The sequence below is a fragment of the Citrobacter sp. C6_1 genome (assembly GCF_014596835.2).
Classification (GTDB): Bacteria; Pseudomonadota; Gammaproteobacteria; order Enterobacterales; family Enterobacteriaceae; genus Citrobacter; species Citrobacter pasteurii.
Genome location: NZ_CP115031.1, coordinates 3,797,310 through 3,912,652, shown reverse-complemented (window position 1 = coordinate 3,912,652; position 115,343 = coordinate 3,797,310). Strand labels below are relative to the sequence as shown.

The window sequence follows — 115,343 nt, the reverse complement described above, 5'->3', positions numbered from 1 at the left end:
GCGTTGACCCGCTGTTAGGGCCAGAAATGCGCTCTACCGGGGAAGTGATGGGCGTGGGCCGTACCTTCGCGGAAGCGTTCGCCAAGGCACAGCTGGGTAGCAGCTCCACCATGAAAAAACAGGGTCGTGCATTGCTCTCCGTTCGTGAAGGCGATAAAGAGCGCGTGGTTGACTTGGCGGCGAAGCTGCTGAAGTTTGGTTTCGAGCTGGATGCAACGCACGGCACGGCGATTGTGCTGGGCGAAGCGGGTATCAATCCACGTCTGGTGAACAAGGTGCATGAAGGGCGTCCGCATATTCAGGACCGTATCAAGAATGGCGAGTACACTTACATCATCAACACCACCGAAGGTCGTCAGGCGATTGAAGACTCTAAGCTGATTCGCCGCAGCGCACTGCAGTATAAAGTGCATTATGACACTACCCTGAACGGCGGTTTCGCGACGGCGATGGCGCTGAATGCCGATGCCACTGAGAAGGTGACCTCGGTGCAGGAAATGCACGCGCAGATCAAAAAGTCATAAACAAAGAGTCCGGTGATAATTGCGTTAACCGGACCTGCAATATAATCTTGAAAGGGTTTCTGTAAAGAAACCCTTTTTTTATCTCTGGTAAGGTCATTCCTGGCCAAATGCAGTTTCATAACCACATTTTCAATGTAATAAGCACGATATTGCTCACACTAATCAACATTCAAGTCGCATACTATCTTTTATATCCACAATTTTAATATGGCTTAGTTTTTATTAATTTGGACAGGCCGTAGCCAGATTTTTAATTTGTGAAATGGTGTGCTTATGTGTGAAAAATATGTTGAAAGACCGCTCTATTTGTTAATTGCTGACTGGATGATGGCTGAAGATCGTTGGATCACCGCAAAGGAGATTTCCCGCCATTTTGATATTGAACACTGCAAAGCAATTAATACGCTCTCTTATATTCTGTCGGAAGTGGGAGAAATTGTTTGTGAAGTTAAGATGATCCCTAACCAGATAGCAGGCCGGGGCTGCCAGTGCCAGCGTCTGGTAAAAGTCATCAGTATTGATTCTCACCTCTACAACCGATTGAGCCACAATTTGCAGGAAAAAAAGGTGAGTGTGGCGAAAACACCGCGACTGTCTGCCGTTCCCCCAACAGAGCTCAACCGTGAGCAGAAATGGCAGATGATGCTCTCCAAGAGTATGCGTCGCTAATTGTCAGTTGCCTGATGGCGGCATAAACGGTGGTTGACGCGTAGGCCGGATAAGCGTGAGCGCATCCGGCATAGATTACTGGGCCGATTTCGGTTTCACATCTGTCGTGCCTTGCAGGCGCGGCCGGTTTTCTTCGACCTGCGTTAATGGCTGTGTTTCGCGTAAATCTGCCCGGCAGCGGATCGCAAGATCCTGATACTCTTTGGTGTTCAGCCGTTTCCAGTGCAACTCCTGGTCCGTGACTTCGCGCAGTACGCGAGCAGGTGAACCGACCAGCAGTTGCCTTGCCTCCCCCTGAAACCCGGCTTTGACAAAGCTCATGGCGGCGACAATGCTCTCTTCGCCAATTACCGCGCCGTCCATAATCACGCTGTTCATGCCGACTAGGGCGTCCCTGCCCACCACGCAACCGTGCAGGATTGCGCCATGACCGATGTGCCCATTCTCATGCACGATAGTGTCGGTGTCGCAATAACCGTGCATGATGCAGCCATCCTGCACGTTAGAACCCGCCTCCAGAATCAGGCGACCATAGTCACCGCGCAGTGAGGCATGTGGGCCGACGTAGACGCCAGCCCCCACGATCACATCACCAATCAACACGGCGCTGGGATGAACATACGCCTCTGGATGCACTACCGGGATCAGGCCTTCAAAGGCGTAATAGCTCATGGTTGTTCCTCGATTTTTTTTGCCGGATGGCGGCGTAAACACCTTATCCGGCCTACGGTTGTGCATGTGTTGTAGGCCGGATAAGTGAAGCGCCATCCGGCATAGTCACATTAACGACCTTTCCACACCGGATCGCGTTTTTCGGCAAATGCCAGCGGTCCTTCGAGCGCATCTTCCGAGTGCAGCACTGACGGATAGTGCTTCAGCACACCGCTGCGGATGTAACGGTAGCCTTCTTCCACCGGCATTTCGCTGGTTGCACGATAAATCTCTTTCAGCGCGGCGATTGCCAGCGGGGCGCTATTCACCAGCTGCTGCGCCAGTTCGCGCGCGCTGTCCATCAGTTCGTTCTGGCTGACGACGCGGTTCACAATCCCCCAGCGCAGCGCTTCTTCGGCGCTCATTCGTCTGCCTGTCATCACCATTTCGTTGACGATAGCCGGTGGCAGCAGTTTAGGCAGACGCAGTACGCCGCCGCTGTCAGGCACGATCCCCAGTTTGGCTTCTGGTAACGCGAAGCTGGCATTTTCCGCACAGACGATAAAATCCGCTGCCAGCGCCAGCTCAAAACCACCGCCAAACGCATAGCCGTTGACCGCGGCGATAACCGGCTTATCGAGGTCGAAAATTTCGGTTAAACCGGCGAAACCGCCTGGGCCAAAGTCGGCATCCGGCGCTTCACCTTCGGCCGCCGCTTTTAAGTCCCAGCCCGCAGAAAAGAATTTCTCACCGCCGCCGGTGATAATCGCGACGCGTAATTCCGGGTCATCACGAAAATGAAGAAATGCTTCCCCCATGGCAAAACTGGTTTTTGCGTCAATGGCATTGGCTTTAGGTCGGTCGAGGGTAATTTCCAGGATCGGGCCATTACGGGTCAGATGTAATGATTCACTCATAGTTCATCTCCAGATAAATAGATTTCCCGACAGGAGGAATTCCAGCCGGAAGGGTTATTTCAGATTTTTTTTGATTATTTTTCCTGAACAATTGCGCGGCAGATCGGTTCTTATCTCCATAAACGAGGGAACCTTGAATTTCGCCATATTGTTTTCGCAGAAACTGAAGAACTCAGCTTCGCTTAATGTTTCACCTTCATTAAGGACGATAAAAGCTTTAATGGCTTCATCACGGATCGAATCTTTAATACCGACAACCACAATGTCCTGAATTTTCGGATGCGCAGAAATAATATTTTCCAGCTCGACGCAGGAGACATTTTCCCCGCCGCGTTTAATCATGTTGCAGCGCCTGTCGACGAAATAAAAAAAACCGTCCGCATCCTGGTAACCCGAATCTCCGGTATGTAACCAACCCTCAGGTTCCAGTGCTTTGGCGGTAGCCTCCGGCTGGGCATAGTACTCTTTGAAGATGGTTTTGCCCGGCACGCCTTTAATGCAGATTTCGCCAATTTCTCCGGCGGGCAGGGGACGGTTGTGATCGTCACGGATTTCGGCTTCATAGCTAAAACCCACGCGACCAATAGAGGGCCAGCGCCGTTTGTCTCCAGGGCGATCGCCAATAATGCCGACGATGGTTTCGGTCATACCGTAGGAGGTCAGCAGCCTGACGCCAAAACGTTCGGTAAAGGCGTCTTTTTCCTGCTCGGATAAATTGAGATAGAACATCACTTCGCGCAGGTGATGCTGTCTGTCCGTTGGTGCTGGGGGTTGAACCATCAGCGTTCGGATCATCATCGGAATGCATTCGGTGACCGTCGCCTGGTATCTACGTACCTGATCCCAAAACGCCCTGGCGCTGTATTTTTCCAACAGCACAAAGGTGCTGCCTGCGGAGAATGCCGCCATGGCTGCCGTACACTGACAGTCGATATGAAAAGCGGGCATCACCGTCATGTAGACGTCGTCATCGCGCAGGGCGATTTGCCAGGAAGTGTAGTAGCCGGCAAATCGCAGGTTGTAGTGGGTAATCACCACCCCTTTAGGCCGTGAGGTGGTGCCAGAGGTAAACAGAATTTCCGCCGTATCGTCCGTGGATAATGCGGGCGTGTAGCACAGCGTGGCGGACTGGCGGGATTGCAGTTGGGTAAAGTGGCTCACGCCGTCGTCAACCGGAAGCTGTTCGCCAATCAGACAGATATGATTAAGCGGTGTGGTATTTTCCAGCCGTATCTGGCGGTACATAGGATAAAACTGGGCGCTGGTGACCAGCAGGCTTACCTGGCTGTTTTGCAGGATCCAGGCGCTTTCTTCACCCAGCAAACGGGCATTAATTGGTACCATGATGGCGCCAATTTTTGCCAGCCCAAACCAGCAAAAGATGAATTCCGGACAGTTATCCAGATGCAACGCGACCTTGTCGCCTTTGCGGATCCCTAAGCAATGGAAAAGGTTCGCCGTGCGGTTAATCTCTTCATTGAGCGAGGCATAGCTAAACTGCCGAACGTTTCCTTCGCAGGATTCGAAAATTAACGCCGTTTTATCTCCGTACACCCCGGCCAGGTCGTCCCACATCAGACGTAAGTTTTGTCCGCCAACGATATCCATATTGCTTTATCCACTGAAATCAGGCGTGAGCGCTAACCCATTCGCGGGTCAGCGCGTCGCGTTTATTCCTCAACTCTGGCCAGGCCTTTGCCGACCAGCTCATTTATGTCTGCTTCGCTATATCCAATGTTTTTCAGAATGGCGGCGGTATCCATGCCGTGTGACGGCATGCCACGCCAGATTTTCCCCGGGTTGTTTTTAAATTTCGGCATGATATTCGGTCCTTTGCAGGTGCGACCGTCCATCGTTTGCCACTGAGTAATAGACTCACGGGCAACGTACTGCGGGTTGCCTTCCAGTTCCGGAATGGTCAGCACCTTCGCGCAGGCGATATTTAGCTCAGCAAAGCGCGCCTGGACTTCGGCGATGGTGTGCGTTGCAAGCCACGCGTCCAGTTTCTCTTCCACGAGCGGGCCGTAAGGGCATTCCACGCGATGGATAAGCTGGGTGCCTTCCGGGACTTCCGGTGTGCCAAGAATGTGGGCGAGGCCAATATCGTTGAAGCACTCGTTGATTTGCGTGATGCCGACCAGCTCCATGACGATATAGCCATCGGCGCATTTATACAGGCCGCAGCCAGCGTAATACGGGTCTTTGCCTTTGGTCATGCGTGGGCAAATTTCGCCGCCGTTAAAGTAATCCATCATGAAGTACTGACCCATGCGCAGCATGACTTCGTACATGGCGATATCAATGCTTTCACCTTTGCCCGTTTCGCGTACTTTGTGCAGGGCAGCCAGCGCCGCTGTCGTTGCGGTCATCCCTGAGAAGTAGTCGGCGGTGTACGGGAAGGCAGGCATTGGCTGATCAACGTCGCCGTTTTGGATCAGATAGCCGCTGAACGCTTGTGCGATAGTGTTATACGCCGGAAGATTGGTGTACTCCTCGGTACCAAACTGGCCGAAGCCGGAAAGGTGGGCGATAACCAGTTTTGGGTTATGTTGCCACAGCACTTCATCGGTAATACCGCGACGGGCAAAGGCCGGGCCTTTACTGGCTTCAATGAAGATATCGGTGGTTTCCATGAGCTTCAGAAACGCTTCCCGACCTTCATCTTTGAAAATATTGAGTGACAGGGCGTGCAGGTTACGACGTGAGAGCTGCGGATAGTTAGGCTGTACGCGGATGGTATCGGCCCACGCCACGTTTTCAATCCATATAACCTCAGCACCCCATTCAGCGAACATCTGCCCGGCGAACGGACCGGCAATCTCGATCCCTGAAAAGACAACGCGTACCCCGGCAAGTGGGCCAAAGGTTGGCATTGGTAAGTGATCCATAATTTTGCTCCTGGCATTTTTTTGCGGTATGTAGGCCGGATAAGCACAGCGCCATCCGGCATAATTGCCTGATGGCGACGCGAGCGTCTTATCAGGCCTACAAGGGGTCGATTAACGGTATTGCTTGAGCACCGCACGACCCAACGTCAGGATCTGCATTTCGTCAGAACCACCGGAAACGCGGTCAACGCGCAGGTCACGCCAGAAGCGCGTGATGCGATGGTTACCCGCGATTCCCACGCCACCCAGCACCTGCATGGCGGTATCTACCACTTCAAATGCCGCGTTGGCGCAGAAGTATTTGCACATGGCCGCATCGCCCGAGGTAATGGTGCCGTTATCCGCTTTCCATGCAGCTTCCAGTAGCATGTTTTTCATGGAGTTCAGTTTGATCGCCATATGCGCAAACTTCTCCTGAATCAGCTGGAAACGGCCGATAGCTTCGCCAAACTGCACGCGCTGATTGGCGTAGCGCGCGGCGTCTTCAAACGCGCACATTGCCGTACCGTAGTTGGTCAGTGCAACGAGGAAGCGTTCATGGTCAAACTCTTCTTTCACGCGGTTGAAACCATTACCTTCCCGACCGAACATGTCTTTCTCGTCCAGCTCAACGTCGTCAAAGGTGATTTCACAGCAGCTATCCATACGCAGACCGAGTTTCTCCAGTTTGTTGACCTTGATACCCGCTTTGCTCATGTCAACGAACCACTCGGTATAAACAGGTTTATCCGGCGATGCGCCATCTCTCGCCATCACCACGATGTACGGGGTATAGGCGCTACTGGTGATAAAGCACTTACTGCCATTAAGATAAACCTTACCATTTTTACGTGTATAAGTGGTTTTCAGGCTGCCAACATCCGATCCCGCTCCCGGCTCGGTGATTGCAGAGTTCCACATCTGCTTACCGGTTCCCTGGAACGCCATGATTTTATCGATTTGTTCCTGAGTCCCTTCACGCAGGAAGGTGTTAAAACCCCCCGGTAACTGGTACAGCACATAGGTTGGCGCGCCGAGGCGGCCGAGTTCCATCCAGACGGCGGCCACGGTGACAAATCCCGCTTCCAGTCCACCGTGTTCTTCCGGAATCAACAGGCTATCGATGCCCATATCCGCCAGCGCTTTCACAAAACGCTCAGGGTAGACGCTGTCGCGATCGCACTCGGCAAAATAAGCTTCCCAGTTCTCACTGGCCATCAGTTCACGAATACCGGCGACAAACAGCTCCTGCTCGTCATTTAAGTTGAAATCCATCTTTCAGCCTCTTGATCAATTGAGTTAATGAGAATTACTTGTCTTTCCAGTGCACTTTGGCGTCTTTAATAAAGGACAGCGTCACCATGATGTTGACGAAGAACAACGGGCATCCTCCGGCGATAATCGCCGTCTGGATGGGCTTCAGCCCGCCCAGCGCCAGCAGAACGATGCCGATGACGCCGACCAGAACGGACCAACCGATACGCACCAACAACGGAGGTTCTTCACCATCACGGACTTCGCGACAGGTGGACATCGCCAGGGTGTAAGAGCAGGCGTTAATCAGCGTGACGGTGGCAATAAAGCAAAGGATGAAGAAGCCCCACATGGTGGCGGTGCTAAATGGCAAGGCGGCCCAGGTTTCGATAATGGCGCGCGCCACACCGTGCTGTTCAATCAGCTGTGGGATGTTGAGAATGTTTTTATCCATCAGCAGCAGGGTATTGCTGCCAAGGACTGTCCACAGGATCCAGGTGGAGGCGGTCAGGCCCAGCACCATCCCGAAGCACAGTTCACGTACGGTACGACCACGAGAAATACGCGCCAGGAAGATGCTCATCTGGATGGCGTAAATGACCCACCATGCCCAGTAGAAAACAGTCCAGCCCTGCGGGAAGCCGCCTTTGCCGATGGCATCGGTATAGAACAGCATACGCGGCAGATACATCAGCAGCATGCCGACCGAGTCGGTGAAGTAGTTCATGATGAAGCTGGCGCCGCTGACGATAAACACCCAGCCCAGCATCAGGAAGCTCAGGTAGCTACGCACGTCGCTGGCGATCCTGACCCCTTTTTGCAGGCCACAAGCCACGCAAATGGCGTTCAGAATGATCCAGCAGGTAATGATGATGGCATCTAATTGCAGCGTATGCGGAATACCGAACAGCCATTGCATACACTCGGTTACCAGCGGCGTCGCCAGACCGAGGCTGGTACCCATTGCAAAAATCAGCGCCACCAGGTAGAAGTTATCAACGATGGTGCCGAACAGCCCTTTCGCATGCTTTTCGCCCACTAACGGTACCAGCGTGGAACTGGGACGGATGACGTCCATCTTGCGCACAAAGAAGAAGTAGGCGAAGGCAACGGAGAGGAAGCTATAGGTTGCCCACGGCAACGGCCCCCAGTGGAACAGGCTGTACGCCAGGCCTATTTCTTTCGCACCTGTAGAGTTAGGGGCGAGAGCAAAGGGGGGAGTAGAGATATAGTAGTAGATCTCGATGGAACCCCAGAACAGCACTGCGGCGGATGTACAGGAAGCGAACATCATAAAGATCCAGCTGGCGGTACTAAACTCCGGTTTTTCGTCGCCTAATTTCTTTTTGGCATATGGGCCAAAAACCAGCCAGAACCAGCCAAAAAGCATGACGACCATATACCATTCGAATGCCCAACCCCAGACATTGGTGACATAACTGAATACCGCATTAATAACGACGTTAGCGGCATCAAGATCTCTTACTGTTAGCCAGCAAAGTATTCCAACTATTATTAATGGCGGAAAAAAAACCTTCGGTTCAATTCCCGACTTTCTCTTTTCATTTTTCATGAGTGAATTCCAGTGTGAAAACGAAATTTATTTAGCGAGCCCGTGCATGATCTTTTGTTTATTTGTTATTAATGATTTGTTGATAACTTTTAACCTCTGGGAACGCCTCAGTGAGTAACTCATAATGAGTATTCATTTCGGGCGATTCTGTTACCTGTGTCACACTTTTCTACGCTGGTTAATTCGCTTGGATATTCTGTATTTTTTGTTACTTATCAATATGTTGTTTGTGGTTTTTTAACTTTTTTAAATGACTGACGTTCAATATTGTTGAACCCGCAGACAATATTGAAAATTTTCATATTTGACGTAATTCTTTCAATATTGGTGAGGTACGTAACACTATTGAAAGTTACGAATTTCAATGTGTGACATTTTCAATATTGGTGATTAAGGTTTTATTTCCGAATTAAAGAGCGTGATATCTGTATTTAACACCGCCGATATAAATACGTTTCCTTCATGATTTCTGGAGATGCAATGAAGATAATTACTTGCTACAAATGCGTACCTGATGAACAGGATATTGCGATTAATAATGCTGATGGTTCGCTCGATTTCAGCAAAGCGGATGGCAAAATCAGCCAGTACGACCTGAATGCGATCGAAGCGGCTTGTCAGTTAAAACAACAGGCAGGCGAGGCCCAGGTTGTGGCCATGAGCGTCGGCGGCAAAGCGCTGACCAATGCAAAAGGGCGCAAAGATGTGCTTTCCCGTGGCCCTGATGAACTGATTGTTGTCATTGACGATCAATTTGAACAGGCGCTGCCGCAACAAACTGCCACTGCGCTGGCTGCCGCCGCGCAAAAAGCCGGTTTCGATCTGATTATCTGTGGTGACGGTTCTTCCGATCTCTATGCGCAGCAGGTTGGTCTGCTGGTGGGCGAAGCGCTGAACGTTCCCACGATTAATGGCGTGAGTAAAATCCTCTCTCTTACCGATAGCACGCTGACGGTAGAGCGTGAACTGGAAGATGAAGTCGAAACACTGAGCATCCCGCTGCCAGCGGTGATCGCGGTCTCAACGGATATCAACACCCCACAAATCCCTTCCATGAAAGCCATTCTTGGCGCGGCGAAAAAACCGGTTCAGGTTTGGTCGCCTGCAGACATTGGGCTGAACAGCGTGCAGGCGTATTCCGCACAGCAGGTTGCTGCGCCGAAACAGCGCGAGCGTCAGCGCGTTGTGATTGAAGGTGACGGTGAAGAACAGATTGCCGCGTTTGTCGAGAATCTTCGCAAAATCATTTAATTATCAGGGGATGTTATGAACAAGTTTTCCAGTGTCTGGGTATTCAGCGATACCCCTTCTCGTCTGCCGGAACTGATGAGTGGTGCGCAGGCTTTAGGTGAAAAAGTTAACACATTCGTACTGAGTGACGCTGATAGCGCGATGGCATTCCAGCTAGGTGCGGATCATGCCTGGTTGCTCAGCGGTAAGCCAGAAGATCGCATGATGGAGGATTACGCTGGGGTAATGGCTGAGACGATTCTTCAGCACAGTGAGGGCGGCGCAGTGCTGCTGCCGAACACGCGTCGGGGCAAGCTGTTGGCGGCAAAACTGGGTTTTCGTTTGTCAGCGGCAGTCTCAAATGACGCCAGCGCAGTCGCCGTGCAGGATGGAAAAGCGGCGGTCAAACATATGGTTTACGGCGGCCTGGCGATAGGGGCAGAAACCATCGCTTCGCCGTTTGCCGTGGTAACGCTCAGCAGCGGAACGTTTGACGCGCAGCAACCGGATAGCACCCGCAGCGGCGAAATGCATACCGTGCAATGGCAGGCTCCGGCCATTGCCGTAACGCGTACGGCAACTCAGGCGCGTCAGAGCAACAGCGTTGATCTCGATAAAGCCCGTCTGGTGGTCAGCGTGGGACGCGGTATCGGCAGCAAAGAAAATATCTCGCTGGCCGAAGCGCTGTGCCAGACGATTGGCGCTGAGCTGGCCTGTTCCCGTCCGGTGGCGGAAAACGAGAAGTGGATGGAGCACGAACGCTACGTCGGTATCTCCAACCTGATGCTCAAGCCTGAACTGTATCTGGCGGTGGGGATCTCCGGGCAGATCCAACATATGGTCGGCGCCAACGGCGCACAGACGATTTTCGCCATTAACAAAGATAAAAATGCGCCGATTTTCCAGTATGCGGATTACGGCATCGTTGGTGATGCGCTGAAGATCCTGCCTGCGCTGACGGCGGCCTTAGCGCGTTAAACCATTCGGGCAGGATGCGAAGGTGTCCTGCCGCTGACAGGAGTACATATGTCCGAAGATATCTTTGATGCCATCATCGTGGGTGCAGGTCTGGCTGGTTCGGTTGCGGCGCTGGTGCTGGCTCGGGAAGGCGCACAGGTGCTGGTTATCGAGCGCGGCAATTCTGCTGGCGCGAAGAATGTCACCGGTGGGCGCATGTATGCGCATAGCCTGGAGCGCATTATCCCAGGTTTTGCAGAGCAAGCCCCGATTGAACGCGTGATTACCCACGAAAAACTCGCCTTTATGACCGACAAAGGGGCGATGACCATCGACTATTGCAATGGTGAAGAGGCCGCATTGTCGCAGGTTTCTTATTCCGTCTTACGCAGCAAATTTGACGCCTGGCTGATGGAACAGGCCGAAGAGGCGGGAGCTCAGCTCATCACCGGTATTCGCGTGGATAACGTTGTGCAGCGCGAGGGTAAAGTCGTGGGCGTGGAAGCCGATGGCGATATTCTGGAAGCCAAAGTCGTGATCCTTGCTGATGGCGTAAATTCTCTGTTGGCGGAAAAGCTGGGCATGGCAAAGCGCGTCGAGGCATCACATGTTGCCGTCGGTGTAAAAGAGCTGATCGAATTGCCAAAATCAGTGATTGAAGATCGTTTCCAGTTACAGGGGAACGAAGGCGCAGCCTGTTTGTTTGCCGGATCGCCAACCGATGGATTGATGGGCGGTGGCTTTCTCTATACGAATGAAACAACCCTTTCTCTGGGGCTGGTCTGCGGCCTTCATCATCTGAAAGACGCGAAAAAATCGGTCCCGCAAATGCTGGAAGATTTCAAACAGCATCCGGCGGTTGCCCCGCTGATCGCCGGTGGCAAGCTGGTGGAATATGCCGCGCACGTCGTACCGGAAGCCGGTATCAACATGCAGCCAGAACTGGTGGGTGATGGCGTACTGATTGCTGGTGACGCAGCCGGAATGTGTATGAACCTCGGCTTTACCATTCGCGGTATGGATCTCGCCATTTCCGCAGGCGAAGCGGCGGCGAAAACGGTGCTTTCAGCCATGAAGCGCGACGACTTTAGCAAGCAGTCACTGGGTGAATACCGTCAGCATCTGGACGATGGCCCGATGCGCGATATGCGTATGTACCAGAAGCTGCCTGCTTTTCTTGATAACCCGCGCATGTTTACCGCCTATCCCGAAATGGCGGTCAGTATCGCGCGCGACCTGTTCACCGTGGATGGTTCCGCCCCAGTGCCAATGCGTAAAAAAATCCTGCGCCATGTGAAGAAAGTGGGCTTCATCAACCTGATGAAAGATGGCCTGAAAGGAGTGACCGTATTATGACATCTCCCGTCAATGTGGACGTCAAACTGGGCGTCAATAAGTTCAATGTCGATGAAGACAGCCCACATATCATTCTCAAAACCGATCCTGATAAACAGGCGCTGGAGGTGCTGATTAAGGCCTGCCCGGCTGGACTGTATAAAAAGCAGGACGACGGCAGCGTACGTTTTGATTACGCCGGGTGCCTGGAGTGTGGGACGTGTCGAATTCTTGGACTCGATACGGCGCTGGAGAAATGGGAATACCCGCGTGGGACGTTTGGCGTAGAGTTCCGCTACGGCTAATAAGTACCAGGTTGTGCACCCGTAGGCCGGATAAGATGCGGTAGCGTCGCCATCCGGCAATCATGTGGCGCCAATGCCGGATGGCGGCGTAAATGCCTTATCCGGCCTACAGATGACGCTTTGCCCGTGTTGAAACAGGAAGTCGCTATGCAGCAGCCCAGGAACTTTGATGACATCAAATTTACCTCTATTCACCGCCGGATAATGCTGTGGGGCAGCGGTGGGCCATTCCTGGATGGGTATGTGCTGGTGATGATTGGCGTGGCGCTGGAACAGCTCACGCCAGCGTTGAAACTGGATGCCGAGTGGATTGGTCTGCTGGGGGCCGGTACGCTCGCCGGTCTGTTTGTCGGGACGTCGCTGTTTGGCTACATTTCTGATAAGGTCGGACGCCGCAAAATGTTTATCATCGATATTATCGCCATTGGCGTGATATCGGCGGCAACCATGTTTGTCTCCTCGCCCGTTGAGTTGTTAGTGATGCGGGTGCTAATCGGGGTGGTGATCGGCGCTGATTACCCGATCGCGACCTCGATGATTACCGAGTTCTCCAATACCCGTCAGCGCGCTTTCTCCATCGGTTTTATCGCCGCGATGTGGTATGTCGGTGCCACCTGTGCCGATTTGGTCGGCTACTGGTTGTATGATGTTGAGGGCGGGTGGCGTTGGATGCTCGGCAGCGCGGTGATCCCCTGCATTTTGATCCTGATTGGGCGTTTCGATCTTCCTGAATCGCCACGCTGGCTGTTGCGAAAAGGTCGGGTGAAAGAGTGCGAGGAGATGATGATCAAACTGTTTGGCGAACCGGTGGTGTTCGACGAAGAAGCGCCGCAGGAAACGCGCTTTCTCCAGTTGTTTAATCGCCGACACTTCCCGTTTGTCCTGTTTGTTGCCGCCATCTGGACCTGCCAGGTGATTCCGATGTTTGCCATTTACACCTTTGGTCCGCAGATTGTTGGCTTGCTGGGCCTTGGTGTTGGAAAAAGCGCCGCATTGGGCAATGTGGTAATCAGCCTGTGCTTTATGCTGGGATGTATTCCTCCCATGTTCTGGCTCAATAGCGCGGGCCGTCGACCGCTGTTGATTGGCAGCTTTATTATGATGACGCTGGCGCTGGCCGTGCTGGGGCTAATCCCTGATATGGGTGCATGGCTGGTGGTGTTGGCGTTTGCCGTGTACGCGTTTTTCTCAGGGGGCCCCGGAAATCTGCAGTGGCTATACCCTAACGAACTGTTCCCCACCGATATTCGTGCCTCTGCCGTCGGGGTGATTATGTCGTTAAGCCGTATCGGCACCATTGTTTCAACCTGGGCGCTGCCGGTATTCATCACCAAATACGGTATCAGCAATGTCATGCTGATGGGCGCGGGAATTTCGCTGGTTGGCCTGCTCGTTTCCATCGCTTTCGCCCCGGAAACGCGAGGTCTGACGTTGGCGCAAACCAGCCAAATGACGATTCGTAGTAAGCCGGTGGTCAGGGCAGGCTATTAGGAGTGTTCTGTATTTTCCCTGCAACTCAGTCAGTTAGACTACAGTTAACCGGGTATATCACTGAAAATGACTGAAAAGCAGGGAGAACACCATGCAAAAACATATCCTGATCACCTCTATTTTTACCGCCGCAGCACTGTTTACGGTAGCCGGTTGCTCCTCAAACCAGGCGGTCAAAACCACCGATGGTAAAACCATCGTCACCGACGGCAAACCGCAGGTTGATGACGATACCGGCCTGGTGTCATACAAAAATGCCGAAACCGGTAAGACGGAACAGATTAACCGCGATCAGGTTAAGGATATGAGCGAGCTGGACAACTAACTCAGATTTTTCCATTTATCTACTCAATAATATTGGCTGTTAGCCTGTGGATTAAGTGACTAAACTCACTGTTATTACAATAATGCAGTGACACAGGCTAATCATGATTCTCATCATTTATGCGCATCCCTATCCGCAGCATTCGCATGCGAATAAGCGGATGCTTGAACAGGCAAGGACGCTGGAGGGGGTGGAGGTTCGTTCGCTCTATGAACTCTATCCCGATTTCAATATCGATATCGCCGCAGAACAGGACGCGCTGTCACGTGCTAGTCTGATTATCTGGCAACATCCCATGCAATGGTACAGCACTCCTCCGTTACTCAAATTGTGGATGGATAAGGTCCTCTCCCACGGCTGGGCGTATGGTCACGGCGGTACCGCGCTGCATGGCAAACACCTGATGTGGGCAGTAACCACCGGCGGCGGCGAAAACCACTTTGATATCGGCTCCCATCCTGGTTTTGACGTGCTTTCCCAACCTTTGCAGGCCACGGCATTATATTGCGGTCTCAAATGGCTGCCGCCGTTTGCGATGCACTGTACGTTTATCTGTGATGACGAAACGCTGCAGGCGCAGGCGCGCCACTATAAACAACGTCTGATGGAATGGCAGGAGGAACACCATGGATAGCCATACGCTGATACAGGCGCTGATTTATCTCGGATCGGCGGCGCTGATTGTCCCCATCGCCGTGCGGCTGGGGCTAGGGTCGGTACTGGGGTATCTCATCGCCGGGTGCATCATTGGTCCGTGGGGCTTAAGACTGGTGACGGATGCCGAATCAATTCTGCATTTTGCGGAGATCGGCGTGGTGCTGATGCTGTTTGTCATCGGCCTGGAGCTGGATCCGCAACGTTTGTGGAAACTGCGGGCTTCGGTGTTCGGCGGCGGCGCGCTACAGATGGTAGTTTGCGGCGGTTTGATTGGTTTGTTCTGTATGTTCCTCGGCCTGCGCTGGCAGGTGGCGGAGCTGATTGGCATGACGCTGGCGCTTTCCTCGACGGCCATCGCGATGCAGGCGATGAATGAACGCAACCTGATGGTGTCGCAACTGGGGCGTAGCGCATTTGCCGTACTGCTGTTCCAGGATATCGCAGCCATTCCTCTGGTGGCAATGATCCCCTTACTTGCAGCGAGCGGTGCATCGACCACGCTGGGGGCATTTGCATTGTCTGCTCTTAAGGTAGCGGGCGCGCTGGTGCTGGTGGTGCTGTTAGGGCGTTATGTCACCCGTCCTGCCTTGCGTTTTGTTGCGCGCTCTGGCCTGCGGGAAGTGTTCAGCGCCGTCGCGCTGTTCCTCGTTTTCGGTTTTGGTCTGCTCCTGGAAGAGGTTGGCCTGTCGATGGCGATGGGGGCGTTTCTGGCTGGCGTGCTGCTGGCGAGCTCAGAGTATCGCCACGCGCTGGAAAGCGATATTGAGCCGTTTAAAGGGCTGCTGCTGGGGCTGTTTTTCATCGGCGTGGGGATGTCTATCGACTTCGGTACGCTGATTGATAATCCTTTGCGCATTATCATTCTGCTGGTTGGTTTCCTGGTGATTAAAACCGTCATGCTGTGGCTGATAGCGAAACCGTTGCAGGTGCCGAACAAGCAGCGCCGCTGGTTTGCCGTATTGTTAGGGCAGGGCAGTGAGTTTGCCTTTGTGGTGTTTGGCGCGGCGCAAATGGCAAATGTGCTCGATCCTGACTGGGCGAAAGCGCTGACGCTGGCGGTCGCGCTGTCGATGGCGGCGACACCGATTTTACTGGTTGTCCTGACGCGTCTGGAAAAATCGGCTACCGGTGAAGAACGTGAAGCGGATGAAATTGATGAAGAACAACCGCGGGTAATCATCGCTGGATTTGGGCGATTTGGCCAGATAACCGGTCGTCTGTTGTTGTCGAGTGGGGTCAAAATGGTGGTTCTTGATCATGACCCGGACCATATCGAAACGCTGCGTAAATTCGGGATGAAGGTTTTCTATGGCGATGCGACCCGGATGGATCTGCTGGAATCTGCGGGAGCAGCCAAAGCGGAAGTGATCATTAATGCCATCGACGATCCGCAAACCAGCCTGCAACTGACCGAGATGGTGAAAGATCACTTCCCGCATTTGCAAATTATTGCCCGTGCGCGCGATGTGGATCACTACATCCGTCTGCGCCAGGCCGGGGTGGACATGCCGGAACGTGAAACCTTTGAAGGCGCATTAAAAACCGGGCGACTGGCGTTGGAAAGTCTAGGGCTTGGGCGCTATGAGGCACGTGAGCGGGCGGACGTATTCCGCCGATTCAATACCATGATGGTAGAGGAGATGGTGAAAGGGGAAAATGACGCGATTTCCCGTGCAGCGGTTTATAAGCGCACCAGTGCAATGCTGAGTGAAATTATTGCCGAAGATCGTCAGCACTTATCATTGATTCAACGCCATGGCTGGCAAGGCACGGATGAAGGTAAACATACGGGCGACGTCGCCGATGAGCCGGAAGTGAAACCGTCAGCATAGGGTAAAAAATGTGATGTTCTGCAAACTTTACTGCTAATTGGCTGTTTTTGAACTACTGTAATGCTGGGAGTCCACTCAGAAGTCGCGGACTCACCAGCAGAACAGAAAATTTTCCTGCACATCTTCCTTTGGCTAGTCGACGAAAGATTGCGCTTTCCGTATAGTGGCGACAATTTTTTTGTATCCGGGAAATATTCAATGATCAGTCTGATTGCGGCGTTAGCGGTAGATCGCGTCATCGGTATGGAAAACGCCATGCCGTGGAACCTCCCTGCCGATCTCGCCTGGTTTAAACGTAATACCTTAAACAAGCCGGTTGTCATGGGACGCCACACCTGGGAATCCATCGGGCGACCGTTACCTGGGCGTAAAAATATCGTCATCAGCAGCAAGCCTGGCACTGACGATCGTGTGCAGTGGGTGAAGTCTGTTGATGAAGCCATTGCGGCCTGCGGCGATGAACCAGAGATTATGGTGATTGGCGGTGGGCGCGTGTATGAGCAGTTCCTGCCAAAAGCGCAGAAGCTGTATCTGACGCATATCGATGCTGAAGTCGAAGGGGATACCCATTTCCCGGACTACGAACCGGATGACTGGGAGTCAGTGTTCAGTGAATTCCACGATGCCGACGCGCAAAACTCCCACAGCTATTGCTTCGAGATTCTGGAACGTCGTTAATACTGTAAGTGCCGGATGGCGGCAAAACGCCTTATCCGGCCTACTCTTGTACCCGATGTAGGCCTGATAAGCGTAGCGCCATCAGGCATAAATCTATCAGGCGTTGACCGCTTCGCCGGGATCCATATTCAAATGGCGATTTGATGGCTGCACAAAGTAGCGTTTGTCTTCCCAGCGCAGACAGGTGAGATCGCCTCCCCAGCAACACCCCGTATCCAGCGCGTAAATACCTTCTGGCGTGCCTTTGCCCTCCAGCGATGCCCAGTGCCCGAATGCAATGCTATAGGCGTCACTGACGGGGCCAGGAATGGCAAACCACGGCTTCAGCGGGGCTGGCGCGTCTTCTGGCGACTCTTTGCTGTACATATCCAGTTGACCGTTGGGGAAGCAGTAACGCATGCGTGTAAAGGCGTTGGTAATAAAACGCAGGCGCGCTAGCCCGGTCAGCTCCGGGGTCCAGTTGTTTGGCATGTCACCGTACATTGCATCGAGGAAAAACGGATACGAGTCGCTCGACAACACGGCTTCAACATCGCGTGCACAGTCTTTCGCGGTCTGCAAATCCCATTGAGGGGTAATGCCAGCGTGCGCCATGACCAGTTTTTTCTCTTCGTCTACCTGCAGCAACGGCTGACGACGAAGCCAGTTGATTAATTCGTCAGCATCCGGCGCTTCGAGCAGCGATGTGACTCTGTCTTTTGGTTTATTACGACTGATGCCGGCAAACACGGCCAGCAGGTGTAAATCGTGATTACCCAATACCAGGCGCACGCTGTCGCCCAGCGATTTAACGTAGCGTAAAACGTCTAACGAACCCGGCCCACGCGCGACCAGATCGCCGGTGAGCCATAAGGTGTCTTGTGCGGGATTAAAGTCTACCTGGTGCAGCAAGGCTACCAGTTCATCGTAACAACCGTGAACGTCGCCAATGAGGTATGTTGCCATAGCTATTGTTTTAATGAATGAGTGTTGGAACGGCGAGTCGGAACACGGGAATGTCGATGGTAAAGGCGATCCCTTGTTCATCGATCATTTCGTAATGACCCTGCATGGTGCCCAGCGGCGTTTCAATAACGGCGCCGCTGGTGTACTGGTACTCTTCGCCAGGTTCGATGTGTGGCTGAACGCCAACCACACCTTCACCCTGAACTTCGGTTTCGCGCCCATGACCATTGGTTATCAACCAATAACGTCCCAACAGCTGCACTGGCGCTCGCCCCAAATTGCGGATAGTCACGGTATAAGCAAAAACGTAACGTTCATCATCAGGTGAGGATTGCGCCTCAATGTAGACGCTTTGTACCTGAATGCACACTCGGGGCGAATTGATCATGTTTAACTCTCCTTCGATGGCGCGTTTTCCGACAGATAGTTAGCCATCCGGCAGTATTGCGCGACAGAGATATTTTCCGCTCGCATTGCCGGGTCAATGCCCAACTCTGTGAGTACTTCAACGCTGAACAGATTACCGAGGCTGTTACGTACCGTTTTACGACGCTGATTAAACGCTTCAGTGGTAATACGGCTCAGCACACGAACATCTTTAACCGGGTACGGCATTGTCGCGTGAGGGACCAGACGCACAACCGCAGAATCGACTTTAGGCGCGGGCGTAAATGCCGATGGCGGCACTTCAAGTACCGGAATCACATTGCAGTAATATTGCGCCATGACGCTTAATCGACCATACGCTTTACTGTTTGGCCCTGCAACCAGACGATTGACCACCTCTTTTTGCAACATGAAATGCATGTCGGCAATGGCATCAGTATAGGTAAAAAGATGGAACATCAGCGGCGTGGAGATGTTGTACGGCAGGTTGCCGAACACACGCAGCGGCTGCCCCATTGTTTGGGCAAGTTCGCCGAAGTTCATGGTCATGGCATCTTGCTGATAAATCGTCAGCTTCGGCCCTAAAAACGGGTGCGTTTGCAGGCGCGCGGCGAGATCGCGATCCAGCTCAATGACCGTGAGCTTGTCCAGGCGTTCGCCTACTGGCTCGGTTAACGCAGCCAGGCCCGGGCCGATTTCGACCATAGCCTGACCTTTCTGCGGGTTGATAGCAGAGACAATACTTTCGATCACAAACTGATCGTTGAGGAAGTTTTGCCCGAAACGTTTACGGGCTAAGTGGCCCTGATGGACTCGATTATTCATTGGTATTAACAATCATTTTGATGGCGAGATTAAGCGCCGTAATAAAACTGCCGACATCTGCTTGCCCACGTCCCGCAAGTTCAAGCGCGGTACCGTGATCGACGGATGTGCGAATAAAGGGCAGGCCCAGCGTGATATTCACCCCGCGACCAAATCCCTGGTATTTTAGCACGGGGAGGCCCTGATCGTGGTACATTGCCAGCACGGCATCCGCGTGGTCGAGATATTTGGGCTGAAACAGCGTATCTGCGGGCAGCGGGCCATTTAATTTCATCCCCTGCGCACGCAGTTCATCGAGAACCGGGATAATGGTGTCTATCTCTTCCATTCCCATATGGCCGCCTTCACCGGCATGCGGGTTAAGGCCGCACACCAGAATATGCGGATCGTTCAGGCCAAACTTAGTGCGCAAATCATGATGCAGAATGCCGATCACTTCCCGCAATAATGCCGGGGTAATGGCGTCAGCAACGGCTTTAAGCGGCAGATGTGTGGTCGCCAGGGCAACACGCAGCTCTTCCGTTGCCAGCATCATCACGACTTTCTTCGCCTGTGAACGCTCCTCAAAAAACTCGGTATGCCCGGTAAACGGCACGCCAGCGTCATTGATGACGCCCTTGTGAACGGGGCCGGTTATCAGCGCTGCAAATTCGCCCTGTAGACAACCATCGCAGGCGCGAGCCAGCGTGTCGACTACATATTGCCCATTCTCTACCGCCAGTTGGCCCGCGACGACAGGGGCGCGCAGCGCAACCGGCAATAGCGTCAGCGTACCGGCTGATTGCGGTCGGGCTGGGGTATCTGGAGTATAGGGGAGAAGTGAAAGCGGTAAACCGAGCAGGGTTGCCCGGTCACGGAGTAGCGCGGCATCAGCACAAACAACGAGTTCTACCGGCCACTCGCGCTGTGCTAGCTGGACCACAAGATCCGGACCAATCCCGGCGGGTTCGCCGGGAGTGATCACAACACGTTGAGTTCGAGTCATTAGTTGCTCAAAATTTTAACGTACGCACTGGCGCGCTGTTCCTGCATCCAGGTCGCTGCTTCTTCTGAGAATTTACGGTTCATCAGCATGCGATAAGCTCTGTCTTTCTGTGCCGCGTCAGTTTTATCAACGTTACGCGTATCCAGCAGCTCGATCAGATGCCAGCCGAAAGAGGAGTGCACCGGGGCGCTCATCTGGCCTTTATGAAGTTTGGTCAGCGCATCGCGGAAAGCAGGATCGAAAATATCGGCTGCAGCCCAACCCAGGTCACCGCCCTGGTTTGCTGAACCCGGATCCTGAGAAAACTCTTTAGCGGCTGCTGCAAAGGTCGTTTTACCGCTCTTAATATCAGCTGCAATTTGTTCCAGTTTCAGACGAGCCTGCTGATCGGTCATGATCGGCGACGGTTTCAGCAGAATATGGCGGGCGTGAACTTCAGTCACGGAGACGCTCTGGCTCTGGCCACGCATATCGTTGACTTTCAAAATATGGAAGCCGACACCTGAACGAATCGGGCCAATAATATCGCCTTTTTTCGCGGTGCTTAACGCCTGAGCAAAGATACCTGGCAGTTCCTGAATACGTCCCCAGCCCATCTGGCCGCCTTTCAGCGCCTGCTGGTCAGCAGAATAAGTGATGGCCAGCTTGCCAAAATCGCTACCGTTACGCGCTTCGTCAACCACAGAACGTGCCTGGCTTTCCGCTTCGTTTACCTGATCGGAAGTTGGGTTTTCCGGCAGTGGGATCAGAATGTGGCTCAGGTTCAGCTCAGTGCTGGCATCATTTTGGTTGCCAACTTGCTGCGCAAGGGCATCAACTTCCTGTGGCAGGATCGTGACGCGACGGCGAACTTCATTATTACGCACTTCAGAGATGGTCATCTCTTTACGGATCTGGTTGCGATAGGTCGAATAACTCAGACCATCCTGAGCCAGACGGCTGCGCATTTGATCCAGCGTCATATTGTTCTGCTTGGCAATGTTGGCAATAGCCTGATCCAACTGCTCATCAGAGATTTTTACGCCCATCTTCTGACCCATCTGCAGAACGATTTGATCCATGATCAAACGTTCCAGGATCTGATGACGAAGCGTGGCATCGTCCGGTAATTGCTGACCTGCCTGACCCGCGTTCAGTTTTACTGACTGCATTAAGCCATCGACGTCGCTTTCCAGAACGACGCCGTTATTGACGACGGCTGCGACTTTATCGACTACCTGTGGGGCAGCGAAACTGGTATTCGCGACCATGGCGATACCGAGAAGCAGCGTTTTCCAGTTCTTCATACTTTTTCCATTATCAATTAACCGCAATGCGGATTACGTTTTATACCCTTCGTCTTTCAAGCCGCATTTTTGTTGGCTGCTGAGTTACTCGTCTCATCCATGAGACTCGCCCTTATGGGCCGTCGCTGTGCGACGTTCAAATCTGTTCCTGACAGATTTGTCACTCACCCCAGTCACTTACTTATGTAAGCTCCTGGGGATTCTCTCAGTTGCCGCCTCAATGCAGCTCGAAATCCATTGGGTATCAATTAATCAGATCATAAAGAGCTTTGATACGGCAAAATGTTCGAACGCAGCATCTGGTTGGTGCCAAGGCCATAGTTGGAGCTCAGGCCACGCAGTTCGATATTAAAGCCGATCGAGTTGTCATATACCGCGTGTTTCTGGGTGTCATCCCAACCATTCAGCTTACGTTCGTAGCCGACGCGAATGGCATAACAGCAGGAGTTGTACTGCAAGCCCAGCATGGAATCCGCCACTTTGTTCACATTGGTATCGAAGTAGTAAGCTCCGACGATTGACCAACGCTCAGCGATCGGCACGCTCGCCACTGCACCCACCTGAGAAATCCCGTTTTTATACTGATCTGCTGTAGAGTAATACGACGGCAGTGTCGCCTGGATATATTCCGGGCTGGCATAGCGGTAGTTCAACTGCAGCATACGGTTTTCGTCGCGGCGGTACTCGATGCTGCTGCTGCTGGTGGCGACACTGTCCAGACGCGTGTCGTACTGGATCCCACCGCGTAAACCCCAACGATCGGAGATGCGCCAGTAGGTATCACCTGCCCATACCAATGAACCGGTTTTGTCGTCATTCTCCCATTTTATGTTGTCATCGCCAGTGCGAGACTCGGTGAAATAGTAGATTTGACCCACAGAAATATTAAAACGTTCAACGGCCGCGTCATCATAAACGCGAGATGTGACACCTGTCGTTACCTGGTTAGCGGAGGCAATACGATCCAGACCGCCATAGGTACGGTCACGGAACAGGCCACTGTAGTCAGCTTGCAGCAGGGAAGAGTCATAGTTATAGATATGACTTTGGTTGCGATATGGCACATACAAATACTGCGCACGCGGCTCCAGCGTCTGGGTATAGCCTGGCGCCAGCATTTCCATGTCACGTTCGAATACCAACTTACCGTCGACTTTGAACTGCGGCATGACGCGGTTAGCGGAGTCGTCGAGCTTATTTACGTTACCCGGATTGTTGTTGTACCAGTCCAGATTGGTCTGTTGGTAGTGCGTCGCCATCAGCTTCGCTTCAGTGTTGATACTTCCCCACTGATTGGATAGCGGCAGATTGATGGTCGGCTCAAGGTGAACACGCGTCGCTTCCGGCATGTCGTCATTGGTATTGACGAAATGCACCGCCTGTCCATAAATACGGGTATCAAATGGACCAACGTCATTCTGATAGTAGTTAACGTCTAACTGCGGCTGCGCAGAGTAGCTGTTACTGTTTGTGGCATCGAAGACCTGGAACTGCTTGGTCGATACCGTGGCGTCAAAGTTCTGCACCGCGTAGCCGACGCTGAATTTTTGCGTGGCGTAGCCGTCGGTACTTGAGCCGTATTTATTATCGAAATCATTAAAGTAGCTGGTGTCGCTGACCTTGGTGTAGTCGACATTGAAACGCCACACCTGGTCCATGACCCCAGCGTGCTGCCAGTAGAACAGCCAGCGACGGGAATTGTCATCTTTCGGATGTTCGTCGTCGTAGACCCGGTCGGAATTCAGATAATCGAGTTCCATCAGACCTGTGCCCGCCTGGGTCAGGTAACGGAATTCGTTCTCCCACATAATGCCGCCACGGCGATGCATATAATGCGGCGTAATGGTGGCGTCCATGTTGGGCGCGATATTCCAGTAATACGGCAGGTAGAACTCAAAATAGTTCTTGGTGGAGTATTTTGCGTTCGGGATCAAGAAACCGGAACGGCGCTTATCGCCGACAGGGAGTTGTAAATAGGGGCTGTAAAACACAGGAACTGGGCCCAGCTTAAAACGGGCGTTCCAGATTTCAGCGACCTGTTCTTCACGGTCATGGATCACTTCGCTACCGACGACGCTCCAGGTATTGGAACCCGGAAGACAGGAGGTAAAACTGCCGTTTTCCAGAATGGTATAGCGATTCTCACCGCGCTGTTTCATCAGGTCTGCTTTCCCGCGCCCCTGGCGTCCCACCATCTGGTAGTCACCTTCCCAGACGTTGGTGTCTTTCGTATTCAGGTTTGCCCAACCCTTTGGTCCCTTCAGAATGACCTGGTTGTCATCATAATGGACGTTGCCCAGCGCATCGACGGTACGAACGGGAGCGGGTTGACCTTCGGCCTGCTTTTGATGAAGCTGCACTTCATCGGCTTGTAGGCGGCTGTTACCCTGCGCAATATCCACGTTGCCGGTAAACACGGCGTCATCAGGGTAGTTCCCTTTCGCGTGATCGGCATTGATGGTGACGGGTAATTCATTGGTCTCGCCCTGCACCAGAGGACGGTTATAGCTTGGCACGCCCAACATGCACTGTGAGGCGAGATCGGCTGCCAGACCCTGTTGGCTATAAAGGGCGCTGGCAATCATGGTGGCCAGAAGAGTGGGAATACGTTTTTTCATACGTTGTATTTATTGTTCCATCATCAGTAGCGTCGCGCGTGACAAACGGTCACAGCCTAACTTATCTCATCTTCACTGCGCTAGTGTTAATCCTGCCGATTAAGGCTCCGTGGTGTTAGGCACGGCATTGAATGACAGGTATGATAATGCAAATTATAGGCGATGTCCCACAATTGACCGCAGCCGTAAAACGGTAAAAGCACCTTATATTGTGGGACATAGCCTGGCCAAGAGCATAAAGATTTGGGGAATGTATGCAGTATTGGGGAAAGATTATTGGTGTGGCCGTGGCCTTAATGATGGGCGGCGGCTTCTGGGGAGTGGTGTTAGGCCTGTTAGTTGGCCATATGTTCGACAAAGCCCGCATGCGCAAAATGGCGTGGTTCGCCAACCAACGAGAGCGTCAGGCGCTGTTTTTTGCCACCACTTTTGAGGTGATGGGGCATTTGACCAAATCCAAAGGACGCGTCACGGAAGCCGATATTCATATCGCCAGCCAGCTGATGGACCGGATGAATTTACACGGCGACTCGCGTACAGCCGCGCAACACGCGTTCCGGGTGGGAAAATCGGATAATTACCCATTACGTGAAAAGATGCGTCAGTTTCGCAGCGTCTGCTTTGGGCGATTCGATCTGATCCGCATGTTCCTGGAGATTCAGATTCAGGCGGCATTTGCCGATGGATCGTTGCACCCTAACGAGCGTGAAGTGCTGTATGTGATTGCTGAAGAATTGGGGATCTCACGAACCCAATTTGATCAGTTCCTGCGTATGATGCAGGGCGGCGCGCAGTTTGGCGGTGGATATCAGCAGCAGTCCGGCGGCGGTGGCTGGCAGCAGGCGCAACGTGGCCCGACGCTGGAAGACGCCTGCAATGTGCTGGGTGTGAAAGCGACCGATGATGCGACCACCATTAAGCGCGCCTATCGTAAGCTGATGAGCGAGCACCATCCGGACAAACTGGTTGCGAAAGGCCTGCCGCCAGAAATGATGGAAATGGCGAAGCAAAAAGCGCAGGAAATTCAAAAAGCCTACGAGCTAATTAAAGAACAGAAAGGCTTTAAATAATCGTTATGCCGGATGCGGCTAGCGCCTTATCCGGCCTACGGTAATGAATGTAGGCCGGGCAAGCGAAGCGCCCCCGGCATAAATTGGCTCAGAATTTAAAAATCCGCCGGGACTTTAAACGTCATACTGTTGCCGTATTCGGGATGGGTGATGGTTAACATCTCTGCATGCAGCAGCAGTCTCGGTGCCATTGCCAGCGCCTCCGGTGGCGCATAGAAGCGGTCACCCAGAATTGGATGCCCTAACGCCAGCATATGCACGCGTAGCTGATGGGAACGTCCAGTAATGGGTTTGAGCACCACCCGGGCGGTATTATCCGCGGCAAACTCCACGACTTCGTATTCTGTTTGCGCTGATTTTCCGGTTTCATAACACACTTTCTGCTTTGGCCGATTCGGCCAGTCGCAAATCAGTGGTAAATCTACCAGCCCTTCAGCGGGGGACGGATGTCCCCACACGCGCGCGACATACTGTTTCTTCGGTTCGCGTTCGCGAAACTGGCGTTTTAGCTCGCGCTCTGCCGCTTTCGTTAGTGCCACTACAATCACGCCGCTGGTGGCCATATCCAGACGATGGACAGATTCAGCCTGCGGATAGTCGCGCTGAATACGCGTCATCACGCTGTCTTTGTGTTCATCCAGACGACCCGGCACGGACAACAAGCCGCTCGGCTTGTTGACCACCATAATATGCTCATCCTGATACAGGATAACCAGCCAGGGTTCCTGCGGCGGATTGTAGTTTTCCATCCCCATGTATGGCTCCGTTACTGATGCGTCACGACGATCAGGCGCAGGGCATCCAGACGCCATCCCGCCTGATCCAGGCTTTCCATCACCTGCTGACGGTTGCTTTCAATTGCGCTGAGTTCGTCATCACGGATGTTCGGGTTAACGGCGCGCAGCGCTTCCAGACGGGAGAGTTCCGCCGTCAGTTTTTCGTCCGCTTCTTTACGCGCCGCGTCGATCAGCGCGCGAGCCGATTTTTCCACCTGCGCTTCACCGAGTTGCAGAATGGCATGAACGTCCTGCTGCACGGCGTTGACCAGTTTACTGCCGGTGTGGCGGTTAACGGCGCTGAGCTGACGGTTAAAGGTTTCGAATTCAACCTGTGCGGCAAGGTTATTGCCGTTTTTATCCAGCAGCATACGTACCGGCGTTGGCGGCAGGAAGCGGTTTAACTGCAGCTGTTTCGGTGCCTGCGCTTCAACCACATACACCAGCTCAACCAGCAGAGTGCCGACCGGCAATGCTTTGTTTTTCAACAACGAAATGGTGCTACTGCCGGTATCGCCGGAGAGGATGAGATCCAGACCATTACGGATCAGCGGATGCTCCCAGGTAATAAACTGCGCGTCTTCACGCGACAGGGCGACATCACGTTCGAACGTGATGGTGCAGCCATCTTCCGGCAATCCAGGGAAATCTGGCACCAGCATATGATCGGACGGCGTCAGCACGATCAAATTGTCACCACGGTCATCCTGATTAATACCAACGATATCAAACAGGTTCATGGCGAAGGCGATCAGGCTGGTATCGTCGTCCTGCTCTTCAATGCTCTCAGCCAGTGCCAGCGCTTTTTCACCGCCGTTAGAGTGGATCTCCAGCAGACGATCGCGACCTTGCTCCAGTTGCGCTTTCAATGCGTCATGTTGTTCGCGGCAGGTTTTGATCAGATCATCAAAGCCATCGGTATTTTCTGGCTCCGCCAGGTAGCCGATCAGGTTGTTATATACCGTGTCATAGATGGTACGTCCGGTCGGGCAGGTGTGTTCGAACGCATCCAGACCTTCGTGGTACCAACGCACCAGTACGGATTGCGCGGTTTTTTCCAGGTACGGAACGTGAATCTGAATATCATGCGCCTGACCGATACGGTCCAGACGACCAATACGCTGTTCCAGCAGGTCCGGGTTGAACGGCAGGTCAAACATCACCAGATTACTGGCGAACTGGAAGTTACGTCCCTCGGAGCCGATTTCGGAGCACAGCATTACCTGCGCGCCGCTATCTTCTTCGCTAAACCAGGCCGCAGCGCGGTCACGTTCAATGATCGACATCCCTTCATGGAACACGGCGGCGCGGATACCTTCACGCTCGCGCAGCACCTGCTCCAGTTGCAGCGCGGTGGTGGCTTTTGCACAGATAACCAGTACTTTTTGCGAGCGATGGCTGGTCAGGTAGCCCATCAGCCATTCCACGCGCGGATCAAAGTTCCACCAGGTGCCGGTGTCGCCTTCGAATTCCTGATAAATCTGTTCCGGGTAGAGCATGTCGCGCGCCCGGTCTTCTGCACTCTTACGCGCGCCCATAATGCCGGAGACTTTAATCGCCGTCTGGTATTGGGTTGGCAGCGGCAGCTTGATGGTATGCAGTTCGCGTTTCGGGAAGCCTTTCACGCCGTTACGGGTGTTACGGAACAGCACGCGGCTGGTGCCGTGTCTGTCCATCAGCATTGAAACCAGCTCCTGACGCGCGCTCTGGGCGTCTTCGCTGTCGCTGTTTGCCGCCTGCAATAACGGTTCAATGTCCTGTTCGCCAATCATGTCGCCTAACATGTTCAGCTCATTGTTGCTCAGCTTGTTGCCTGCCAGCAGCATAGCGACGGCATCGGCGACCGGACGGTAATTTTTCTGTTCTTCAACAAACTGGGCGAAATCGTGGAAACGGCTGGGGTCCAGCAGGCGCAGGCGCGCAAAGTGGCTTTCCAGGCCTAGCTGTTCCGGCGTTGCGGTCAGCAGCAGGATGCCCGGTACGCGTTCTGCCAGTTGTTCAACGGCCATATATTCACGGCTGGGCGCGTCTTCGCTCCACACCAGGTGATGGGCTTCATCGACAATCAGCAGATCCCATTCGGCGTCACACAGATGCTCCAGGCGCTGTTTACTGCGACGGGCAAAGTCCAGCGAACAGATAACCAACTGTTCGGTTTCAAACGGGTTGTAGGCATCGTGCTGCGCTTCTGCATAACGCTCATCATCAAACAGCGCAAAGCGCAGGTTGAAACGACGCAGCATTTCGACCAGCCACTGGTGCTGTAACGTCTCCGGGACGATAATCAGCACGCGCTCTGCGGCGCCTGACAGCAGCTGTTGATGCAGGATCATCCCGGCTTCAATGGTTTTACCTAAACCTACTTCGTCAGCCAGCAATACGCGAGGAGCATGACGACGGCCGACGTCGTGGGCGATGTTGAGCTGGTGGGGGATCAGGCTGGTACGTTGACCACGCAAACCACTCCACGGCATACGGTACTGTTCGCTCTGAAATTTACGCGCACGATAGCGCAGCGCAAAGCGATCCATACGGTCAATCTGGCCGGCAAACAGGCGATCCTGTGGTTTGCTGAATACCAGCTTGCTGTCGAGCAGAACTTCACGCAGCGTTACACCGGTTTCTTCGGTATCAAGGCGGGTTCCGATATAGGCAAGCAGGCCGTTTTCTTCTTTTACTTCATCGACATGCAGTTGCCAGCCTTCATGGCTTGTTATCGTATCACCAGGATTGAACATCACGCGGGTCACGGGGGAATCACTGCGCGCATACAGACGGTTTTCGCCCGTCGAAGAGAAAAGTAATGTGACGGTTCGCGCATCCATGGCGACAACGGTACCAAGTCCCAATTCGCTTTCTGTATCGCTGATCCAGCGTTGACCAAGTGTAAAAGGCATATATGTTCGGCTCTATATCTTTAGTTGCAGGCAATACTCACCCTCTGCCAGAGTAAAGTGGCAGCAAGTGTATTGGGGTCCAGGAATGGAAAGGGCGCTATGGTACTGGATGGCGACGGTTTCGTCACGCGTCAAAATAACCCCAGTTGCCCTGTGAGTAGTGTAGCAAAGTTATCATCGATAAAGGGAAGTATTCCCTCGGCTACGGGCTGGATCTGCCGGGTCAAATAGTGCTCGTAGTCAAGGGCTGAAAGCTGATAATCCACGGGTTCTGGACCATTTATCGTCCAGACATATTTAATGGTGCCGCGATTCTGATACTGCGGCGGACGTCCCAGCTTTACATTTTGCTCATCGGCGAGGCGCGCGGCGCGCACGTGTGGCGGCACATTGCGCTGGTATTCGCTTAACGGGCGACGCAGGCGTTTGCGATACACCAGTTGGTCGTCCAGTTCACCCGCCATCAGACGGTCGATAGTCTCGCGAACAAACTCCTGGTAAGGCTCGTTGCGAAAAATTCGCAGGTACAGCGCCTGCTGAAACTGCTGAGCCAGCGGCGTCCAGTCAGTTCGTACCGTTTCCAGGCCCTTAAATACCATGCGCTGCTCTGTACCTTCCTGAATCATCCCGGCGTAACGCTTTTTGCTGCCGGTATCAGCGCCGCGTATGGTCGGCATCAGAAAGCGACAAAAGTGGGTTTCAAACTCCAGCTCCAGCGCACTGGTCAGTTTTTGTTGTTTCAGCGACTGCGCCCACCAGTCGTTGACGTAGCTCACCAGTTCCCGCCCAATCCGGGCCGCATCGGCTTCCGAATGCGCTTTTTTAAGCCAGACAAAAGTGGAGTCGGTATCGCCATAGATGACGTCGTAACCCTGAGCTTCAATCAGCGCTTTGGTCTGACGCATGATCGCGTGGCCACGCATGGTGATGGACGAAGCCAGCCTCGGGTCGAAAAAGCGGCAGGCGGTGGTTCCCAGCACGCCGTAAAACGCATTCATGATGATTTTCAGCGCCTGCGAGAGCGGTTTATTGCCGTGGCGTTTTGCTTCTTCGCGCCCATGCCAGATCCGGGTCACGATTTCCGGCAGGCAGTGCTTTTCACGAGAGAACCAGGCGTCAAGGAACCCTTCGGTACTGTGCTCCTTATCCGGATGCGCCATCCCTTCGATAAGCCCCACTGGATCGATCAAGAAAGTACGAATAATTGACGGGTACAGGCTTTTGTAATCCAGCACCAGCACGGAGTCGTACAGACCCGGGCGTGAGTCCATCACGTAGCCGCCGGGGCTGGCGTGGGCAGGGATTTCACCCAGATTCGGTGCCACATAGCCCGCCCGATGCATGCGCGGCAGGTAGAGATGACCAAAGGCGGCGACCGAACCGCCGTGCCTGTCGACCGGCAGGCCGTTAACCGTTGAACGCTCCAGCAGAAACGGCATGATCTCGGTTTTATGAAAAATGCGGGTGACCAGTTCACAGTCTTTGAGATTGTAGGTGGCAAGCGCGGGCTTATCGTGGGCAAACCGGCGATCGATTTCGTCCATTCTGTCCCATGGGTTATCGATCGACTTCCCTTCACCCAGTAGCTCCTGCGACACCGTTTCCAGCGAAAATGACGAGAAATTCCAGAATGCGGATTTGAGCGCCTCAATGCCGTCAATAATCAGACGACCTTTAGCCTGCGCGAAGAAGACGCCATTTTTGAAGCCATGCTCGCGCCACTCCAGCTCGCTGTTATCCCGACCAAAAAGCAGGGGAATACGGTAGCGTTCGGCGTGCTTTTGCAGGACGCGTAAATCGAACTGCACGACGTTCCAGCCGATAATGACATCAGGATCGTGACGGGCAACCCAGTCGTTGAGCTTTTCCAGTAGCAGCGGACGGCTTGCGACGTACTCAAGTTCAAAATCCAGCGCCGAGGCATTACCGTTTTCCGGGCCGAGCATGTAGACAATTCGCTGCCCGCAGCCTTCAAGGCCGATGCAGTAGAGTTCGCCGTGGCGCGTGGTTTCGATATCCAGCGAGACCCATTTCAACGGTGGTCGGTAGTCCGGGTTCGGCTTCAGGCGGGCATTAATCAGTGTGTTGTTTTGAGGAGTACCTTCGACCCAAACCGGGGAGGTAATAAAACGTTCCATCAGATAACGTTCTGGTGGACGCACATCGGCCTCGTAAACCGTTACACCATTTTCGCGCAGCAGTTTTTCCAGCCTCATAAGCTGGCGATGTGAGTGGCAATACAGGCCAGAAACGGGCTGACGGTGAAAGTCTTGCAGCTGAAGCGGCTCCAGGCGATAGCCTTTTTCGGTGCGTAATAATGTGGTGACGCGGGGGATCTGACTGGTGGGGATAAAAGCGACCGACTCCTGCGGTGCAAGCGTGACCTGCAATGGCCCGCTGTCCGTTGCCAGCCAGAATGAAACCTCTGTCCCCTGCGGGGTATCCCGCCAGTGTCGGGTTAGAATAAAGCCTGCCTGCGCCACGCTGTGTATCCATTAAAAAACCAGGCATTATTATAGCCTGGTTCTGATAGATTGGCTGTGATTTTATACAGTTGTTATGTGTCAGCAGGGACTACTGCCCGTAGTAGGCTTTTGCGCCGTGTTTGCGCAGGTAGTGTTTATCCAGCAGGGTTTGCTGCATATCCGGCAATTGCGGCGCAAGCTGGCGGCAGAAGATCCCCATATAGGCCACTTCTTCCAGCACGATGGCGTTGTGTACGGCATCTTCAGCATTTTTTCCCCAGGCAAACGGACCGTGAGAGTGCACCAGCACGCCTGGCATCTGCGAAGCGTCAATGCCTTGTTTCTCAAAGGCTTCGACGATCACATTCCCGGTTTCCCATTCATATTCGCCGTTGATTTCTTCCTCGGTCATTTTCCGTGTGCAGGGAATCGTGCCGTAGAAATAGTCCGCATGAGTGGTTCCCGTGGCCGGAATAGACTGACCTGCCTGCGCCCAGATGGTTGCGTGACGGGAATGGGTGTGAACAATGCCGCCAATGGTCGGGAATGCCTGGTACAGCAGACGGTGCGTTGGGGTATCAGAAGAGGGTTTTTTCTGGCCTTCCACCACTTCGCCTGTTGCAATACTGACAACGACCATATCGTCGGCAGTCATTACGCTGTAATCGACACCGGATGGTTTAATCACAAATACGCCGCGTTCGCGATCGACGGCGCTAACGTTGCCCCAGGTCAGGGTGACCAGGTTGTGCTTAGGCAACGCCAGATTGGCTTCCAGCACCTGACGTTTAAGATCTTCTAGCATGTTAACTCCTGAATGCCGGATGGCGCTTCGCTTATCCGGCCTACGGTGATTTGTAGGCCCGGTAAACGCAGTGCCACCGGGCAATCCGTACTTTAGCGTTTAAAACCGTAATACACGTCATTCCAGCGCAGTGCGTCTTTAAAGGCTGGCAGGCGGGTATCGTTGTCGATCACGGCGATCTCGATATCGTGCATTTCAGCGAACTGGCGCATATCGTTCAGATCCAGCGCGTGGCTGAAGACGGTGTGATGTGCGCCGCCGGCGAGGATCCAGGCTTCAGATGCGGTTGGCAGATCCGGCTGGGCTTTCCACAGTGCGTTTGCCACCGGCAGTTTCGGCAGGGAGTGCGGCGTTTGTACCGTGTCGATACAGTTAACCAGCAGGCGAAAACGATCGCCGAGATCGATCAGGCTGGCAACCACGGCCGGGCCGGTTTTGGTGTTGAAGATCAGACGGGCAGGATCGTCTTTACCGCCAATGCCGAGGTGCTGTACGTCGAGGATCGGTTTCTCTTCCACCGCGATAGACGGGCACACTTCCAACATGTGCGAACCGAGTACCAGATCGTTGCCTTTCTCGAAGTGGTAGGTGTAATCCTCCATAAATGAGGTGCCGCCCTGCAGACCGGTTGACATCACCTTCATGATGCGAAGCAGAGCGGCGGTTTTCCAGTCGCCTTCGCCCGCAAAGCCGTAGCCTTGCTGCATCAGACGCTGTACGGCCAGACCCGGAAGCTGTTTCAGACCGTGTAAATCTTCAAATGTGGTGGTGAAGGCGTGGAATCCGCCCTGTTCCAGGAAGCGCTTCATCCCCAGTTCAATACGGGCCGCTTCCAGGACGTTCTGACGTTTTTCACCGTGGACTTGCGTTGCCGCCGTCATGGTATAGGTGCTTTCATACTCATCGATGAGCGCGTTGATTTCGCCGTCGCTAATTGCGTTCACGACCTGTACCAGATCGCCCACGGCCCAGGTGTTTACCGAGAAGCCGAATTTGATCTGCGCGGCAACTTTATCGCCATCGGTGACCGCAACTTCGCGCATGTTGTCGCCAAAACGGCAGACTTTCAGATGGCGAGTGTCCTGTTTGGACACGGCCTGGCGCATCCAGGAGCCGATGCGTTCGTGTGCCTGTTTGTCCTGCCAGTGACCGGTGACCACGGCGTGCTGCTGACGCATACGTGCGCCGATAAAGCCGAACTCACGGCCGCCGTGCGCGGTTTGGTTCAGGTTCATAAAGTCCATATCAATGCTGTCCCACGGCAGGGCGGCGTTGAACTGGGTGTGGAACTGAAGTAGCGGTTTATTAAGGATAGTCAGGCCGTTGATCCACATTTTCGCCGGCGAGAAGGTGTGCAGCCACACCACCATACCTGCGCATTTGTCGTCGTAGTTGGCGTCGCGACAGATGTTGGTTATTTCATCCGGACGCGTACCCAGCGGTTTTAACACCAGTTTGCAGGGCAGTTTAGCTTCGGTATTCAGTGCGTTAACGACGTGCTCCGCATGTTGGGTTACCTGACGCAGGGTTTCAGGGCCATACAGATGCTGGCTACCAATCACAAACCACACTTCATAGTTATCAAAAATCGTCATTGTCGTGTCCTTAATGTGTCAGGGTTGCCAGGTCTACCGGGGCTTGTTGCGCCGGAGTGGCAGTCGGAAGGTATTGTTGTTCAGCGCTAATCGCCCACTGCTGGTAGCGGCGGTAAAGCTGTTCAAAACGTTGAGCCTGTTCTGGACGAGGTTGCAGCGTGTTTTCCACGGCACTCGCCATTTTTTGCTGAGCGGCCGGGATATCGGCGTGTACTTTCGCGGCAACGGCGGCGAAGATAGCCGCGCCAAGTGCGCAGCACTGGTCGGAAGCGACAATCTGTAGCGGACGGTTTAGCACGTCACAGCAGGCCTGCATGATGACCGGGTTTTTACGGGCGATACCGCCTAACGCCATCACGTTATTAACCGCAATGCCTTGATCGGTGAAGCATTCCTGAATGGCACGTGCGCCAAAGGCCGTGGCGGCAATCAGCCCACCGAACAGCGCTGGTGCGTCGGTGGCCAGATTGAGATCGGTAATCACCCCTTTCAAACGCTGGTTGGCATTGGGCGTACGGCGACCGTTAAACCAGTCGAGCACCACCGGCAGGTGATCCAGCGACGGATTTTTCGCCCAGGCTTCGGTGAGCGCTGGCAGCAGTTGTTTTTGGCTGGCTTTAATCTGGGTCTTCAGCTCCGGATGCTGCGCGGCAAGCTGCTCCAGCGGCCAGCTCAACACGCGGCTAAACCAGGCATAGATATCGCCGAATGCGGACTGCCCCGCCTCAAGGCCAATAAAATCAGGCACTACGCTGCCATCAACCTGGCCGCATATGCCTTTCACCGCGCGTTCGCCGACGCTGTGTTTGTCGGCAATCAGAATGTCGCAGGTCGACGTGCCGATGACTTTTACCAGCGTATTGGGTTGTGCGCCCGCGCCGACCGCACCCATATGGCAGTCAAAAGCGCCGCCTGCAATCACCACGCTTTCCGGTAGCCCCAGACGCTGCGCCCACTCGGCGCACAGGGTGCCAACCGGCAGGTCGGCGGTGAAGGTATCGGTAAACATTGGGTATGGCAGATGGTGGTTAAGGATGGGGTCGAGCTCATCAAAGAAACTGGCTGGCGGTAGGCCGCCCCAGCTTTCATGCCACAGGGATTTGTGTCCGGCGCTGCAACGTCCGCGGCGAATATCCTGTGGACGTACGGTATTGGAGAGCAGGGCCGGAACCCAGTCGCACAGCTCAATCCATGAAACCGCAGCCTCTGCGACCGCGTCATCCTGGCGGGTTACATGTAGGATTTTGGCCCAGAACCATTCGCTGGAATAAATACCGCCGATATAGCGGGAGTAATCGATCTTGCCCGGTGCGTGGCACAGACGGGTAATTTCTTCAGCTTCTTCGACTGAGGTGTGATCTTTCCACAGGACAAACATTGCATTCGGGTTTTCAGCGAACTCCGGACGCAGCGCCAGTACGTTGCCCTCGGCATCGATAGGTGCCGGGGTTGAGCCGGTACTGTCAACGCCAATCCCGACCACTTCCGCGCGCTGTTCAGCGCTCAGTTCGGCCAGCACGGTTTTCAGCGCCGCTTCCATGGATTCAATGTAGTCGCGCGGATGATGGCGAAACTGGTTGTTTGGGCCATCGCAATACTGCCCTTCCTGCCAACGTGGATACCACTCAACGCTGGTGGCGATCTCTTCGCCGGTGGCACATTCCACCGCCAAAGCGCGTACTGAATCACTACCAAAATCGAGGCCAATTGCAATCGCCATCGTCTTACTCCATCCAAAAATACGGGTATGGATAAACAGTAGTGAGTAGCGATAAAAACCGTCAGGCAGGATCCGCTAATCTTATGGATTAAAATGCTGTGGCATCACAAAGTGTGACGCTGTGCAAATAATCAATGTGGACATTTCTGCCGTAGTTATAGACACTTTTGTTAGCCGATTTTGACGTTGGCGTAGTACATGTTTTTTACAAAGAGCTTTTCACAAGCGGGGTTGATGGTCCATTATCGCAAACAAAGCGGCCCGCAGCGGCGACGGCGATGATGTCTGACGTAATATGGACAAATTGTTTCTTGGCAGAACCTAGGGAGTATTGAAATTATGGCTGAAACGCAAAACGATCCCCTGCTACCAGGCTATTCGTTTAACGCGCACTTGGTGGCCGGATTAACCCCCATTGAGGCGAACGGATACCTGGATTTTTTTATCGACCGGCCGCTGGGGATGAAGGGCTATATCCTCAATCTCACCATCCGTGGCGAGGGGGTTATCAATAACCAGGGCAAGCAGTTTGTCTGTCGTCCTGGGGATATTTTGCTGTTTCCGCCCGGAGAAATTCACCACTACGGACGCCATCCTGATGCCAGCGAATGGTACCACCAGTGGGTCTACTTCCGGCCGCGCGCCTACTGGCAGGAGTGGCTGGCCTGGCCGGCAATCTTTGCCCAGACTGGCTTTTTCCGCCCGGACGAAGCGCACCAGCCGCATTTTAACGAACTGTTTGGACAGATCATTCATGCCGGGCAGGGAGAAGGGCGCTATTCCGAACTGTTGGCGATAAACCTGCTGGAGCAATTATTGCTCAGACGTATGGACGCGATTAACGAATCGCTGCATCCGCCGATGGATAACCGCGTGCGCGATGCCTGCCAGTACATCAGCGATCACCTGGCGGACAGTAATTTTGATATTGCCAGCGTCGCACAACACGTCTGCCTGTCGCCTTCCCGTTTGTCGCATCTGTTCCGTCAGCAGTTGGGCATCAGCGTATTAAGCTGGCGTGAGGATCAGCGTATCAGCCAGGCCAAGTTACTGCTGAGCACCACACGTATGCCTATTGCCACGGTGGGTCGCAATGTTGGCTTTGACGACCAACTCTATTTCTCCCGCGTTTTCAAAAAATGCACTGGTGCCAGTCCGAGCGAGTTTCGCGCTGGATGTGAATAAAAAGTGAATGATGTGTCCTGAAAGTTGTCATAACTCGCAATCTATTCAGACAATTGATGGCTTGACGAAGTTGAGAAGGGTTAGCAGAATCCCTGCTTCGTAAATCTGACGGACACATTATGCAAGCATTGCTGGAACACTTTATTCTCCAGTCCGCCATGTACTCTTTGATAGCTGTGCTTCTGGTGGCTTTTTTAGAGTCTCTGGCGCTGGTTGGCCTGATTCTACCTGGCACCGTGATGATGGCGGGGTTGGGGGCGCTTATTGGCAGCGGTGAACTGAATTTCTGGCATGCCTGGCTTGCGGGCATCATTGGTTGCTTGTTGGGGGACTGGATCTCTTTCTGGCTGGGCTGGCGCTTTAAAAAGCCGTTGCACCGTTGGTCGTTTATGAAAAAGAACAAGGCGTTGCTGGATAAAACCGAGCACGCGTTGCATCAGCACAGCATGTTTACCATCCTGGTGGGGCGCTTTGTTGGCCCGACGCGGCCTTTGGTGCCGATGGTGGCGGGTATGCTGGATCTGCCCGTCGCCAAGTTCATCGTTCCCAATATCATCGGCTGTGTGTTGTGGCCGCCGTTCTATTTTCTGCCAGGGATCCTGGCGGGGGCGGCAATCGATATTCCTGCTGATATGCAGAGTGGGGATTTCAAATGGTTGCTGCTGGCCACGGCGCTACTGCTGTGGGTAGGCGGTTGGTTTTGCTGGCGGTTGTGGCGCAGCGGCAAAGCGGCTGCCGATCGCTTAACCGCGTATTTCCCCCGTAGCCGTTTGTTGTATCTGGCGCCGTTGACGCTCGGCATTGGCGTGGTTGCGCTGGTGGCGTTGCTGCGACATCCACTGATGCCGGTGTATATCGATATTCTGCGCAAAGTGGTGGGTTACTGACGATTCCTTTGCCGGATGGCGGCTTCGCCTTATCCGGCCTACAAAATGTGCGACCTGTAGGCCGGATAAGGCGTTTACGCCGTCATCCGGCAATGCATTATGCTTTAATGCCCAATAGCGCCGAGGCGCTGGCCTGGCCGCTTAATAACGCATCCGTTTTGCCCTGCCAGGCGATGCGTCCATCGGCGACCACAATCGAACGAGTCGCAATGCGCGCCGCATCTTCAACGCTGTGCGAAACCATCAGCAATGTAAGCTGCTTATCGCGACAGACTCCGGCCACCAGCGTTAACATCTCCTGGCGCAGCGCAGGGTCAAGCGCAGAGAACGGTTCATCAAGCAGCAAAATGGGTTGTTCGCGCACCAGGCAACGCGCCAGCGCCACGCGTTGTCGCTGCCCGCCGGAAAGCTCTCCTGGGAGTCGCTCCAGCAGTGAGTCAATTCCCATTTGCCGGGCGATGTGGTGCATTTTCTCCCGCTGCGATGCGTTCAGCTTCAATCCCGGATTCAGGCCCAGGCCGATGTTTTGCTGCACGTTCAGATGGCTGAACAGGTTGTTTTCCTGAAACAGCATCGAAACCGGGCGACGAGAGGGCGGTGTGGTGGTGTGATCTTCGCCTGCAATCATCATTGTGCCGCTTGCAGGCGTGAGAAAGCCTGCTATCAGATTCAACAGCGTACTTTTCCCGGCGCCGCTTGGCCCGAGTATCGCTACCTGCTCACCGCGCGCGACCGACAACGTAAAGCGCATGGGCAAATGGTGATAAAGCCATGTGATATCAATCAGTTTTAACATTTCGACCCGGCAATTTCTCAATAACGGTAAACAGCGTAAAGCACAGGATCAGCAGCAATAACGCCGTAACCGCGCCATCATGACTGCGATAAGAGCCAATCTGCTGATATAAATAAAACGGCAGGGTGCGGAAATCTTCATTGCCGAACAGGGCGACTACGCCAAAATCGCCAATCGACAGAACACAGGCAAAGGCCATCGCCTGCGCCAGTGGGCGCTTCAGGGCGCGCAGTTCAACCACTTTCAGGCGCGACCATCCCTCGATTCCTAACGACTGGCACAACATACTGTAACGCGCGGTCACGTCACGCATTGGGTTTTCCAGCACCTTCAACGCGTAGGGGATCGCCATTAGCGCATTGGTAAAAATGACAATGCCGTCAGCGGACTCGGGGAGTCCAACGGTATTATTGAGCAGCAGAAAGAAGCCGGTTGCCAGCACGATACCCGGCATGGCGAGGATCATCATGCCGCTAAGCTCCAGCATTTGCCCTGCCAGCGCCTGTTGGCGGGCACGCAGTTCACGACTACTCCAGAGCAGCATCATGGTGAGTATGACGCACAACGCCCCTGCCGCCAGCGCAATGCGCAGCGAGGTTCCCAGCGCCTGCCACAGTACGGGTTGCCTAAGAACGTCCAGCATATGGTGGTTAAATCCATCGACAATCACCGCCAACAGCGGCGGCAGCAGTAGCAGTAAAGCCAGACTAATCAGCAGTGCGTCTGCCAGACGGCTGTGTAGACGATCGTCGGGATCCCGCCAGCCCTGAACCAGCGTGATGCCGGGGGCGATGGCCCGGCTCAGGCGTTGGCTGAGCAGCACCAGTGCCAGACAACAAATCATCTGGATCAACGCCAGCATGGCGGCGCGGGCGGGATCGTAATCAAAGTTCAGCGCCTGATAAATCGCCAGCTCGATGGTGGTGGCCTGCGGCCCGCCGCCCAGCGACAAAACGGTGGCGAAGCTGGCGAAACAGAGCATAAAGATGAGTGCTGCGACGGGCAGGATTTGCCGGCGCAGCCACGGCCATTCCACAAAGCGGAAGAAATGCCAGCCGCGCAGACCCAACTGAGCGGCTAACTGTCGCTGTTCACCGGGAATATTCTCCAGCGACTGCAACAGCAGGCGGCTGGCCATCGGCAGATTGAAAAAGACGTGCGCCAGCAGAATGCCCTGCAAACCGTACGGCGAAAAGGTCCATTCCAGCCCGAAGGCATGCCAGAGTGAGGCCAGCCAGCCCTGACGACCGTAGACACTAAGAATACCGAAGACCGCGACCAGCACCGGCAGGATTAACGTCATTGCGCACAGACGCAGCAGCGCCAGACGTCCGGGAAAACGACGACGATAGAGCGCTCTGGCAAGGAAAATCGCCGGGACAACCGACAGCACAGCGGATAGAAAAGCCTGCCAGAATGAAAAGCGCACCACGTGCCACAGGTAGTCATCTTGCCACAGCGAGAGCCACTCTCCCTGCGGGGCGTTAAACCACAGCGCCAGAAACGCGGCCAGGGCCACGGCGACCATCAGCGTGGCGGCGGTAAGCCCTGGAACCAGCCAGCCGGGGATTAACGGCTGACGGCGCGTTGCCATTCGCTAATCCATGCCTGACGTTGAGCCGCAACCTGCTGCGGCGTAAATTCCAGCGCGGTGGCTGGCTTAGTCAGTTGCTCGAATCCTGACGGCAGGGCGACCTGCGTCACCGGATACATCCAGTTGCCGGTCGGAATCGCATTCTGGAATGCCGGAGACACCATGAACTTCAGGAATTTCTCGGCCAGTTCCGGCTGCTTGCTGGCCGCGGTTCGCGCGGCGACTTCCACCTGCAAATAGTGGCCTTCGCTAAAATTAGCGGCGGCGTAGTTGTCTTTTTTCTCGGCGATGATGTGATAGGCCGGAGAGGTGGTGTAGCTGAGCACCAGATCGCTTTCACCTTTCAGGAACAGGCCGTAGGCTTCACTCCAGCCCTTGGTGACGGTGACGGTTTTTGCCGCCAGTTTCTGCCAGGCCTCTGGCGCTTTATCGCCATAGACTTTTTGCATCCACAGCAGCAGTCCCAGACCTGGCGTGCTGGTACGTGGATCCTGATAAATGACGCGCCATTTCTGGTCGCTTTCTACCAGTTCCTTCAGGCTCTTCGGCGGGTTTTTCAGCTTGTTTTTATCATAAACGAAGGCGAAATAACCGTAATCAAATGGGACAAAGGTGTCGTTTTTCCAGCCGCCTGGCACGTTAACGGCGTCACTTGCCACACCGCTTTTGGCGAACAGGTTAGTTTGCGTGGCGGCTTCCAGAAGATTGTTGTCCAGCCCCAGCACGACGTCGGCTTTGCTGTTCTTTCCTTCCATGCGCAGGCGGTTAAGCAGCGAAACGCCATCTTCCAGCGCGACCAGTTTCAATTCACAGTTGCAGTCAGCTTCAAACGCGTTTTTGATTGTCGGACTCGGACCCCAGTCAGCGGCGAACGAGTCGTAGGTATAGACTGTCAGTACAGGTTTGGCGAAGGCAGGTGCTGCGCACAGCAGTAAAAGCGGAAGACATTTTTTAAACACTTTGCACCTCATAAAGTAAAACTCTAAATAATTCGAGTTGCAGGAAGGCGGCGACGCAGCGCATCCCCGGGAGCGTACTGGTAGTACGTGACTGGGGTGAGCGAGGAAAGCCAACGCATCTGCAGCTTGAAGTATGACGAGTTAGGTGGCAAAGGACTTGAGGAGCAGGCTCAAATCCCTTCGCCGGCATTATCCGGATCAGGTTCGACGGGTATCTCTCAGCCCATACGCGTCATCCTTCAAGCTGCCTCTGCGTTGCCTGCGTTCGTTCACCCCAGTCACATAGTTATCTATGCTCCTGAGGATTCACTCGCTTGCCGCCTTGATGCATCATGAATGATTTAGCGTATATTTGTTTTCTGGCACCCCGTTGAGAACGGCGTTAGTGTAATGATTTTGTTGCCGGGCAGCAATCAAGAGCAAGGCTCTACGGATCCGGTGGTGCAAACCACGCCGATTTAAAATCAAACCAGCCGAGGGTATTCATGCGCAACCCGCGCATACTGCGCTGCCCCTGAATAATCAACCAGTGGTGGATTAACGGCACAATGGCCTTTGTGGTGAGCAGCTGTTGGCACCATGCCGCCAGGCTCATTTCACCGGTTCGCCAGCGGGCGGCATCGTTTTCCCAGTCCTGCGAAATACAGTTTTGCAGCAGCGGAACCTCGCACAAATGGGCGAACAGCGAGAAGTCCAGCGGTAGGGTAAAGTTAGCGCTGTTGAGCCAGATATCGCTGACGATTTCTCCCGCATGCCATTGATCGTAGTCGATCTCCTGAATATTCAGTTGCACCTGATGCTGCGCCAGCAATGTTTTCATGATCTGCGCGATAATTCGGTGTTCGATATGATCGCGATAGTAAGTGAGAGTCAGCGTTTCCAGTCCGGCTGGTTTTTCACCATGGCCGGGTTTGGCATGGTGCCAGCGGGGGAGTAAACCATAGGCGGGGAACCACAGTCGCTGATACTGTTCGTCGGCGTGGCAAATTAAATGGGTTGGCGAGAGTACGCGGCTAGCCCACTCGCGAACCTCCTGATTAGCGCCGCGGTGGGTGCGCGTATCAAACAGCAGGTAGTAGCAACCTTCTTCGAGGCGGCTCTCGATCGCCTTTTCATCCTCGGTGGGACCTTTTAGCGTCAACCCGCCGCCCGGCTCTTCGCCGATGTCAGGTAACACCCAGACGTTCACTTCGTCGATCAGCGCCCGGTAACCAAAGTAATCATCAAATGCGTGAATTTTCAGCTGGTTATTGGTATTTCTCATCACCGCATAGGGGCCAGTGCCAATCGGGTGGCTGGAGAAGTTATTCAGCGTTTCCCATTCTCGCGGCAGGATCATCGCCGGGACTTGCCCTAACAGCCAGGGTAGCCAGCGGTCAGGCTGGGCAAGGTGGATATCCAGCGTCCAGGCGGTGGGAGAGACGATTTGTGTAATGTGTGAGTACAGCGGCAGTGTGTTAATGCGCCTCAGTGAGGCGATGACATCCTCCATTTCCAGCTCGCGTCCATGGTGGAAATGGATCCCCGGGCGCAGGAAGAATCGCCAGTGTAAAGGTGATATCTGCTGCCAGTGATGGGCAATGTCCGCTTCCAGTTCCCCATTTTCCTCATTTACACGAATTAAGGCGCTGAAGATTTGCCGGGCGATATGGGTTTCGGAACGGCGTAATGCCGTACCGGGCAGCAGGTTGTGCATGGGACGATAATAGAGAACGCGCATGATGTGCCGCCCCTGGCGAAAACTGCGGCCGAGGTGGGAAACCAGCATCTGCCGTACGGCCGTTTTGTCACCGACCAGTTGCACCAGTTGATCGATGCGATCCTGTTCCAGCAGGTCTTCTGCCCGCTGCTGCTGGAGCGCCAGCCCGGTGTAGAGGAATGTCAGGCGTGAGCGTTTACCGCGCCCAACCTCGGCTTCCCACGTTAACCAACCGCGCTCCTGCATGGTATTAAGCAGGGTTCGCATATGGCGGCGCGAGCAGTTGAGCAGCTCCGCCAGCTCGTTCAGCGTGGTGTCTTGCGTTTTGCCGTCACAGCATTGCCACAGACGGATGAACTGTTGTTGCAAACGACCAGAAGACATAAAAGGGGAACTCCTGCGAAAAACTCAGCAATTTTATTATCCCTATATTAAGCCAATAATAGATTCCGATGAAGCGATGAGACAACGAAGGGGTCATCTATGCGTCAGTTCTATATGAAGTACTTTACCGCGACAGAGAAATCGTCCTGGTTGGCTTGCCTGAGCGCACCGCAGCGCTTAAAGATGCTCGAAGAACTGATGCAGTGGGAGGTGACAGCCTGACCTCTGAATTACGCATTGCAGACATCATGTGTGACTGAGTATTGGTACAGGCTGTATCCTGCCATTATCCCTGAGCATCGCTGGTGGCTATTTTTTCACATGGCAAGGCGCGAACAGTGAAATTTGGTGAACCAAATAAGGTGTGAGCAACGCAGCAATGTGAAAAAATGGTCCCAGCCCTCCGGGACGCGTGTAAAAAACGCATTCTCTGCGTTGTCAGGCTTGGGGATAGATTTCTATACCCTGCGCCCTCCGCCTTGATAATGCGTTTTTTACTCAGCGTCGATGCCAGGTATAATGGCAGGATACAGCCTAAATTCGCCGCGCCAGCAGGTATTATCTGCTGGCTTTTTTCGTTTCAGCTGCGCTTAAAAGGAAAGATATGCTCTGGATAATGACCATGGGACGGCGCCTCAACGGTGTTTACGCGGCATTTATGCTGGTCGCTTTTATGATGGGCGTGGCAGGGGCGTTGCAGGCACCCACGCTGAGCCTGTTCCTGAGCCGTGAAGTCGGGGCGCAGCCATTTTGGGTTGGGCTGTTTTACACCGTCAATGCGATTGCCGGGATCGTCGTCAGCCTTGGCCTTGCGAAACGATCCGACAGCCAGGGCGATCGGCGCAAGCTGATCATGTTTTGCTGCCTGATGGCGATTGGCAACGCGCTGCTGTTTGCCTTCAATCGCCACTATCTCACGTTGATCACCTGCGGTGTGCTGCTGGCCTCGCTGGCGAATACCGCGATGCCGCAGTTGTTTGCGCTGGCGCGGGAATATGCGGATAACTCCGCGCGTGAAGTGGTGATGTTTAGTTCGGTGATGCGTGCGCAGCTTTCGCTGGCCTGGGTGATCGGACCGCCGCTGGCCTTCATGCTGGCGCTGAATTACGGCTTCACGGCGATGTTTTCCATTGCCGCAGGGATTTTTGCCATTAGCCTGGTGCTGATTGCGCTGATACTGCCGTCTGTCGCGCGGGTGGAGCAGCCTGTAGATGTGCCGCTCGAACACACTGGCGGTTGGCAGGACAAAAATGTGCGCATGCTGTTTATTGCCTCCACGCTGATGTGGGCCTGCAATACCATGTACATCATCGATATGCCGCTGTGGATAAGCCTTGAACTGGGTTTGCCGGACAAGCTGGCAGGGATCCTGATGGGGACGGCTGCCGGGCTGGAAATTCCGGCGATGATTCTGGCGGGCTACTACGTGAAGCACTTTGGTAAACGACGAATGATGATTACCGCCGTGGCGGCCGGCGTGCTGTTTTACCTTGGTCTTATTTTCTTTCACAGCCATACGGCGTTGCTTATTTTGCAGCTGTTTAACGCCGTATTCATCGGTATTGTCGCTGGGATAGGGATGCTGTGGTTTCAGGATCTGATGCCGGGACGCGCGGGTTCAGCAACCACATTATTCACCAACAGTATTTCGACCGGCGTCATTCTGGCGGGGGTGATTCAGGGCGCTGTTGCGCAAAGTTACGGACATTTTGCCGTTTATTGGGTGATTGCGGCGATTTCAGTGGTCACGCTGATGATGACCGGGTGGGTGAAGGACGTGTAATACGTACCGGGAATTTCCCGGCGTTGCAGCGCTCGTCCTGGCTACGCCGGATGGCGGCGTAAACGCCTTATCCGGCCTACAACTGGAGTGCGTTTGTAGGCCGGATAAGCGTAGCGCATCCGGCATAACAAGGACTAGCGCATAAACGCCGGCTGCTTGTCTTCGTACTCGGTAATAGCCGCTTCATGCTGTAGCGTCAGCCCGATGCTGTCGAGACCATTCAGCATGCAGTGACGGCGGAAGTCGTCGATTTTAAAGCTGTAAGACTTATCTCCCGCTTTCACCACCTGCGCTTCCAGATCCACTTCAAATTTAATCCCCGGATTGGCTTTCACCTGCGCAAACAGTTCATCCACCTGCGCATCGCTCAGGGTGACCGGCAGCAGTTGGTTATTGAAGCTGTTACCGTAGAAGATGTCGGCGAAGCTTGGGGCGATCACTACTTTAAAGCCGTAATCGGTCAGCGCCCACGGCGCATGTTCGCGAGAAGAGCCGCAGCCAAAGTTTTCCCGCGCGAGCAGAATTGACGCACCTTTATATTCCGGGAAGTTCAGCACGAACTCAGGATTAGGCTGTTGACCTTTTTCGTCCAGAAAACGCCAGTCGTTGAACAGATGAGCGCCAAAACCGGTACGCGTAACCTTCTGCAAAAACTGTTTGGGAATAATTGCGTCGGTATCAACGTTGGCGGCATCCAGTGGGACAACCAGGCCGGTATGCTGGGTAAATTTCTCTGCCATGGTAGTTTCCTTATTTGATGCTGCGAATGTCGGCAAAATGACCGGTGACGGCGGCAGCGGCGGCCATGGCCGGGCTGACTAAATGCGTACGCCCACCGCGGCCCTGACGGCCTTCAAAGTTGCGGTTGCTGGTGGAGGCACAGCGCTCGCCCGGGTTCAGGCGGTCATTGTTCATCGCCAGACACATCGAACAACCCGGTAAACGCCATTCAAACCCAGCTTCGATGAAGATCTTGTCCAGACCTTCCGCTTCCGCCTGCGCTTTCACCGGACCAGAACCCGGCACCACCAGCGCCTGTACGCCCGGCGCGACTTTGCGCCCTTTGGCGATTTCTGCCGCGGCGCGTAAATCTTCAATACGCGAGTTGGTGCAGGAACCGATGAACACTTTATCGATAGCGACTTCTGTTAACGGAATACCCGGTTTCAGCCCCATGTACGCCAGCGCTTTTTCTGCTGAAGCGCGTTCTACCGGATCGGCAAATGATGCCGGGTCGGGGATATTATCGTTCACCGAGATGACCTGACCCGGATTCGTTCCCCATGTTACCTGCGGTGCAATCTCTTCTGCCTGCAGAGTAACGACGGTATCAAACGTTGCGCCATCGTCGGTTTTCAGCGTTTTCCAGTACTCTACCGCGCGGGCAAAATCATCGCCTTTCGGTGCGTGCAAACGGCCCTGCACATAGTTAAAGGTGGTTTCATCCGGTGCAACCAGGCCCGCCTTGGCACCCATTTCAATGGCCATATTGCACAACGTCATACGGCCTTCCATGCTCAGTGCGCGAATGGCTTCGCCGCAAAACTCAACCACATGCCCGGTGCCGCCTGCGCTACCAGTTTTACCGATAACGGCCAGCACGATATCTTTGGCGGTAATGCCCGGAGCGGCTATACCATTGACTTCAATCTTCATGGTTTTGGCGCGCCCTTGTTTCAGGGTCTGCGTTGCCAGCACGTGTTCAACTTCAGAGGTGCCAATACCAAAGGCCAACGCGCCGAACGCGCCGTGGGTAGCGGTGTGGGAGTCGCCGCAGACGATGGTCATGCCCGGTAAGGTTACGCCTTGCTCAGGCCCCATCACGTGGACGATACCCTGATACGGGTGGTTCAGGTCGTACAGTTCGACGCCAAATTCATTGCAGTTTTTGATCAATTCCTGCATCTGAATACGCGCCATTTCGCCCGAGGCATTAATGTCTTTCGTTTGCGTCGAAACGTTGTGGTCCATCGTGGCAAAAGTTTTACCCGGCTGGCGAACCTGGCGGCCATGCGCGCGCAGCCCATCAAACGCCTGCGGAGAGGTCACTTCATGCACCAGATGTCTGTCGATATACAACAGCGGGGTTTCGTTTTGCGCCTCAAAGACGACGTGCGCATTAAACAATTTTTCGTATAACGTCCTGGCCATGATTACACCCCTTCTGCGACGTAGCGAGCAATGATATCGCCCATTTCATCGGTACTGACTGCGGCAGCGCCACGGGCTAAATCACCGGTGCGAATACCTTCTTCTAATGCGCGGTTGATGGCGCTCTCAATGGCGGTTGCCGCATCATTGGCATCCAGGCTGTAGCGCAGCAGCAGCGCCAGCGACAGGATCTGGGCGATAGGGTTGGCAATATTCTTCCCTGCGATATCGGGTGCAGAACCGCCAGCTGGCTCGTACAGGCCAAAACCCTGCTCATTCAGGCTGGCAGACGGCAACATACCCATTGAGCCCGTGATCATGGCGCACTCATCAGACAGAATGTCACCAAACAGGTTGGAACACAGCAGTACGTCGAACTGAGACGGGTCTTTGATTAATTGCATTGTCGCGTTGTCGATATACATATGCGTCAGTTCAACGTCCGGGTACTCGTTGGCGATTTCATTGACGATTTCACGCCACAAGATGGACGTTTGCAGTACGTTGGCTTTATCAATCGACGTGACTTTACGGCGACGCTGGCGAGCGGATTCAAACGCGATACGCGCAATGCGTTCAATCTCGAAGCGATGATAAACCTCGGTATCAAACGCTTTTTCATGTTGTCCGCTGCCTTCGCGGCCTTTTGGCTGACCGAAGTAGATCCCGCCGGTCAGTTCGCGAACGCACAGGATGTCGAAACCGTTGGCGGCAATATCTGCGCGCAGAGGACAGAAGGCTTCCAGTCCCTGATACAGCTTAGCCGGACGCAGGTTACTGAATAATTTGAAGTGCTTACGCAATGGCAACAGCGCACCGCGTTCAGGTTGCTGGTTAGGCGGCAGATGTTCCCATTTTGGGCCGCCAACGGATCCAAACAGAATGGCGTCGGCTTGCTCACAGCCTTCAACCGTCGCCGGTGGCAGCGGCTGACCGTGGTTATCGATAGCGGCTCCGCCCACGTCATAGTGGCTGGTGGTAATGCGCATGCCAAAACGGTTGCGAATTGCGTCCAGTACTTTCAATGCTTGCGCCATCACTTCCGGGCCAATACCGTCACCCGGCAAAACAGCAATATGATAATTCTTCGACATCACACGGTTTCCTTGTTGTTCTCGTTGTTCTGAGCTTTGCGTTGCAATTCTTTTTCGACTTCTTCAGCGCGCCAGATGTTGTTCAGCACATGGACCATCGCTTTGGCGGAAGACTCGACGATATCCGTTGCCAGACCGACGCCGTGGAAGCGGCGACCGTTATAGTTGGCGACGATATCCACCTGACCCAGCGCATCTTTACCGTGGCCTTTGGCGGTCAGGCTATATTTGACCAGTTCGATGTTGTATTCGGTGACACGGTTGATGGCCTGATAAATGGCATCGACCGGGCCGTTACCGTTAGCCGCTTCGGCTTTGACTTTTTCGCCACAGGCCAGCTTGACGGAGGCGGTGGCAATATCATTAGAACCAGACTGCACGCTGAAGTAGTCCAGACGGAAGTGCTCTGGCTCTTCCTGCTGTTTGTTAATAAAGGCCAGCGCTTCCAGGTCGTAATCAAATACCTGACCTTTTTTATCCGCCAGCTTCAGGAACGCGTCGTACAGGTTGTCCAGGTTGTATTCATTTTCTTTATATCCCATCTCGTCCATACGGTGTTTTACCGCAGCGCGTCCGGAACGGGAGGTCAGGTTCAACTGTACCTGGTTCAGGCCGATGGATTCAGGCGTCATGATTTCGTAGTTTTCACGATTTTTCAGCACACCGTCCTGATGGATACCGGAAGAGTGGGCAAACGCACCGCTACCAACAATCGCTTTGTTGGCCGGGATAGGCATGTTGCAGATTTGGCTGACTAATTGACTGGTACGCCAGATTTCCTGGTGATTAATGCGGGTCTGTACGTTCAAAATATCTTTGCGTACTTTGATCGCCATGATCACTTCTTCCAGTGAGCAGTTACCGGCGCGTTCGCCGATACCGTTCATTGCGCCTTCCACCTGGCGAGCACCGGCGTGAACGGCCGCCAGCGCGTTGCCAACGCCTAAACCTAAATCATCATGGGTGTGCACGGAGATGATGGCTTTATCGATATTCGGTACGCGCTCATACAGGCCAGAAATGATTCCACCAAACTCAAATGGCATGGTGTAACCGACGGTATCCGGGATATTGATGGTTTTGGCACCGGCGTTAATAGCGGCTTCTACCACGCGGGCCAGATCGGCGATAGGAGTACGCCCCGCATCTTCACATGAGAACTCCACGTCATCCGTATAATTACGCGCACGCTTAACCATGTAGATTGCGCGTTCGATCACTTCATCCAGCGTGCTGCGTAATTTCGTCGCGATATGCATCGGCGAGGTGGCGATAAACGTATGAATACGGAAAGCCTCAGCGACCTTCAGCGATTCTGCGGCAACGTCGATATCTTTTTCTACGCAGCGGGCTAAGGCACACACGCGGCTGTTCTTAACCTGACGAGCGATGGTTTGTACGGACTCAAAGTCACCCGGTGAAGAAACAGGAAAACCCACTTCCATCACGTCAACGCCCATACGCTCGAGAGCCAGAGCTATCTGCAGTTTTTCTTTCACACTCAGGCTTGCCTGTAACGCCTGTTCACCGTCGCGTAAGGTGGTATCGAAAATAATGACTTGCTGGCTCATGGTTTAGGTCCTTGGTGTTTAGGGCGCCTTGCTTCGAGCATAAAAAAACCCGCGCAATGGCGCGGGTTTTTGTCTTAACTGGAGCTGACTTATTGCTGAATGTCGTCCACCAGTCTACCGCGCAATGACAATGCGTTTAGTAGTAGTAGACCGTTAAAACGAGCAATGTAAGTCATCAATCAAGCTCCAGGCGAATGCGATATGCTTTTAGTGGTACTGGATATGAAGATTGATGTCAACCCCATCCCTCATAAATGCCTCCACTCGGCGGAAAAAATCTCCTGAACTTTGAGCGAATTGTGCTGAATTTTTATGGTTGTATAAAATAAATCAGCGTGTGGATTACATACTTTTCACGATTTGACATATTTGAGCATATTTGTTTTCAGCCATTGTAACGGCATATTGAAGAGATAACTTGTGGATGAATTTTCTATCTTTATGATTTATTGGTTTTTATATTGATTTTGAATGGGTTTGAGGTGCCGTGGGAAAAATGATTGATAAATAAATGTTAAGCATCGCGGTGTTAATGATATAAACATTTAATTAAATCTTAAATATACATTCACTTCGTGCATGATTGTGTATTTGTCATGGTTATGGTTATATTGTTTTCGACATTTAAACGTATGAATCATCGTGCAGTGACCTCTGCCACACTGCGCTCGCATTGGTTTTTGTTCATTCAGGCATGGGCCTTTATGTTTTCCTAATTTTAATGCTTTCCCTTTTTCTTATTTTATATGCATGGTAAATCATATTAACGGAGGTTATTTCTGAGCTCCGTCTGGGAAAAGGGAGTTTTGAGTGACAGTGGAGTTAAATATGCCAGAAGCAAAAATAATAGATAAATCTAATCTTTTAGAGATGGGGAAACCGCAGTTGCGCATGGTTGACCTTAATTTATTAACCGTTTTTGATGCGGTGATGCAAGAACAGAATATTACTCGCGCAGCGCATTCTCTGGGTATGTCGCAGCCTGCAGTCAGCAACGCAGTCGCGCGTCTGAAAGTTATGTTTAATGATGAGCTCTTTGTGCGCTATGGCCGAGGCATCCAGCCCACTGCACGGGCTTTTCAGCTATTTGGCTCTATTCGTCAGGCGCTGCAATTGGTGCAGAATGAACTGCCAGGGTCCGGTTTTGAACCCGCCAGCAGCTCACGTGTATTTAATCTCTGCGTCTGTAGCCCATTGGATAATATCCTCACGTCATTGATTTACAATCGCGTTGAGCAAGTGGCACCTAATATTCATGTTGTATTTAAATCATCGCTCAACCAAAATACAGAACATCAATTACGGTATCAGGAAACAGAATTTGTTATTAGCTATGAAGAATTCCGCCGTCCTGAATTCACCAGCATTCCGTTATTCAATGATGAGATGGTGTTAGTCGCAAGTAAAAAACACCCGCGCATTAGCGGTCCATTACTCGAGAGTGATGTCTATAATGAACAGCATGCGGTAGTTTCTCTCGATCGCTTTGCGTCATTCAGCCAACCCTGGTATGACACTCAGGATAAACAAGCCTGCGTTGCTTATCAGGGAATGGCATTAATCAGTGTACTGAATATTGTATCTCAAACTCATTTGGTTTCTATTGCGCCACGCTGGTTAGCTGAAGAGTTCTCCGAGGCTTTAGAACTGCAAATATTACCGCTACCGTTAAAACTGAATAGCCGGACTTGTTATCTTTCCTGGCATGAAGCAGCAGGTCGGGATAAAGGACATCAATGGATGGAAGAGCTGTTAGTCTCCATCTGTAAGCAGTGACCTATGGCAGAGTAAATCCGATGATGCGTCTGGTTTATTCTGCTTTTTTATTTTTATTTGAAATTTTATGCTGAAATCTGCTTTTGGTTTTTGCCTGGGAGGGTGAAAAAATAGAGTAATCGCTGTAAGTACTCATTTTTAAGAGATTATTTGTCATTTCATTTGCTTATGCTGGTTTAATTCTCCGTTTATTCGATTCTTTCCTCCGTTTTATTCTTATCCGCTGTTACACCACCACTTCGGTGTCAATTGCCATGCCTTATCGTCAGCGGTTAATGTGTTGTTAAACCGTTATTCATTATAAGAGTGGAGGCAAGCCATGGAGATGTTGTCTGGAGCCGAGATGGTCGTCCGATCGCTCATCGATCAGGGTGTGAAGCAGGTATTCGGGTATCCCGGGGGCGCAGTCCTCGATATTTATGATGCTTTGCATACGGTCGGAGGTATTGATCATGTGCTGGTCCGCCATGAGCAGGCAGCGGTCCATATGGCCGATGGTCTGGCACGCGCGACGGGGGAAGTGGGCGTTGTGTTGGTCACCTCAGGGCCGGGAGCAACCAATGCGATCACCGGTATCGCAACGGCGTACATGGACTCCATCCCGCTGGTGATACTCTCCGGGCAGGTGGCTACCTCTCTGATTGGCTACGATGCCTTTCAGGAGTGCGATATGGTGGGGATTTCTCGTCCGGTGGTGAAACACAGCTTTTTGGTTAAACAAACGGAAGACATCCCGCAGGTGCTGAAAAAAGCCTTCTGGCTGGCGGCAAGCGGTCGTCCGGGACCGGTGGTAGTGGATTTGCCGAAAGATATTCTGAATCCGGCGAAGAAACTGCCTTATAGCTGGCCAGAGTCGGTGAGCATGCGTTCGTATAATCCGACGACGACCGGGCACAAAGGACAGATAAAACGTGCGCTGCAGACGCTGGTAGCAGCGAAAAAACCGGTTGTGTACGTGGGGGGCGGGGCGGTGAATGCTGCCTGCCACGAACAACTGAGGCAGATTGCTGAAGCACTAAATCTACCGGTTGTCTCCTCGCTGATGGGCTTAGGTGCGTTCCCGGCAACGCATCGCCAGGCGCTGGGCATGTTGGGTATGCACGGTACCTATGAAGCGAATATGACTATGCATCATTCGGATGTGATATTTGCGGTCGGCGTGCGCTTCGACGATCGCACGACCAATAATCTGGCAAAATATTGCCCGAATGCGACCGTGTTACATATCGATATCGATCCCACCTCTATTTCAAAAACCGTTACTGCGGATATTCCAATCGTGGGTGATGCTCTCCTGGTGCTTGAGCAGATGCTGGAGCTGCTGCCGCATGAAAAATCACAGCAGCCGCTGGATGATAACCGTGACTGGTGGCAACAAATTGAACACTGGCGCGCCCGTCAGTGCCTGAAATACGACACGCAAAGCGACAGTATTAAACCGCAGGCGGTGATCGAAACCATCTGGCGCCTGACGAAAGGGGATGCGTATGTAACCTCTGACGTTGGTCAGCATCAGATGTTTGCCGCACTGTACTACCCGTTTGATAAACCGCGTCGCTGGATCAACTCAGGTGGCCTCGGCACCATGGGATTCGGTTTACCCGCAGCGTTAGGGGTGAAGATGGCACTGCCGAATGAAACAGTAGTCTGCGTCACCGGGGATGGCAGCATTCAGATGAATATCCAGGAGCTGTCGACGGCGCTGCAATATGAGCTGCCGGTGCTGGTACTCAACCTTAACAACCGCTATCTCGGCATGGTCAAACAGTGGCAGGACATGATCTATTCCGGGCGTCATTCGCAGTCTTATATGCAGTCGCTACCCGATTTTGTCCGTCTTGCTGAAGCATATGGGCATATTGGTATCCAGATAAATCATCCGGATGAGCTGGAAAGCAAGCTGGGGGAAGCACTGGAACATGTGCGCAACCACCGGCTGGTGTTTGTTGATGTCACCGTCGATGGCAGTGAGCATGTCTACCCGATGCAAATTCGAGGGGGCGGTATGGATGAGATGTGGTTAAGCAAAACGGAGAGGACCTGATTATGCGCCGGATATTATCAGTATTGCTGGAAAACGAGTCGGGTGCATTATCGCGTGTGATTGGCCTCTTCGCCCAGCGTGGTTACAACATTGAAAGCCTGACCGTCGCGCCGACAGACGACCCGACCTTGTCGCGGATGACGATTCAAACCGTGGGCGATGAAAAGGTCCTGGAGCAAATTGAAAAGCAGCTTCACAAACTGGTGGACGTTCTGCGCGTCAGCGAACTGGGGCAGGGCGCCCACGTTGAACGAGAGATCATGCTGGTGAAGATCCAGGCCAGTGGCTATGGCCGGGAGGAGGTGAAACGTAACACGGAAATTTTCCGTGGGCAGATCATCGATGTCACGCCGTCTATCTACACTGTGCAGTTGGCGGGAACCAGTGACAAACTGGACGCCTTCCTGGCCACACTGCGTGAAGTCGCTAAAATTGTGGAAGTTGCCCGTTCCGGCGTGGTGGGGCTTTCCCGCGGCGATAAAATCATGCGCTAATCATGATCGGCTTCTGAATTCGCAAGCCCAACGACACTGGTTGGGCTTTTTTTTGCGAAATCAGCGGTAACCAGAGACAAAAGCGGTTGCCGGAGTCATTATTCTGCGCTTAGATGTTAATAAATTTAACCCATGCCATCTCAAAGGTTATGGTTTGTACATTTTACGCAAGGGGCAATTGTGAAACTGGATGAAATCGCTCGGTTGGCCGGCGTTTCGCGAACGACTGCAAGCTACGTTATTAACGGTAAAGCAAAGCAATATCGCGTAAGCGACAAAACGGTTGAAAAAGTCATGGCGGTGGTGCGTGAGCATAATTACCACCCGAATGCCGTGGCGGCCGGGCTCCGTGCTGGACGCACACGTTCTATCGGGTTGGTGATCCCGGACCTGGAGAATACGAGTTATACCCGCATTGCAAACTACCTGGAACGTCAGGCGCGTCAGCGTGGGTATCAACTGCTGATTGCCTGCTCTGAAGATCAGCCGGATAACGAAATGCGCTGCATTGAGCATCTTTTACAACGCCAGGTTGACGCCATTATCGTGTCGACCTCCTTGCCGCCTGAACATCCGTTCTATCAGCGTTGGGCGAACAGCTCATTCCCGATTGTGGCGCTGGATCGCGCGCTGGATCGCGAACACTTCACCAGTGTTGTCGGCGCAGACCAGGATGATGCGGAAATGTTGGCGGAGGAACTGCGTAAATTCCCGGCTGAAACCGTGCTCTATCTGGGGGCTCTCCCTGAATTATCCGTCAGTTTCCTGCGCGAACAGGGTTTCCGTACCGCGTGGAAAGACGATCCGCGTGACGTGCACTTCCTGTATGCCAACAGCTATGAGCGGGAGGCAGCAGCGCAGCTGTTTGATAAATGGCTGGAAACACATCCGATGCCTCAGGCACTGTTTACCACGTCGTTTGCCCTGCTGCAGGGGGTGATGGATGTGACTCTGCGTCGCGATGGTCAGTTACCGTCTGATTTAGCGATTGCGACGTTTGGCGACCACGAACTGCTCGACTTCCTGCAGTGCCCGGTACTGGCGGTGGCGCAGCGTCATCGTGATGTGGCTGAACGTGTGCTGGAGATCGTCCTTGCAAGCCTTGATGAACCGCGTAAACCAAAACCAGGATTAACGCGCATTCGGCGTAATCTGTACCGTCGCGGCATCCTTAGCCGTAACTAAGTGGTTGCTATTGATGGCATTGGAGAGAATGCTTCGATGCCATCAAATATCTTACTGTCAGAAATAACCTTATTATATTTAAGAATATTCTTTAGAATTATCTGAATTTCATTCTTTAATTATCCTAATTTAAAAATGCAACTATCCTTTTTTGGGTTATTGATACGTAACGACGCGTTACGTTTGTATTATTTTGTTACATGCTTGTGTGGATTTGCCGAATTAACAAACACTTTGCCGCCGAATTGCGGCAATCCCTCTCCTTCCTTGGCCGTACGGGTCGTACAGACCGATGAACTGGTACTGTTATCTCGCCGCATATTGTCCTAAAATGCCGCTCGCGTCGCAAACTGACACTTTATATTTTCTTCTGATGATATTCAGTTGTTTTAAACAATGATGAGTTGTTGGATTTTTTTCTTACAAATATTCATGACGTTAATTTGCTTCGTTTGCTGTACGGAATTTGCTCAACGCAGATATTAGCCGTAAACAATGGGTTTTTTGCTCCGCTAAGCGCCGTGACTTGCTTGACAAGGTTTTCCTCCGCTCCGTAAACTCCTTTAAGTGGGAATTTGTGGGATAAAGTGGTAATCGGGGGTGAGACTGGCATGTTCCGGGGAGCAACGTTAGTTAATCTCGACAGTAAAGGGCGCTTATCCGTGCCTACCCGTTATCGGGATCAACTGCTCGAGAGCGCTACCGGTCAAATGGTTTGTACCATTGACATCCATCACCCGTGCCTGCTGCTGTACCCCCTGCCTGAATGGGAAATTATCGAACAGAAGTTATCGCGTCTGTCGAGCATGAATCCAGTTGAGCGTCGCGTACAGCGCCTGTTGTTGGGTCATGCCAGCGAATGTCAGATGGATAGCGCTGGTCGCTTATTGATAGCGCCCATTCTGCGGCAACACGCAGGGTTAACGAAAGAAGTGATGCTGGTTGGGCAGTTCAATAAGTTTGAACTGTGGGATGAAACGACCTGGTATCAACAGGTCAAGGAAGATATCGACGCTGAACAGTCTGTTACCGGCGCGCTGTCGGAACGATTGCAGGATTTGTCTCTATAAAATGATGGAAAACTATAAACATACAACGGTGTTGCTGGATGAAGCCGTAAACGGCCTGAATATTCGTCCAGACGGCATCTACATTGACGGGACATTTGGTCGCGGCGGTCATTCACGTCTGATCCTCTCGCAGCTTGGCGAAGAAGGACGTTTACTGGCTATCGATCGCGATCCGCAGGCTATTGCCGTAGCACAGACGATTACCGATCCCCGTTTTTCCATCGTCCATGGACCTTTTTCTGCGCTGGCTGACTATGTCGCCGAGCGCGGACTGACCGGTAAGATCGACGGGATTCTTCTCGATCTTGGGGTCTCTTCTCCGCAGCTTGATGACGCTGAGCGCGGATTCTCATTTATGCGTGACGGTCCGTTAGATATGCGTATGGACCCAACACGCGGTCAGTCGGCGGCCGAATGGCTGCAAACTGCCGATGAAGCAGACATTGCCTGGGTGATTAAAACCTTTGGCGAAGAGCGCTTCGGCAAACGCATTGCACGCGCCATTGTAGAGCGCAATCGTATCGAACCGATGACCCGCACCAAAGAGCTTGCGGAAGTGATTGCGGCGGCAATGCCGGTGAAAGACAAATTCAAACATCCCGCGACCCGTACCTTCCAGGCGGTGCGCATTTGGGTGAACAGTGAACTGGAGGAGATAGAGCAGGCGCTAAAAAGCTCGCTCAGCGTGCTGGCACCAGGTGGTCGCCTTTCGATAATCAGTTTCCATTCGCTTGAAGATCGCATTGTGAAACGCTTTATGCGCGAACAAAGCCGTGGTCCTCAGGTTCCGGCTGGAATACCGATGACCGAAGCGCAGATCAAAAAACTGGGCGGTCGTGAGTTGAGAGCACTAGGCAAGTTAATGCCGGGCGAAGAAGAGGTTGCTGAAAATCCTCGTGCCCGTAGTTCAGTTCTGCGTATTGCAGAGAGGACGAACGCATGATCAGCAGAGTGACAGAAGCCCTCAGCAAAGTTAAGGGATCGATAGGAAGCAACGAGCGCCATGCTTTGCCTGGTGTGATCGGTGACGATCTTTTGCGGTTTGGGAAGCTGCCACTCTGCCTGTTCATTTGCATTATTTTGACGGCGGTTACCGTCGTGACAACCGCACACCATACGCGGTTACTGACCGCGCAGCGTGAGCAGCTGGTTCTGGAGCGAGATGCGCTGGATATCGAATGGCGCAACTTGATCCTTGAGGAGAACGCGCTCGGCGACCATAGCCGTGTTGAACGGATCGCAACGGAAAAGCTGCAAATGCAGCATGTTGATCCCTCACAAGAAAACATCGTAGTACAAAAATAAGGATAAACGCGACGCATGAAAGCAGCGGCAAAAACGCACAAACCAAAACGCCAGGAAGAACAAGCCAACTTTATCAGTTGGCGTTTTGCGTTACTGTGCGGCTGTATTTTGCTGGCACTGGGTTTTCTGCTGGGGCGCGTTGCCTGGCTGCAAATCATCGCGCCGGACATGCTGGTACGTCAGGGCGACATGCGCTCTCTGCGTGTCCAGGAAGTGTCCACCTCGCGCGGGATGATTACCGACCGCTCTGGTCGTCCACTGGCGGTGAGCGTTCCGGTGAAGGCGATTTGGGCCGACCCAAAAGAGGTGCATGACGCAGGCGGCGTGAGCGTTGGCGAGCGCTGGAGAGCGCTGTCGACGGCGCTGAACCTCCCGCTTGATCAACTGGCTTCCCGCATTAACGCCAATCCGAAAGGGCGCTTTATCTATCTGGCGCGTCAGGTAAACCCTGATATGGCAGACTACATCAAAAAACTGAAGCTGCCAGGGATTCACCTGCGTGAAGAGTCCCGCCGTTACTATCCTTCCGGAGAAGTGACTGCTCACCTCATTGGTTTTACCAACGTCGACAGCCAGGGGATTGAAGGCGTTGAGAAGAGCTTCGACAAATGGCTCACCGGACAGCCGGGTGAACGTATTGTGCGTAAAGACCGCTATGGTCGCGTCATTGAAGATATCTCCTCTACCGATAGCCAGGCGGCGCACAACCTCGCGCTGAGTATCGATGAGCGTTTACAGGCGCTGGTCTACCGTGAACTGAATAACGCCGTGGCGTTCAACAAGGCGGAGTCAGGCAGTGCGGTGCTGGTGGATGTGAACACCGGTGAAGTGCTGGCAATGGCGAACAGCCCGTCTTACAACCCGAACAATCTCACCGGTACGCCGAAAGATGCGATGCGTAACCGTACCATTACCGACGTGTTTGAGCCGGGTTCTACCGTCAAACCGATGGTGGTGATGACCGCGCTGCAGCGTGGCGTGGTACGTGAAAATACCGTGCTTAACACCATTCCTTACCGAATTAATGGCCACGAAATTAAAGACGTGGCGCGTTATAGCGAATTGACCCTTACCGGGGTTTTGCAGAAGTCGAGTAACGTCGGTGTTTCCAAGCTGGCGTTAGCGATGCCGTCCTCAGCGTTAGTAGATACTTACTCACGTTTTGGGCTGGGAAAAGCGACCAATTTGGGGTTGGTCGGAGAACGCAGTGGCTTATATCCTCAAAAACAACGGTGGTCTGACATAGAGAGGGCCACCTTCTCTTTCGGCTACGGGCTAATGGTAACGCCGTTACAGTTAGCGCGAGTCTACGCAACGATCGGCAGTTATGGCGTTTATCGCCCGCTGTCGATTACCAAAGTTGATCCTCCTGTTCCGGGCGAACGTATCTTCCCGGAGGCGACCGTACGCACCGTGGTGCACATGATGGAAAGCGTGGCGCTGCCGGGCGGCGGTGGCGTGAAGGCGGCGATTAAAGGCTATCGCATCGCGATTAAAACCGGTACGGCGAAAAAAGTAGGGCCGGACGGCCGCTACATCAATAAATACATTGCTTATACCGCAGGCGTTGCTCCTGCGAGTCAGCCGCGCTTCGCGCTGGTTGTTGTTATCAACGATCCGCAGGCGGGTAAATATTACGGTGGCGCCGTTTCCGCGCCGGTCTTTGGTGCCATCATGGGCGGCGTTTTGCGCACCATGAACATCGAGCCGGATGCGCTGACAACGGGCGATAAAAATGAATTTGTGAATAATCAAGGCGAGGCAACAGGTGGCAGATCGTAATTTGCGCGACCTTCTTGCTCCATGGGTGCCGGGTGCACCGGAGCGAGCACTGCGAGAGATGACACTCGACAGCCGTGTGGCTGCATCGGGCGATCTCTTTATAGCAGTAGTGGGTCATCAGGCGGACGGGCGTCGATATATCCCGCAGGCGATAGCGCAAGGTGTGGCTGCCATTATTGCAGAGGCAAAAGATGAGGCCGCTGACGGTGAAATCCGTGAAATGCACGGCGTTCCGGTCATCTATCTCAGCCAGCTTAACGAGCGTTTATCTGCACTGGCAGGCCGCTTTTACCACGAGCCATCTGAAAATATGCGTCTGGTCGGTGTGACCGGAACGAACGGTAAAACCACCACTACCCAACTGCTGGCACAGTGGAGCCAACTGCTTGGCGAAACCAGTGCGGTAATGGGCACGGTAGGTAATGGCCTGCTGGGTAAAGTGATCCCGACGGAAAATACCACTGGGTCAGCCGTTGACGTTCAGCATGTGCTGGCGGGTCTGGTTGAACAGGGCGCGACCTTTGGCGCGATGGAAGTTTCATCGCATGGTTTGGTTCAGCACCGCGTGGCGGCGCTGAAATTTGCGGCCTCAGTATTTACCAACTTAAGCCGTGACCATCTCGATTATCACGGCGATATGGAACACTACGAAGCCGCGAAGTGGTTGCTGTATTCCACGCACCACTGTGGGCAGGCTATCGTCAATGCGGATGACGAAGTGGGTCGCCGCTGGCTGGCGAAGCTGCCGGATGCGGTAGCTGTCTCGATGGAAGACCATATCAATCCCAACTGCCACGGTCGTTGGCTGAAAGCCGTTGAAGTGAACTATCACGATAGCGGCGCAACGATTCGCTTTGCCTCTACCTGGGGAGAAGGTGAAATTGAAAGCCGCCTGATGGGTGCGTTTAACGTCAGCAATTTGCTGCTGGCGCTGGCCACTCTGCTGGCGTTGGGGTATCCGTTAGCCGATTTACTGAAAACGGCGGCACGACTGCAGCCAGTCTGCGGGCGCATGGAAGTGTTCAGCGCGCCGGGCAAAACCACCGTGGTGGTTGATTACGCCCATACGCCAGATGCGCTGGAAAAAGCACTGCAGGCGGCGCGTTTGCACTGTACTGGCAAACTGTGGTGCGTCTTTGGCTGCGGCGGCGATCGCGACAAAGGCAAACGTCCATTGATGGGCGCAATTGCCGAGCAGTTTGCCGATGTTGTCGTGGTGACCGATGACAACCCGCGTACTGAAGAGCCGCGCGCCATTATTAACGACATTCTGGCGGGTATGCTGGATGCCGGGCAGGCAAAAGTAATGGAAGGCCGTGCTGAAGCGGTCACTAGCGCCATCATGCAAGCGAAAGAAAATGACGTGGTGCTGGTCGCTGGCAAAGGTCATGAAGACTACCAGATTGTCGGCGCACACCGTCTCGACTACTCCGACCGCGTGACGGCAGCACGTCTGCTGGGAGTTATCGCATGATTAGCGTAACGCTCAGCCAACTGGCGGAAATCCTCCGTGGCGAACTGAAAGGGGTCGATCTGACCCTTGATGCGGTGACAACCGATACGCGTAAAGTGACGCCAGGCTGCCTGTTTGTGGCGCTGAAAGGCGAACGCTTTGATGCCCATGATTTTGCCGACAAGGCGCAAGAGAGCGGGGCGGGTGCGCTGTTGGTCAGCCGTCCTTTGGACACCGACCTGCCGCAGCTGATTGTTAACGATACGCGTCTGGCGTTTGGTGAACTGGCGGCGTGGGTTCGCGCTCAGGTTCCGGCTCGTGTGGTGGCGCTTACCGGCTCTTCCGGTAAAACGTCCGTTAAAGAGATGACGGCCTCCATTCTGAGCAAGTGTGGCAACACGTTATATACCGCGGGCAACCTGAATAACGACATCGGCGTACCGATGACGCTGCTGCGCTTAAACAACGATTACGACTATGCCGTTATTGAACTTGGCGCCAATCACCAGGGTGAAATCGCCTGGACCGTTGGGTTGACGCGTCCGGAAGCGGCGCTGGTGAACAACCTGGCCGCTGCGCATCTGGAAGGCTTCGGCTCTCTGGCGGGCGTGGCGAAGGCAAAAGGTGAGATTTTTACCGGCCTGTCAGCGAACGGTATCGCCATTATGAATGCCGACAACAACGACTGGCTGAACTGGCAGAGCATTATTGGCGATCGCAAAGTCTGGCGTTTTTCGCCGAATGCGGCTAACAGCGACTTTTCGGCGGCCAACGTACATGTGACCTCACACGGCACGGAGTTTTCGTTGCAAACGCCAACCGGAAGCATTGATGTTCTGCTACCGCTACCGGGTCGCCATAACATTGCTAACGCCCTGGCGGCGGCTGCACTCGCGATGGCGGTAGGCGCGACGCACGAAGCAGTGAAAGCGGGTCTGAAGGATTTGCAAGCGGTCCCGGGGCGTCTGTTCCCGATTCAACTGGCAGAAAACCAGTTGCTGCTGGACGACTCCTATAACGCTAACGTCGGATCAATGACCGCAGCGGTACAGGTGCTGTCCGAAATGCCCGGCTACCGCGTGTTGGTGGTTGGCGATATGGCAGAGCTTGGCGCGGAAAGCGAAGCATGTCACGTGCAGGTGGGTATCGCCGCGAAGGCGGCGGGTATCGACTGTGTGCTGAGTACAGGGAAACTGAGTCAGGCAATTAGCCATGCCAGCGGCGTTGGTGAGCATTTTGCGGATAAAACCGCGCTGACCGCACATCTTAAAGCGCTGATTGCAGAACATCAGATCATGACGATTTTAGTGAAGGGTTCACGTAGTGCCGCCATGGAAGAGGTAGTACGCGCATTACAGGAGAATGGGACATGTTAGTTTGGCTGGCCGAACATTTGGTCAAATATTATTCCGGCTTTAACGTCTTTTCCTATCTGACGTTTCGCGCCATCGTCAGCCTGCTGACCGCGCTGTTCATCTCTTTGTGGATGGGCCCGCGTATGATTGCCCGCTTGCAAAAAATGTCATTTGGTCAGGTCGTGCGTAACGACGGCCCAGAATCACACTTTAGTAAACGTGGTACGCCGACCATGGGCGGCATCATGATCCTCACCGCGATTGTTATCTCCGTGCTGCTGTGGGCCTACCCATCCAACCCGTACGTGTGGTGCGTGCTGGTGGTGCTGATTGGCTACGGCATTATCGGTTTTGTCGATGACTACCGCAAAGTGGTGCGTAAAGACACCAAAGGCCTGATAGCGCGCTGGAAATATTTCTGGATGTCGGTCATTGCATTAGGGGTCGCGTTTGCGCTGTATCTGGCAGGAAAAGACACCCCGGCAACTGAACTGGTGGTGCCGTTCTTTAAAGATGTCATGCCGCAACTGGGGCTGTTCTACATCCTGCTGGCGTACTTCGTCATTGTCGGTACCGGGAATGCGGTAAACCTTACCGACGGCCTGGATGGCCTGGCCATTATGCCGACCGTGTTTGTGGCCGCCGGTTTTGCGCTGGTGGCATGGGCGACCGGTAATATGAACTTTGCTAACTATCTGCACATTCCTTATTTACGCCATGCAGGCGAACTGGTGATCGTCTGTACGGCGATTGTCGGCGCGGGATTAGGTTTCCTGTGGTTTAACACCTATCCGGCGCAGGTCTTTATGGGTGACGTCGGTTCACTGGCGCTGGGTGGCGCGCTGGGCATTATTGCCGTACTGCTGCGTCAGGAGTTCCTGCTGGTGATTATGGGCGGTGTCTTCGTGGTGGAAACCCTGTCGGTCATTCTGCAGGTTGGCTCCTTTAAGCTGCGCGGACAGCGCATCTTCCGTATGGCGCCGATTCACCATCACTATGAATTGAAGGGCTGGCCGGAACCGCGCGTGATTGTGCGCTTCTGGATTATTTCGCTGATGCTGGTGCTGATTGGCCTGGCAACGCTGAAGGTACGTTAATCATGGCTGATTACCAGGGTAAAAAAGTCGTCATTATCGGTCTGGGGTTGACCGGACTGTCCTGCGTGGATTTCTTCCTGGCGCGTGGCGTGACGCCGCGCGTAATGGATACCCGTGCGACGCCGCCTGGCCTGGATAAATTACCGGAAGCGGTTGAGCGTCATGTTGGCAGTCTGAATGATGACTGGCTGCTGGCCGCTGATTTAATCGTCGCCAGCCCCGGTATTGCCCTGGCGCACCCTTCGTTGAGCGCTGCTGCTGATGCAGGGATTGAAATTGTTGGCGACATTGAGCTGTTCTGCCGCGAAGCGCAGGCGCCGATCGTCGCGATCACCGGTTCAAACGGTAAAAGTACCGTTACGACGCTGGTTGGCGAAATGGCGAAAGCGGCCGGAGTAAACGTCGGTGTTGGCGGTAATATCGGTCTGCCGGCGCTGATGCTGCTGGATGACGAACGTGAGCTGTATGTTCTGGAGCTGTCCAGCTTCCAACTGGAGACAACCTCCAGCTTACGGGCTGTCGCGGCCACCATTTTGAACGTCACTGAAGATCATATGGACCGTTATCCGTTTGGACTGCAGCAGTACCGTGCAGCCAAACTGCGCGTCTATGAGAACGCGAAAGTATGCGTGGTCAATGCGGATGATGCGCTGACTATGCCGGTTCGTGGTGCAGATGAGCGTTGCGTGAGCTTTGGCGTCAATATGGGGGACTATCACCTTAATCGTCAGCAGGGCGAAACCTGGCTGCGGGTGAAAGGGGAAAAAGTCCTCAACGTGAAAGAGATGACGCTTTCCGGTCAGCATAACTATACCAACGCCCTGGCTGCGCTGGCGCTGGCGGATGCCGCAGGTTTACCACGGGCGTCGAGCCTGAAAGCGCTGACCACCTTTACCGGCCTGGCGCACCGTTTCCAGTTGGTACTGAATCATAACGGCGTGCGTTGGATCAATGATTCAAAAGCGACCAACGTCGGCAGCACTGAAGCCGCGCTGAATGGCCTGCACGTTGACGGCACGCTGCACCTGCTGCTGGGCGGCGACGGAAAATCCGCTGACTTTATGCCGCTGCAACGTTACCTGACCGGCAACAACATTCGTCTGTACTGCTTTGGCCGCGATGGCGCACAGCTTGCCGCTCTGCGACCTGAGATTGCGGAACAAACTGAAACCATGGAACAGGCGATGCGTCTGCTTGCGCCGCGCGTGAAGCCGGGCGATATGGTGCTGCTGTCGCCAGCCTGCGCCAGCCTCGATCAGTTCAAGAACTTTGAGCAACGTGGCGACGTCTTTACCCACCTGGCGAAGGAGTTGGGTTGATGCGCTTATCTCTCCCTCGTCTGAGACTGCCGCGCTTACCGGGACTGGGTGTCCTGGCGTGGATCTTTGCGGCGCTTAAAGGCTGGGTGATGGCTTCGCGTGATAAAGACGCCGACAGCCTGATCATGTATGACCGCATGCTGCTGTGGCTGACCTTTGGTCTGGCGGCGATCGGCTTCGTGATGGTGACATCAGCATCGATGCCCGTAGGACAACGCCTGGCGGGCGATCCTTTCCTGTTTGCTAAGCGTGACGCGTTGTACATCTTCCTCGCGTTTTGTCTGGCGATGGTCACGCTGCGTCTGCCGATGGAGTTCTGGCAAAAGTACAGTACGACGATGCTGATAGCCTCAATCATCATGCTGCTGATCGTGCTGGTTGTAGGCAGCTCGGTTAACGGGGCGTCGCGCTGGATTGCGTTGGGGCCGCTGCGTATTCAGCCTGCGGAGTTTACCAAGCTGTCGTTGTTCTGTTACCTCGCCAACTACCTCGTGCGTAAGGTGGATGAGGTGCGTAACAACCTGCGCGGTTTCTTAAAACCGATGGGCGTGATCCTGGTGCTGGCTATTTTACTGCTGGCGCAGCCCGATCTGGGTACGGTGGTGGTGCTGTTTGTCACGACCCTGGCGATGCTGTTTCTGGCGGGCGCGAAACTGTGGCAGTTCATCGCCATCATCGGCATGGGGATTTCGGCGGTCGTACTGCTGATCCTTGCCGAGCCGTATCGTATCCGCCGCGTAACTTCCTTCTGGAACCCATGGGAAGATCCGTTTGGCAGCGGTTACCAACTGACGCAATCCCTGATGGCCTTTGGTCGCGGTGAGGTTTGGGGACAGGGCTTAGGTAATTCAGTACAAAAACTGGAGTATTTACCTGAAGCGCACACCGACTTCATCTTCGCCATCATTGGGGAGGAGCTGGGTTATATCGGTGTGGTATTGGCACTTTTAATGGTATTCTTCGTCGCTTTTCGCGCGATGTCGATCGGTCGTAAGGCGCTGGAAATTGACCACCGTTTTTCAGGTTTCTTAGCCTGCTCCATCGGGATTTGGTTTAGCTTCCAGGCGCTGGTAAACGTCGGCGCGGCGGCAGGTATGCTGCCAACCAAAGGTCTGACGCTGCCGCTGATCAGTTATGGTGGTTCCAGTTTGTTGATCATGTCGACGGCCATCATGTTTTTGTTACGTATTGATTATGAAACGCGTCTGGAAAAAGCCCAAGCGTTTACACGAGGTGCACGATGAGTGGTCAACCGAAGCGGTTAATGGTGATGGCGGGCGGTACCGGTGGACATGTCTTCCCGGGGCTGGCGGTCGCGCATCATTTAATGGCCCAGGGCTGGCAGGTTCGTTGGCTGGGCACCGCCGATCGTATGGAAGCGGACTTAGTGCCGAAACACGGCATTGACATTGATTTTATTCGTATCTCCGGTTTGCGTGGCAAAGGCGTTAACGCACTGCTGGCTGCACCTGTACGTATTTTTAATGCCTGGCGTCAGGCGCGCGCCATCATGAAGCAGTTTAAGCCTGATGTGGTGCTGGGTATGGGCGGCTACGTGTCCGGCCCTGGCGGTCTGGCGGCCTGGTCATTAGGCATTCCGGTGGTTCTGCATGAGCAGAACGGCATTGCGGGATTAACCAACAAGTGGCTGGCGAAAATTGCAACGAAGGTAATGCAGGCTTTTCCTGGCGCTTTCCCGAATGCGGACGTGGTGGGGAATCCAGTGCGAACTGATGTCCTTGCATTGCCGTTACCCGAAGAACGTCTGGCTGGGCGTGAAGGTCCGGTTCGCGTGCTGGTCGTCGGGGGATCTCAGGGTGCACGCGTATTGAACCAGACGATGCCGCAGGTTGCCGCAAAGCTTGGCGATGCGGTGACTATCTGGCATCAGAGCGGCAAAGGCGCGCAGCAAACCGTTGAGCAGGCTTATGCCGACGCGGGACAACCGCAGCACAAGGTCACTGAGTTTATCGATGATATGGCAGCCGCCTACGCGTGGGCAGATGTCGTAGTGTGTCGCTCAGGCGCGCTGACAGTGAGCGAAATTGCCGCCGCAGGTTTGCCGGCGCTGTTTGTGCCGTTCCAGCACAAAGACAGACAGCAGTATTGGAATGCGCTGCCGCTGGAGAAAGTGGGCGCTGCCAAAATTCTTGAGCAGCCGCAGTTTACTGTGGATGCCGTCGCTAACACCCTTGCCGGGTGGTCGCGAGAAACCTTATTAACCATGGCAGAACGTGCGCGCGCCGCATCCATACCGGATGCCACAGAGCGAGTTGCAACTGAAGTGAGCCGGGCTGCCCGGGCGTAATTGTGGTGATGCCTTTTGCATCGCATGAACTAAGAAGTTAATGGCTAAAGAATGAATACACAACAACTGGCAAAACTGCGTTCCATCGTGCCCGAAATGCGTCGCGTTCGGCACATCCACTTTGTCGGCATCGGTGGTGCTGGTATGGGCGGTATTGCCGAAGTTTTGGCCAATGAAGGTTATCAGATCAGCGGTTCTGACCTGGCGCCGAATCCGGTTACGCAGCAGTTGACGAATCTGGGCGCCACGATTTTCTTTAATCATCGCCCGGAAAACGTGCGTGATGCGAGCGTGGTGGTGGTGTCCAGCGCTATTTCTGCGGATAACCCGGAAATTGTTGCGGCCCATGAAGCGCGTATTCCGGTGATCCGTCGTGCTGAAATGTTGGCTGAATTAATGCGTTTTCGTCACGGTATCGCCATTGCCGGGACCCACGGTAAAACCACAACCACCGCGATGGTCTCCAGCATTTACGCGGAAGCGGGACTGGATCCGACCTTTGTCAACGGCGGACTGGTGAAGGCGGCAGGCGTACATGCGCGCTTAGGCCATAGCCGTTATTTGATTGCGGAAGCCGATGAGAGCGATGCGTCGTTCCTGCATTTGCAGCCGATGGTGGCGATTGTCACCAACATCGAAGCTGACCATATGGATACCTACCATGGCGACTTCGAAAATTTAAAGCAGACGTTTATTAATTTCCTGCATAACTTGCCGTTTTATGGTCGTGCGGTGATGTGCGTTGACGATCCGGTGATCCGCGAGCTGTTACCGCGCGTCGGGCGTCAAACCACAACCTATGGTTTCAGCGACGATGCCGATGTGCGCGTTGAAGATTACCAGCAGATTGGTCCACAAGGGCACTTCACGCTGCTGCGTCAGGGGATGGCCGATTTACGTGTGACGTTGAACGCGCCTGGCCGTCACAATGCCTTGAACGCGGCGGCTGCCGTGGCAGTGGCAACGGAAGAGGGTATTGAAGACGATGCGATCCTGCGCGCGCTGGAAAGTTTCCAGGGCACCGGACGCCGTTTTGACTTCCTCGGCGAATTCCCGCTTGAGCCAGTCAACGGTAAAACCGGGACGGCGATGCTGGTCGATGACTATGGCCATCACCCAACGGAAGTCGATGCCACGATCAAAGCCGCGCGCGCGGGCTGGCCGGACAAAAATCTGGTAATGCTGTTCCAGCCGCATCGGTTCACGCGTACGCGCGATCTGTACGACGACTTTGCCAACGTGCTGACTCAGGTCGATGCGCTGTTGATGTTGGATGTGTATGCCGCGGGCGAAGCCGCGATTCCGGGGGCAGACAGCCGCTCGCTGTGCCGTACCATTCGTGGTCGCGGTAAGATCGATCCTATTCTGGTGTCCGATCCGGCCCAGGTAGCGGAAATGCTGGCGCCGGTATTAACCGGCAACGATCTGATTTTGGTGCAAGGTGCTGGAAATATCGGCAAAATCGCGCGTTCCTTAGCTGAAATCAAACTGAAGCCGCAAAACCCGGAGGAAGAACAACATGGCTGATAAAATCGCGGTCCTGTTAGGGGGCACCTCCGCAGAACGAGAAGTGTCGCTGAATTCTGGCGCGGCTGTGCTGGCAGGGTTACGTGAAGGTGGTGTCGATGCCCATCCGGTTGATCCGAAAGAGGTTGATGTCACTCTTCTGAAATCAATGGGTTTTCAGAAGGTGTTTATTGCGCTGCACGGTCGTGGCGGGGAAGATGGCACGTTGCAGGGCATGCTGGAGCAAATTGGCCTGCCGTATACCGGCAGCGGCGTTATGGCATCGGCTATCTCAATGGACAAACTGCGCAGCAAGCTGCTGTGGCAGGGCGCAGGTTTACCCGTTGCGCCATGGGTTGCATTGACCCGCACTGAGTTCGAAAAAGGTCTTAGCAATGAATCGGTTACAAAAATTTCTGCGTTAGGCTTGCCGTTGATTGTGAAACCAAGCCGTGAAGGCTCCAGCGTAGGGATGTCAAAAGTTGAAGAAGAAAATGCTTTGCAGGGTGCATTAGCATTGGCTTTTCAGCATGATGAAGAAGTACTGATCGAAAAATGGCTCAGTGGGCCAGAATTCACAGTTGCGATACTCGGCGAAGAAATTTTACCGTCAATACGTATCCAACCCGCGGGAACCTTCTATGATTATGAGGCGAAGTATCTCTCTGATGAGACACAATATTTCTGCCCTGCAGGTCTGGAAGCCGAACAAGAGGCCCGTTTGCAGGAATTAGTCCTGAAAGCATGGACTGTATTGGGCTGTAAAGGTTGGGGCCGTATTGACGTCATGCTGGACAGCGATGACCAGTTTTATCTGCTGGAAGCCAATACCTCTCCGGGTATGACCAGCCACAGCCTGGTGCCGATGGCGGCGCGTCAGGCGGGCCTGAGCTTCTCGCAGTTGGTGGTACGAATTCTGGCGTTGGCGGACTGATATGTCGCAGGCTGCGCTGAACACGCGAAACGGTGATGAAGAAGAAGTCAATTCCTCACGCCGCAATAATGGAACGCGTCTTGCAGGAATACTGTTTCTGCTGACAGTGCTGTGCACCGTGTTTGTTAGCGGCTGGGTCGTGTTGGGATGGATGGAAGATGCGCAGCGTTTGCCATTGTCAAAACTGGTGTTAACCGGCGAACGGCATTATACGCGCAATGACGATATCCGGCAGTCCATCCTGGCGCTGGGCGCTCCGGGAACCTTTATGACTCAGGATGTGAACATCATCCAGAGCCAGATTGAACGTCTCCCCTGGATCAAACAGGCGAGCGTCAGAAAGCAATGGCCTGATGAATTGAAGATTCATCTGGTTGAATATGTGCCGATAGCGCGTTGGAATGACCAACATATGGTGGATGCCGAAGGAAATACGTTCAGCGTCCCAACCGGTCGGGCCAATAAGCAGGTATTACCTATGTTGTACGGGCCAGAAGGCAGCGCGAGTGAAGTGTTGCAAGGGTTCCGTGATATGGGGCAGGTGCTGGCTAAGGATAGATTCACCCTGAAGGAAGCGGCGATGACCGCTCGTCGTTCCTGGCAGTTGACGCTGAATAACGATATTAAGCTCAATCTGGGCAGGGGCGATACGATAAAACGTTTGGCTCGCTTTGTGGAACTCTACCCGGTTTTACAGCAGCAGGCGCAAACCGATGGCAAACGGATTAGCTACGTTGATTTGCGTTATGACTCAGGAGCGGCAGTAGGCTGGGTTCCCTTGCCTCCTGAGGAATCTAATCAGCAACAGAATCAGGCACAGGCAGAACAACAATGATCAAGGCGACGGACAGAAAACTGGTAGTTGGACTGGAGATTGGCACCGCGAAGGTAGCCGCTTTAGTAGGGGAAGTTCTGCCCGACGGTATGGTCAATATCATTGGCGTGGGCAGTTGCCCATCGCGAGGTATGGATAAAGGCGGGGTGAACGACCTGGAGTCAGTGGTGAAATGCGTACAGCGCGCCATTGACCAGGCTGAACTGATGGCAGATTGCCAGATTTCCTCAGTGTATCTGGCGCTTTCCGGTAAACATATTAGCTGTCAGAATGAAATTGGTATGGTGCCCATTTCCGAAGAGGAAGTGACCCTGGAAGATGTGGAAAATGTTGTGCATACGGCAAAATCCGTGCGGGTGCGCGATGAACATCGTGTACTGCACGTTATTCCACAGGAATACGCCATTGACTACCAGGAAGGCATTAAAAATCCGGTCGGTCTTTCCGGCGTGCGTATGCAGGCAAAAGTACATCTGATTACCTGTCACAACGACATGGCGAAGAACATCGTCAAAGCCGTTGAACGCTGTGGCCTGAAAGTTGACCAACTGATATTTGCCGGGTTGGCAGCCAGTTATTCCGTGTTAACGGAAGACGAACGTGAGCTGGGTGTCTGCGTGGTCGATATTGGTGGTGGTACAATGGACATCGCCGTTTATACTGGCGGGGCGTTGCGCCATACCAAAGTAATCCCTTATGCAGGGAATGTGGTCACCAGCGATATCGCGTATGCCTTTGGTACGCCGCCGAGCGATGCGGAAGCCATTAAAGTTCGTCATGGTTGTGCGCTGGGTTCTATCGTTGGCAAAGATGAGAGCGTTGAAGTGCCAAGCGTCGGTGGTCGTCCGCCCCGCAGTCTGCAACGTCAGACTCTGGCTGAGGTCATTGAGCCGCGTTATACCGAGCTGCTTAACCTGGTCAACGAAGAAATTTTGCAATTACAGGAACAGCTTCGCCAGCAAGGTGTGAAACATCATCTGGCGGCGGGGATTGTGTTAACCGGTGGTGCTGCGCAAATTGAAGGTCTTGCGGCCTGCGCTCAGCGCGTGTTCCATACCCAGGTACGTATTGGCGCGCCGCTGAATATTACCGGTCTGACAGATTATGCCCAAGAGCCGTATTATTCAACGGCAGTGGGGCTGCTTCACTACGGGAAAGAATCCCATTTAAGTGGTGAAGCTGAAGTTGAAAAACGTGTAACGGCATCAGTTGGCTCGTGGATTAAACGACTCAATAGCTGGCTGAGAAAAGAGTTTTAATTTTTAAAGAGACCGACGCACATTAACGGTCTCAGGCGACAGGCACAACGGAGAGAGAAACTATGTTTGAACCTATGGAACTGACCAATGACGCGGTGATTAAAGTCATCGGCGTCGGCGGCGGCGGCGGTAATGCCGTTGAACACATGGTGCGTGAGCGCATCGAAGGTGTTGAATTCTTCGCGGTGAATACCGACGCTCAGGCGTTGCGTAAAACGGCGGTTGGACAGACCATTCAGATTGGTAGCGGCATCACCAAAGGTCTGGGCGCGGGTGCGAACCCGGAAGTCGGCCGTAATGCGGCAGACGAAGATCGTGAAGCTCTGCGTGCAGCGCTTGACGGGGCAGACATGGTGTTTATCGCAGCAGGCATGGGCGGCGGTACCGGTACCGGTGCAGCGCCAGTGGTTGCTGAAGTAGCAAAAGATTTAGGTATCCTGACCGTTGCTGTCGTGACCAAACCTTTCAACTTTGAAGGCAAGAAGCGTATGGCATTCGCGGAGCAGGGTATCACCGAGCTGTCCAAACACGTGGACTCTCTGATCACTATCCCGAACGACAAACTGCTGAAAGTGCTGGGTCGCGGTATCTCCCTGCTGGATGCGTTTGGCGCAGCGAATGACGTGCTGAAAGGCGCAGTCCAGGGTATCGCTGAATTGATTACCCGTCCGGGCCTGATGAACGTCGACTTTGCCGACGTGCGCACCGTGATGTCCGAAATGGGCTACGCGATGATGGGTTCTGGTGTGGCGAGCGGTGAAGACCGTGCAGAAGAAGCGGCTGAAATGGCTATCTCTTCTCCGCTGCTGGAAGACATCGATCTGTCCGGCGCACGCGGCGTGCTGGTCAACATTACTGCGGGCTTCGACCTGCGTCTGGATGAGTTTGAAACCGTGGGTAACACCATCCGTGCCTTTGCATCGGATAACGCGACCGTGGTAATCGGTACCTCTCTGGACCCGGATATGAACGACGAACTGCGCGTAACCGTTGTTGCGACTGGAATTGGTATGGACAAGCGTCCTGAAATCACTCTGGTAACCAACAAGCAGGTACAGCAGCCGGTCATGGATCGTTACCAGCAGCACGGTATGGCGCCGTTGACGCAAGAACAGAAGCCGGTAGCGAAAGTGGTTAACGACAATACGCCGCAAACCACTAAAGAGCCGGATTATCTGGATATCCCTGCATTCCTGCGTAAGCAAGCTGATTAAGAATTAGCTGGAATTTGGGAATCTGCGCTCTTTGTGCTAAACTGGCCCGCCGAATGTATAGTACACTTCGGTTGGATAGTTAATTTGGCGAGATTATACGATGATCAAACAAAGGACACTTAAACGTATCGTTCAGGCGACTGGCGTCGGTTTACATACCGGCAAAAAAGTCACGCTGACGCTACGCCCTGCGCCGGCCAACACCGGGGTCATCTATCGTCGCACCGACTTGAATCCTCCGGTAGATTTCCCGGCCGATGCCAAATCTGTGCGTGATACCATGCTCTGTACGTGTCTGGTCAATGAGCATGATGTGCGGATTTCAACCGTAGAGCACCTGAATGCTGCTCTGGCGGGCTTAGGTATCGATAACATTGTTATTGAAGTTAACGCCCCGGAAATCCCGATCATGGATGGTAGTGCTGCTCCATTCGTCTACCTGCTGCTTGACGCAGGTATTGAAGAACTGAACAGTGCGAAGAAATTTGTCCGCATCAAAGAGACCGTTCGCGTCGAAGATGGCGACAAGTGGGCTGAATTCAAGCCGTTTAATGGTTTCTCGTTGGATTTTACCATCGACTTTAACCATCCGGCGATTGATGCCAGCACGCAGCGCTATGCGATGAACTTCTCTGCTGATGCGTTCATGCGCCAGATCAGCCGTGCGCGTACTTTCGGCTTCATGCGTGATATCGAGTATCTGCAGTCCCGTGGCCTGGCCCTGGGCGGCAGCTTCGATTGTGCCATCGTTGTTGACGATTATCGCGTACTGAACGAAGACGGCCTGCGTTTTGAAGATGAATTCGTTCGTCACAAAATGCTCGACGCGATTGGTGACTTGTTCATGTGTGGTCACAACATTATTGGTGCATTCACCGCGTATAAGTCCGGTCATGCATTGAATAACAAACTGTTGCAGGCGGTCCTGGCAAAACAGGAAGCCTGGGAATATGTGACCTTCCAGGACGACGCAGAACTGCCGCTGGCGTTCAAAGCGCCTTCGACTGTACTGGCATAATAACTATACACAAAATCATTCAAGTTGCATCAAGGCGGCAACTGAGCGAATCCTCAGGAACGTACGACCAGTACGTGACTGGGGTGAGAGAAGGCAGCCAACAAAGAGGCAGCTTGAAGGATGAAGTGTATATCTGTCGTATAAATTCGACTGGTCAATCTGGCACTCTCTCCGGCCAGGTGAGCCAGTCGTTTTTTTTATCCTCCGATAGCTCACCGTCTTTTTCGATGCGACTTTTTTCCCGCTGTCAGATTAAAATACAGCGCGATCGCTGCTTTCTTAAGCATATTTAACCACGGCTTGCTGTCATTACTGCTGTGGAGTGCGCGCTTTAATGATAAGATTTGTGCGCAAAAATCGTTTTGAATTTATAACCCCAAATGCAGGGTAGATCAGGTGGCACTAACGTGAGTGGAATACTGACGCGCTGGCGACAGTTAGGCAGACGGTACTTCTGGCCGCATCTCTTATTAGGGATGGTCGCGGCAAGTTTTGGCCTGCCCGCGATCGGTAATGCCGCTGAACCGAATACGCCCGCGAAAGCGACCGCCAGCAACCACGATCAATCCGCTAAGGTTAACTTTAGCCAGCTTGCTTTGCTGGAAGCCACTAACCGTCGCCCGAATTTTACTGTCGATTACTGGCATCAACATGCCATTCGTACGGTTATCCGCCATCTTTCTTTTGCCATGGCGCCTCAGGCGTTGCCCGTTGCCGATGAGCCATTGCCAATCCAGGCGCACCATCTTGCGTTACTGAATACGCTCAGCGCGATGCTGACGCAGGAAGGCAGACCACCGGCGACTGTAAGTCGCGTGACATACGCCCATTTCACTTCTCAGGCCGCGTTTAGCGTTCCGGTCTGGATCAGCCAGCTGCAGGGTATCCGCGCTGGTCCTCAACGCCTCAGCTAAAAAAGAACCTTCCAACTTATAATTTTTGACTCCGCATCGCGGGGCGTTTGAGATTTTATTATGCTAATCAAATTATTAACCAAAGTATTCGGTAGCCGTAACGAGCGTACGCTGCGTCGTATGCGCAAAGTGGTCAACGTCATTAACGCGATGGAACCGGAGATGGAAAAACTCTCCGATGATGAGCTGAAAGCGAAGACTGCTGAATTCCGCGCGCGTCTGGAAAAAGGTGCCAGCGTTGAAAGCCTGATCCCGGAAGCATTTGCGGTAGTCCGTGAAGCCAGTAAGCGTGTGTTCGGTATGCGTCACTTTGACGTGCAGCTGCTGGGCGGTATGGTGCTTAACGATCGCTGCATCGCGGAAATGCGTACCGGTGAAGGTAAAACCCTGACCGCAACGTTGCCGGCCTACCTGAACGCATTAAGCGGGAAGGGCGTACACGTGGTGACCGTGAACGACTACCTGGCTCAGCGTGACGCCGAAAATAACCGCCCACTGTTTGAGTTCCTCGGTATGACCGTAGGGATCAACATGTCAGGTCTGCCGGCACCGGCCAAGCGTGAAGCCTACAATGCCGATATTACCTACGGAACCAACAACGAATACGGTTTTGACTACCTGCGCGACAACATGGCGTTTAGTCCGGAAGAGCGCGTTCAGCGTAAACTGCATTATGCGTTGGTGGATGAGGTCGACTCCATCCTGATCGATGAAGCACGTACGCCGCTGATCATTTCCGGCCCGGCTGAAGATAGCTCGGAAATGTACAAGAAAGTGAACAAAATTATTCCAAACCTGATCCGTCAGGAGAAGGAAGATTCTGACTCGTTCCAGGGCGAAGGCCACTTCTCTGTCGATGAGAAATCGCGTCAGGTTAACCTTACCGAACGTGGTCTGGTTCTGATTGAAGAACTGCTGGTGAAAGAAGGCATTATGGATGAAGGCGAGTCGTTGTACTCTCCGGGCAACATCATGCTGATGCATCACGTGACTGCCGCACTGCGCGCACATGTGCTGTTCACCCGCGATGTCGACTACATTGTGAAAGACGGCGAAGTTATCATCGTCGACGAACACACCGGACGTACCATGCAGGGGCGTCGCTGGTCTGACGGTCTGCACCAGGCTGTTGAAGCCAAAGAAGGCGTAGAAATTCAGAACGAAAACCAGACGCTGGCTTCTATCACCTTCCAGAACTACTTCCGCTTGTACGAAAAACTGGCCGGTATGACCGGTACAGCAGATACCGAAGCGTTCGAATTCAGCTCTATCTACAAACTGGATACCGTAGTTGTGCCGACCAACCGTCCGATGATCCGTAAGGATTTGCCGGATCTGGTGTACATGACCGAAGCGGAAAAAATTCAGGCCATTATCGAAGATATTAAAGAGCGTACCGCAAATGGCCAGCCGGTGCTGGTGGGTACTATCTCCATTGAAAAATCTGAAGTGGTCTCTAACGAACTGACCAAAGCCGGTATCAAGCATAACGTGCTGAACGCCAAGTTCCACGCTAACGAAGCGGCAATCGTCGCACAGGCGGGCTATCCGTCAGCCGTGACCATTGCCACTAACATGGCAGGTCGAGGTACGGATATCGTGCTGGGTGGTAGCTGGCAGGCAGAAGTCGCCGAGCTGGAAAATCCGACAGAAGAACAAATCGCACAGATTAAAGCTGACTGGCAGGTGCGTCACGACGCGGTGTTGGCCTCCGGTGGTTTGCACATCATTGGTACCGAACGTCATGAATCTCGCCGTATCGATAACCAGCTGCGTGGTCGTTCTGGCCGTCAGGGGGATGCGGGTTCTTCTCGTTTCTACCTGTCGATGGAAGATGCGCTGATGCGTATTTTTGCCTCCGACCGCGTGTCTGGCATGATGCGTAAACTGGGCATGAAGCCGGGTGAAGCGATTGAACACCCGTGGGTAACTAAAGCGATTGCTAACGCGCAGCGTAAAGTGGAAAGCCGCAACTTCGACATTCGTAAGCAATTGCTGGAATATGATGATGTCGCCAACGACCAGCGTCGCGCAATCTACACCCAGCGTAACGAGCTGCTGGATGTGTCCGACGTTAGCGAGACCATCAACAGCATCCGTGAAGATGTCTTCAAAGCAACGATTGATGCCTATATTCCGCCGCAGTCGCTGGAAGAAATGTGGGATATCCCGGGTCTGCAGGAACGTTTGAAAAACGATTTCGACCTCGAGATGCCGATTTCAGAGTGGCTGGATAAAGAGCCTGAACTGCATGAAGAGACGCTGCGCGAACGTATTCTGGCCAACGCTGTAGAAGTCTATCAGCGTAAAGAGGAAGTTGTGGGCGCGGAGATGATGCGTCACTTCGAAAAAGGTGTGATGCTGCAAACGCTCGACTCCCTGTGGAAAGAGCACCTTGCGGCGATGGACTACCTGCGTCAGGGTATCCACCTGCGTGGTTATGCGCAAAAAGATCCGAAGCAGGAATATAAACGCGAATCCTTCTCCATGTTTGCCTCTATGCTGGAGTCACTGAAATATGAAGTGATCAGCACCCTGAGCAAAGTTCAGGTGCGTATGCCTGAAGAAGTCGAAGCAATGGAGCAGCAGCGTCGCGAAGATGCTGAGCGTTTAGCGCAGATGCAGCAACTGAGCCATAAAGGTGATGATTCTGCTGTCGCAGAAGAGCTGGCGGCACAGACCGGCGATCGTAAAGTGGGACGTAACGATCCGTGCCCTTGCGGTTCAGGTAAAAAATACAAACAGTGCCATGGCCGTCTGAGCTAAGAAAGTAACTTACTGAAAAGGCGCAGAATTCTGCGCCTTTTTTATGGACGATAAATATGAAAGTACTGCAAATCTCTGTGGGAATTATTCGTAATCCGCAACATGAAATTTTTATCACCCAGCGTGCGGCTGATGCCCACATGGCAAATAAGCTGGAGTTCCCCGGCGGAAAAATAGAAGCGGACGAAACGCCGGAACAGGCGCTGGTTCGCGAGCTACAGGAAGAAGTTGGGATTACGCCGACTCAAAGCTCATTGTTCGAAACGCTGGAGTATCAGTTTCCGGACAGGCATATCACGCTGTGGTTCTGGCTGGTTGAAAGCTGGGAAGGTGAGCCATGGGGAAAAGAGGGGCAGCCGGCGCAGTGGATTGCGCAGAGTGCACTGAATGTAGACGATTTCCCGCCAGCCAATGAACCGGTGATCAAAAAGCTGATTGCTGGCTAATGACGTTCGTAGGCCTGATAAGCGTAGCGACATCAGGCGAAACAGCATAAAAATGCCGGATGCGGCGTAGCCTTATCCGGCCTACCGTTTTTGTAGAATTACTTCTGCTCTTCGCTCCAGTCGTCGCTTTCCGACAAGTCGCCTGAGCTTGGGATACGTTTCTCTTCTGCGGCCCACTCACCGAGATCGATTAACTGGCAGCGCTTGCTGCAGAATGGGCGAAACGGACTGACTTCTGCCCACACGACAGCTTTACCGCAGGTTGGGCAGTTTACGATAGTTTGTTCAGACATCTTAACTCCTTAACAGCACGCCAGATCGAAATCGAGGCGCTCAGGCACCTGACCGTTCTCGCTATCCAGTGGCATAAAGCGAATGGCAAAGCGGCTCTTATGACCCGAGATTTGCGGATAAAGCTGCGAAGCGAGCGGCAACTGTAAACGCAGTAGGTCTGCATCATCGCCGTTGTCCTGGTAAAAACCATTCAGGCTGGTTTGCTTACGAAACGGTGCAGAGTTACGGATTAAATCCAACACCAGAGACAATGCCTGGTTGAGAGGATTCAGGCTGGCAAGCCAGGTTTCAACCTGCGCGTCGCGATGCGATTGTGGTAAATGTAACCAGATATGCAGGGTCGGCAGATCGAAACTGCAGCACCCGCCAGGAATGCTTAAACGCTGACGCACGAGGCCAATCAGACGATCTTCGCGCAGGGTTTGTCCGATGCGCGGGGCAGCAATCAGAATGCTGCCCGCACTTTTTAACTGCTGACGTAAAGAGTCGATTCTGCTTTGATCGACGCCGGGAACTTCAACCCAGGCCTGAAGTTTTCGCTGCTGTCTTTCCAGCTCTTTGAGGAGTTCAGTACGGACTTCGCCACGTTCAAATACATCCAGTAAATCTCCTACATTGCGGAAAAAATGCAGTGCGCCTGCGTGATCCACAATGGGCAAATTAATGGAGAGTTGCTGGATCAGAAACTCAATGCGCAGCCATGTACGCATCTTCTCATTGAGAGGGTGTTCAAAAAGGACCTGGGTGTGCATTACGGTTTTTCCTGTGAGACAAACTGCGACGCGAATTGCAAATAGAGCGCGTGCAGGCGGGCGACATCCGAGACGATAGCATCCGGTGTGTCATTATTATCAATAACATCATCTGCCACGGCAAGGCGCGCTTCACGTGTTGCCTGGGCAGCAAGAATATGTTCCACATGCTCACGCGTGACGTCATCACGCTGCATAGTGCGTCTGAGCTGTGTTTCGGGGGTAACATCTACCACGAGTACGCGATCGGCTTTTTTATACAGCGCGTTTTCCACCAACAAGGGGACGACCCATAACAGATAAGGAGAGGTCGCTTGCTGAAACTGACGCTGTGTTTCCTGCTGAATAAGTGGGTGGAGCAAGGCATTTAGCCATTTTTTCTCATCAGGATCGGAAAAAATGCGTTCGCGTAAAATTCGCCGCTGTAACGAGCCATCCGCAGCAATAACGTCGGAACCAAAATGTTCTGCAATTGCCTGTAGGGCAGGCATGCCGCGTTCGACCACCTGGCGCGCAATGATATCCGCATCAATCACGTTTATTCCGAGGTCAGCGAATGCATTTGCAACGGTACTTTTACCACTGCCAATGCCGCCGGTTAAGGCTACCGTATACCTCATAGATGCAGATCCTGGAGTTTTGGTTTGATTATCAAACAGTTAAAAATTAAGCATGCGAAGGCGAAGCTGATGCAGGATTAACCTACTAATCGCCAGGTAAATTTATGGGATTGTAGCGTAAAAAAAGAGAATTTCGCAGTCTTGCGCGGCATTGATTAGTGCGTATGATAGCGTCACTGGAGTTGTGAGTTTCGATTTTTCGCCATTAACCCCAGGAATCCGCACATGCGTATCGAAGAAGATCTGAAGTTAGGTTTCAAAGACGTTCTTATCCGCCCTAAGCGTTCTACTCTCAAAAGCCGTTCCGATGTTGAACTGGAACGTCAATTCACCTTTAAACATTCAGGTCAGACCTGGTCAGGCGTGCCGATTATCGCCGCGAACATGGACACCGTTGGGACGTTTGCCATGGCAACGGCGCTTGCCTCCTTCGACATCCTGACCGCTGTGCATAAACACTATTCTGTTGAAGACTGGGCCGCTTTCATTGCGGACTCCTCTGCCGATGTACTGAAACACGTGATGGTTTCAACCGGGACGTCGGACACTGATTTCGAAAAAACCAAACAGATTCTGGCACTGAATCCAGCGCTGAACTTTATCTGCATTGATGTGGCAAATGGCTATTCAGAGCACTTTGTTCAGTTTGTGTCGAAAGCACGTGCGGCCTGGCCGACAAAAACGATCTGTGCTGGCAACGTGGTCACCGGCGAGATGTGTGAAGAACTGGTGCTTTCCGGTGCTGATATTGTCAAAGTGGGCATTGGCCCAGGTTCTGTATGTACCACCCGCGTAAAAACCGGCGTTGGCTATCCGCAGCTTTCTGCCGTCATTGAATGTGCTGATGCAGCGCACGGCCTGGGTGGCATGATTGTCAGCGACGGTGGCTGCACAATGCCGGGTGATGTGGCAAAAGCGTTTGGCGGTGGTGCGGACTTCGTGATGCTCGGCGGTATGCTGGCCGGCCATGAAGAAAGCGGCGGTAAAATCGTTGAAGAGAACGGTGAGAAATTCATGCTGTTCTACGGTATGAGCTCTGAGTCTGCTATGACGCGCCATGTTGGTGGTGTTGCTCAGTATCGTGCCGCTGAAGGTAAAACCGTTAAGCTGCCGCTGCGTGGCCCGGTTGATAACACCGCTCGTGATATCCTTGGCGGCCTGCGTTCTGCCTGTACTTATGTCGGTGCATCCCGTCTGAAAGAGCTGACCAAACGGACAACCTTTATTCGCGTACAGGAACAAGAAAACCGCGTTTTCAATAGCCTGTAAGAACAGATCGTACTGTTAAACGCCTGATGGCGCACAGCTTATCAGGCCTACGCTCATGCTCAGTGTAGGCCTGATAAGGCGTTTATGCCGCCGTCCGACATTTAAATTTATCCCACACCACTCATTGCATCTCCCAGATGAAAAATCGGTAAATACATTGCCACAACCAGCGTACCGATAATCAACCCCGTAATGACAAGCAAGGCTGGCTCAAGTAATGACGCCAAATTTTCGGCCTGAGACAGTGTGTACTCGCTGTGATGTCGGGCGAGGTTTTGCAACATCGCATCCAGAGAGCCGGAAACTTCACCGGTTCTCACCAGTTGCAAGCAAAGTGGACTAAATTCACCGCTATTTTTAAGCGCCAGCCATACCGGCTTCCCGGCACTGATATCGTGATGCACCTGTGCCAAACGTTGTGACCAATAAGGGCAGTTAAGGGTTTCGGTGACACTTTCCAGACCTTGCAGAAAGGGAATGCCCGCGTTTTGTGTTAATGCCAGTACGGTGAAGATCTGTGTGAGTTTTTGTCCCCTGACCATCGGCCCGATGATGGGGAAGTGCAGCAGTATTTTCTGGCGCAGAATAAGCCAGTAGGGTTTCTGCTTTATCAACCCGTATGTTGTTCCCAGCACCAGGCAGAGCAACCCTGCCAGCCATCCCCATCGACTGCTGTAGTGTGCCGCGACCATAATCCACTGAGTGAGCGCCGGTAGCGGAGTGTTGAACGTGCGATAGATAGCGGCAAATTCAGGTAACACAAAATGCAGCATCGCCAGCACGACCATTATCGCCATGGCAAGAATGATAATGGGATAGCGTAGTGCTTTTTTTACTTTATCCGCCAGTTGCTGTTGGTTTTTTTGCTGACGGGCAAGTTCAAAGCAGCAGTCGTCCAGTTTGCCCGTTAGTTCTCCGGTACGGATCATTGCCTGGTACAGTGGGGGAAATACGTGTTGCCACCGCGAAAGCGAGGCTGACAGCGCAATGCCTTGTTCCATGTCATAAGCCAGCGTGCGCAGTAATGCTTGCCACTGGTTGCTGGGATGCTGTTCAGCGAGCAGAGTTAACCCAGCGGAAAGCGTCAATCCCGCTTTAAGCAATGTCGCCAACTGGCGTATGGCTTCGGCACTGTTTGCTCTGCTCCAGTGCGAGGTTTTAATGCGCATCCGGTTAATGCGAACCGGTGTAATTTGCTGTTGTTCGAGCACAAACAGGAGCGATGGTCGGGTATCAGCCCACAGCATCCCTGCTACAGGCTGGCCTTCGTGGGTTATGCCTTGCCAGCGCCAGAGGTGTTTAGTTGGCATGGGGCGTGCCCAGTACGCGGATCAGTTCTTCAAATGTCGTTAACCCTTGTTCCACAGCCTGACAGCCATACTCGAAAAGAGTACTCATGCCCGCTTGCTGAGCATCTGATTCCACAACGTCTGCCGATGAGCCATCGGCAATACGTTGCCGCAACGCAGGCGTAATGGGCAGAACTTCAAACAGCGCGGTTCGACCATAAAAACCGTGATAGCAGTGTTGGCAACCGGGTGCCTGCCAACGTGGTAGTGGCGTGGGCCAAAGTGTTGCCGGGAGTGTTATGGGAGTATCAAGTCGTCGCCGACAATGTGGGCATAATTTTCTGACTAATCGCTGCGCAACAATTAATGTCAGCGCGGAGGCAATCATCCAGCGTGCCACCCCCATTTGCTGCAGGCGCACCAGCGTTTCAGTGGTCGAATTGGTATGCAGCGTCGAAAGAACCAAATGACCGGTTTGTGCGGCTTTTAGGGCAATCTCAGCTGTTTCGCCGTCGCGGATTTCGCCTACCATAATAATGTCGGGATCCTGGCGCAGTAGTGCACGTAATACACCCTGAAAATTAAGCCCGGCGCGGGGATGAATTTGAGTCTGGTTAAGACCGCCGATCGGGATCTCTACCGGATCTTCCACGCTGCAAAGATTCACCTGCGGGGTGTTTCGGGTTTGTAGCGCACTGTACAGGGTAACCGTTTTGCCGCTCCCGGTCGGCCCGGTGACCAGAATCAAACCCTGTGGCTGCTGTAATGCTTGTGAAAACGCAGCCAGCTGTGCCTCATGCATGCCCAGTGCGTTGACTTCCAGCGTTTGATTAACCTGATGAAGCAGGCGTAGCACTACTTTTTCACCCCATCGGCAAGGCAGCGTGGCGATGCGAAACGAAATGGGGTCACCTGAAATCTCCACGGTAAATTGCCCATCTTGCGGGAGTCGGTGCTCGGCAATATCCAGACTGCCTAATACCTTTAATCTTGCAGTGAGAGCAATGCCCATCTCGGTTGTGACTTCCGGTAAAACATGCAGTACGCCATCCACACGTATCCTGACCCGGTAGTGATTCTCCGCAGGTTCAATATGAATATCAGAAGCCCGTTGTGCCAGAGCGGATTGGAACGTCTGATGCAGCAAGTCTGCGGCGCTGGCGCTGCTTTTAGTGACCACTGCCGGGAGCATTTTGCGTGGCGTATGCGTGTGGCCTTCCATTTGCTGGTGCGTCCAGCAAACAATGTCGATGCGTCGGGTAGTCGCAAAATGCAGTGCGTCCAGCAGCTCGTGGGATGGGGCATCCACGACGGCGATGTGCACCACTTCATTATCTGCATCCAGTAATATGGCCTGATAACGCTGGCACAGCGCCGTAAGTTGGGTGGTATTCATCTCTTTTCCTTAGTTGGCATCAAAGCGAAAAACGTCTTCGCAAGCCTGTTGCAGCGCGCTGTCATTCTGGATAGCGCAGTTGCGATTCCAGCCCGTTATGCCGTTGGCGTTGTCCCAACCTGGCGTCATGGTGATGCTTAGCCCATTCAGACTTTCCTGCCCAGTGAGGCTGACAACGCCTTTTTCCACGCTCATGGCGGAGAGATAGCGGGTGGTGGTCGCAGAGGGGATGCCATTTGTTCCGGCATCACAGGTTTCTGTTCCGCCGTGCTCCAGCGCGCAGAGTTCGACGGCAGTACGGTAGGGGACAAAGGTTTGTAGCATGTCTGTCAGCGCAGCTTTGCGTAGATAGTTTTGATAAGCCGGAATGCCGATGGCGCTAAGAATGGCAATAATGCCAATGACCACCATGAGTTCGATAAGCGTGAAGCCTCGTTGTTTGTCCATTGTTGATTTGCTCCTTGAGTTAGCTGGCGCTACTTTGGCAAATCGAAGGGATTTTAGGCGAGGGGCAAAAAATAGAACGAGAAGGCCGGTTCAGATGAATGTTACGAAATTACAGAATCAGACAACGTATTTGCGAAGACGCTCGAATAAACTGCCGATCGGCGGCGTATACGGCTGGGGCTGTAGGCCCGATACGCGAAGCGCCACCGGGCAGAACAATCAGCGATTAGCGAAAACGCATCGAGAGGTCGAGTGCGCGGACATGTTTGGTCAGTGCGCCCACAGAGATGAAATCCACGCCGGTTTCCGCGAATTCGCGCAGCGTTTCATAGGTGACGTTACCTGATACTTCCAGACGCGCCTGGCCGTTGGTACGTTTGACCGCTTCGCGCATTTGGTCGGTTTCGAAATTGTCGAGCATGATGATGTCCGCCCCGGCTTTCAGCGCATCGTCCAGTTCATCCAGACTTTCCACTTCTACCTCAACCGGCACGTCCGGGTGCAGCCAGAAGGCTTTTTCCACGGCCTGTTTCACCGAACCGGAAGCAATAATGTGGTTCTCTTTAATCAGGAAGGCGTCAGAAAGACCTAAACGATGATTCGCACCGCCGCCGCAGAGCACCGCGTATTTCAGCGCCGTACGCAGCCCAGGCAGAGTTTTACGCGTATCCAGCAGTTGGGTTTTTGTCCCGGTCAGCAGGTCGACGTATTTACGCACTTCACTGGCAACGCCAGACAGAGTTTGCACAAAGTTGAGTGCGGTACGTTCGCCGGTCAGCAACACGCGGGAAGGGCCGTCCAGTTCAAACAGCGGCTGATTAGCCTTAATGCTGTCGCCATCTTCAACATGCCAGGTGACGCTGACATCATCGCCAGCAAGCTGAATAAAGACCTCTTCCACCCAGCGTTTCCCACAAAAAACACCCTCTTCGCGGGTGATTACGGTAGCGTGGGAGCGCATGTCTTCGGGTAAAAGCTGTGCGGTGATATCGTTATTGGCATCAACTTCTCCGCCTAAATCTTCGCGCAGCGCCTGGGCAACCGCGGTAGGGATATCGAGATTTATGCGTTCCAACAGCGCGTCACGTCGGTAGTCAGGGTTATAGCGGCGAGGCGGCATGATAAAACTCCAAATTGCTAACGAATCATAAGGTAGAAACATGCTACCCTGAACCTGATATGAGCACCACCAATAAGGAGATTCTGCATGTTGTTAGACGAGGGCTGGCTGGCAGAGGCGCGACGCGTTCCCTCTCCTCATTACGATTGCCGCCCGGATGACGAAAACCCTTCTCTGCTGGTGGTGCACAATATCAGCCTGCCACCCGGTGAATTTGGCGGCCCATGGATAGACGCGTTATTTACTGGAACAATTGATCCCAACGCCCATCCTTTTTTTGCACAAATTGCCCATTTGCGCGTTTCTGCCCATTGTCTGATCCGCCGTGACGGTGAGGTCGTGCAATATGTTCCCTTTGACAAACGTGCCTGGCATGCAGGCGTCTCCTGCTATCAGGGGCGTGAACGCTGTAATGATTTTTCAATTGGTATTGAGCTTGAAGGTACGGATACGCTGGCTTATACCGATGCGCAGTACCAGAAACTGGCTGCCGTGACAAACACCCTGATTACGCGTTATCCGGCGATTGCCAGTAACATGACTGGGCATTGCAATATTGCGCCCGAACGGAAGACCGATCCTGGGCCATCTTTTGACTGGGCAAGGTTTCGCGCCCTGGTCACCCCCTCGTCACACAAGGAGATGACATGACGCTGTTTACAACATTACTGGTGCTGATTGTTGAGCGCTTGTTTAAGCTGGGCGAGCACTGGCAGCTTGATCACCGGATTGAGGCTTTTTTTCGGCGGGTTAAGCATTTCTCTATGGCGCGAACATTAGGAATGACCATTATTGCGATGGCTGTGACATTCCTGCTGCTGCGTGCGCTGCATGGGCTGTTATTTAATGTTCCGCTGTTGGTGGTGTGGATTTTAGTTGGTTTGCTGTGCATCGGCGCTGGCAAGGTGCGCCTGCATTATCATGCCTACCTGAATGCGGCTTCACGTAATGATGTGCACGCCCGTGAGGCGATGGCCAGCGAATTGACGCTGATTCATGGCGTGCCGCCGGACTGCGATGAACGAGAGTTTCTGCGGGAGCTACAAAATGCGCTGTTATGGAACAACTTTCGCTTTTACCTGGCGCCGTTATTCTGGCTGATTGTCGGTGGTCCGTGGGGACCGGTGACGCTGGTGGGGTATGCTTTTTTACGTGCCTGGCAGTCCTGGCTGGCGCGCTATCAGACGCCGCACCAGCGTCTGCAATCGGGTATCGATGCGATCCTGCATGTGCTGGACTGGATCCCGGTGCGCCTGGCGGGCGTGGTCTATGCGCTGTTAGGACACGGCGAGAAAGCGCTGCCAGCCTGGTTTGCATCGCTGGCGGATATGCATACTTCGCAGTATCAGGTGTTGACGCGTCTGGCGCAGTTCTCGCTGGCGCGCGAGCCGCATACTGATAAGGTCGAAACGCCAAAAGCTGCCGTTGCAATGGCGAAGAAAACCTCGTTTGTGGTGGTGGTGGTCATTGCGCTGCTGACAATTTATGGCACGCTGATCTAGCGATTGTTGCCGGATGGCGGTGTAGCCGCCTTATCCGGCCTGGCGCATATGTAGACCGGATAACGGTGCAATGACTCAATACGTATCCGCTGGCGGGACGCCAAAATCAGGCATGCCGTTTTCGTCCCAGCGCACGAGCTTCAAACGAGTATGGCGGTTTGGGTCGTACAGCGGATCGCCCTCGATTTCAGTGTAATTTCTCGCGTGGTACACCAGCACATCTTCACCTTTCGGCGTTAGCGTGTGGTGCTATACGGTGCTGGAACATCCCCAGTTTGTCGAGCGCCTGAGTGTGCGTGGCCGTAAAGTAGATGTACCACTTACCGGCAATAGCGTGGATCTCGGGGCCCAGATGAGCTGATTCACTAGGCTTTCCTTACGGTTTCAGTTGTTTTTATCTTGTGGTATTCATTCAGTTCACGGTAGTTGTCGCGGCGTTTTTCCAGGTCTGATTGGATTTTCTGCATAAATTCACGGTCAACTTTTAGCAGACGAACCACGCCTGCGGTAATCAGATAACCGACGCCCGGAATAATAGTGAACAACAGCATAATGCCGTTAATCGCGGAGTCACTTTGCGCTTTAGCACCTGCGTCGTAACCGTACCAGGAGAGCAGGAAGCCCACCATCGCGCCGACAATCGCCAGCCCCAGCTTCAGGAAAAACAGGTTGCCAGAGAAGCTGATCCCGGTGATGCGTTGCAGGATAACGCCGCTGATATGGACGAAACAGTTGTGAGAGGGAAAATGTGAGGCAGGTAACAACCCCCACCAGGTGCAGGTGGGGGAGGGACAATTAATGTGCTTTAACCGCGCCGGCGGTTTTCTGCTTGCACACGTAACCAATGCCAAGAATAGCAATCCATACCGGGATTAAGTACACCGAGATCGCCATGCCCGGCGTCATCAGCATAATCACCAGTACTGCGGCCATGAAAATCAGGCACACCCAGTTACCCAGCGGATAGAGCAGAGCCGGGAAGCGGGTGGTAACGCCCTGCTGCTGTTTGGCTTTGCGAAACTTCATGTGCGCCAGGCTGATCATTGCCCAGTTGATCACCAGGGCGGAAACCACCAGCGCCATCAGTAGACCAAAAGCGGATTCCGGCGCCAGATAGTTAATCAGCACGCACAGAGCCGTCACCAGCGCGGAAACCAGAATGGTGTTCACCGGTACGCCGCGTTTGTCGACGTTCATCAGCGCTTTTGGCGCGTTACCCTGTTGTGCCAGACCGAACAGCATGCGGCTGTTGCAATATACGCAGCTGTTATAGACAGAAAGCGCGGCGGTCAGCACCACGACGTTCAGCGCGTTGGCAACAAACGTATCACCCAGTTCATGGAAAATAAGGACAAACGGGCTGGTATCCGCCGTGACGCGTGTCCACGGCATCAGGGAAAGCAGAACCGCCAGCGAACCCACATAGAAAATCAGGATACGGTAGATAACCTGGTTGGTGGCTTTGGGAATGCTTTGCTCCGGGTTATCGGCTTCTGCTGCGGTGATCCCGACCAGCTCCAGCCCACCGAAAGAGAACATAATAATCGCCATCATCATCACCAGACCGGTGAAGCCGTGCGGCAGGAAGCCCCCCTGACTCCACAGGTTGCTAACGCTGGCCTGCGGGCCGCCGTTGCCGCTGAACAGCAGCCAGCCGCCGAAGATGATCATTGCGACTACGGCAATGACTTTAATAATGGCAAACCAGAACTCCATCTCACCAAACACTTTTACGTTGGTCAGGTTGATGGCGTTGATCAGTACGAAGAAGGCAGCCGCAGAGACCCAGGTTGGGATCTCCGGGTACCAGAACTGGATATATTTGCCGACGGCGGTTAGCTCAGCCATGGCAACCAGAACGTACAGCACCCAGTAGTTCCAGCCAGAGGCGAAACCCGCGAAACTGCCCCAGTATTTATAAGCAAAGTGGCTAAAGGAGCCTGCTACCGGCTCTTCAACCACCATTTCACCTAACTGACGCATAATCAAAAAGGCGATAAAGCCGGCAATAGAGTAACCCAGAATAATACCCGGTCCTGCAGACTGGATAACGGATGCGCTACCAAGGAATAACCCGGTACCAATCGCGCCACCCAGCGCGATTAGCTGTATATGGCGGTTCTTAAGACCGCGCTTGAGCTGATCGCCATGCTGTTGACTTTCCATCATTAAACCTCGTGTGTGGTTTTACTCTTCATCTTTCGAGTACTTATTTTTTGAACTACGCAGCAATGCGTGTGTAAGTTTGCAATTCCGTCTGTTGTATTAATTTGTTTACAGATGCTTTAGATAAAATGTTGCCTTAATACTTTTGTCTTGATCAGAATAATGATATGCGAGCGCGAATGCACCTGCTTTATGCGGGGGGACTGACGAGTTGAATAAAAAGAAACCATTTGTAAATGCGAGTTTATCTACCACAAAATTTCCATTTTGAATTTTTATTCATTATTTGTGGTTTAATAATCGATAAATAAGCAGGTGAATCGGTTCAGATGCGATAACTTTTCGTTTCAATTCCGTTAAAACTACCCCGTGGTGGGTAAATTTAACATTTGTGCATAGTTACATGTTTGAAACGTTATTTCTGTAATGTTGTTAAAATATGCCCCCTTTACTGATTTCAATCAAAACCTGTATGGACAGAAGGTGAATACTTTGTTACTTTAGCGTCAAGAACATGAAATTGGTAAGACCAATTGACTCCGGGCAAATGGCTTAAGACAGGAAATCATGGCCTACAGCAAAATCCGCCAACCAAAACTCTCCGATGTGATTGAGCAGCAGCTGGAGTTTTTAATTCTTGAGGGGACACTTCGCCCCGGAGAAAAACTCCCACCGGAACGCGAGCTGGCAAAACAGTTCGACGTCTCCCGCCCCTCCTTACGCGAGGCGATCCAACGCCTTGAAGCGAAGGGGTTACTGCTTCGTCGTCAGGGCGGTGGCACTTTTGTTCAGAGTAGCCTGTGGCAGAGCTTTAGCGACCCACTGGTAGAGCTGCTCTCCGACCATCCTGAATCCCAGTTTGACCTGCTTGAGACGCGCCATGCGCTGGAAGGTATTGCAGCCTATTACGCTGCACTACGCAGCACGGATGAAGACAAAACGCGTATCCGTGAACTCCACCATGCGATCGAACTGGCTCAACAGTCCGGCGATCTTGACGGCGAATCTGATGCGGTACTGCAGTATCAAATTGCTGTCACCGAAGCGGCACATAATGTGGTGCTGCTCCATTTGCTAAGGTGTATGGAGCCGATGCTGGCCCAGAATGTTCGGCAAAACTTCGAATTGCTGTATGCGCGTCGCGAGATGCTGCCGCTGGTAAGCAGTCACCGTACCCGTATCTTTGAAGCAATTATCGCCGGGAAGCCGGAGGAGGCGCGTGAAGCGTCGCACCGTCACCTGGCCTTTATCGAAGAGATTCTGCTGGACAGAAGCCGTGAGGAAAGTCGTCGTGAACGCGCCTTACGCCGCCTGGAGCAACGAAAGAATTAGTGATTTTTCTGGCGGAACGTTAACCAGAAGATGTTGTAAATCAAGCGCCAATTAAAGTGCGCGGCAACTAAACGCAGAACCTGTCTTATTGCGCTTTTGGTTGTTCAAAATAATTCGGGTTGTATCGCGGCGGCAAGCGCGCGAGTCGCCAGGAGCATAGTGAACTATGTGACTGGTGCGAGGAAGCGCAGCCAACAAAGAGATAACCTGAAGTATGAAGAACAAAGAACGCAATGGGACAGGTTCCAGATAACTCAACGTATTAGATAGATAAGGAATACCCCCATGTCAGAACGTTTCCCAAATGACGTGGATCCGATCGAAACTCGCGACTGGCTACAGGCGATCGAATCGGTCATCCGTGAAGAAGGTGTTGAGCGTGCTCAGTATCTGATCGACCAACTGCTTTCAGAAGCTCGCAAAGGCGGCGTGAAAGTAGCGGCAGGTGCAGGGGCCAGCAATTATGTAAACACTATTGCCGTTGAAGATGAACCGGAATACCCGGGCAATCTGGAGCTGGAACGTCGTATTCGTTCTGCTATCCGCTGGAACGCCATCATGACCGTACTGCGCGCGTCTAAAAAGGACCTCGAGCTGGGTGGCCACATGGCATCCTTCCAGTCCTCCGCAACGGTATATGATGTTTGTTTCAACCACTTCTTCCGTGCACGCAATGAGCAGGATGGCGGCGACCTGATTTACTTCCAGGGCCACATCTCTCCGGGCATCTACGCACGCGCATTCCTGGAAGGTCGTCTGACCGAAGAGCAGATGAACAACTTCCGTCAGGAAGTTCATGGCAAAGGCCTGTCTTCCTACCCGCACCCGAAACTGATGCCTGAATTCTGGCAGTTCCCGACCGTATCTATGGGTCTGGGTCCAATCGGTGCTATCTACCAGGCTAAATTCCTGAAGTATCTGGAACACCGTGGCCTGAAAGATACCTCTAAACAAACCGTTTACGCCTTCCTGGGCGACGGTGAGATGGATGAGCCAGAATCTAAGGGTGCTATCACCATCGCGACCCGTGAAAAACTGGACAACCTGGTCTTTGTTATCAACTGTAACCTGCAGCGTCTTGACGGCCCGGTAACCGGTAACGGCAAGATTGTTAACGAACTGGAAGGCATCTTCGCGGGCGCTGGCTGGAACGTTATCAAAGTCATGTGGGGCGGTCGTTGGGATGAGCTGCTGCGTAAAGACACCAGCGGTAAACTGATCCAACTGATGAACGAAACCGTTGACGGCGACTACCAGACCTTCAAATCCAAAGATGGCGCATACGTACGTGAGCACTTCTTCGGTAAATACCCGGAAACCGCAGCGCTGGTTGCTGACTGGACTGACGAGCAGATTTGGGCTCTGAACCGCGGTGGTCACGATCCGAAGAAAGTCTACGCTGCACTGAAAAAAGCGCAGGAAACCAAAGGCAAAGCAACTGTAATCCTCGCCCATACCATCAAAGGTTACGGCATGGGTGACACCGCCGAAGGTAAAAACATCGCTCACCAGGTTAAGAAAATGAACATGGACGGCGTGCGTTACATCCGCGACCGTTTCAACGTTCCTGTGACCGATGAGCAGGTTGAAAACCTGTCTTACATCACCTTCCCGGAAGGTTCAGAAGAGCACACCTATCTGCACGCTCAGCGTCAGAAGCTGCACGGCTACCTGCCTGCTCGTCAGCCGAACTTCACTGAGAAGCTGGAACTGCCGGCTCTGGAAGACTTCGGTGCGCTGCTGGAAGAGCAGAACAAAGAAATCTCCACCACTATCGCCTTCGTTCGTGCTCTGAACGTGATGCTGAAGAACAAGTCGATCAAAGATCGTCTGGTGCCGATTATCGCTGATGAAGCGCGTACTTTCGGTATGGAAGGTCTGTTCCGTCAGATCGGTATTTACAGCCCGAACGGCCAGCAGTACACCCCGCAGGACCGTGAGCAGGTTGCTTACTACAAAGAAGACGAGAAAGGTCAGATCCTGCAGGAAGGTATCAACGAGCTGGGTGCTGGCGCATCCTGGTTGGCTGCTGCGACTTCTTACAGCACCAACGATCTGCCGATGATCCCGTTCTACATCTACTACTCCATGTTCGGGTTCCAGCGTATCGGTGACCTGTGCTGGCAGGCTGGCGACCAACAGGCTCGCGGCTTCCTGATCGGTGGTACTTCCGGTCGTACGACGCTGAACGGCGAAGGTCTGCAGCACGAAGATGGTCACAGCCATATTCAGTCTCTGACTATCCCGAACTGTATCTCTTACGATCCGTCCTACGCGTATGAAGTTGCGGTCATCATGCACGATGGTCTGGAGCGTATGTACGGTGAGAAACAAGAGAACGTTTACTACTACATCACCACGCTGAACGAAAACTACCACATGCCGGCAATGCCAGCAGGTGCCGAGGAAGGTATCCGTAAAGGTATCTACAAACTCGAAACCCTCGAAGGTAAGAAAGGTAAAGTTCAGCTGCTGGGCTCCGGTTCTATCCTGCGTCACGTCCGTGAAGCAGCACAGATCCTGGCGAACGACTACGGCGTAGGTTCTGACGTTTACAGCGTAACCTCCTTCACTGAACTGGCGCGTGATGGCCAGGATTGTGAGCGCTGGAACATGCTGCACCCGATGGAAACGCCTCGCGTTCCGTACATCGCTCAGGTGATGAACGACGCGCCGGCAGTGGCATCTACTGACTATATGAAACTGTTTGCCGAACAGGTTCGTACTTATGTACCGGCTGATGATTATCGCGTACTGGGTACTGACGGTTTCGGTCGCTCTGACAGCCGTGAAAACCTGCGTCACCACTTCGAAGTTGATGCTTCATACGTGGTTGTAGCGGCCCTGGGCGAACTGGCTAAACGTGGCGAAATCGATAAGAAAGTGGTTGCAGATGCAATCATCAAATTCAACATCGATGCAGATAAAGTTAACCCGCGTCTGGCGTAAGAGGTAAAAGAATAATGGCTATCGAAATCAATGTACCGGACATCGGGGCTGATGAAGTTGAAATCACCGAGATCCTGGTCAAAGTGGGCGACAAAGTTGAAGCTGAACAGTCGCTGATCACCGTAGAAGGCGACAAAGCCTCTATGGAAGTTCCGTCTCCTCAGGCTGGTATCGTTAAAGAGATCAAAGTCTCTGTTGGCGACAAAACTGAGACCGGCAAACTGATCATGATTTTCGATTCCGCCGACGGTGCAGCAGCAGCTGCACCTGCTCCGGCAGAAGAGAAGAAAGAAGCCGCTCCGGCAGCAGCACCTGCTGCGGCAGCGGCGAAAGAAGTCCACGTACCGGACATCGGCGGCGACGAAGTTGAAGTTACCGAAGTCATGGTTAAAGTGGGCGACACCGTAGCGGCTGAACAGTCTCTGATCACCGTCGAAGGCGACAAGGCTTCCATGGAAGTTCCAGCGCCGTTCGCGGGCGTGGTGAAAGAGATCAAAATCAACACCGGCGACAAAGTGTCTACCGGTTCCCTGATTATGGTCTTCGAAGTGGCGGGCGCAGCGCCTGCTGCAGCACCGGCTCAGACTGCCGCTCCGGCAGCAGCGGCGGCTCCGGCTGCTTCCGGCTCGAAAGAAGTTAACGTACCGGATATCGGCGGTGACGAAGTTGAAGTTACCGAAGTGATGGTGAAAGTGGGCGATAAAATTGCCGCTGAGCAGTCACTGATCACCGTTGAAGGCGATAAAGCGTCAATGGAAGTTCCGGCACCGTTCGCGGGCACCGTGAAAGAAATCAAAATCAGCACCGGCGACAAAGTGAAAACCGGTTCTCTGATTATGGTCTTCGAAGTCGAAGGCGCAGCACCGGCTGCCGCTCCTGCGCAAGCAGCTGCTCCGGCTCCGGCCGCAGCACCAGCGTCTGCGCAAGCCGCAGCTCCGGCCGCGAAAGCGGAAGGCAAATCTGAGTTTGCTGAGAACGACGCTTACGTTCATGCAACGCCGCTGATTCGTCGCCTGGCGCGCGAATTCGGTGTGAACCTGGCGAAAGTGAAAGGTTCTGGCCGTAAAGGTCGTATCCTGCGTGAAGACGTTCAGGCTTACGTGAAAGACGCTATCAAGCGTGCTGAAGCGGCTCCGGCTGCAGCAGCAGGCGGCGGTATCCCGGGCATGCTGCCTTGGCCGAAAGTGGACTTCAGCAAGTTTGGTGAAATTGAAGAAGTGGAACTGGGTCGTATCCAGAAAATCTCGGGTGCTAACCTGAGCCGTAACTGGGTGATGATCCCGCACGTTACGCACTTCGATAAGACCGATATCACCGATCTGGAAGCGTTCCGTAAACAGCAGAACGCCGAAGCTGAAAAACGTAAACTGGACGTGAAATTCACCCCAGTAGTCTTCATCATGAAAGCCGTTGCCGCTGCTCTGGAACAGATGCCGCGCTTCAACAGCTCCCTGTCTGAAGACGGTCAGCGCCTGACCCTGAAGAAATACATCAACATTGGTGTGGCGGTAGATACGCCGAATGGTCTGGTTGTTCCGGTCTTCAAAGACGTGAACAAGAAGAGCATTACCGAGCTGTCTCGTGAACTGACCGTGATCTCCAAGAAAGCGCGTGATGGCAAGTTGACCGCTGGCGAAATGCAGGGCGGTTGCTTCACCATCTCCAGCATCGGTGGCCTGGGTACTACCCACTTCGCGCCGATTGTGAACGCGCCGGAAGTGGCTATCCTCGGTGTCTCCAAGTCCTCTATGGAGCCAGTGTGGAACGGTAAAGAGTTTATGCCGCGTCTGATGATGCCGATTTCGCTCTCCTTCGACCACCGTGTAATTGACGGTGCGGATGGTGCGCGCTTTATCACCATCATTAACAACATGCTGTCTGACATTCGCCGCCTGGTGATGTAAGCGAAAAAGCCGGCCCGACGGCCGGCTTTTTTCTGGTAATCTCATGAAGTCAGTGAGGTTATTGTGCGAAAGACAAATCGGTTGCCGTTTGTTGTTTCAAAATTGTTAACAATTTTGTAAAATACGGGCGGATAGAACGACCCGGTGGACGACGGGTATAAATTAAGAGGTCATGATGAGCACTGAAATCAAAACTCAGGTCGTGGTACTTGGGGCAGGCCCTGCAGGTTACTCTGCTGCCTTCCGTTGCGCAGATTTAGGTCTGGAGACCGTCATCGTAGAACGTTACAGCACCCTCGGTGGTGTTTGTCTGAACGTCGGCTGTATCCCTTCTAAAGCGCTGCTGCACGTAGCAAAAGTTATCGAAGAAGCCAAAGCGCTGGCTGAGCACGGTATCGTTTTTGGCGAGCCGAAAACTGATATCGACAAGATTCGTACCTGGAAAGAAAAAGTTATCACTCAACTGACCGGCGGTCTGGCGGGTATGGCCAAAGGCCGTAAAGTGAAAGTGGTTAACGGTCTGGGTAAATTCACCGGGGCGAACACCCTGGAAGTTGAAGGCGAAAACGGCAAAACCGTGATCAACTTCGACAACGCGATCATCGCGGCGGGTTCCCGTCCGATCGAACTGCCATTCATTCCGCATGAAGATCCGCGCGTGTGGGATTCCACTGATGCGCTGGAGCTGAAAACCGTTCCTAAACGCCTGCTGGTTATGGGCGGCGGTATCATCGGTCTGGAAATGGGTACCGTGTACCATGCGCTGGGTTCAGAGATCGACGTGGTTGAAATGTTCGACCAGGTTATCCCGGCTGCCGATAAAGACGTGGTTAAAGTCTTCACCAAGCGCATCAGCAAGAAATTCAACCTGATGCTGGAAACCAAAGTGACCGCCGTTGAAGCGAAAGAAGACGGCATTTACGTTTCCATGGAAGGCAAAAAAGCGCCTGCTGAAGCACAGCGTTATGATGCCGTACTGGTTGCTATCGGTCGTGTACCGAACGGTAAAAACCTCGACGCGGGCAAAGCTGGCGTTGAAGTTGATGACCGTGGTTTCATCCGCGTTGACAAACAGCTGCGCACCAACGTGCCGCACATCTTTGCTATCGGCGATATCGTCGGTCAGCCGATGCTGGCGCACAAAGGTGTTCACGAAGGTCACGTTGCCGCTGAAGTTATTGCCGGTAAGAAACACTACTTCGATCCGAAAGTTATCCCATCCATCGCGTACACTGAACCAGAAGTGGCATGGGTTGGTCTGACCGAGAAAGAAGCGAAAGAAAAAGGCATTAGCTACGAAACCGCCACCTTCCCGTGGGCTGCTTCTGGCCGTGCTATCGCTTCCGACTGCGCAGACGGTATGACCAAACTGATTTTCGACAAAGAATCTCACCGTGTTATCGGTGGTGCGATTGTCGGTACCAACGGCGGCGAGCTGCTGGGCGAAATCGGTCTGGCGATCGAAATGGGTTGTGACGCTGAAGACATCGCGCTGACCATCCACGCGCACCCGACTCTGCACGAGTCCGTGGGCCTGGCGGCAGAAGTGTTCGAAGGTAGCATCACCGACCTGCCAAACCCGAAAGCGAAGAAGAAGTAATCTTCCCGCTTTTGTGAAACGCCTCTTCGGAGGCGTTTTTTTGTCTAAAGCTTCACCGCAATTTCCCCGGTAATCTCTTTATGATGCGACAACCAACGCGTTGGCCGTTCAGGGCGCTACGGGATGCCAGGTTTTTTCAGGGCTGTACTCAGTCATCGCCTGCGCTTTCTGTTGCGATGCTTCGCCAAGGTTGGCCTGATAAACATTGTCATCGCCGCTAATCATAAAGCTCATCACTCCGGTGTGACCGTAGCTAATCGGCCATGCAATCATGGCAAAACCACTGGCTTTGTCCGGCAGTATGCGGAAACGATAACCGTGATAGCCCGTGCCGGGTTCTTGTGGGCTGAAGGCGGGTCCCAGAGGGCTTGGCGCTTCGCCTGGTGCGACCGGCCAGTAAAGCCCATCTTTTTTACCTTCGCTACTGACAATTTTTTGCGCATACGATTTGTTCAGCGCGTAATAGCTTTGCTGCGCGTCAACGTAGGCGTGCAGTGCTTCGATGGCTGAAAGCTCGTTGCGACCGATCGTTCGGGTGAGGATCTCCTCCTGGGCTTCGGTCATATCGAACGCCCAGCCTTTGCTGGTTTTCACCATCGGTATAGGCAACTGCCAGTCATCTTGCCCTACGTTGAGATGCGCCATGTTGTCCTGCAGCACAATGTGATGGCTCACCTTCCAGTCGCGATTAAAGCGTGCCACTGCTTCCGGATCGGCCCCTTCTGGTGGCAAAAAATGTCGCCAGTTTTCACCCAATAGCGCCGTGAGCTGCTTTTCATTTTGCTGCGCCACCGCAGCGGCAAATGCACTGGCCGCGTCTTCGGGAGAGGTGAACGCCTGTTGCGCATAGCTCACCAGCGGCAAGGAGAGCAACAGGGCGCTTAACATAATTTTTTTCATCATCGGCTCCGGTTAACGACGGCGAAATTCGTGGTGCTCAGAAAAATTTTCACGTGCCGCAGCGCGCTGTCCGCTGTTGAGGTTGCCCGCGCGACGGCTTTCCTGCCCACGCAGTTGCTGGGACTGCCACGACGGTGAGCGACTGTCATTCCCGCTGAAGACGTTTGAAGGCGTATTCTGACGGGAGACCAGACGTTGTTGCGAGTTGGATGATTCAACGCGCTGGCGAGCGGTTTCCCTTTGCTGCTGTGAAACCGGATGCTGCTGAGCTTTTGACTTCAGTTCAGAGCGGTGCTGCTGTTGCGTAGTTGATTTATTCAGCGTCTTCTGTGCTGCTTCACGACGGCTGTTGTTTGGTGTTTCGTCATAGCCACGATAGTTGTTGCGCTGGGCAATTTGATTTAGCTGTGAAGAGGCGGCTTTGCGTTGAGCATCCCGCGATGTCTGACCCGACAGGTTTGCCGGGGAGGTCTGGCTACGCTGTTGGAACTGCGTCATTGCGGCCTGACGCTGGCTGTCTCGTGTGGCAGTGGTGGTCGGTGTATGTTGAGTGGCGCTTAATCCCCCGCTAACGTTGGTCTGATGAAAACGTTGTGCGACCGCGTCGTTCTGGTAAGGCACGCCGTTACGGTACGCAGAGTTGTGCTGCCAGGCAATGTTTTGTCCTTTCAGATTTTGTCCGGAGATATGGTTGAAATTGTTAACATCAATATTGATGTTATCTCCGTTGTGCTGGTAGCCATTACCGCCGTGAGGGCCGTCATGGTCATGATAGTCATCATCATGGTGATGGTCGTCGTCATCCCAGTCGATGTTACTGAACAACGCATAGGTTGTCGCAACGCCCAGGCTATAGCCGAAGCCTTTGACGAAGCTATCGGCAAACTGCTCGCCCGGAGGGGGCGGCAGATAGACAGGGGGGTAGGCGGTATTAGGCCAACTGCCGTAAACAACGGTTGGATTGTAGTTCGGCACATATACCACCTGTGGATCGGTCGGCTCAATTTTGATAACCGTCGAGGTGGGCGCGCTGCTGGTCACTTTCGTCGTTGATGATGACGGCGTCTGAACCACGGTTGTTTTCTGGGTGTTCGTGACCGTTTGCTGCGGTGTGGATTTTAGCGAACCTGTTTGCTGAGCCAGCAAACGCAGGCGCTGTACGGCATCCATCACGTCCTGTGGCTGTGCCAGAAACGCATTCCCCAGGTTTTGTACCCAGTCAGGATTTTCGCCCATCAGGGCCATCAGTTGCGGAAATGCCACCAGCGACTTCACGCTGGGGTCCCATGACTGGCCGGACACTGCCTGAATGGCGGCGTCACCTTGCAGTGTCGGATTATCACGAGACCACTGAACCGCCTGCACCACGTTCGATGGATACGTTGAGGCCATCAGCACCTGAGACAGTAACGGGTCAGGGTAGAGCGCAACAGGGGCAACCCACTGATCGAGTTGAGCAGTGGTATACGTTGTTGGCGCAACCGGGGCTACTGCGGGAGCCGCCGCAACGGGTGGTTGAGGCGCTGCTGCCGGGGCCGGCTGAGAGGGGGCTTCTGGTGTGCGGCTGTTTACAAACAGCACGCCCGCACCGAAAAATAACCCTGCACTGCACGCCAGAGCAATGATATGGGGCTTAAAGGGCAACGTCATTTTATCTCTCCCGACTCATTAAGAATCGTCATAGTCATTATGCCTGCCGCCAGTGGGTGCAGTGTTCCGTGAGTATAAAGAGGCAATAGTTTAATTTTTGACGAATCTTGGGATCGTTAACGCAAGTTTATTACCAGGGAGCTAAATAATGTGACTAAACATTGCGGGCGAAATTATCATTCCCCTTCTGCCATTGCGAAGGGCATTAGACCATCCTTAACGATTCAGCCAATTTTTTATGTTGCTTTTTTGTAAACAGATTAACACCCAACGAAAATCCTGTTATTGTGCCTTTTGCGGTACCGGGCATTTACCCTACTAACTGCTGTCTCACAGGAGCGTGAAGAGAATCGCCCATCTACAAAAGCGCCGCATTATGACAATGAGAGCGAGGAGATATCGTCGTGCTAGAAGAATACCGTAAGCACGTAGCTGAGCGTGCTGCCCAGGGGATTGTGCCGAAACCCTTAGACGCAACCCAAATGGCTGCACTTGTCGAGCTGCTGAAGACCCCGCCTGTGGGCGAAGAAGAATTCCTGTTAGACCTGTTGATTAACCGCGTTCCCCCTGGTGTAGATGAAGCCGCTTACGTTAAAGCCGGTTTTCTCGCCGCTGTCGCTAAAGGTGACACTACCTCTCCGCTGATCACGCCAGAAAAAGCCATCGAACTGCTGGGTACCATGCAGGGCGGTTATAACATTCATCCGCTGATTGATGCGCTGGACGATGCAAAACTGGCGCCGATTGCCGCTAAAGCGCTCTCTTCAACGCTGCTGATGTTTGATAACTTCTACGATGTAGAAGAAAAAGCCAAAGCGGGCAATGAATATGCTAAGCAGGTGATGCAGTCCTGGGCTGATGCTGAATGGTTCCTCAACCGTCCGGCTCTGGCTGAAAAAATCACCGTTACCGTCTTTAAAGTGACGGGTGAAACCAACACTGATGACCTGTCTCCGGCTCCGGACGCGTGGTCCCGCCCGGATATCCCGCTGCACGCGCTGGCGATGCTGAAAAACGCCCGCGAAGGTATCGAACCGGATCAGCCGGGCGTGGTAGGCCCAATCAAACAGATCGAAGAACTGCAGAAAAAAGGTTACCCGCTGGCCTATGTGGGTGACGTTGTTGGTACCGGATCTTCGCGTAAATCTGCGACCAACTCCGTGCTGTGGTTTATGGGTGATGATATCCCTCATGTACCGAACAAGCGCGGCGGCGGTTTGTGTCTGGGCGGCAAAATTGCACCCATTTTCTTCAACACTATGGAAGATGCGGGCGCGCTGCCAATTGAAGTGGACGTAAGCAACCTGAACATGGGCGACGTGATTGACGTTTACCCGTTCAAAGGCGAAGTGCGTAACCACGAAACCAACGAACTGCTGGCTACCTTCGAACTGAAAACCGATGTGCTGGTTGACGAAGTACGCGCCGGTGGCCGTATTCCGCTGATTATCGGTCGTGGCCTGACCACCAAAGCGCGTGAAGCGCTGGGTCTGCCGCACAGTGATGTATTCCGTCAGGCGAAAGATGTAGCGGAAAGCAGCCGTGGCTTCTCTCTGGCACAGAAAATGGTTGGCCGCGCCTGTGGCGTAACCGGCGTCCGTCCGGGGGCCTACTGCGAACCGAAGATGACTTCCGTCGGCTCTCAGGATACCACTGGCCCAATGACCCGCGATGAACTGAAAGACCTGGCGTGCCTGGGCTTCTCTTCTGACCTGGTGATGCAGTCGTTCTGTCATACCGCTGCGTATCCGAAACCCGTTGACGTGACTACCCACCATACCCTGCCTGACTTCATCATGAACCGTGGCGGCGTGTCGCTGCGTCCGGGCGATGGCGTAATCCACTCCTGGCTGAACCGTATGCTGCTGCCGGATACCGTAGGTACCGGTGGTGACTCCCATACTCGTTTCCCGATCGGTATCTCTTTCCCGGCGGGTTCTGGTCTGGTGGCGTTTGCGGCTGCGACTGGCGTGATGCCGCTGGATATGCCGGAATCTGTTCTGGTGCGTTTCAAAGGCAAAATGCAGCCAGGTATCACCCTGCGTGACCTGGTTCATGCCATCCCGCTGTATGCGATCAAACAAGGTCTGCTGACCGTTGAGAAGAAAGGTAAGAAAAACATCTTCTCTGGCCGCATTCTGGAAATTGAAGGTCTGCCGGATCTGAAAGTTGAGCAAGCATTCGAACTGACCGATGCCTCCGCTGAACGTTCCGCTGCCGGTTGTACCATCAAGCTGAACAAAGAGCCGATCGTTGAGTACCTCAGCTCTAACATCGTTCTGCTGAAATGGATGATCGCTGAAGGTTACGGCGATCGCCGTACGCTGGAGCGTCGCATTCAGGGTATGGAAAAATGGCTGGCAGACCCGCAACTGCTGGAAGCCGATGCTGACGCCGAATACGCGGCAGTGATCGACATCGATCTGGCGGATATCAAAGAGCCGATCCTGTGTGCGCCGAACGATCCGGACGACGCGCGTCTGCTGTCTGACGTGCAGGGCGAGAAGATCGACGAAGTGTTCATCGGTTCCTGCATGACAAACATTGGTCACTTCCGTGCCGCGGGTAAACTGCTGGATGCGCACAAAGGCCAGTTGCCGACGCGTCTGTGGGTTGCCCCACCAACGCGTATGGATGCGGCACAGCTCACCGAAGAAGGCTATTACAGCGTCTTTGGTAAGAGCGGGGCGCGTATCGAGATCCCGGGCTGTTCACTGTGCATGGGTAACCAGGCGCGTGTGGCAGACGGTGCGACAGTCGTTTCTACCTCGACCCGTAACTTCCCGAACCGTTTAGGCACGGGAGCGAACGTCTACCTGGCTTCTGCAGAGCTGGCGGCGGTTGCTGCGCTGATCGGTAAACTGCCGACGGCGGAAGAGTATCAGACCTATGTGGCGCAGGTAGATAAAACGGCCGTGGATACTTACCGGTATCTGAACTTTGACCAGCTCTCTCAGTACACCGAGAAAGCAGACAGCGTGATTTTCCAGACTGCGGTTTAATTCGCGACCACATTTAGCGTAAAAACGCATCAATGCCCGAAGAAGCTGACTTCTCCGGGCATTTTTATTTCCATTCCTTATACCCGCTACACTTTTTTTCTGCCGCGCTGCTGCGATAATTACAGCAAGGTGCAATGCGGTATTGGCGCATTGCCGGGAGCAGAGGAAGACATTATGGATTACGAATTTCTGCGCGATGTTACCGGGCGGGTTTTAGTGCGTATGTCCATGGGCCATGAAGTCGTGGGGCACTGGTTTAATGAAGAAGTGAAAGATAACCTGGCCTTGCTCGATGAAGTGGAACAGGCGGCGCGTGCGGTAAAAGGCAGTGAACGTTCCTGGCAGCGAGCGGGGCATGAATACACGCTCTGGCTGGATGGCGAAGAGGTGATGGTTCGCGCCAATCAACTGGAGTTCACGGGCGATGAAATGGAAGAAGGAATGAATTACTACGACGAAGAGAGCTTTTCACTTTGCGGCGTAGAGGATTTTCTTCAGGTTGTGGTGGCTTATCGTGAATTTGTGCAACAACGTTAATTCGCACCCACCTCTGCCGGGGGCGCTGCGTTTACCCGGCCAGGTACAATGATGTCATTCCCAGTTCGTAGGCCCGATAAGCGTAGCGCCATCGGGCACGGTGCCTTATTTGACGTAAGCCAACAGGCTTAAGGAGTCGCGCGCCAGCGCTTTGCATTTTTTCGCGACCGGAATGCCAATGCCGCTCAAATCGCGATAGCTGTCTTCACCGAGTGCTTTCATATCGAAGGTATCGTAATTACTGAGATCCCACTGGTTTTGCTGGGCAAAAAAGACCAGTGCGCGACGGATCTGCCCGTTGGGCAAATTCTGGTAGCCACAGTCATTTTTCAGAAAAACAAAAACTGCCGTTAAATCGGCCATATCTTCGGCTTCGGATTCACTCAGCGCGTAGCTGTTTGCACATACGGCCATCAGGCTGCCGAACAAAACTGTTCTGAAAAACGTCTTCATTGGTTCTACCACTGCATCACGGAAATTAAACGTTAGCATACTGCGAGCGAAGCGACGACCTTTATTATCAGCCGTTCACTTGACCTTCCCGTAAGGGGAAGGCTTATGCTTAAAAGATAGCCTGCTTAAGCTGCTGAATATAAGGAAATGAATATGCAACGTCGTGACTTTTTAAAGTACTCCGTGGCGCTGGGTGTCGCCTCAGCATTACCTTTGTGGAGCCTCACCGTATTTGCCGCTGACCGTCCTGCGTTACCCATTCCAGACCTGTTAACTGCGGATGCTTCGAATCGCATACAGCTGATTGTGAAAGCCGGGCAGTCGACGTTTGCGGGGAAAACTGCCACCACCTGGGGATATAACGGCAATCTGCTCGGACCGGCGGTCAAACTGAATAAAGGTCAGGCGGTGAGCGTGGATATCCATAATCAGCTGGCCGAAGAGACGACGCTGCACTGGCATGGGCTGGAAATCCCTGGGGAAGTCGATGGCGGGCCGCAAGGTGTTATTCCGGCGGGCGGGAAGCGCTCAGTGGCCTTTACTCCTGCGCAAAGGGCAGCAACCTGTTGGTTCCATCCGCATCAACACGGGAAAACCGGACGTCAGGTTGCGATGGGCCTGGCCGGGCTGGTGCTGATTGAAGATGAAGAGATTCGCAAGCTACTGCTGCCTAAGCAGTGGGGTATCGACGATGTGCCGGTGATTATTCAGGACAAACAGTTTTCCGCTGACGGACAAATTAATTATCAGTTAGATATGATGACCGCCGCCGTCGGTTGGTTTGGCGATACGCTGCTAACCAATGGGGCGATTTATCCTCAGCATGCGGCGCCGCGCGGCTGGCTGCGCCTGCGTCTGCTAAATGGGTGTAATGCCCGCTCACTGAATATCGCGGCCAGTGACAATCGCCCGCTGTACGTCATTGCCAGCGATGGCGGTTTGTTGGCGGAGCCGGTAAAAGTGACCGAGCTTCCTATGCTGATGGGCGAACGATTCGAAGTGCTGGTGGATGTGAGCGACGGTAACGCTTTCGATCTGGTCACATTGCCTGTCAGTCAGATGGGCATGGCGGTGGCGCCGTTTGATAAGCCGCATCCGGTAATGCGCGTTCAGCCGCTGCTGATTACCGCCTCCGGCACGCTGCCGGATACGCTGACATCTATGCCGGCGCTGCCGTCGCTTGATGGGCTGACGGTACGCAAACTGCAGCTGTCTATGGATCCGATGCTCGACATGATGGGCATGCAAATGCTGATGAAGAAATACGGTGGGCAGGCCATGGCAGGGATGGATCATGGGAAGATGATGGGCCATATGAATAACGACAATATGAGCCACGGGAACATGGATCATGGCAATATGAACCATGGTGAGATGGGGAATATGCAGCATGGCGGCATGGGCAACATGAAGCAGGATGGCACATTCGATTTCCATAATGCCAACCGGATTAACGGGCAGGCGTTTGATATGAATAAACCGATGTTTGCCGCGGCGAAAGGTCAGCACGAACGCTGGGTGATTTCCGGCCAGGGCGACATGATGCTGCACCCGTTCCACATTCACGGCACGCAGTTCCGCATTCTGTCTGAAAATGGCAAAGCGCCTGCTGCACACCGTACGGGATGGAAAGACACTGTGCGGGTAGAGGGCGACGTCAGCGAGGTACTGGTGAAGTTTGACCACGATGCGCCGAAAGAACATGCCTATATGGCGCACTGCCATCTGCTGGAGCACGAAGACACTGGCATGATGCTCGGTTTTACGGTTTAAACAACGACGTCTCAGCGCTTGCCCGGCCTGCAGGATATTTCTTGTCGGCCAGGTAAGGCACATCCCCTGCATATTCTGCCATTGAACATAAAGTAATCGCCTTTGGGGCCGATAATCATCATGTACCCAATGTGAGTTCAATGGATGAAAAACGTGATTAAAAATATTCGTGTTATTACCGGTATCCTGCTGGTTCTCGCCATTTTCTGTTTACTGCAGGCCGTTACGGGAAGCCTGTTTTATTCTGCGGTAAACAATGACAGGCATAATTTCCAGAACTCAGGCACCCTCAACGCTCAGCAAGAAAATCTGAGTGACAGCGTCAATACGTTGATTAAAACCCGTGTTACGGTGACGCGCGTCGCCATCCGCTTTTTAAAAAATCAGCGCGATCCCGCCTCGTTGGCCGCGATCAACACGCTGCTCAATACCGCCAGTGATTCAATGAAGAAGGCCGAAGGCTATTTCGCCCAGTATCAGGGATTACCACAGGTTACAGGGCAGGATCCGCAGATCGCCAGTGAAATGGAAAAGCAGTATCGCCAGATGCACGAAGTGATGAAATTATCGATTGAGTATCTGCGAGCGAATAACTATCAGGCTTATGGCGATCTTGATGCTCAAAAAGCGCAGGATGAGATGGAAGCGAGCTATGATCACTGGCGAAACGAGAATAATGCGCTGCTGCAGCACGCTGCTGCGGAAAATCAGCTCAGTTTTTCCCGTATGCAGTGGACACTGGGAGGCATCGTTCTGGTTGTGCTGATCGTTCTGGGCATGATCTGGAGCGGGTTGCAACACATCCTGCTTAAACCGCTGGCGCAGATTATGGAGCATATTCGCGTCATTACCGGTGGAGACTTAACCCATAAGCTCAATGTTGAAGGTCGCAACGAAATGGGCCGACTGGCGATGGGGTTGGAAGAGATGCAACAGTCGCTGATTTCGACAGTCACTGCCGTACGCAATAGCTCGGAGTCAATTCATACCGGAGCCGCTGAAATATCCTCGGGCAACAACGACCTTTCTTCGCGCACCGAGCAGCAGGCGGCCTCGCTTGAGGAAACTGCCGCCAGCATGGAGCAGTTGACTGCGACAGTGAAGCAGAATACGGACAATGCGAAACAGGCAACCCAATTGGCGAAAAACGCCTCTGATACTGCCGCTCGCGGTGGTCGTGTTGTTGATACCGTTGTTCATACGATGAGTGAAATAGCGGACAGTTCGCAGCAAATCGCGCAGATCACGAACGTTATCGACAGTATTGCATTCCAGACCAACATTCTGGCGCTGAACGCCGCGGTAGAAGCGGCCAGAGCCGGAGAGCAGGGGCGCGGTTTTGCGGTTGTGGCAGGTGAAGTCCGGACTCTGGCAAGCCGTAGTGCCCAGGCAGCAAAAGAGATCAAAGCGCTGATTGATAATTCAACCCACTGTGTAGGCATGGGATCGCAGCAGGTTTCGGATGCCGGTAAAACCATGGCAGAAATTGTCGCGGCGGTGACCCGTGTGACCGATATCATGGGCGAAATTGCGTCTGCTTCTGAAGAGCAGAGTCGGGGGATTGAACAGGTTAGCCTCGCGGTTTCGCAGATGGACAGCGTTACCCAGCAAAACGCCGCGCTGGTGGAGGAGTCTGCGGCGGCGGCGGCCTCTCTGGAGCAACAGGCCGAGCAGTTGCGGCAGGCCGTTGCGGTATTTCGTATTACCCGCGAGAAGGCGGTGAGTGGGGCTCGAAAACCACCGCAGGACGCTCCACGCAAGGAGCGCGTTGTCTCTACTACCCAGGATCAACATTGGGAAACGTTCTGACCTGAAAAAGTCCGATTTTGCTCACGCTAAAAGCCGGGTTCGTTGCCCGGCTTTCGCGTATTCAGAGCGCGTTAAAATGCGTGCGCAGGTTCTCTGAGTAACTATCAGAGGAATGCGGTCTCTTTGCTGGTATACTTCACCCACTGAATTGTTTGTATGCTGTCGCAAGTTTTGTGGTTAGTGCGAGCCACCGTCTCTTCGGCGGTGTATCAAGGTAAGCGCTTTCTTTCGATTTGCATGATGTGTTAACTGATAAAAATCAGTGAGTTATTTCTTTTATGAAACATACTGTAGAAGTCATGATCCCGGAAGCGGAGATCAAAGCGCGTATTGCCGAACTGGGACGTCAGATTAACGAGCGTTACAAGGACAGCGGCAGTGATATGGTGCTGGTAGGCCTGTTACGCGGTTCATTTATGTTTATGGCTGACCTGTGCCGTGAAGTGCATGTCTCCCACGAAGTCGATTTCATGACCGCCTCCAGCTACGGCAGCGGAATGTCCACCACGCGTGATGTTAAAATCCTCAAAGACCTGGATGAAGACATTCGTGGCAAAGACGTGCTGATTGTTGAAGACATCATCGACTCCGGCAACACGCTGTCAAAAGTGCGTGAAATCCTGAGCCTGCGTGAACCTAAATCTCTGGCGATTTGTACGTTGTTGGATAAACCTTCTCGCCGTGAAGTGAATGTACCGGTCGAGTTTATCGGTTTCTCCATTCCAGATGAGTTCGTTGTTGGCTACGGCATTGACTATGCACAACGTTATCGCCATCTGCCGTATGTTGGCAAAGTGGTGTTGCTGGACGAGTAATGGGCTGGAGCGCCTGATGGCGCTTCGCTTATCAGGCCTGTGGCGCTGATTTGTAGGCCGGGTAAGGCGTAACCGCCACCCGGCAATATCGCCTTACTTATGGTTACTGTGTTTCTGGCTGAGGTTCGACAACCCCTGTCGGTAGCGTTGTTCCAGTGTTTCGCGGCTGGTAGCCGTGACGTCCAGATCGCGCAGCAGACCATCATGAATACCGTAAGCCCATCCGTGAATCGTCACTTTCTGACCGCGTTTCCAGGCTGAACGCATGATTGTCGAATGGCCCAGGTTATAGACCTGCTCCATGACATTCAGTTCGCACAGGGTGTCCATGCGACGTTCCTGCGGCATTTCGCCCAGCAGTGAGCTGTGTTTAAACCAGATATCGCGGATATGCAGCAACCAGTTATCAATCAGCCCCTGTTCTTTATTTTCAATAGCCGCCTGGACGCCACCGCAACCATAGTGACCACAAATAATAATATGTTCCACTTCCAGCACATCCACCGCATACTGAACCACTGAGAGACAGTTCAGGTCGGTGTGAATAACCAGATTAGCAACATTACGGTGAACAAACAGTTCACCCGGTTCAAGACCGGTTAAACGTTCAGCGGGAACGCGGCTATCAGAACATCCAATCCATAGAAAACGCGGATTTTGTGCGTGTGTCAGCGTTTCAAAAAATCCGGGATCCTCTTCTATCAGCATCTTTGACCATAGTGCATTGTTGCTGATGAGTGTATCTATGTCTTTCATGGAGTTGTACAACCCGAAGCCAGATAAATTCGATGGGCTAATATAGGGTAACTCCAGCATTATTTAAACTATATATAAAATGTCAGAACGTAAGGTAAGTAAAAAACCATGACCATTGCTCTGGAACTTCAACAACTTAAAAAAAACTATCCCGGTGGCGTTCAGGCGCTACGTGGCATAGATTTGCAAGTCGAAGCGGGTGATTTCTATGCGTTGCTAGGTCCCAATGGCGCGGGGAAGTCCACCACCATCGGTATTATCAGCTCGCTGGTGAATAAAACCTCCGGGCGGGTGAGCGTCTTCGGGTTCGATCTTGATAAAGATACGGTTAACGCCAAGCGTCAGCTTGGGCTGGTGCCACAGGAGTTCAACTTTAACCCGTTTGAAACCGTGCAGCAGATCGTGGTGAATCAGGCGGGATATTACGGCGTTGAGCATAAAGAGGCGGTTAAACGCAGTGAAATTTATCTAAAACAGCTCGACCTGTGGGAAAAACGCAACGAGCGTGCTCGTATGCTTTCCGGCGGGATGAAGCGCCGCCTGATGATTGCTCGCGCGCTGATGCATGAGCCAAAGTTGCTTATCCTCGATGAACCTACTGCCGGTGTTGATATTGAATTACGCCGCTCAATGTGGGGCTTTTTGAAGGATTTAAACGATAAAGGTACGACGATTATTCTTACCACCCACTACCTCGAAGAAGCGGAAATGCTGTGCCGTAATATCGGCATTATTCAGCACGGTGAGCTGGTAGAAAATACCTCGATGAAGAATCTGCTCTCCAAGCTCAAATCTGAGACGTTTATTCTCGATCTGGCGGCGAAAAGTCCGCTACCTAAGCTGGAGGGCTATCAATACCGTCTGGTTGATACCTCAACGCTGGAAGTTGAAGTTCTGCGCGAGCAGGGGGTGAACAGTGTGTTCTCGCAGCTGAGCGCTCAGGGTATTCAGGTATTGAGTATGCGGAACAAGGCGAACCGGCTGGAAGAGCTGTTTGTTTCTCTGGTTCATGAAAAACAAGGAGATCGCGCATGATGCAGCTTTACTGGGTCGCGCTGAAAAGCATCTGGGCGAAAGAGATCCACCGCTTTATGCGTATCTGGGTGCAAACCCTGGTGCCTCCCGTCATCACCATGACGCTCTATTTTATTATCTTTGGTAATTTGATCGGCTCACGGATCGGTGAAATGCATGGCTTTAGCTACATGCAGTTTATCGTGCCGGGGCTGATTATGATGGCGGTGATCACCAACTCGTACGCTAACGTGGCGTCGTCATTCTTCAGCGCCAAGTTTCAACGTAATATTGAAGAGCTGCTGGTCGCCCCGGTGCCAACGCACGTGATCATCGCCGGTTTTGTCGGCGGCGGCGTGGCGCGTGGCTTGTGCGTCGGGATCCTGGTCACGGCTATCTCACTGTTCTTCGTGCCGTTCCAGGTGCACTCCTGGGTCTTCGTGGCGCTGACGCTGGCGTTAACGGCGGTGCTGTTTTCGTTGGCCGGTTTGTTGAATGCAGTCTTCGCCAAGACCTTTGACGATATCAGTCTGATCCCAACCTTCGTGCTGACGCCTCTGACCTATCTGGGTGGCGTTTTCTATTCGTTAACGCTGCTGCCGCCGTTCTGGCAGGGACTGTCGCATCTGAACCCGATTGTCTACATGATTAGCGGTTTCCGCTACGGTTTCCTGGGTATTCACGATGTTCCTCTGGTCACCACGTTTGGCGTGCTGGTGGTGTTTATCGCTGCGTTCTATTTGCTGTGCTGGTATCTGATTCAGCGCGGGCGCGGACTGCGCAGCTAACCCCTTTTCCTCTCCCCGAACGGGAGAGGAAACTTTTGATGTTTATCACCCTTACATATTTATCACCCTGATAAACTACTTGCCTGCTAAGGAGGTAGGCGATGCTAGGTTGGGTAATTACCTGTCATGACGATAAGGCACAGGATATGCTGCATCGTCTGGAAAAAAAGCACGGTCCTTTGGTCCAGTGTCAGGCGGTGAGTTTTTGGCGAGGTCTCAGCTCAAACATGCTAAGTCGCATGATGTGCCATGCCCTGCATGCCACAGACTCAGGCGAGGGCGTGATATTCCTGACCGATATGGCCGGGGCTGCGCCTTACCGCGTGGCTTCGTTAATGAGCCATAAACATCCCCAGTGTGAAGTCATTTCCGGTATCAGCTATCCATTACTTGAGCGAATGATTTCGTCGCGGGAATCAATGAGCAGTTCTGCGTTTCGCGATTGCATCGTTGCGCTTGGCGGGCCTGAAGTCTCCAGTCTCTGGCATCAGCAACAAAAAAATCCCCCCTTCGTGTTGAAGCATGATTTGTATGAGTATTAATCATTGGTATTGATGGCGCTTTTGCTACAATAGCCGAGGTTTCTCGCCTCGGTTATCTCATATGGTGATGCGCGTTCTGTTGGTTCTGTTACTCCTGTTCTCCGGTAGCGTTGCTGCGGCGTTGCCTGCTCGTTATATGCAAACCACCGAAGCGGCTGCCGTGTGGGCACTGATTGGCAATAAGATGGTGACGGTCGGGAATATTCGCGCCGGGCAGATCCTCGCCGTTGAGCCCATTGCGGCAGATTATTACGAATTTCCCTTTGGCTTTGGCACTGGATTTATTGATAAGGGGCATCTGGAGCCCGTCCAGGGGCGGCAGAAAGTCGAAGATGGTTTAGGCGACCTCAACAAGCCGCTCAGCAACCAAAGACTGCTAACCTGGAAAGATACGCCGGTTTATAACGCTCCGGATGTCGGTAGCGCCCCGTTTGGCGTGTTGGCGGATAATCTGCGTTATCCCATCATTAGTAAGCTCAAAGACCGACTTAATCAGACCTGGTTTCAGATCCGCATTGGTGGCAGGCTGGCCTATATCAGTGCGCTGGATGCGCAGGAAGACCACGGTATTCCCGTGTTGACCTACCACCATATTCTGCGTGATGAAGAGAATACCCGTTTTCGCCACACCTCCACGACGACCTCAGTGCGTGCGTTCAGTAACCAGATGGCCTGGCTTCAGGATCGCGGCTACACCACGTTGACGATGTATCAACTGGAAGGCTACGTGCAGAATAAAATGAACCTCCCGGCGCGGGCGGTGGTGCTGACCTTTGATGATGGTCTGAAGTCGGTGAGTCGTTATGCTTACCCCATTTTGAAGCAGCACGGCATGAAGGCCACGGCGTTTATCATCTCCTCACGTATCAAGCGCCACCCGCAGAAGTGGGATCCGAAATCGCTGCAGTTTATGAGCCTCTCTGAACTGAATGAGATCCGGGACGTGTTCGACTTCCAGTCGCATACCCATTTTTTACATCGGGTTGATGCGAATCGCCGGCCGATCCTGCTAAGTCGCAGCTATCATAATATTCTTTTCGATTTTGCCCGCTCGCGTCGGGCGTTGTCTCAGTTTAACCCTCACGTCCTGTATCTTTCGTATCCGTTTGGCGGTTATAACGCCACGGCGGTAAAAGCGGCAGGCGACGCGGGATTCCACATGGCAGTTACCACGGTGAGAGGGAAGGTTAAGCCGGGAGATAATCCGTTCTTATTGAAACGACTCTATATTTTAAGAACGGATTCACTGGAAACGATGTCGCGGCTGATCAGCAACCAGCCGCAGGGGTAGGGCTATCAGGCAACCTGTACCGGAATGGCTTTAGCGGTACGCTTCATTTCGTTGTCGCCTTCAAAGTAAGCCACTTTCGGGCGCCATGTACGGGCTTCTTCATCAGACATAGTGACAAAGCTGGCGATAATCACAATGTCGCCAACCTCAGCACAATGCGCTGCCGCACCGTTCACCGAGATGATTTTGGAGCCGCGTTCAGCCGCAATCGCATAGGTTGAGAAACGTTTTCCGTTGGTCACGTTCCAGATATCAATAGCTTCATTTTCCAGAATACCGGAGGCATCAAGGAAATCCTGGTCGATGGCGCAGGAGCCTTCATAGTGCAGGTCTGCCTGCGTGACTTTTACACGGTGGAGCTTGCCTTGCAGCATGGTGCGAATCATAACTTCTATACCCTGTCGTTTATCTTGGCTAAGCAGGTGCTACTGACCTGCTTTGAGAATTTTCAGGCAGTATTGCCTGATTTTTAACCCCTGTCTACTGGGCTAATGTAACGCTTTGATTATCGATCAGACGAGCCTGACCCAGCCAGGCGGCAACCAGAATCACTGCGCGTTTACTGCTTTCAGTCAGTTCAAGCAGCGTGTCGGCGTCGCGGATCTGAATGTCGTCGGCGCGGAAGCCTTTTTCATTCAGCTCGTGCTCAGCAATGGCGATAATCTCTTCCAGATCGCGTTCCCCAGCCTGTAATTTTTCGCCAATGCGGCTCATCACTTTGTACAAGCCAGGGGCGACTTTACGCTGCTCTGTCGTGAGATAGCCGTTACGTGAGCTTAGGGCTAAGCCGTCTTTGGCGCGAATAATCGGTACGCCGACGATCTCAATGTCATAACCCATATCCGCAACCATTTTGCGGATCAGCGCCAGTTGCTGGAAATCTTTCTCACCAAAGCAGGCGATATCTGGCTGGATCAGGTTAAACAGCTTGCTGACGATAGTGGAAACACCACGGAAGTGACCCGGACGGCTGGCGCCTTCCAGCATGGTAGACAGTCCCGGAACATCTACATAGGTATGACCTTCCGTGCCCTGCGGGTAGATTTCTTTCTCTGACGGTGCAAAGACGACATCGACTTTACGCTTGTTCAGTTTTTCGCAATCTTCCTGCAGGGTGCGCGGATAGCGCGCCAGGTCTTCCACACGGTCAAACTGCATCGGATTAACGAAAATACTGACGATCACCACATCAGCCTGAGCCTTTGCTTCATCAACCAGCTTCATATGGCCGTCGTGCAGGTTGCCCATTGTCGGAACCAGCGCGACGCGTTTGCCTTCCTGACGCAGACGACGAATGTGCTGGCGCAGCAGCGGCAGAGTTTCAATAATTAACACAACAAGACTCCTTAGATACGATGCCTGATGGTGCTTCGCTTATCAGGCCTACGCGTGAAGTTGTAGGCCGGATAAGGCGCGTAGCGTCGCCATCCGGCGTAATGGCGTGCTGGCAGATAAATTAATGGAAACTGTGTTCTTCACCCGGATAGACGCCGGATTCAACCTCAGCAATATACTGCCGTACTGCGGCGCGCATGTCGCCCGCTTCAGCGAGGAAATTTTTGGCAAATTTAGGGATATGGCCGCCGGTAATGCCAAAGGCATCATGCATGACGAGGATTTGTCCATCAGTGACGTTACCTGCGCCAATACCGATAACCGGAATCGACAACGCATCGGTGACGCGCTTCGCCAGCTCAACCGGAACGCATTCCAGTACCAGCAACTGAGCGCCAGCGGCTTCCAGCGCCAGCGCATCTTCCAGCAGAACGTCGCCGGCATTGCCGCGACCCTGAATTTTATAGCCGCCAAAGATATTTACCGATTGCGGCGTCAATCCCAGGTGGCCGCAAACTGGGACGGCACGTTCGGTGAGCATTTTCACCGTATCAACCAGCCACGCACCGCCTTCGATCTTGACCATATTGGCACCCGCGCGCATCACAATCGCCGCGTTTGCAAAGGTTTGTTCTGGCGTAGCGTAGGCCATAAACGGGAGATCGGAAAGTAGCAGGCAGTTGGGGGCGCCGCGACGCACTGCGCGGGTGTGGTAGGCGATATCTTCAACGGTGACGGGGAGGGTAGAATCATGGCCCTGAACGGTCATGCCCAGCGAGTCGCCAACCAGCATCACATTGATGCCTTCATCGGCAAATAACTTAGCGAAGCTGTAGTCGTAGGCCGTAATCGTCGCGAAGCGTTTCTTCTCTTGCTTGTATTTTTGCAGCAATGAGATTGTTGTCGGTTTCATAACATTTCCTGATGGTAAAAGTCATATTTAACGGCATTCTAGCAGTCACATTCAGGGGGGCAATTGATTTAAGCAATCGTTTGGCGCGAAAGCTGTAAACGCTAAAGGAGAATAATTATTTTACCAGTGTGCAGGTTTTGCTGCACCGAGCTGGGAGAGGCGTTGATGCAGGCTGGTTCCGTCCGGGAAGATCAGTTCAGGCGCGATTTCAAAAAGTGGCCACAGCATAAAGCCGCGGTTCTTCATGTCGTAGTGCGGCACGGTCAGACGTTCGGTGTTAATCACTTCATCACCAAACAGCATAATATCAAGGTCCAGCGTGCGTGGCCCCCAACGTTCAGCTTTACGTACGCGTCCCTGCTGCAGCTCAATGCGTTGGGTATGATTGAGCAATTCTTCGGGCGCGAGTGCGGTTTCCAGCGCCACTGCGGCGTTCAGGTAGTCTGGCTGATCCTGTGGGCCTAACGGCGGGGTACGGTAAAACGAGGAAACGGCGACGATGCGGCTATCGGGAATGTCGCCGATCGCTTGCACGGCAGCATTAACCTGCTCCAGAGGTGAGGCTAAATTGCTGCCGAGCGCAATATAAGCGAGGGTCACGCGGAACCCTCGCGACGTGGCGCACGTTTGCGCGGACGACGATGGCGGCGGCGTTCCGGTTCTTCGTCGAGTTCGTTCAGCATGCCTTTTTGCTCAGGCGGCGCCGACACCTGGAATTCGCCCCACCACTGCGCCAGACGCTGCAGCTCGGCGTTATTTTCCACTTCGGCACGCAGGGCCAACAAGTCGTAGGCAGCGCGGAATTTTGGATGCTCCATCAGCTTCCAGGCGCGCTTACCCTGACGACGGGACATGCGTAATTGAAGCTGCCAGATATCACGGGTGAGCGACGTCAGGCGTTTTGGGATAGCCAGTGAACGACAGGCTTCATCCAGCACGTCGTTCATTGCCAGCGCGAAGGCGTCGTAATAGGCCAGACCGCTTTCCTGGGCAATTTTTTGCGCGGTTTCCAGTAGCGGATACCAGAACATGGCGGCGAACAAGAACGCCGGGTTAACGCGCATATCATTATTGATGCGGTTATCGGTGTTCTTCAATACCTGGGCAATGATGCGTTCCATCGGGCTGTCACCGTCTTCGGTGAAATAGCGCGTAATGGTTGGGAACAGCGGCTGGAACAGGCTGTACTCACGCAGTTTTTTATAGGTTTCATACCCATAGCCCGCCTGTAACAGTTTGAGCGCTTCTTCAAACAGGCGTGCGGGGGGAATATCATTAAGCAGCGTTGCCAGACGTGGGATCG

At 53.3% G+C, this 115,343-nt stretch carries 99 protein-coding genes, 2 pseudogenes and 1 riboswitch (2 of these 102 cut by a window edge); of the genes and pseudogenes, 55 read left to right on the top strand and 46 right to left on the bottom strand.

The annotated features are described in order from the left end of the window. Both carB and caiF read left to right on the top strand, forming a co-directional pair. A protein-coding gene (carB, locus tag IB196_RS18790; protein WP_005124094.1) for a carbamoyl-phosphate synthase large subunit crosses the window boundary here: on the top strand, positions 1–524 show its 3' portion. It extends 2,704 nt beyond the left edge of the window; the window shows 524 of its 3,228 coding nt (coding positions 2,705–3,228); its start codon lies off the left edge, out of view; its stop codon occupies positions 522–524. Between the two features lie 273 nt (positions 525–797). Then, complete coding sequence (gene caiF, locus IB196_RS18785) at positions 798–1,193, top strand: carnitine metabolism transcriptional regulator CaiF (protein ID WP_003018912.1); 396 nt, start codon at positions 798–800, stop codon at positions 1,191–1,193. Between the two features lie 75 nt (positions 1,194–1,268). On the opposite strand, the gene caiE is transcribed toward caiF, so the two are convergent. The 6 genes from caiE to caiT all read right to left on the bottom strand — a co-directional run bounded on the left by caiE (position 1,269) and on the right by caiT (position 8,455). Continuing rightward, entirely contained in the window at positions 1,269–1,865 is a 597-nt protein-coding gene (caiE, locus tag IB196_RS18780; protein WP_188232447.1) for a carnitine operon protein CaiE, read from the bottom strand. A 110-nt stretch (positions 1,866–1,975) separates the two neighbouring features. Beyond that, positions 1,976–2,761 carry a crotonobetainyl-CoA hydratase gene (gene caiD / locus IB196_RS18775; RefSeq protein WP_188232448.1) on the bottom strand — a complete coding sequence of 262 codons (786 nt, stop codon included), beginning with the start codon at positions 2,759–2,761 and terminating at the stop codon, positions 1,976–1,978. Positions 2,762–2,815: 54 nt separating this feature from the next. Continuing rightward, entirely contained in the window at positions 2,816–4,369 is a 1,554-nt protein-coding gene (caiC, locus tag IB196_RS18770; protein WP_040230172.1) for a crotonobetaine/carnitine-CoA ligase, read from the bottom strand. A 62-nt stretch (positions 4,370–4,431) separates the two neighbouring features. Further along, entirely contained in the window at positions 4,432–5,649 is a 1,218-nt protein-coding gene (gene caiB / locus IB196_RS18765) for an L-carnitine CoA-transferase (RefSeq protein WP_040230171.1), read from the bottom strand. Positions 5,650–5,760: 111 nt separating this feature from the next. Further along, positions 5,761–6,903 (bottom strand): crotonobetainyl-CoA dehydrogenase, encoded by a 1,143-nt coding sequence (gene caiA, locus IB196_RS18760; RefSeq protein ID WP_005124373.1) that lies wholly within the window; start codon positions 6,901–6,903, stop codon positions 5,761–5,763. A gap of 34 nt (positions 6,904–6,937) precedes the next feature. Continuing rightward, complete coding sequence (gene caiT, locus IB196_RS18755; RefSeq protein ID WP_040230170.1) at positions 6,938–8,455, bottom strand: L-carnitine/gamma-butyrobetaine antiporter; 1,518 nt, start codon at positions 8,453–8,455, stop codon at positions 6,938–6,940. Positions 8,456–8,935: 480 nt separating this feature from the next. Here caiT and IB196_RS18750 point away from each other — a divergent pair, with 480 nt between their 5' ends. The 9 genes from IB196_RS18750 to folA all read left to right on the top strand — a co-directional run bounded on the left by IB196_RS18750 (position 8,936) and on the right by folA (position 17,265). Further along, on the top strand, positions 8,936–9,706 hold the full coding sequence (locus IB196_RS18750; RefSeq protein ID WP_188232449.1) for an electron transfer flavoprotein FixA: 771 nt from the start codon (positions 8,936–8,938) through the stop codon (positions 9,704–9,706). A gap of 15 nt (positions 9,707–9,721) precedes the next feature. Then, the gene (locus IB196_RS18745; RefSeq protein ID WP_188232450.1) at positions 9,722–10,663 is read left to right on the top strand and encodes an electron transfer flavoprotein subunit alpha/FixB family protein; all 942 of its coding nucleotides are present in this window, start codon (positions 9,722–9,724) and stop codon (positions 10,661–10,663) included. 48 nt (positions 10,664–10,711) lie between these two features. Next, entirely contained in the window at positions 10,712–11,998 is a 1,287-nt protein-coding gene (locus IB196_RS18740; protein ID WP_188232451.1) for an FAD-dependent oxidoreductase, read from the top strand. Continuing rightward, positions 11,995–12,282, top strand: coding sequence for a ferredoxin-like protein FixX (fixX, locus tag IB196_RS18735; RefSeq protein ID WP_000203736.1), 288 nt, complete (start codon positions 11,995–11,997; stop codon positions 12,280–12,282). The genes IB196_RS18740 and fixX overlap by 4 nt, the downstream gene beginning before the upstream one ends. A 147-nt stretch (positions 12,283–12,429) precedes the next feature. Further along, positions 12,430–13,773 carry an MFS transporter gene (locus IB196_RS18730; protein ID WP_005124490.1) on the top strand — a complete coding sequence of 448 codons (1,344 nt, stop codon included), beginning with the start codon at positions 12,430–12,432 and terminating at the stop codon, positions 13,771–13,773. A gap of 91 nt (positions 13,774–13,864) precedes the next feature. After that, positions 13,865–14,098 carry a YgdI/YgdR family lipoprotein gene (locus IB196_RS18725; protein WP_005124493.1) on the top strand — a complete coding sequence of 78 codons (234 nt, stop codon included), beginning with the start codon at positions 13,865–13,867 and terminating at the stop codon, positions 14,096–14,098. Between the two features lie 103 nt (positions 14,099–14,201). Next, positions 14,202–14,732: a glutathione-regulated potassium-efflux system oxidoreductase KefF gene (kefF, locus tag IB196_RS18720; RefSeq protein ID WP_040230164.1), complete on the top strand. Its 531-nt coding sequence runs from the start codon at positions 14,202–14,204 to the stop codon at positions 14,730–14,732. Further along, the gene (gene kefC / locus IB196_RS18715) at positions 14,725–16,587 is read left to right on the top strand and encodes a glutathione-regulated potassium-efflux system protein KefC (protein WP_155021514.1); all 1,863 of its coding nucleotides are present in this window, start codon (positions 14,725–14,727) and stop codon (positions 16,585–16,587) included. Before kefF ends, kefC begins: the two co-directional genes overlap by 8 nt. A gap of 198 nt (positions 16,588–16,785) precedes the next feature. Next, a complete protein-coding gene (gene folA / locus IB196_RS18710) occupies positions 16,786–17,265 on the top strand; it encodes a type 3 dihydrofolate reductase (protein WP_003018873.1) in 480 nt (159 codons plus the stop codon). A 96-nt stretch (positions 17,266–17,361) separates the two neighbouring features. Here the strand turns inward: folA and apaH are convergent, their stop codons facing one another. The 6 genes from apaH to lptD form a co-directional block, all read right to left on the bottom strand. Beyond that, a complete protein-coding gene (gene apaH, locus IB196_RS18705; protein ID WP_149691200.1) occupies positions 17,362–18,210 on the bottom strand; it encodes a bis(5'-nucleosyl)-tetraphosphatase (symmetrical) ApaH in 849 nt (282 codons plus the stop codon). Between the two features lie 10 nt (positions 18,211–18,220). Beyond that, the gene (gene apaG, locus IB196_RS18700) at positions 18,221–18,598 is read right to left on the bottom strand and encodes a Co2+/Mg2+ efflux protein ApaG (RefSeq protein WP_003018867.1); all 378 of its coding nucleotides are present in this window, start codon (positions 18,596–18,598) and stop codon (positions 18,221–18,223) included. A gap of 2 nt (positions 18,599–18,600) precedes the next feature. Continuing rightward, a complete protein-coding gene (rsmA, locus tag IB196_RS18695) occupies positions 18,601–19,422 on the bottom strand; it encodes a 16S rRNA (adenine(1518)-N(6)/adenine(1519)-N(6))-dimethyltransferase RsmA (RefSeq protein WP_005124503.1) in 822 nt (273 codons plus the stop codon). Beyond that, positions 19,415–20,407 (bottom strand): 4-hydroxythreonine-4-phosphate dehydrogenase PdxA, encoded by a 993-nt coding sequence (gene pdxA, locus IB196_RS18690; RefSeq protein ID WP_040230160.1) that lies wholly within the window; start codon positions 20,405–20,407, stop codon positions 19,415–19,417. Before pdxA ends, rsmA begins: the two co-directional genes overlap by 8 nt. Next, positions 20,407–21,693, bottom strand: coding sequence for a peptidylprolyl isomerase SurA (surA, locus tag IB196_RS18685; protein WP_005124505.1), 1,287 nt, complete (start codon positions 21,691–21,693; stop codon positions 20,407–20,409). Before surA ends, pdxA begins: the two co-directional genes overlap by 1 nt. 257 nt (positions 21,694–21,950) lie before the next feature. Continuing rightward, positions 21,951–24,311: an LPS assembly protein LptD gene (gene lptD / locus IB196_RS18680; protein WP_188232452.1), complete on the bottom strand. Its 2,361-nt coding sequence runs from the start codon at positions 24,309–24,311 to the stop codon at positions 21,951–21,953. Positions 24,312–24,565: 254 nt separating this feature from the next. On the opposite strand from lptD, the gene djlA reads away from it, so the two are divergent. Then, positions 24,566–25,381, top strand: coding sequence for a co-chaperone DjlA (gene djlA, locus IB196_RS18675; RefSeq protein WP_005124510.1), 816 nt, complete (start codon positions 24,566–24,568; stop codon positions 25,379–25,381). 95 nt (positions 25,382–25,476) lie between these two features. On the opposite strand, the gene rluA is transcribed toward djlA, so the two are convergent. The 6 genes from rluA to araB all read right to left on the bottom strand — a co-directional run bounded on the left by rluA (position 25,477) and on the right by araB (position 35,639). Beyond that, positions 25,477–26,136: a bifunctional tRNA pseudouridine(32) synthase/23S rRNA pseudouridine(746) synthase RluA gene (rluA, locus tag IB196_RS18670; protein WP_040230158.1), complete on the bottom strand. Its 660-nt coding sequence runs from the start codon at positions 26,134–26,136 to the stop codon at positions 25,477–25,479. Between the two features lie 11 nt (positions 26,137–26,147). Continuing rightward, positions 26,148–29,054 carry an RNA polymerase-associated protein RapA gene (gene rapA / locus IB196_RS18665; protein ID WP_005124513.1) on the bottom strand — a complete coding sequence of 969 codons (2,907 nt, stop codon included), beginning with the start codon at positions 29,052–29,054 and terminating at the stop codon, positions 26,148–26,150. Positions 29,055–29,185: 131 nt separating this feature from the next. Continuing rightward, positions 29,186–31,537, bottom strand: a complete 2,352-nt coding sequence (gene polB, locus IB196_RS18660) for a DNA polymerase II (protein ID WP_149691203.1) — start codon at positions 31,535–31,537, stop codon at positions 29,186–29,188. 91 nt (positions 31,538–31,628) lie between these two features. Beyond that, entirely contained in the window at positions 31,629–32,324 is a 696-nt protein-coding gene (gene araD / locus IB196_RS18655) for an L-ribulose-5-phosphate 4-epimerase (RefSeq protein ID WP_188232453.1), read from the bottom strand. Between the two features lie 92 nt (positions 32,325–32,416). After that, positions 32,417–33,919, bottom strand: coding sequence for an L-arabinose isomerase (gene araA / locus IB196_RS18650; protein ID WP_040230154.1), 1,503 nt, complete (start codon positions 33,917–33,919; stop codon positions 32,417–32,419). A 10-nt stretch (positions 33,920–33,929) separates the two neighbouring features. Next, on the bottom strand, positions 33,930–35,639 hold the full coding sequence (gene araB, locus IB196_RS18645) for a ribulokinase (RefSeq protein ID WP_188232454.1): 1,710 nt from the start codon (positions 35,637–35,639) through the stop codon (positions 33,930–33,932). A 339-nt stretch (positions 35,640–35,978) separates the two neighbouring features. Here araB and araC point away from each other — a divergent pair, with 339 nt between their 5' ends. Both araC and IB196_RS18635 read left to right on the top strand, forming a co-directional pair. Beyond that, positions 35,979–36,824, top strand: a complete 846-nt coding sequence (araC, locus tag IB196_RS18640) for an arabinose operon transcriptional regulator AraC (protein ID WP_005124526.1) — start codon at positions 35,979–35,981, stop codon at positions 36,822–36,824. Positions 36,825–36,943: 119 nt separating this feature from the next. After that, entirely contained in the window at positions 36,944–37,711 is a 768-nt protein-coding gene (locus IB196_RS18635; RefSeq protein ID WP_155021518.1) for a DedA family protein, read from the top strand. Positions 37,712–37,808: 97 nt separating this feature from the next. On the opposite strand, the gene thiQ is transcribed toward IB196_RS18635, so the two are convergent. The 4 genes from thiQ to sgrR form a co-directional block, all read right to left on the bottom strand. Next, positions 37,809–38,507 (bottom strand): thiamine ABC transporter ATP-binding protein ThiQ, encoded by a 699-nt coding sequence (gene thiQ, locus IB196_RS18630; protein WP_188232455.1) that lies wholly within the window; start codon positions 38,505–38,507, stop codon positions 37,809–37,811. Beyond that, a complete protein-coding gene (gene thiP / locus IB196_RS18625) occupies positions 38,491–40,101 on the bottom strand; it encodes a thiamine/thiamine pyrophosphate ABC transporter permease ThiP (protein ID WP_188232456.1) in 1,611 nt (536 codons plus the stop codon). The genes thiQ and thiP overlap by 17 nt, the downstream gene beginning before the upstream one ends. Continuing rightward, positions 40,077–41,060: a thiamine ABC transporter substrate binding subunit gene (thiB, locus tag IB196_RS18620; RefSeq protein WP_188232457.1), complete on the bottom strand. Its 984-nt coding sequence runs from the start codon at positions 41,058–41,060 to the stop codon at positions 40,077–40,079. Before thiB ends, thiP begins: the two co-directional genes overlap by 25 nt. A gap of 157 nt (positions 41,061–41,217) precedes the next feature. After that, a riboswitch (TPP riboswitch) is annotated at positions 41,218–41,440 on the bottom strand. A 47-nt stretch (positions 41,441–41,487) separates the two neighbouring features. Next, positions 41,488–43,143: an HTH-type transcriptional regulator SgrR gene (gene sgrR, locus IB196_RS18615; protein ID WP_005124537.1), complete on the bottom strand. Its 1,656-nt coding sequence runs from the start codon at positions 43,141–43,143 to the stop codon at positions 41,488–41,490. Between the two features lie 99 nt (positions 43,144–43,242). On the opposite strand from sgrR, the gene sgrT reads away from it, so the two are divergent. Both sgrT and IB196_RS18605 read left to right on the top strand, forming a co-directional pair. Further along, positions 43,243–43,365 carry a glucose uptake inhibitor SgrT gene (gene sgrT, locus IB196_RS18610; RefSeq protein WP_005124538.1) on the top strand — a complete coding sequence of 41 codons (123 nt, stop codon included), beginning with the start codon at positions 43,243–43,245 and terminating at the stop codon, positions 43,363–43,365. 382 nt (positions 43,366–43,747) lie between these two features. After that, positions 43,748–44,926, top strand: a complete 1,179-nt coding sequence (locus tag IB196_RS18605; protein ID WP_188232458.1) for a sugar efflux transporter — start codon at positions 43,748–43,750, stop codon at positions 44,924–44,926. 134 nt (positions 44,927–45,060) lie between these two features. On the opposite strand, the gene leuD is transcribed toward IB196_RS18605, so the two are convergent. The 5 genes from leuD to leuL all read right to left on the bottom strand — a co-directional run bounded on the left by leuD (position 45,061) and on the right by leuL (position 49,918). Continuing rightward, positions 45,061–45,666, bottom strand: coding sequence for a 3-isopropylmalate dehydratase small subunit (leuD, locus tag IB196_RS18600; RefSeq protein ID WP_005124542.1), 606 nt, complete (start codon positions 45,664–45,666; stop codon positions 45,061–45,063). A gap of 10 nt (positions 45,667–45,676) precedes the next feature. Then, a complete protein-coding gene (gene leuC / locus IB196_RS18595; protein WP_005124543.1) occupies positions 45,677–47,077 on the bottom strand; it encodes a 3-isopropylmalate dehydratase large subunit in 1,401 nt (466 codons plus the stop codon). Positions 47,078–47,079: 2 nt separating this feature from the next. Continuing rightward, positions 47,080–48,171, bottom strand: a complete 1,092-nt coding sequence (gene leuB, locus IB196_RS18590; protein WP_005124544.1) for a 3-isopropylmalate dehydrogenase — start codon at positions 48,169–48,171, stop codon at positions 47,080–47,082. Next, a complete protein-coding gene (gene leuA / locus IB196_RS18585; protein ID WP_005124546.1) occupies positions 48,171–49,742 on the bottom strand; it encodes a 2-isopropylmalate synthase in 1,572 nt (523 codons plus the stop codon). The genes leuB and leuA overlap by 1 nt, the downstream gene beginning before the upstream one ends. Before the next feature lie 89 nt (positions 49,743–49,831). Continuing rightward, entirely contained in the window at positions 49,832–49,918 is an 87-nt protein-coding gene (gene leuL, locus IB196_RS18580) for a leu operon leader peptide (protein WP_137378391.1), read from the bottom strand. Positions 49,919–50,570: 652 nt separating this feature from the next. Here leuL and leuO point away from each other — a divergent pair. The 23 genes from leuO to mutT all read left to right on the top strand — a co-directional run bounded on the left by leuO (position 50,571) and on the right by mutT (position 77,822). Further along, positions 50,571–51,518: a transcriptional regulator LeuO gene (gene leuO, locus IB196_RS18575; protein ID WP_005124547.1), complete on the top strand. Its 948-nt coding sequence runs from the start codon at positions 50,571–50,573 to the stop codon at positions 51,516–51,518. A gap of 319 nt (positions 51,519–51,837) precedes the next feature. Further along, positions 51,838–53,562: an acetolactate synthase 3 large subunit gene (ilvI, locus tag IB196_RS18570; protein ID WP_155021521.1), complete on the top strand. Its 1,725-nt coding sequence runs from the start codon at positions 51,838–51,840 to the stop codon at positions 53,560–53,562. Between the two features lie 2 nt (positions 53,563–53,564). Continuing rightward, on the top strand, positions 53,565–54,056 hold the full coding sequence (ilvN, locus tag IB196_RS18565; RefSeq protein WP_003829566.1) for an acetolactate synthase small subunit: 492 nt from the start codon (positions 53,565–53,567) through the stop codon (positions 54,054–54,056). 180 nt (positions 54,057–54,236) lie between these two features. Continuing rightward, positions 54,237–55,241: a catabolite repressor/activator gene (cra, locus tag IB196_RS18560; RefSeq protein ID WP_005124558.1), complete on the top strand. Its 1,005-nt coding sequence runs from the start codon at positions 54,237–54,239 to the stop codon at positions 55,239–55,241. Positions 55,242–55,852: 611 nt separating this feature from the next. Next, on the top strand, positions 55,853–56,311 hold the full coding sequence (gene mraZ, locus IB196_RS18555; RefSeq protein WP_005124560.1) for a division/cell wall cluster transcriptional repressor MraZ: 459 nt from the start codon (positions 55,853–55,855) through the stop codon (positions 56,309–56,311). Between the two features lies 1 nt (position 56,312). After that, entirely contained in the window at positions 56,313–57,254 is a 942-nt protein-coding gene (gene rsmH / locus IB196_RS18550; protein ID WP_005124563.1) for a 16S rRNA (cytosine(1402)-N(4))-methyltransferase RsmH, read from the top strand. Beyond that, positions 57,251–57,616: a cell division protein FtsL gene (gene ftsL, locus IB196_RS18545; protein ID WP_000625651.1), complete on the top strand. Its 366-nt coding sequence runs from the start codon at positions 57,251–57,253 to the stop codon at positions 57,614–57,616. Before rsmH ends, ftsL begins: the two co-directional genes overlap by 4 nt. A 15-nt stretch (positions 57,617–57,631) precedes the next feature. Continuing rightward, positions 57,632–59,398, top strand: coding sequence for a peptidoglycan glycosyltransferase FtsI (ftsI, locus tag IB196_RS18540; protein ID WP_003018783.1), 1,767 nt, complete (start codon positions 57,632–57,634; stop codon positions 59,396–59,398). Beyond that, positions 59,385–60,872, top strand: a complete 1,488-nt coding sequence (gene murE, locus IB196_RS18535; protein WP_005124607.1) for a UDP-N-acetylmuramoyl-L-alanyl-D-glutamate--2,6-diaminopimelate ligase — start codon at positions 59,385–59,387, stop codon at positions 60,870–60,872. The genes ftsI and murE overlap by 14 nt, the downstream gene beginning before the upstream one ends. After that, complete coding sequence (gene murF, locus IB196_RS18530) at positions 60,869–62,227, top strand: UDP-N-acetylmuramoyl-tripeptide--D-alanyl-D-alanine ligase (RefSeq protein WP_005124608.1); 1,359 nt, start codon at positions 60,869–60,871, stop codon at positions 62,225–62,227. Before murE ends, murF begins: the two co-directional genes overlap by 4 nt. Further along, positions 62,221–63,303: a phospho-N-acetylmuramoyl-pentapeptide-transferase gene (gene mraY / locus IB196_RS18525; RefSeq protein ID WP_005124610.1), complete on the top strand. Its 1,083-nt coding sequence runs from the start codon at positions 62,221–62,223 to the stop codon at positions 63,301–63,303. The genes murF and mraY overlap by 7 nt, the downstream gene beginning before the upstream one ends. A gap of 2 nt (positions 63,304–63,305) precedes the next feature. Further along, positions 63,306–64,622: a UDP-N-acetylmuramoyl-L-alanine--D-glutamate ligase gene (gene murD, locus IB196_RS18520; RefSeq protein ID WP_005124612.1), complete on the top strand. Its 1,317-nt coding sequence runs from the start codon at positions 63,306–63,308 to the stop codon at positions 64,620–64,622. Further along, positions 64,622–65,866, top strand: coding sequence for a cell division protein FtsW (ftsW, locus tag IB196_RS18515; protein WP_149691212.1), 1,245 nt, complete (start codon positions 64,622–64,624; stop codon positions 65,864–65,866). Before murD ends, ftsW begins: the two co-directional genes overlap by 1 nt. Continuing rightward, positions 65,863–66,930, top strand: coding sequence for an undecaprenyldiphospho-muramoylpentapeptide beta-N-acetylglucosaminyltransferase (gene murG / locus IB196_RS18510; protein WP_040229977.1), 1,068 nt, complete (start codon positions 65,863–65,865; stop codon positions 66,928–66,930). Before ftsW ends, murG begins: the two co-directional genes overlap by 4 nt. Before the next feature lie 51 nt (positions 66,931–66,981). Continuing rightward, complete coding sequence (gene murC, locus IB196_RS18505; RefSeq protein WP_005124616.1) at positions 66,982–68,457, top strand: UDP-N-acetylmuramate--L-alanine ligase; 1,476 nt, start codon at positions 66,982–66,984, stop codon at positions 68,455–68,457. Beyond that, positions 68,450–69,370, top strand: a complete 921-nt coding sequence (locus tag IB196_RS18500; protein WP_188232459.1) for a D-alanine--D-alanine ligase — start codon at positions 68,450–68,452, stop codon at positions 69,368–69,370. Before murC ends, IB196_RS18500 begins: the two co-directional genes overlap by 8 nt. Position 69,371: 1 nt before the next feature. Then, positions 69,372–70,205 carry a cell division protein FtsQ gene (gene ftsQ, locus IB196_RS18495; protein WP_003018758.1) on the top strand — a complete coding sequence of 278 codons (834 nt, stop codon included), beginning with the start codon at positions 69,372–69,374 and terminating at the stop codon, positions 70,203–70,205. Beyond that, a complete protein-coding gene (ftsA, locus tag IB196_RS18490) occupies positions 70,202–71,464 on the top strand; it encodes a cell division protein FtsA (RefSeq protein WP_182291014.1) in 1,263 nt (420 codons plus the stop codon). The genes ftsQ and ftsA overlap by 4 nt, the downstream gene beginning before the upstream one ends. Before the next feature lie 62 nt (positions 71,465–71,526). Continuing rightward, on the top strand, positions 71,527–72,678 hold the full coding sequence (gene ftsZ / locus IB196_RS18485) for a cell division protein FtsZ (RefSeq protein ID WP_003018753.1): 1,152 nt from the start codon (positions 71,527–71,529) through the stop codon (positions 72,676–72,678). A gap of 100 nt (positions 72,679–72,778) precedes the next feature. Next, positions 72,779–73,696, top strand: a complete 918-nt coding sequence (lpxC, locus tag IB196_RS18480; protein ID WP_003018750.1) for a UDP-3-O-acyl-N-acetylglucosamine deacetylase — start codon at positions 72,779–72,781, stop codon at positions 73,694–73,696. A 407-nt stretch (positions 73,697–74,103) separates the two neighbouring features. Continuing rightward, entirely contained in the window at positions 74,104–74,610 is a 507-nt protein-coding gene (secM, locus tag IB196_RS18475; RefSeq protein WP_005124640.1) for a secA translation cis-regulator SecM, read from the top strand. A 60-nt stretch (positions 74,611–74,670) separates the two neighbouring features. After that, on the top strand, positions 74,671–77,376 hold the full coding sequence (secA, locus tag IB196_RS18470) for a preprotein translocase subunit SecA (RefSeq protein WP_149691215.1): 2,706 nt from the start codon (positions 74,671–74,673) through the stop codon (positions 77,374–77,376). A gap of 56 nt (positions 77,377–77,432) precedes the next feature. Next, the gene (gene mutT / locus IB196_RS18465; RefSeq protein ID WP_188232460.1) at positions 77,433–77,822 is read left to right on the top strand and encodes an 8-oxo-dGTP diphosphatase MutT; all 390 of its coding nucleotides are present in this window, start codon (positions 77,433–77,435) and stop codon (positions 77,820–77,822) included. Between the two features lie 98 nt (positions 77,823–77,920). Here mutT and yacG read toward each other — a convergent pair whose 3' ends face one another. Genes yacG through coaE form a run of 3 tightly spaced genes read right to left on the bottom strand, consistent with a single transcriptional unit; the run spans position 77,921 to position 79,488 of the window. Further along, a complete protein-coding gene (gene yacG, locus IB196_RS18460) occupies positions 77,921–78,115 on the bottom strand; it encodes a DNA gyrase inhibitor YacG (RefSeq protein ID WP_005124648.1) in 195 nt (64 codons plus the stop codon). Positions 78,116–78,124: 9 nt separating this feature from the next. Then, complete coding sequence (zapD, locus tag IB196_RS18455; protein WP_005124651.1) at positions 78,125–78,868, bottom strand: cell division protein ZapD; 744 nt, start codon at positions 78,866–78,868, stop codon at positions 78,125–78,127. Continuing rightward, positions 78,868–79,488, bottom strand: a complete 621-nt coding sequence (gene coaE / locus IB196_RS18450; RefSeq protein ID WP_188232461.1) for a dephospho-CoA kinase — start codon at positions 79,486–79,488, stop codon at positions 78,868–78,870. Before coaE ends, zapD begins: the two co-directional genes overlap by 1 nt. A gap of 225 nt (positions 79,489–79,713) precedes the next feature. Between coaE and IB196_RS18445 the strand changes: the two genes are divergently transcribed. Continuing rightward, on the top strand, positions 79,714–80,757 hold the full coding sequence (locus IB196_RS18445; RefSeq protein ID WP_040229985.1) for a GMP reductase: 1,044 nt from the start codon (positions 79,714–79,716) through the stop codon (positions 80,755–80,757). 107 nt (positions 80,758–80,864) lie between these two features. Here the strand turns inward: IB196_RS18445 and hofC are convergent, their stop codons facing one another. The 4 genes from hofC to nadC form a co-directional block, all read right to left on the bottom strand. After that, positions 80,865–82,067, bottom strand: a complete 1,203-nt coding sequence (hofC, locus tag IB196_RS18440; RefSeq protein WP_040229987.1) for a protein transport protein HofC — start codon at positions 82,065–82,067, stop codon at positions 80,865–80,867. Then, positions 82,057–83,442, bottom strand: coding sequence for a type II secretion system protein GspE (gspE, locus tag IB196_RS18435; RefSeq protein ID WP_188232462.1), 1,386 nt, complete (start codon positions 83,440–83,442; stop codon positions 82,057–82,059). The genes hofC and gspE overlap by 11 nt, the downstream gene beginning before the upstream one ends. Before the next feature lie 9 nt (positions 83,443–83,451). Beyond that, entirely contained in the window at positions 83,452–83,889 is a 438-nt protein-coding gene (gene ppdD, locus IB196_RS18430) for a prepilin peptidase-dependent pilin (RefSeq protein WP_005124660.1), read from the bottom strand. A 226-nt stretch (positions 83,890–84,115) separates the two neighbouring features. Then, on the bottom strand, positions 84,116–85,009 hold the full coding sequence (gene nadC, locus IB196_RS18425) for a carboxylating nicotinate-nucleotide diphosphorylase (protein ID WP_005124662.1): 894 nt from the start codon (positions 85,007–85,009) through the stop codon (positions 84,116–84,118). Between the two features lie 87 nt (positions 85,010–85,096). Here nadC and ampD point away from each other — a divergent pair, with 87 nt between their 5' ends. Both ampD and ampE read left to right on the top strand, forming a co-directional pair. After that, positions 85,097–85,660 carry a 1,6-anhydro-N-acetylmuramyl-L-alanine amidase AmpD gene (gene ampD, locus IB196_RS18420; protein ID WP_005124664.1) on the top strand — a complete coding sequence of 188 codons (564 nt, stop codon included), beginning with the start codon at positions 85,097–85,099 and terminating at the stop codon, positions 85,658–85,660. Beyond that, positions 85,657–86,511 carry a beta-lactamase regulator AmpE gene (ampE, locus tag IB196_RS18415; protein ID WP_005124667.1) on the top strand — a complete coding sequence of 285 codons (855 nt, stop codon included), beginning with the start codon at positions 85,657–85,659 and terminating at the stop codon, positions 86,509–86,511. Before ampD ends, ampE begins: the two co-directional genes overlap by 4 nt. 75 nt (positions 86,512–86,586) lie before the next feature. Here ampE and IB196_RS18410 read toward each other — a convergent pair. The 3 genes and pseudogenes from IB196_RS18410 to aroP form a co-directional block, all read right to left on the bottom strand. Then, positions 86,587–86,748 (bottom strand): annotated as a pseudogene (locus tag IB196_RS18410) (family 43 glycosylhydrolase); the annotation flags it as partial. Between the two features lie 128 nt (positions 86,749–86,876). Further along, positions 86,877–87,212, bottom strand: a pseudogene (locus IB196_RS18405) (MFS transporter); the annotation flags it as partial. Between the two features lie 94 nt (positions 87,213–87,306). Then, positions 87,307–88,680, bottom strand: a complete 1,374-nt coding sequence (gene aroP, locus IB196_RS18400; RefSeq protein ID WP_188232463.1) for an aromatic amino acid transporter AroP — start codon at positions 88,678–88,680, stop codon at positions 87,307–87,309. Positions 88,681–89,244: 564 nt separating this feature from the next. Here aroP and pdhR point away from each other — a divergent pair. From pdhR to lpdA, 4 genes are all read left to right on the top strand, one after another. After that, a complete protein-coding gene (gene pdhR / locus IB196_RS18395) occupies positions 89,245–90,009 on the top strand; it encodes a pyruvate dehydrogenase complex transcriptional repressor PdhR (protein WP_003018699.1) in 765 nt (254 codons plus the stop codon). Between the two features lie 285 nt (positions 90,010–90,294). After that, complete coding sequence (gene aceE / locus IB196_RS18390; protein ID WP_040229997.1) at positions 90,295–92,958, top strand: pyruvate dehydrogenase (acetyl-transferring), homodimeric type; 2,664 nt, start codon at positions 90,295–90,297, stop codon at positions 92,956–92,958. Between the two features lie 14 nt (positions 92,959–92,972). Continuing rightward, entirely contained in the window at positions 92,973–94,862 is a 1,890-nt protein-coding gene (aceF, locus tag IB196_RS18385) for a pyruvate dehydrogenase complex dihydrolipoyllysine-residue acetyltransferase (protein ID WP_188232464.1), read from the top strand. 175 nt (positions 94,863–95,037) lie between these two features. Beyond that, positions 95,038–96,462, top strand: a complete 1,425-nt coding sequence (gene lpdA, locus IB196_RS18380) for a dihydrolipoyl dehydrogenase (RefSeq protein WP_003018686.1) — start codon at positions 95,038–95,040, stop codon at positions 96,460–96,462. 108 nt (positions 96,463–96,570) lie between these two features. On the opposite strand, the gene IB196_RS18375 is transcribed toward lpdA, so the two are convergent. Both IB196_RS18375 and IB196_RS18370 read right to left on the bottom strand, forming a co-directional pair. Further along, on the bottom strand, positions 96,571–97,365 hold the full coding sequence (locus IB196_RS18375; protein ID WP_040230000.1) for a DUF2950 family protein: 795 nt from the start codon (positions 97,363–97,365) through the stop codon (positions 96,571–96,573). 9 nt (positions 97,366–97,374) lie between these two features. Next, entirely contained in the window at positions 97,375–99,012 is a 1,638-nt protein-coding gene (locus IB196_RS18370) for a DUF3300 domain-containing protein (RefSeq protein WP_040230001.1), read from the bottom strand. A gap of 404 nt (positions 99,013–99,416) precedes the next feature. On the opposite strand from IB196_RS18370, the gene acnB reads away from it, so the two are divergent. Together acnB and yacL are read left to right on the top strand one after the other, a co-directional pair. Further along, entirely contained in the window at positions 99,417–102,014 is a 2,598-nt protein-coding gene (gene acnB / locus IB196_RS18365; protein ID WP_040230003.1) for a bifunctional aconitate hydratase 2/2-methylisocitrate dehydratase, read from the top strand. Positions 102,015–102,188: 174 nt separating this feature from the next. Further along, on the top strand, positions 102,189–102,551 hold the full coding sequence (gene yacL / locus IB196_RS18360; RefSeq protein ID WP_005124687.1) for a protein YacL: 363 nt from the start codon (positions 102,189–102,191) through the stop codon (positions 102,549–102,551). A 105-nt stretch (positions 102,552–102,656) separates the two neighbouring features. Here the strand turns inward: yacL and IB196_RS18355 are convergent, their stop codons facing one another. Further along, a complete protein-coding gene (locus IB196_RS18355) occupies positions 102,657–103,004 on the bottom strand; it encodes a YacC family pilotin-like protein (RefSeq protein ID WP_001295568.1) in 348 nt (115 codons plus the stop codon). A 153-nt stretch (positions 103,005–103,157) separates the two neighbouring features. Here IB196_RS18355 and cueO point away from each other — a divergent pair, with 153 nt between their 5' ends. The 3 genes from cueO to hpt all read left to right on the top strand — a co-directional run bounded on the left by cueO (position 103,158) and on the right by hpt (position 107,401). Continuing rightward, a complete protein-coding gene (cueO, locus tag IB196_RS18350; RefSeq protein WP_188232465.1) occupies positions 103,158–104,777 on the top strand; it encodes a multicopper oxidase CueO in 1,620 nt (539 codons plus the stop codon). Positions 104,778–104,930: 153 nt separating this feature from the next. Further along, entirely contained in the window at positions 104,931–106,586 is a 1,656-nt protein-coding gene (locus IB196_RS18345) for a methyl-accepting chemotaxis protein (RefSeq protein ID WP_040230043.1), read from the top strand. Between the two features lie 278 nt (positions 106,587–106,864). After that, positions 106,865–107,401, top strand: a complete 537-nt coding sequence (gene hpt, locus IB196_RS18340) for a hypoxanthine phosphoribosyltransferase (RefSeq protein ID WP_003018658.1) — start codon at positions 106,865–106,867, stop codon at positions 107,399–107,401. A 93-nt stretch (positions 107,402–107,494) separates the two neighbouring features. On the opposite strand, the gene can is transcribed toward hpt, so the two are convergent. Then, positions 107,495–108,157, bottom strand: coding sequence for a carbonate dehydratase (can, locus tag IB196_RS18335; protein WP_008786227.1), 663 nt, complete (start codon positions 108,155–108,157; stop codon positions 107,495–107,497). Positions 108,158–108,265: 108 nt separating this feature from the next. Between can and IB196_RS18330 the strand changes: the two genes are divergently transcribed. From IB196_RS18330 to IB196_RS18315, 4 genes are all read left to right on the top strand, one after another. Next, positions 108,266–109,192: an ABC transporter ATP-binding protein gene (locus IB196_RS18330; protein WP_188232466.1), complete on the top strand. Its 927-nt coding sequence runs from the start codon at positions 108,266–108,268 to the stop codon at positions 109,190–109,192. Further along, entirely contained in the window at positions 109,189–109,959 is a 771-nt protein-coding gene (locus tag IB196_RS18325; protein WP_005124698.1) for an ABC transporter permease, read from the top strand. Before IB196_RS18330 ends, IB196_RS18325 begins: the two co-directional genes overlap by 4 nt. A 101-nt stretch (positions 109,960–110,060) precedes the next feature. Continuing rightward, the gene (locus IB196_RS18320) at positions 110,061–110,501 is read left to right on the top strand and encodes a PTS sugar transporter subunit IIA (protein WP_005124701.1); all 441 of its coding nucleotides are present in this window, start codon (positions 110,061–110,063) and stop codon (positions 110,499–110,501) included. Between the two features lie 61 nt (positions 110,502–110,562). Then, the gene (locus IB196_RS18315; protein ID WP_149691220.1) at positions 110,563–111,792 is read left to right on the top strand and encodes a polysaccharide deacetylase family protein; all 1,230 of its coding nucleotides are present in this window, start codon (positions 110,563–110,565) and stop codon (positions 111,790–111,792) included. 5 nt (positions 111,793–111,797) lie between these two features. Here IB196_RS18315 and panD read toward each other — a convergent pair whose 3' ends face one another. From panD to pcnB, 5 genes are all read right to left on the bottom strand, one after another. Beyond that, positions 111,798–112,178, bottom strand: a complete 381-nt coding sequence (gene panD / locus IB196_RS18310; protein WP_023178331.1) for an aspartate 1-decarboxylase — start codon at positions 112,176–112,178, stop codon at positions 111,798–111,800. 94 nt (positions 112,179–112,272) lie between these two features. Beyond that, complete coding sequence (panC, locus tag IB196_RS18305; RefSeq protein WP_005124706.1) at positions 112,273–113,127, bottom strand: pantoate--beta-alanine ligase; 855 nt, start codon at positions 113,125–113,127, stop codon at positions 112,273–112,275. Positions 113,128–113,248: 121 nt separating this feature from the next. Beyond that, positions 113,249–114,040, bottom strand: a complete 792-nt coding sequence (gene panB / locus IB196_RS18300; protein WP_005124707.1) for a 3-methyl-2-oxobutanoate hydroxymethyltransferase — start codon at positions 114,038–114,040, stop codon at positions 113,249–113,251. Between the two features lie 120 nt (positions 114,041–114,160). Beyond that, entirely contained in the window at positions 114,161–114,640 is a 480-nt protein-coding gene (gene folK, locus IB196_RS18295; RefSeq protein ID WP_005124708.1) for a 2-amino-4-hydroxy-6-hydroxymethyldihydropteridine diphosphokinase, read from the bottom strand. After that, a protein-coding gene (pcnB, locus tag IB196_RS18290) for a polynucleotide adenylyltransferase PcnB (protein ID WP_209442480.1) crosses the window boundary here: on the bottom strand, positions 114,637–115,343 show its 3' portion. The gene runs 688 nt beyond the window's last position; only the last 707 of its 1,395 coding nucleotides appear in the window; its start codon lies beyond the right edge, outside the window; it ends in the stop codon at positions 114,637–114,639. The genes folK and pcnB overlap by 4 nt, the downstream gene beginning before the upstream one ends.

What these genes read in the sequence shown, in the direction of transcription:
- ppdD (WP_005124660.1), bottom strand. Translation starts at nt 83,889, where the DNA reads ATGGACAAACAACGAGGCTTCACGCTTATCGAACTCATGGTGGTCATT.
- cueO (WP_188232465.1), top strand. Translation starts at nt 103,158, where the DNA reads ATGCAACGTCGTGACTTTTTAAAGTACTCCGTGGCGCTGGGTGTCGCC.
- zapD (WP_005124651.1), bottom strand. Translation starts at nt 78,868, where the DNA reads ATGCACACCCAGGTCCTTTTTGAACACCCTCTCAATGAGAAGATGCGT.
- caiT (WP_040230170.1), bottom strand. Translation starts at nt 8,455, where the DNA reads ATGAAAAATGAAAAGAGAAAGTCGGGAATTGAACCGAAGGTTTTTTTT.
- yacL (WP_005124687.1), top strand. Translation starts at nt 102,189, where the DNA reads ATGGATTACGAATTTCTGCGCGATGTTACCGGGCGGGTTTTAGTGCGT.
- surA (WP_005124505.1), bottom strand. Translation starts at nt 21,693, where the DNA reads ATGAAGAACTGGAAAACGCTGCTTCTCGGTATCGCCATGGTCGCGAAT.
- leuD (WP_005124542.1), bottom strand. Translation starts at nt 45,666, where the DNA reads ATGGCAGAGAAATTTACCCAGCATACCGGCCTGGTTGTCCCACTGGAT.
- aceF (WP_188232464.1), top strand. Translation starts at nt 92,973, where the DNA reads ATGGCTATCGAAATCAATGTACCGGACATCGGGGCTGATGAAGTTGAA.
- folA (WP_003018873.1), top strand. Translation starts at nt 16,786, where the DNA reads ATGATCAGTCTGATTGCGGCGTTAGCGGTAGATCGCGTCATCGGTATG.
- panB (WP_005124707.1), bottom strand. Translation starts at nt 114,040, where the DNA reads ATGAAACCGACAACAATCTCATTGCTGCAAAAATACAAGCAAGAGAAG.
- coaE (WP_188232461.1), bottom strand. Translation starts at nt 79,488, where the DNA reads ATGAGGTATACGGTAGCCTTAACCGGCGGCATTGGCAGTGGTAAAAGT.
- IB196_RS18750 (WP_188232449.1), top strand. Translation starts at nt 8,936, where the DNA reads ATGAAGATAATTACTTGCTACAAATGCGTACCTGATGAACAGGATATT.
- leuB (WP_005124544.1), bottom strand. Translation starts at nt 48,171, where the DNA reads ATGTCGAAGAATTATCATATTGCTGTTTTGCCGGGTGACGGTATTGGC.
- hofC (WP_040229987.1), bottom strand. Translation starts at nt 82,067, where the DNA reads ATGCCAACTAAACACCTCTGGCGCTGGCAAGGCATAACCCACGAAGGC.
- rluA (WP_040230158.1), bottom strand. Translation starts at nt 26,136, where the DNA reads ATGGGGATGGAAAACTACAATCCGCCGCAGGAACCCTGGCTGGTTATC.
- leuC (WP_005124543.1), bottom strand. Translation starts at nt 47,077, where the DNA reads ATGGCCAGGACGTTATACGAAAAATTGTTTAATGCGCACGTCGTCTTT.
- lpxC (WP_003018750.1), top strand. Translation starts at nt 72,779, where the DNA reads ATGATCAAACAAAGGACACTTAAACGTATCGTTCAGGCGACTGGCGTC.
- apaH (WP_149691200.1), bottom strand. Translation starts at nt 18,210, where the DNA reads ATGGCAACATACCTCATTGGCGACGTTCACGGTTGTTACGATGAACTG.
- leuO (WP_005124547.1), top strand. Translation starts at nt 50,571, where the DNA reads ATGCCAGAAGCAAAAATAATAGATAAATCTAATCTTTTAGAGATGGGG.
- rsmA (WP_005124503.1), bottom strand. Translation starts at nt 19,422, where the DNA reads ATGAATAATCGAGTCCATCAGGGCCACTTAGCCCGTAAACGTTTCGGG.
- ftsQ (WP_003018758.1), top strand. Translation starts at nt 69,372, where the DNA reads ATGTCGCAGGCTGCGCTGAACACGCGAAACGGTGATGAAGAAGAAGTC.
- djlA (WP_005124510.1), top strand. Translation starts at nt 24,566, where the DNA reads ATGCAGTATTGGGGAAAGATTATTGGTGTGGCCGTGGCCTTAATGATG.
- mraY (WP_005124610.1), top strand. Translation starts at nt 62,221, where the DNA reads ATGTTAGTTTGGCTGGCCGAACATTTGGTCAAATATTATTCCGGCTTT.
- ftsI (WP_003018783.1), top strand. Translation starts at nt 57,632, where the DNA reads ATGAAAGCAGCGGCAAAAACGCACAAACCAAAACGCCAGGAAGAACAA.
- caiD (WP_188232448.1), bottom strand. Translation starts at nt 2,761, where the DNA reads ATGAGTGAATCATTACATCTGACCCGTAATGGCCCGATCCTGGAAATT.
- IB196_RS18325 (WP_005124698.1), top strand. Translation starts at nt 109,189, where the DNA reads ATGATGCAGCTTTACTGGGTCGCGCTGAAAAGCATCTGGGCGAAAGAG.
- IB196_RS18730 (WP_005124490.1), top strand. Translation starts at nt 12,430, where the DNA reads ATGCAGCAGCCCAGGAACTTTGATGACATCAAATTTACCTCTATTCAC.
- gspE (WP_188232462.1), bottom strand. Translation starts at nt 83,442, where the DNA reads ATGAATACCACCCAACTTACGGCGCTGTGCCAGCGTTATCAGGCCATA.
- caiB (WP_040230171.1), bottom strand. Translation starts at nt 5,649, where the DNA reads ATGGATCACTTACCAATGCCAACCTTTGGCCCACTTGCCGGGGTACGC.
- panD (WP_023178331.1), bottom strand. Translation starts at nt 112,178, where the DNA reads ATGATTCGCACCATGCTGCAAGGCAAGCTCCACCGTGTAAAAGTCACG.
- aroP (WP_188232463.1), bottom strand. Translation starts at nt 88,680, where the DNA reads ATGATGGAAAGTCAACAGCATGGCGATCAGCTCAAGCGCGGTCTTAAG.
- IB196_RS18635 (WP_155021518.1), top strand. Translation starts at nt 36,944, where the DNA reads ATGCAAGCATTGCTGGAACACTTTATTCTCCAGTCCGCCATGTACTCT.
- caiE (WP_188232447.1), bottom strand. Translation starts at nt 1,865, where the DNA reads ATGAGCTATTACGCCTTTGAAGGCCTGATCCCGGTAGTGCATCCAGAG.
- ilvI (WP_155021521.1), top strand. Translation starts at nt 51,838, where the DNA reads ATGGAGATGTTGTCTGGAGCCGAGATGGTCGTCCGATCGCTCATCGAT.
- leuA (WP_005124546.1), bottom strand. Translation starts at nt 49,742, where the DNA reads ATGAGCCAGCAAGTCATTATTTTCGATACCACCTTACGCGACGGTGAA.
- araD (WP_188232453.1), bottom strand. Translation starts at nt 32,324, where the DNA reads ATGCTAGAAGATCTTAAACGTCAGGTGCTGGAAGCCAATCTGGCGTTG.
- thiP (WP_188232456.1), bottom strand. Translation starts at nt 40,101, where the DNA reads ATGGCAACGCGCCGTCAGCCGTTAATCCCCGGCTGGCTGGTTCCAGGG.
- caiC (WP_040230172.1), bottom strand. Translation starts at nt 4,369, where the DNA reads ATGGATATCGTTGGCGGACAAAACTTACGTCTGATGTGGGACGACCTG.
- lptD (WP_188232452.1), bottom strand. Translation starts at nt 24,311, where the DNA reads ATGAAAAAACGTATTCCCACTCTTCTGGCCACCATGATTGCCAGCGCC.
- kefF (WP_040230164.1), top strand. Translation starts at nt 14,202, where the DNA reads ATGATTCTCATCATTTATGCGCATCCCTATCCGCAGCATTCGCATGCG.
- araA (WP_040230154.1), bottom strand. Translation starts at nt 33,919, where the DNA reads ATGACGATTTTTGATAACTATGAAGTGTGGTTTGTGATTGGTAGCCAG.
- IB196_RS18355 (WP_001295568.1), bottom strand. Translation starts at nt 103,004, where the DNA reads ATGAAGACGTTTTTCAGAACAGTTTTGTTCGGCAGCCTGATGGCCGTA.
- nadC (WP_005124662.1), bottom strand. Translation starts at nt 85,009, where the DNA reads ATGCCGCCTCGCCGCTATAACCCTGACTACCGACGTGACGCGCTGTTG.
- ilvN (WP_003829566.1), top strand. Translation starts at nt 53,565, where the DNA reads ATGCGCCGGATATTATCAGTATTGCTGGAAAACGAGTCGGGTGCATTA.
- mutT (WP_188232460.1), top strand. Translation starts at nt 77,433, where the DNA reads ATGAAAGTACTGCAAATCTCTGTGGGAATTATTCGTAATCCGCAACAT.
- murG (WP_040229977.1), top strand. Translation starts at nt 65,863, where the DNA reads ATGAGTGGTCAACCGAAGCGGTTAATGGTGATGGCGGGCGGTACCGGT.
- IB196_RS18320 (WP_005124701.1), top strand. Translation starts at nt 110,061, where the DNA reads ATGCTAGGTTGGGTAATTACCTGTCATGACGATAAGGCACAGGATATG.
- pdhR (WP_003018699.1), top strand. Translation starts at nt 89,245, where the DNA reads ATGGCCTACAGCAAAATCCGCCAACCAAAACTCTCCGATGTGATTGAG.
- IB196_RS18330 (WP_188232466.1), top strand. Translation starts at nt 108,266, where the DNA reads ATGACCATTGCTCTGGAACTTCAACAACTTAAAAAAAACTATCCCGGT.
- IB196_RS18370 (WP_040230001.1), bottom strand. Translation starts at nt 99,012, where the DNA reads ATGACGTTGCCCTTTAAGCCCCATATCATTGCTCTGGCGTGCAGTGCA.
- secA (WP_149691215.1), top strand. Translation starts at nt 74,671, where the DNA reads ATGCTAATCAAATTATTAACCAAAGTATTCGGTAGCCGTAACGAGCGT.
- sgrR (WP_005124537.1), bottom strand. Translation starts at nt 43,143, where the DNA reads ATGTCTTCTGGTCGTTTGCAACAACAGTTCATCCGTCTGTGGCAATGC.
- caiA (WP_005124373.1), bottom strand. Translation starts at nt 6,903, where the DNA reads ATGGATTTCAACTTAAATGACGAGCAGGAGCTGTTTGTCGCCGGTATT.
- murD (WP_005124612.1), top strand. Translation starts at nt 63,306, where the DNA reads ATGGCTGATTACCAGGGTAAAAAAGTCGTCATTATCGGTCTGGGGTTG.
- lpdA (WP_003018686.1), top strand. Translation starts at nt 95,038, where the DNA reads ATGAGCACTGAAATCAAAACTCAGGTCGTGGTACTTGGGGCAGGCCCT.
- ftsL (WP_000625651.1), top strand. Translation starts at nt 57,251, where the DNA reads ATGATCAGCAGAGTGACAGAAGCCCTCAGCAAAGTTAAGGGATCGATA.
- sgrT (WP_005124538.1), top strand. Translation starts at nt 43,243, where the DNA reads ATGCGTCAGTTCTATATGAAGTACTTTACCGCGACAGAGAAATCGTCC.
- thiQ (WP_188232455.1), bottom strand. Translation starts at nt 38,507, where the DNA reads ATGTTAAAACTGATTGATATCACATGGCTTTATCACCATTTGCCCATG.
- IB196_RS18500 (WP_188232459.1), top strand. Translation starts at nt 68,450, where the DNA reads ATGGCTGATAAAATCGCGGTCCTGTTAGGGGGCACCTCCGCAGAACGA.
- araB (WP_188232454.1), bottom strand. Translation starts at nt 35,639, where the DNA reads ATGGCGATTGCAATTGGCCTCGATTTTGGTAGTGATTCAGTACGCGCT.
- pdxA (WP_040230160.1), bottom strand. Translation starts at nt 20,407, where the DNA reads ATGACTCGAACTCAACGTGTTGTGATCACTCCCGGCGAACCCGCCGGG.
- IB196_RS18445 (WP_040229985.1), top strand. Translation starts at nt 79,714, where the DNA reads ATGCGTATCGAAGAAGATCTGAAGTTAGGTTTCAAAGACGTTCTTATC.
- leuL (WP_137378391.1), bottom strand. Translation starts at nt 49,918, where the DNA reads ATGACTTACATTGCTCGTTTTAACGGTCTACTACTACTAAACGCATTG.
- IB196_RS18745 (WP_188232450.1), top strand. Translation starts at nt 9,722, where the DNA reads ATGAACAAGTTTTCCAGTGTCTGGGTATTCAGCGATACCCCTTCTCGT.
- ampD (WP_005124664.1), top strand. Translation starts at nt 85,097, where the DNA reads ATGTTGTTAGACGAGGGCTGGCTGGCAGAGGCGCGACGCGTTCCCTCT.
- IB196_RS18375 (WP_040230000.1), bottom strand. Translation starts at nt 97,365, where the DNA reads ATGATGAAAAAAATTATGTTAAGCGCCCTGTTGCTCTCCTTGCCGCTG.
- ftsW (WP_149691212.1), top strand. Translation starts at nt 64,622, where the DNA reads ATGCGCTTATCTCTCCCTCGTCTGAGACTGCCGCGCTTACCGGGACTG.
- can (WP_008786227.1), bottom strand. Translation starts at nt 108,157, where the DNA reads ATGAAAGACATAGATACACTCATCAGCAACAATGCACTATGGTCAAAG.
- apaG (WP_003018867.1), bottom strand. Translation starts at nt 18,598, where the DNA reads ATGATCAATTCGCCCCGAGTGTGCATTCAGGTACAAAGCGTCTACATT.
- rsmH (WP_005124563.1), top strand. Translation starts at nt 56,313, where the DNA reads ATGATGGAAAACTATAAACATACAACGGTGTTGCTGGATGAAGCCGTA.
- yacG (WP_005124648.1), bottom strand. Translation starts at nt 78,115, where the DNA reads ATGTCTGAACAAACTATCGTAAACTGCCCAACCTGCGGTAAAGCTGTC.
- rapA (WP_005124513.1), bottom strand. Translation starts at nt 29,054, where the DNA reads ATGCCTTTTACACTTGGTCAACGCTGGATCAGCGATACAGAAAGCGAA.
- IB196_RS18740 (WP_188232451.1), top strand. Translation starts at nt 10,712, where the DNA reads ATGTCCGAAGATATCTTTGATGCCATCATCGTGGGTGCAGGTCTGGCT.
- murF (WP_005124608.1), top strand. Translation starts at nt 60,869, where the DNA reads ATGATTAGCGTAACGCTCAGCCAACTGGCGGAAATCCTCCGTGGCGAA.
- caiF (WP_003018912.1), top strand. Translation starts at nt 798, where the DNA reads ATGTGTGAAAAATATGTTGAAAGACCGCTCTATTTGTTAATTGCTGAC.
- fixX (WP_000203736.1), top strand. Translation starts at nt 11,995, where the DNA reads ATGACATCTCCCGTCAATGTGGACGTCAAACTGGGCGTCAATAAGTTC.
- kefC (WP_155021514.1), top strand. Translation starts at nt 14,725, where the DNA reads ATGGATAGCCATACGCTGATACAGGCGCTGATTTATCTCGGATCGGCG.
- murC (WP_005124616.1), top strand. Translation starts at nt 66,982, where the DNA reads ATGAATACACAACAACTGGCAAAACTGCGTTCCATCGTGCCCGAAATG.
- aceE (WP_040229997.1), top strand. Translation starts at nt 90,295, where the DNA reads ATGTCAGAACGTTTCCCAAATGACGTGGATCCGATCGAAACTCGCGAC.
- mraZ (WP_005124560.1), top strand. Translation starts at nt 55,853, where the DNA reads ATGTTCCGGGGAGCAACGTTAGTTAATCTCGACAGTAAAGGGCGCTTA.
- IB196_RS18725 (WP_005124493.1), top strand. Translation starts at nt 13,865, where the DNA reads ATGCAAAAACATATCCTGATCACCTCTATTTTTACCGCCGCAGCACTG.
- IB196_RS18315 (WP_149691220.1), top strand. Translation starts at nt 110,563, where the DNA reads ATGGTGATGCGCGTTCTGTTGGTTCTGTTACTCCTGTTCTCCGGTAGC.
- araC (WP_005124526.1), top strand. Translation starts at nt 35,979, where the DNA reads ATGGCTGAAACGCAAAACGATCCCCTGCTACCAGGCTATTCGTTTAAC.
- ampE (WP_005124667.1), top strand. Translation starts at nt 85,657, where the DNA reads ATGACGCTGTTTACAACATTACTGGTGCTGATTGTTGAGCGCTTGTTT.
- ftsA (WP_182291014.1), top strand. Translation starts at nt 70,202, where the DNA reads ATGATCAAGGCGACGGACAGAAAACTGGTAGTTGGACTGGAGATTGGC.
- IB196_RS18605 (WP_188232458.1), top strand. Translation starts at nt 43,748, where the DNA reads ATGCTCTGGATAATGACCATGGGACGGCGCCTCAACGGTGTTTACGCG.
- ftsZ (WP_003018753.1), top strand. Translation starts at nt 71,527, where the DNA reads ATGTTTGAACCTATGGAACTGACCAATGACGCGGTGATTAAAGTCATC.
- hpt (WP_003018658.1), top strand. Translation starts at nt 106,865, where the DNA reads ATGAAACATACTGTAGAAGTCATGATCCCGGAAGCGGAGATCAAAGCG.